This is a genomic window from Streptomyces sp. NPDC052020 (genome assembly GCF_040680575.1).
Lineage (GTDB): Bacteria > Actinomycetota > Actinomycetes > Streptomycetales > Streptomycetaceae > Streptomyces.
Genome location: NZ_JBFAWY010000029.1, coordinates 1 through 94,505, shown reverse-complemented (window position 1 = coordinate 94,505; position 94,505 = coordinate 1). Strand labels below are relative to the sequence as shown.

General features: G+C 73.6%; 83 protein-coding genes and 4 pseudogenes. 43 read left to right on the top strand and 44 right to left on the bottom strand.

Annotation, left to right across the window (positions count from 1 at the left end; genetic code table 11):
• Positions 1-447 precede the first annotated feature (447 nt).
• The gene (locus AB0L74_RS26220; protein ID WP_365657137.1) at positions 448-996 is read left to right on the top strand and encodes a DinB family protein; all 549 of its coding nucleotides are present in this window, start codon (positions 448-450) and stop codon (positions 994-996) included.
• A 43-nt stretch (positions 997-1,039) separates the two neighbouring features.
• Here AB0L74_RS26220 and AB0L74_RS26215 read toward each other — a convergent pair.
• The 3 genes and pseudogenes from AB0L74_RS26215 to AB0L74_RS26205 all read right to left on the bottom strand — a co-directional run.
• Positions 1,040-1,163: pseudogene (locus AB0L74_RS26215) on the bottom strand (rhomboid family intramembrane serine protease); the annotation flags it as partial.
• Positions 1,164-1,260: 97 nt separating this feature from the next.
• On the bottom strand, positions 1,261-2,049 hold the full coding sequence (locus tag AB0L74_RS26210; RefSeq protein ID WP_365657134.1) for a class II aldolase/adducin family protein: 789 nt from the start codon (positions 2,047-2,049) through the stop codon (positions 1,261-1,263).
• A gap of 83 nt (positions 2,050-2,132) precedes the next feature.
• The gene (locus AB0L74_RS26205; RefSeq protein ID WP_365657131.1) at positions 2,133-3,110 is read right to left on the bottom strand and encodes a phenylacetaldoxime dehydratase family protein; all 978 of its coding nucleotides are present in this window, start codon (positions 3,108-3,110) and stop codon (positions 2,133-2,135) included.
• A 282-nt stretch (positions 3,111-3,392) separates the two neighbouring features.
• On the opposite strand from AB0L74_RS26205, the gene AB0L74_RS26200 reads away from it, so the two are divergent.
• On the top strand, positions 3,393-4,604 hold the full coding sequence (locus tag AB0L74_RS26200; protein ID WP_365657128.1) for an ATP-grasp domain-containing protein: 1,212 nt from the start codon (positions 3,393-3,395) through the stop codon (positions 4,602-4,604).
• A gap of 16 nt (positions 4,605-4,620) precedes the next feature.
• Entirely contained in the window at positions 4,621-6,057 is a 1,437-nt protein-coding gene (locus tag AB0L74_RS26195) for an FAD/NAD(P)-binding protein (RefSeq protein WP_365657125.1), read from the top strand.
• Between the two features lie 500 nt (positions 6,058-6,557).
• Here the strand turns inward: AB0L74_RS26195 and AB0L74_RS26190 are convergent, their stop codons facing one another.
• The 3 genes from AB0L74_RS26190 to AB0L74_RS26180 form a co-directional block, all read right to left on the bottom strand.
• Positions 6,558-7,367, bottom strand: a complete 810-nt coding sequence (locus AB0L74_RS26190) for a rhomboid family intramembrane serine protease (RefSeq protein WP_365657121.1) — start codon at positions 7,365-7,367, stop codon at positions 6,558-6,560.
• A 55-nt stretch (positions 7,368-7,422) separates the two neighbouring features.
• Positions 7,423-8,823, bottom strand: a complete 1,401-nt coding sequence (locus tag AB0L74_RS26185; RefSeq protein WP_365657119.1) for an FAD-dependent oxidoreductase — start codon at positions 8,821-8,823, stop codon at positions 7,423-7,425.
• Between the two features lie 99 nt (positions 8,824-8,922).
• Positions 8,923-9,846, bottom strand: a complete 924-nt coding sequence (locus AB0L74_RS26180; protein WP_365657117.1) for a DUF4349 domain-containing protein — start codon at positions 9,844-9,846, stop codon at positions 8,923-8,925.
• 164 nt (positions 9,847-10,010) lie between these two features.
• Between AB0L74_RS26180 and hemG the strand changes: the two genes are divergently transcribed.
• Entirely contained in the window at positions 10,011-11,474 is a 1,464-nt protein-coding gene (hemG, locus tag AB0L74_RS26175) for a protoporphyrinogen oxidase (RefSeq protein WP_365657114.1), read from the top strand.
• A gap of 4 nt (positions 11,475-11,478) precedes the next feature.
• Positions 11,479-12,210: a hydrogen peroxide-dependent heme synthase gene (gene hemQ / locus AB0L74_RS26170; RefSeq protein WP_365657110.1), complete on the top strand. Its 732-nt coding sequence runs from the start codon at positions 11,479-11,481 to the stop codon at positions 12,208-12,210.
• On the opposite strand, the gene AB0L74_RS26165 is transcribed toward hemQ, so the two are convergent.
• Positions 12,211-13,824: an alpha/beta hydrolase gene (locus AB0L74_RS26165; RefSeq protein ID WP_365657107.1), complete on the bottom strand. Its 1,614-nt coding sequence runs from the start codon at positions 13,822-13,824 to the stop codon at positions 12,211-12,213.
• Positions 13,825-14,023: 199 nt separating this feature from the next.
• Positions 14,024-15,367: a DUF692 domain-containing protein gene (locus AB0L74_RS26160; RefSeq protein WP_365657104.1), complete on the bottom strand. Its 1,344-nt coding sequence runs from the start codon at positions 15,365-15,367 to the stop codon at positions 14,024-14,026.
• A 578-nt stretch (positions 15,368-15,945) separates the two neighbouring features.
• Between AB0L74_RS26160 and AB0L74_RS26155 the strand changes: the two genes are divergently transcribed.
• On the top strand, positions 15,946-18,642 hold the full coding sequence (locus tag AB0L74_RS26155; protein ID WP_365657101.1) for an NACHT domain-containing protein: 2,697 nt from the start codon (positions 15,946-15,948) through the stop codon (positions 18,640-18,642).
• A gap of 4 nt (positions 18,643-18,646) precedes the next feature.
• Here the strand turns inward: AB0L74_RS26155 and AB0L74_RS26150 are convergent, their stop codons facing one another.
• Entirely contained in the window at positions 18,647-18,946 is a 300-nt protein-coding gene (locus tag AB0L74_RS26150; RefSeq protein ID WP_365657099.1) for a hypothetical protein, read from the bottom strand.
• Between the two features lie 274 nt (positions 18,947-19,220).
• Between AB0L74_RS26150 and AB0L74_RS26145 the strand changes: the two genes are divergently transcribed.
• From AB0L74_RS26145 to AB0L74_RS26135, 3 genes are all read left to right on the top strand, one after another.
• Positions 19,221-20,273, top strand: coding sequence for a hypothetical protein (locus AB0L74_RS26145; protein ID WP_365657096.1), 1,053 nt, complete (start codon positions 19,221-19,223; stop codon positions 20,271-20,273).
• An 87-nt stretch (positions 20,274-20,360) separates the two neighbouring features.
• Positions 20,361-20,609 (top strand): hypothetical protein, encoded by a 249-nt coding sequence (locus AB0L74_RS26140; protein ID WP_365657094.1) that lies wholly within the window; start codon positions 20,361-20,363, stop codon positions 20,607-20,609.
• A 52-nt stretch (positions 20,610-20,661) separates the two neighbouring features.
• Positions 20,662-21,483 carry an APH(3'') family aminoglycoside O-phosphotransferase gene (locus AB0L74_RS26135; RefSeq protein WP_365657091.1) on the top strand — a complete coding sequence of 274 codons (822 nt, stop codon included), beginning with the start codon at positions 20,662-20,664 and terminating at the stop codon, positions 21,481-21,483.
• Positions 21,484-21,512: 29 nt separating this feature from the next.
• Here AB0L74_RS26135 and AB0L74_RS26130 read toward each other — a convergent pair whose 3' ends face one another.
• The 10 genes from AB0L74_RS26130 to zapE all read right to left on the bottom strand — a co-directional run bounded on the left by AB0L74_RS26130 (position 21,513) and on the right by zapE (position 31,540).
• Complete coding sequence (locus AB0L74_RS26130) at positions 21,513-22,199, bottom strand: aminoacyl-tRNA hydrolase (protein WP_365657148.1); 687 nt, start codon at positions 22,197-22,199, stop codon at positions 21,513-21,515.
• Positions 22,200-22,284: 85 nt separating this feature from the next.
• Positions 22,285-22,470 carry a hypothetical protein gene (locus AB0L74_RS26125; RefSeq protein ID WP_365657088.1) on the bottom strand — a complete coding sequence of 62 codons (186 nt, stop codon included), beginning with the start codon at positions 22,468-22,470 and terminating at the stop codon, positions 22,285-22,287.
• A 17-nt stretch (positions 22,471-22,487) separates the two neighbouring features.
• Entirely contained in the window at positions 22,488-23,336 is an 849-nt protein-coding gene (locus AB0L74_RS26120) for a polysaccharide deacetylase family protein (RefSeq protein WP_365657085.1), read from the bottom strand.
• Between the two features lie 143 nt (positions 23,337-23,479).
• On the bottom strand, positions 23,480-25,006 hold the full coding sequence (locus AB0L74_RS26115) for an FAD-dependent oxidoreductase (RefSeq protein WP_365657082.1): 1,527 nt from the start codon (positions 25,004-25,006) through the stop codon (positions 23,480-23,482).
• Between the two features lie 77 nt (positions 25,007-25,083).
• A complete protein-coding gene (locus tag AB0L74_RS26110) occupies positions 25,084-26,547 on the bottom strand; it encodes an alkaline phosphatase PhoX (RefSeq protein WP_365657079.1) in 1,464 nt (487 codons plus the stop codon).
• 102 nt (positions 26,548-26,649) lie between these two features.
• Positions 26,650-27,462, bottom strand: a complete 813-nt coding sequence (locus AB0L74_RS26105) for a slipin family protein (protein ID WP_365657076.1) — start codon at positions 27,460-27,462, stop codon at positions 26,650-26,652.
• Between the two features lie 116 nt (positions 27,463-27,578).
• A complete protein-coding gene (locus AB0L74_RS26100; protein ID WP_365657074.1) occupies positions 27,579-29,120 on the bottom strand; it encodes a SulP family inorganic anion transporter in 1,542 nt (513 codons plus the stop codon).
• 17 nt (positions 29,121-29,137) lie between these two features.
• A complete protein-coding gene (locus tag AB0L74_RS26095) occupies positions 29,138-29,719 on the bottom strand; it encodes a carbonic anhydrase (RefSeq protein WP_365657071.1) in 582 nt (193 codons plus the stop codon).
• 74 nt (positions 29,720-29,793) lie between these two features.
• Positions 29,794-30,195, bottom strand: coding sequence for a hypothetical protein (locus AB0L74_RS26090; RefSeq protein WP_365657068.1), 402 nt, complete (start codon positions 30,193-30,195; stop codon positions 29,794-29,796).
• A 226-nt stretch (positions 30,196-30,421) separates the two neighbouring features.
• The gene (gene zapE / locus AB0L74_RS26085; protein WP_365657065.1) at positions 30,422-31,540 is read right to left on the bottom strand and encodes a cell division protein ZapE; all 1,119 of its coding nucleotides are present in this window, start codon (positions 31,538-31,540) and stop codon (positions 30,422-30,424) included.
• A 239-nt stretch (positions 31,541-31,779) separates the two neighbouring features.
• Here zapE and AB0L74_RS26080 point away from each other — a divergent pair, with 239 nt between their 5' ends.
• From AB0L74_RS26080 to AB0L74_RS26045, 8 genes are all read left to right on the top strand, one after another.
• Positions 31,780-32,586: a pyrimidine reductase family protein gene (locus tag AB0L74_RS26080; RefSeq protein WP_365657062.1), complete on the top strand. Its 807-nt coding sequence runs from the start codon at positions 31,780-31,782 to the stop codon at positions 32,584-32,586.
• A gap of 257 nt (positions 32,587-32,843) precedes the next feature.
• Complete coding sequence (locus tag AB0L74_RS26075) at positions 32,844-33,317, top strand: indole-3-glycerol phosphate synthase (RefSeq protein ID WP_365657059.1); 474 nt, start codon at positions 32,844-32,846, stop codon at positions 33,315-33,317.
• A 130-nt stretch (positions 33,318-33,447) separates the two neighbouring features.
• Positions 33,448-34,836 carry a UDP-N-acetylmuramate--L-alanine ligase gene (gene murC, locus AB0L74_RS26070; protein WP_365657056.1) on the top strand — a complete coding sequence of 463 codons (1,389 nt, stop codon included), beginning with the start codon at positions 33,448-33,450 and terminating at the stop codon, positions 34,834-34,836.
• 14 nt (positions 34,837-34,850) lie between these two features.
• On the top strand, positions 34,851-35,258 hold the full coding sequence (gene msrB, locus AB0L74_RS26065; RefSeq protein WP_044385067.1) for a peptide-methionine (R)-S-oxide reductase MsrB: 408 nt from the start codon (positions 34,851-34,853) through the stop codon (positions 35,256-35,258).
• A 173-nt stretch (positions 35,259-35,431) separates the two neighbouring features.
• Entirely contained in the window at positions 35,432-36,553 is a 1,122-nt protein-coding gene (locus AB0L74_RS26060) for an ABC transporter ATP-binding protein (protein ID WP_365657049.1), read from the top strand.
• Positions 36,550-37,266 carry an ABC transporter permease subunit gene (locus AB0L74_RS26055; RefSeq protein ID WP_365657046.1) on the top strand — a complete coding sequence of 239 codons (717 nt, stop codon included), beginning with the start codon at positions 36,550-36,552 and terminating at the stop codon, positions 37,264-37,266. Before AB0L74_RS26060 ends, AB0L74_RS26055 begins: the two co-directional genes overlap by 4 nt.
• Positions 37,263-37,928: an ABC transporter permease gene (locus AB0L74_RS26050; protein WP_365657043.1), complete on the top strand. Its 666-nt coding sequence runs from the start codon at positions 37,263-37,265 to the stop codon at positions 37,926-37,928. The genes AB0L74_RS26055 and AB0L74_RS26050 overlap by 4 nt, the downstream gene beginning before the upstream one ends.
• A gap of 109 nt (positions 37,929-38,037) precedes the next feature.
• Positions 38,038-38,994, top strand: coding sequence for an ABC transporter substrate-binding protein (locus AB0L74_RS26045; RefSeq protein ID WP_365657040.1), 957 nt, complete (start codon positions 38,038-38,040; stop codon positions 38,992-38,994).
• Positions 38,995-39,088: 94 nt separating this feature from the next.
• Here the strand turns inward: AB0L74_RS26045 and AB0L74_RS26040 are convergent, their stop codons facing one another.
• Complete coding sequence (locus AB0L74_RS26040) at positions 39,089-39,547, bottom strand: DUF6114 domain-containing protein (protein WP_365657037.1); 459 nt, start codon at positions 39,545-39,547, stop codon at positions 39,089-39,091.
• Entirely contained in the window at positions 39,547-40,200 is a 654-nt protein-coding gene (locus tag AB0L74_RS26035) for a DUF6230 family protein (protein ID WP_365657034.1), read from the bottom strand. The genes AB0L74_RS26040 and AB0L74_RS26035 overlap by 1 nt, the downstream gene beginning before the upstream one ends.
• Before the next feature lie 836 nt (positions 40,201-41,036).
• On the opposite strand from AB0L74_RS26035, the gene AB0L74_RS26030 reads away from it, so the two are divergent.
• From AB0L74_RS26030 to AB0L74_RS26005, 6 genes are all read left to right on the top strand, one after another.
• Positions 41,037-41,699 (top strand): Tat pathway signal sequence domain protein, encoded by a 663-nt coding sequence (locus AB0L74_RS26030; protein ID WP_365657031.1) that lies wholly within the window; start codon positions 41,037-41,039, stop codon positions 41,697-41,699.
• 231 nt (positions 41,700-41,930) lie between these two features.
• Entirely contained in the window at positions 41,931-44,141 is a 2,211-nt protein-coding gene (cyc2, locus tag AB0L74_RS26025) for a germacradienol/geosmin synthase Cyc2 (protein ID WP_365657028.1), read from the top strand.
• A 301-nt stretch (positions 44,142-44,442) separates the two neighbouring features.
• Positions 44,443-45,516: an anthranilate phosphoribosyltransferase gene (trpD, locus tag AB0L74_RS26020; RefSeq protein ID WP_365657026.1), complete on the top strand. Its 1,074-nt coding sequence runs from the start codon at positions 44,443-44,445 to the stop codon at positions 45,514-45,516.
• Positions 45,513-45,866, top strand: coding sequence for a hypothetical protein (locus tag AB0L74_RS26015; RefSeq protein WP_365657151.1), 354 nt, complete (start codon positions 45,513-45,515; stop codon positions 45,864-45,866). The genes trpD and AB0L74_RS26015 overlap by 4 nt, the downstream gene beginning before the upstream one ends.
• 268 nt (positions 45,867-46,134) lie before the next feature.
• Positions 46,135-47,262, top strand: a complete 1,128-nt coding sequence (locus tag AB0L74_RS26010; protein ID WP_365657024.1) for an aminopeptidase P family protein — start codon at positions 46,135-46,137, stop codon at positions 47,260-47,262.
• Between the two features lie 64 nt (positions 47,263-47,326).
• Positions 47,327-48,301 carry an aminoglycoside phosphotransferase family protein gene (locus AB0L74_RS26005; RefSeq protein ID WP_365657022.1) on the top strand — a complete coding sequence of 325 codons (975 nt, stop codon included), beginning with the start codon at positions 47,327-47,329 and terminating at the stop codon, positions 48,299-48,301.
• A gap of 45 nt (positions 48,302-48,346) precedes the next feature.
• Here AB0L74_RS26005 and treZ read toward each other — a convergent pair whose 3' ends face one another.
• Positions 48,347-50,092 carry a malto-oligosyltrehalose trehalohydrolase gene (gene treZ, locus AB0L74_RS26000; RefSeq protein ID WP_365657020.1) on the bottom strand — a complete coding sequence of 582 codons (1,746 nt, stop codon included), beginning with the start codon at positions 50,090-50,092 and terminating at the stop codon, positions 48,347-48,349.
• A gap of 175 nt (positions 50,093-50,267) precedes the next feature.
• Here treZ and AB0L74_RS25995 point away from each other — a divergent pair, with 175 nt between their 5' ends.
• The 3 genes from AB0L74_RS25995 (at position 50,268) to AB0L74_RS25985 (ending at position 52,759) form a co-directional block, all read left to right on the top strand.
• Positions 50,268-50,819 (top strand): DUF1707 and FHA domain-containing protein, encoded by a 552-nt coding sequence (locus AB0L74_RS25995; RefSeq protein ID WP_365657018.1) that lies wholly within the window; start codon positions 50,268-50,270, stop codon positions 50,817-50,819.
• Between the two features lie 165 nt (positions 50,820-50,984).
• Positions 50,985-52,337: a M14 family zinc carboxypeptidase gene (locus tag AB0L74_RS25990; protein WP_365657145.1), complete on the top strand. Its 1,353-nt coding sequence runs from the start codon at positions 50,985-50,987 to the stop codon at positions 52,335-52,337.
• Positions 52,334-52,759 carry an SSI family serine proteinase inhibitor gene (locus AB0L74_RS25985; RefSeq protein WP_365657016.1) on the top strand — a complete coding sequence of 142 codons (426 nt, stop codon included), beginning with the start codon at positions 52,334-52,336 and terminating at the stop codon, positions 52,757-52,759. Before AB0L74_RS25990 ends, AB0L74_RS25985 begins: the two co-directional genes overlap by 4 nt.
• 53 nt (positions 52,760-52,812) lie before the next feature.
• Here the strand turns inward: AB0L74_RS25985 and lpdA are convergent, their stop codons facing one another.
• A complete protein-coding gene (gene lpdA, locus AB0L74_RS25980) occupies positions 52,813-54,222 on the bottom strand; it encodes a dihydrolipoyl dehydrogenase (RefSeq protein WP_365657014.1) in 1,410 nt (469 codons plus the stop codon).
• 110 nt (positions 54,223-54,332) lie between these two features.
• Between lpdA and AB0L74_RS25975 the strand changes: the two genes are divergently transcribed.
• Complete coding sequence (locus AB0L74_RS25975) at positions 54,333-55,271, top strand: LysR family transcriptional regulator (RefSeq protein ID WP_365657012.1); 939 nt, start codon at positions 54,333-54,335, stop codon at positions 55,269-55,271.
• A gap of 42 nt (positions 55,272-55,313) precedes the next feature.
• Here AB0L74_RS25975 and treY read toward each other — a convergent pair whose 3' ends face one another.
• Both treY and glgX read right to left on the bottom strand, forming a co-directional pair.
• Positions 55,314-57,725: a malto-oligosyltrehalose synthase gene (gene treY, locus AB0L74_RS25970; protein WP_365657009.1), complete on the bottom strand. Its 2,412-nt coding sequence runs from the start codon at positions 57,723-57,725 to the stop codon at positions 55,314-55,316.
• 104 nt (positions 57,726-57,829) lie between these two features.
• Positions 57,830-59,947 (bottom strand): glycogen debranching protein GlgX, encoded by a 2,118-nt coding sequence (glgX, locus tag AB0L74_RS25965; protein ID WP_365657006.1) that lies wholly within the window; start codon positions 59,945-59,947, stop codon positions 57,830-57,832.
• 181 nt (positions 59,948-60,128) lie between these two features.
• Between glgX and AB0L74_RS25960 the strand changes: the two genes are divergently transcribed.
• The 4 genes from AB0L74_RS25960 (at position 60,129) to AB0L74_RS25945 (ending at position 64,605) form a co-directional block, all read left to right on the top strand.
• Positions 60,129-60,968 (top strand): Tat pathway signal sequence domain protein, encoded by an 840-nt coding sequence (locus AB0L74_RS25960; protein WP_365657003.1) that lies wholly within the window; start codon positions 60,129-60,131, stop codon positions 60,966-60,968.
• Positions 60,969-61,026: 58 nt separating this feature from the next.
• Positions 61,027-62,352 carry a copper amine oxidase gene (locus AB0L74_RS25955; RefSeq protein ID WP_365657000.1) on the top strand — a complete coding sequence of 442 codons (1,326 nt, stop codon included), beginning with the start codon at positions 61,027-61,029 and terminating at the stop codon, positions 62,350-62,352.
• Positions 62,353-62,450: 98 nt separating this feature from the next.
• On the top strand, positions 62,451-63,689 hold the full coding sequence (locus tag AB0L74_RS25950) for an SAV2148 family HEPN domain-containing protein (protein ID WP_365656997.1): 1,239 nt from the start codon (positions 62,451-62,453) through the stop codon (positions 63,687-63,689).
• 193 nt (positions 63,690-63,882) lie between these two features.
• Positions 63,883-64,605 (top strand): 3'-5' exonuclease, encoded by a 723-nt coding sequence (locus tag AB0L74_RS25945; RefSeq protein WP_365656995.1) that lies wholly within the window; start codon positions 63,883-63,885, stop codon positions 64,603-64,605.
• 16 nt (positions 64,606-64,621) lie between these two features.
• Here AB0L74_RS25945 and AB0L74_RS25940 read toward each other — a convergent pair whose 3' ends face one another.
• On the bottom strand, positions 64,622-65,485 hold the full coding sequence (locus AB0L74_RS25940) for an aminoglycoside phosphotransferase family protein (protein WP_365656992.1): 864 nt from the start codon (positions 65,483-65,485) through the stop codon (positions 64,622-64,624).
• A 214-nt stretch (positions 65,486-65,699) separates the two neighbouring features.
• Here AB0L74_RS25940 and AB0L74_RS25935 point away from each other — a divergent pair, with 214 nt between their 5' ends.
• The 5 genes and pseudogenes from AB0L74_RS25935 to AB0L74_RS25915 all read left to right on the top strand — a co-directional run bounded on the left by AB0L74_RS25935 (position 65,700) and on the right by AB0L74_RS25915 (position 70,907).
• Positions 65,700-66,635 carry a sugar ABC transporter permease gene (locus tag AB0L74_RS25935; protein ID WP_365656989.1) on the top strand — a complete coding sequence of 312 codons (936 nt, stop codon included), beginning with the start codon at positions 65,700-65,702 and terminating at the stop codon, positions 66,633-66,635.
• Positions 66,632-67,465, top strand: a complete 834-nt coding sequence (locus AB0L74_RS25930; RefSeq protein ID WP_365656986.1) for a carbohydrate ABC transporter permease — start codon at positions 66,632-66,634, stop codon at positions 67,463-67,465. The genes AB0L74_RS25935 and AB0L74_RS25930 overlap by 4 nt, the downstream gene beginning before the upstream one ends.
• Positions 67,465-68,745 (top strand): extracellular solute-binding protein, encoded by a 1,281-nt coding sequence (locus tag AB0L74_RS25925; RefSeq protein WP_365656983.1) that lies wholly within the window; start codon positions 67,465-67,467, stop codon positions 68,743-68,745. Before AB0L74_RS25930 ends, AB0L74_RS25925 begins: the two co-directional genes overlap by 1 nt.
• A 35-nt stretch (positions 68,746-68,780) precedes the next feature.
• Positions 68,781-70,038 (top strand): annotated as a pseudogene (locus AB0L74_RS25920) (glycosyltransferase).
• Between the two features lie 320 nt (positions 70,039-70,358).
• Complete coding sequence (locus tag AB0L74_RS25915; protein WP_365656980.1) at positions 70,359-70,907, top strand: DUF1697 domain-containing protein; 549 nt, start codon at positions 70,359-70,361, stop codon at positions 70,905-70,907.
• 30 nt (positions 70,908-70,937) lie between these two features.
• On the opposite strand, the gene AB0L74_RS25910 is transcribed toward AB0L74_RS25915, so the two are convergent.
• From AB0L74_RS25910 to AB0L74_RS25840, 15 genes are all read right to left on the bottom strand, one after another.
• The gene (locus tag AB0L74_RS25910) at positions 70,938-71,675 is read right to left on the bottom strand and encodes a sirohydrochlorin chelatase (RefSeq protein ID WP_365656978.1); all 738 of its coding nucleotides are present in this window, start codon (positions 71,673-71,675) and stop codon (positions 70,938-70,940) included.
• An 8-nt stretch (positions 71,676-71,683) separates the two neighbouring features.
• Positions 71,684-72,583 (bottom strand): ABC transporter permease, encoded by a 900-nt coding sequence (locus AB0L74_RS25905; RefSeq protein WP_365656976.1) that lies wholly within the window; start codon positions 72,581-72,583, stop codon positions 71,684-71,686.
• Positions 72,570-73,358: an ABC transporter ATP-binding protein gene (locus AB0L74_RS25900; RefSeq protein WP_365656973.1), complete on the bottom strand. Its 789-nt coding sequence runs from the start codon at positions 73,356-73,358 to the stop codon at positions 72,570-72,572. Before AB0L74_RS25900 ends, AB0L74_RS25905 begins: the two co-directional genes overlap by 14 nt.
• A gap of 37 nt (positions 73,359-73,395) precedes the next feature.
• A complete protein-coding gene (locus AB0L74_RS25895; protein WP_365656970.1) occupies positions 73,396-74,499 on the bottom strand; it encodes an aliphatic sulfonate ABC transporter substrate-binding protein in 1,104 nt (367 codons plus the stop codon).
• 235 nt (positions 74,500-74,734) lie between these two features.
• Positions 74,735-76,069, bottom strand: a complete 1,335-nt coding sequence (locus AB0L74_RS25890) for a GTP-binding protein (RefSeq protein ID WP_365656967.1) — start codon at positions 76,067-76,069, stop codon at positions 74,735-74,737.
• A gap of 2 nt (positions 76,070-76,071) precedes the next feature.
• A complete protein-coding gene (gene cysD / locus AB0L74_RS25885; RefSeq protein ID WP_365656965.1) occupies positions 76,072-77,019 on the bottom strand; it encodes a sulfate adenylyltransferase subunit CysD in 948 nt (315 codons plus the stop codon).
• Positions 77,016-77,672 (bottom strand): adenylyl-sulfate kinase, encoded by a 657-nt coding sequence (cysC, locus tag AB0L74_RS25880; protein WP_365656962.1) that lies wholly within the window; start codon positions 77,670-77,672, stop codon positions 77,016-77,018. Before cysC ends, cysD begins: the two co-directional genes overlap by 4 nt.
• Positions 77,669-78,379 carry a phosphoadenylyl-sulfate reductase gene (locus AB0L74_RS25875; RefSeq protein WP_365656960.1) on the bottom strand — a complete coding sequence of 237 codons (711 nt, stop codon included), beginning with the start codon at positions 78,377-78,379 and terminating at the stop codon, positions 77,669-77,671. The genes cysC and AB0L74_RS25875 overlap by 4 nt, the downstream gene beginning before the upstream one ends.
• The gene (locus AB0L74_RS25870; protein ID WP_365656958.1) at positions 78,376-78,555 is read right to left on the bottom strand and encodes a hypothetical protein; all 180 of its coding nucleotides are present in this window, start codon (positions 78,553-78,555) and stop codon (positions 78,376-78,378) included. Before AB0L74_RS25870 ends, AB0L74_RS25875 begins: the two co-directional genes overlap by 4 nt.
• Positions 78,552-80,249, bottom strand: coding sequence for a nitrite/sulfite reductase (locus AB0L74_RS25865; protein WP_365656955.1), 1,698 nt, complete (start codon positions 80,247-80,249; stop codon positions 78,552-78,554). Before AB0L74_RS25865 ends, AB0L74_RS25870 begins: the two co-directional genes overlap by 4 nt.
• A gap of 189 nt (positions 80,250-80,438) precedes the next feature.
• Complete coding sequence (locus tag AB0L74_RS25860) at positions 80,439-80,522, bottom strand: putative leader peptide (RefSeq protein ID WP_316248393.1); 84 nt, start codon at positions 80,520-80,522, stop codon at positions 80,439-80,441.
• A 126-nt stretch (positions 80,523-80,648) separates the two neighbouring features.
• On the bottom strand, positions 80,649-81,221 hold the full coding sequence (locus AB0L74_RS25855; RefSeq protein WP_365656952.1) for a GNAT family N-acetyltransferase: 573 nt from the start codon (positions 81,219-81,221) through the stop codon (positions 80,649-80,651).
• Positions 81,222-81,353: 132 nt separating this feature from the next.
• On the bottom strand, positions 81,354-82,697 hold the full coding sequence (locus tag AB0L74_RS25850; RefSeq protein ID WP_365656949.1) for a hypothetical protein: 1,344 nt from the start codon (positions 82,695-82,697) through the stop codon (positions 81,354-81,356).
• A gap of 147 nt (positions 82,698-82,844) precedes the next feature.
• A complete protein-coding gene (locus tag AB0L74_RS25845) occupies positions 82,845-84,137 on the bottom strand; it encodes a GAF domain-containing protein (RefSeq protein WP_365656946.1) in 1,293 nt (430 codons plus the stop codon).
• Positions 84,138-84,507: 370 nt separating this feature from the next.
• The gene (locus AB0L74_RS25840; protein WP_365656943.1) at positions 84,508-86,154 is read right to left on the bottom strand and encodes an acyl-CoA dehydrogenase family protein; all 1,647 of its coding nucleotides are present in this window, start codon (positions 86,152-86,154) and stop codon (positions 84,508-84,510) included.
• 132 nt (positions 86,155-86,286) lie between these two features.
• Here AB0L74_RS25840 and AB0L74_RS25835 point away from each other — a divergent pair, with 132 nt between their 5' ends.
• Both AB0L74_RS25835 and AB0L74_RS25830 read left to right on the top strand, forming a co-directional pair.
• Positions 86,287-87,411 (top strand): YihY/virulence factor BrkB family protein, encoded by a 1,125-nt coding sequence (locus AB0L74_RS25835; RefSeq protein ID WP_365656940.1) that lies wholly within the window; start codon positions 86,287-86,289, stop codon positions 87,409-87,411.
• A gap of 45 nt (positions 87,412-87,456) precedes the next feature.
• Positions 87,457-88,143, top strand: coding sequence for a helix-turn-helix transcriptional regulator (locus AB0L74_RS25830; RefSeq protein ID WP_365656936.1), 687 nt, complete (start codon positions 87,457-87,459; stop codon positions 88,141-88,143).
• Here AB0L74_RS25830 and AB0L74_RS25825 read toward each other — a convergent pair.
• On the bottom strand, positions 88,126-88,527 hold the full coding sequence (locus AB0L74_RS25825) for a VOC family protein (RefSeq protein ID WP_365656934.1): 402 nt from the start codon (positions 88,525-88,527) through the stop codon (positions 88,126-88,128). The genes AB0L74_RS25830 and AB0L74_RS25825 overlap by 18 nt on opposite strands.
• Before the next feature lie 136 nt (positions 88,528-88,663).
• Between AB0L74_RS25825 and AB0L74_RS25820 the strand changes: the two genes are divergently transcribed.
• From AB0L74_RS25820 to AB0L74_RS25810, 3 genes are all read left to right on the top strand, one after another.
• Entirely contained in the window at positions 88,664-89,398 is a 735-nt protein-coding gene (locus AB0L74_RS25820; protein ID WP_365657140.1) for a hypothetical protein, read from the top strand.
• The gene (locus AB0L74_RS25815; RefSeq protein WP_365656931.1) at positions 89,398-90,054 is read left to right on the top strand and encodes a ThuA domain-containing protein; all 657 of its coding nucleotides are present in this window, start codon (positions 89,398-89,400) and stop codon (positions 90,052-90,054) included. The genes AB0L74_RS25820 and AB0L74_RS25815 overlap by 1 nt, the downstream gene beginning before the upstream one ends.
• 84 nt (positions 90,055-90,138) lie before the next feature.
• On the top strand, positions 90,139-90,768 hold the full coding sequence (locus AB0L74_RS25810; protein ID WP_365656928.1) for an antibiotic biosynthesis monooxygenase: 630 nt from the start codon (positions 90,139-90,141) through the stop codon (positions 90,766-90,768).
• 76 nt (positions 90,769-90,844) lie between these two features.
• Here the strand turns inward: AB0L74_RS25810 and AB0L74_RS25805 are convergent.
• Positions 90,845-91,124 (bottom strand): annotated as a pseudogene (locus tag AB0L74_RS25805) (transposase); the annotation flags it as partial.
• Positions 91,125-91,666: 542 nt separating this feature from the next.
• Between AB0L74_RS25805 and AB0L74_RS25800 the strand changes: the two are divergent.
• Both AB0L74_RS25800 and AB0L74_RS25795 read left to right on the top strand, forming a co-directional pair.
• Positions 91,667-93,073 (top strand): cellulase family glycosylhydrolase, encoded by a 1,407-nt coding sequence (locus tag AB0L74_RS25800; protein WP_365656925.1) that lies wholly within the window; start codon positions 91,667-91,669, stop codon positions 93,071-93,073.
• 96 nt (positions 93,074-93,169) lie between these two features.
• On the top strand, positions 93,170-94,372 hold the full coding sequence (locus AB0L74_RS25795; RefSeq protein ID WP_365656922.1) for a cellulose-binding domain-containing protein: 1,203 nt from the start codon (positions 93,170-93,172) through the stop codon (positions 94,370-94,372).
• A gap of 39 nt (positions 94,373-94,411) precedes the next feature.
• On the opposite strand, the pseudogene AB0L74_RS25790 reads toward AB0L74_RS25795, so the two are convergent.
• Positions 94,412-94,505 (bottom strand): annotated as a pseudogene (locus AB0L74_RS25790) (30S ribosomal protein S10); the annotation flags it as partial.

The following is a 94,505-nucleotide window of genomic DNA, read 5'->3' as shown; positions in this document are numbered from 1 at the left end:
CCGGAGCCGGGGCGTGAAGGCCACCAAGCCGGGTTGGCATCCAGGCTCCGCGGGCGTTCATGACCCGCATGGCGGACGGAACATCCCCGCGTTGACGGGGTGGAGGACGCCCGCGGGTTGAGAAAGCGGCGCGGATCGTCCCCGCGGCCGGAAGGAACCGTCGATGGCCGACCCGGGGGGATTCAGAACTCGAGACAGGGCTGGTCCGCAACCGCCGGGTGAGCCCTCATGGCGTCGTTCGCCGACGCGTGGTCCGGTGGGTGAGCCTCTCGGGCCGGCTCTGGCGAGGGCCCTCGGAAAACAGGGACGCGGCCGTGTCGCCGGCTGTGCCAGGCTGGCGGACTGTCCCTGGACCGATTCGACACAGGAGCGTCCGATGACGGCACGGTCCCGCCTGACCCCCTGCTGGAGCAGTTCGACTTCGCACGCAAACGCCTCACCGACCGGATGACGGGGCCGGTCATGGACAGCGGTGACGGGGCGCATACCGAGGTCGGGCCCATGTCCGACGAGGAATACTTCTGGGAACCAGTGCCCGGCTGCTGGTCGGTACGGCGGCGCGTGGACGGGCCGGGACCGCGCGCGACTTTCCTGGCCGGCGCCGGCGACTGGGGCCGCGACGCCGCTTCCTACCCGCATCCCTGGCCGCCGCCCTTCACCACTATCGCGTGGCGCCTGAGCCACCTCGGCGAAATGCTGGCCCTGCGCGCCGACCACACCGCCGGCAGTCACGCACTGACCCGGGACGACTGCCCCGTCAGCGGGGACGCCGCAGGAGCGGTCGCGGCCTTCGACGCCAGTGCCGCGGCCTGGCGGAGGGCGCTACTGAGCGTCGGCGAGGCTGCGCTCGACACCGTGGGGTATTGCACCTACCCGCACGGCAGCGACCCGGAGGAGCCGTTCATCGACATCGTGTGGTGGGTCAACCAGGAAGTGCTGCACCACGGGGCCGAGATCGCCCTGTTGCGCGACCTCTACCGCGCCCGGCCGCACTGAGCCCCCTTGCCGGCGGCGATGCCGACCACGTGGGTCACGAGAGGGCGACCGTGCCGGTGTCGGAGACGCCCCTGGCCGGCGGAGTGGAAGGCCTGGAGGACGAACCACAGGCCCCGCACGGTCCGGGCGGGCAGCCGCGGCGGCAGGAAGATCGGGAACGGGACGAGCGGGGGGTGTGAGGGTGCGAACCACTCAACCGCCGAGTGACCCCGTGTGCCCTTCCGGGCGGGCACCGGTCATGCCGGCCCCTTGGCCGGCGGCTCGTCACTCGTCGAGCAGATCGGGGTGTTCGTGGGTGATCTCATCCCACAGGAGCTCGAAGCTGAAGCGGGCGAGCTCGGGGGCACCGAAGCCTTCGGCCGCGGCGAGGGCCTGTTCGTGGGTGAGGGGCTGAGGTGTTCCGGCCGCCGACGCGAGGAGCTGGACCTGGGCACAGGTCTCGTAGGTGAAGAACCAGTGCACGGCCTCTTCGATCGATTCGCCGACGGTGACGAGTCCATGGTGCTTGAGGAGGAGGGCCCGGTGGTCACCGAGTTTCTGGGCCATGTCGCGGCCCTGCGCCACGGTGACGGAAGGGCCTTCATAGTCCTCATAGAGGACCTGCTGCTGGTAGAAGGCGGCTGATTCCTGGTCCAGGGGGACCAGGAGCCGGCCAAGGGAGCTCAGCGCGCGGGAGTGCACGGTGTGGCCGTGGGCGGCGGCGGTGACGTCGGGGCGCATTGTGTGGATGGGCGCGTGGATGACGAAGGCGCTGGTGTTGAGGCGGTGGTGGCCCTCCACCACGGTCCCGGTGTCATCGACGCAGATCAGGTCGGCGACGCGGAGGCGGTTGAAGGAGACACCGAAGGGGTTGACCCAGAAGTGATCAGGGTGTTCGGGATCACGCACGGAGATGTGGCCGGAGATGCCCTCGCCGTACCCGTACTTGCCGAAGAGACGCAGGGCCGCGGTCAGGCGCTGTTTGCGATGGCGGCGCTCGTCGGCGGGTGAGGCGAAGACGGGCGGGCCGGGGATGGGCAGACCGGTGTCGGTGTCGGATTCATGGCGTGTCACGGGGCGGGGCCTTCCACGGGACGGGATGGAACAGGTGCTGGACGAGGACTCGCGAGACGAAGAGCCGACGGGCCGCGCATGCCTCACTCCTGGTGGGAGAGGCCGAGCGGCAGCAATCCGGTGGCCGGGTGGCATCCGACATAGCGGGCCCGTACGGAACCCGGTGGCAGCACGCTCACCTCGTGCCAGAGAGCGACGTCGAGGGGGCTCTGTTCTTCGTGGAGCATGGAGAAGAACGATCGGTATATCCTCAAGTGTGTTTCGTGGAAATGAGTCCACGACAGAAGGTGATCGAGCGAGACGAACCAGGCCACGGTGCACGCTCTGTCCAGCGGGTTTCCATCCATGTCCCGCTCGGCTACTTCCCGCGTGCAGATGCAACCGGTTTCCGGGTGCTCATCGAGGTAGGTGACACCTCTTTTTTTGACCGGCTGGACCTTTTGCAGGAAATGTTCGCGGAAGGTGCTGCTTCCTGACCAGTCCTGGGCAGTGCGGATCAGGCAGATGCCGCCTTCTATGGTTACATCCACGGTGTTGTCGTGGACCTCGAGCGCGGCACCGCGGGTGGGCGGAGCCGAGGATTCTCGCATGCGGTCGCGCGCGGACCCCCAGTAGTCGTGCAATTCCGTCGGTTCCTGGTCGAGGATTTCCGCCAGGCCGCCCGTGGGGTACTGATCCTGCCGGTGGGTGTGCAGGGTCTCGGTGGCTTCCACAGGTATCAGTGCCTCTTCCCACCACGCGCCTGCTCCCTGGATTGGAGCCGAGTGTTTCCCCTCTGCGACCCATGAGCGATGGCGGGCCGGGTCGAGCCAGTAGGCGAACCATATGGTGTTGGTCAGCCCCGCAGAGTCCGTGAATGAGCCCCGATTGACCACGTCCGGCCGGCTCGGGGACTGAAACCTTTCACGCATTTCAGCCGCTGCCGTCTCGTGTAGGGCATCAGCGGCGGACTGCACGCCGTACTGACCCATCACGTAGGCCGTGCATCCGGACGGGAAAACCCCGGTGAATGCGGGAAAGCGAGGAGTGTGCTGGGCAGGGGCGCAGGAACGCTTCGCCATGGCCACATCCTTGAGGCGAGACGTCGTCAGGTCTTTGGCCGGGAGCGGGAGGGGTCGAGAAGGTGGAACGGGCCTCGATCCATTATAACGCGCTTTCATGATCCGGCGCTTTTCTGGTTGGTGCCGCCGGGCTGTATTGGTCTGCCTCGATCGCGCCTTACCGGGTACAGGAATAGCCTGAGGCCGGTCGAGGTGTGCCCGTCGGCCCGGACTTCGACTCGTGGTGCGGGCGGCCGGTTCGGGCGGAGATCGATAGGCGGAGGTGCGCTGATGATCACTCTCGTGAATCCTGTCTCGAGCGGCGTTTTCCTGTCGGCGGCCATCAGGGAGCGCGGCGAGGAGTGTGTGCTCGTCTACGACGGGCACTTCGCAGCGGCGGCTGAGGATGGCGGCCCCGGTCGGCGTGTGGTTAACCGGGACGTGCGCAGCACCGCCCGCCTGCTGCGCGGCCTGCGTGTCCGGCACGTCGTTCCCGGGAGCGAGGCCGGCGTCGACCTCGCCCACCGCCTTGCCGCGCACCTGGACCTTCCGCGCAACGACGATGCGACGGCCTCGGCACGGTGTGACAAGGCGCGAATGGTGCGCGCTCTGGGTGACGCCGGCCTCCAGGTGCCCCGGCAGGCCCTGGTCACCACCGGGGACGACCTGCCCGGCGCCCTCGATCACGTGGGACTGCCGCTTGTCGCCAAGCCTCCCGCCAGTTCCGGGAGCGACGGGTGCAGGATCTGCCGTACGGAACGGGAGACCACCGAGCATTTCATGGCGATCCACCGCCGCCCCAACATGCTCGGCACGGTCAACGAGGCAGTGCTCGTCCAGGAATACCTTCCCGGTACCCAGTACCTCGTCTCCACGGTGAGCATGGACGGACAACACCACCTCCACGAGGTGTCGCGCAGCCGGGTCGACGAACACGGCGGCACGCCGACGCGGCGCCACACGATCAGCTGCCACAGACTGGGGCCCGGGGAACGCGGCGTCATCGCCTACGTGTGGGCGTGCCTGGACGCCCTCGGCATCCGGAGCGGCGCGGCCAACACGGACGTACGCCTCACGGAGGACGGGCCCCGGATCATCGAGGTGAACGCCCGGATCCTCGGGCCGACTCTTGATCCGGATCCCTACTTCATAGCCTTCGGATCGAGTCAGCAGCACCTCCTGGTCGAGAGCATGCTCGCTCCCGCTGACTTCCGGCGGCGGCTGCGTCTGGGGTACACCCCGCCGAAGGTGATGGGGAAGGCGTTCCTGCGCAGCTTCGGTTCCGGTGTGCTGCGCGGCGTGCCGGGGCTGGAAGCCGTCCGCCGCCTGCCGGGTTTTCACAGCGCCACGTCCCTGCCCGAGGTCGGCAGCACGGTCGAGGACCACGCTCTCACCACGGGGGCCACGGGCATCGTGTACTTCGTCCACGAGGACGAGCCCGTGGTCGAGAAGTCCCTCGCCGTCCTGATGGGCATGGAGGACGCGGGCGCGCTTTTCGATATCACCGCGGTGTGACCCGGAGGCACCGGTCGTGCTCCGTGAAGTCGCCGTGGTGGGAGCCGGTGCGACCGGTACGTCGGCGGTGGTCAACCTGGTCCGGACCGGTGTCGCCCGGAGCGTCAACGTCTTCGAACCGGGAGCGGTCGGTCACGGGGATGCCTTCGCCTCGACGGACCCGGCGCTCTTGTGCAACACATCGGCCGACAGCATGTCGCTGGTCACCGAGTGTCCCGATGACTTCGTCGACTATCTGCGCGGACTCGGTATGCCCGTCGCGCCGCGGGACTGTGTACCGCGGTACCTGTTCGCGCAGTACTGCCGGGACCGGTACCTGCGCGTACGCTCGGAAGCCTCGGCACGCGGGGTGCGGCTCCGTCACCACCGGGACAAGGTGGTCTCCGTGGCGGGCGCGGGGCCGGGTTACGCGCTGCGCACCGCGAGCGGGGCCGAGTGTCCGGCTGACGCCGTGATGCTCTGCATGGGAGTGGACGCGTGGACCCCACCGGTCGTCCGGCCGTTCCGGTGTCACCCGCGGGTGGTGCCGGCCTCGGCCGTGGATTCGGCCGCCGCCTTGCCCCGCGACGCGCGTGTCCTGGTTCTGGGAAGCCGACTGTCCGCGGTCGACGCGGTGATCCTGCTCAGCCGTTCCGGCTGCCGTGTCCAGATGGCTTCGCCGTCGGGCACCCTGCCCTCCGTGAGGACCCGGATGTACCCCTCGGACAGCGGATCGCTCGCAGCTCTGGCGGGACACCCCTGGGTGGGGACGACGGACGCGGCCCAGGCCGACCGGTTCATTGCCGGCCTGGTCCGCTGCCTGGCCGGTCACGGCCGTCCCCACCTTCGAGATCAGCTGTCATTGGCGGACGACCCGGTGGAACGCCTGCGTGCGGAGATCGCCATCGCGGAGGAAGGACGCAACTTCTGGCAGGACCTGACCGTCGAGTTCATCGCGCTGACCAATGACTGGTTGCTCCGGCAGCCGCCGACGGCGTGGAAGGATTTCTGGACCGTCGTGGAAGGTGTTCTCGACCGGTACATCTCGGCCATGCCGGTGGGCAACGCGAAGAAGCTCCTGTCCCTGGCGGACGCCGGGCGCCTGGAAGTGCGCGGGCGCCGGCCCGCCGAGCTGTTCCGGACGGGGAGCCGGTGGGCCATGAAGTGGCAGGACGGCTCATGTGATCACTTCGACGCCGTTGTCTATGCCACCGGTTACCGTCCGCCCGCCATGCGGTGTTCGGACGGCAGCCTCCTCCTGGGCGAGCGCCGGCGGGGAACGCCGCCCGCGGTGTCGGCGGAGCTGCGTGTGGACCTGGGACGGGACTCGGACGAGCGCGTGTTCGCGGTGGGACAGTGCTCCGCGTCCCGGGTGCCGCTCGTGCACGGGGTGGTCGCCGTCGTCCCTCAGATCTCCCGTGTCATGCGCCAGTTGCGGGCTCTTCCGCGCCACCTGCCGCCGCCCCGCCGGTGACACCTTCGACCAGCTCCGCGTCACCTGGGGCGCCGGGGCCCAGCGCACCGGCGAGTTCGTACGCCGCCACCGCCACGACCCCAAGCCGGGGGCGAGCCATGGGGTAAGCCGGTCGAGGGCGGCGGGGCCGCGGGCGGCGCTGGGCAGCGCGGCAGGACGTCGCGTGAGCAGGACGCCTCGATGGCGCCGAGACGGACCAGGGCGAGGCGTTCGCTGACGACGGGGCCGAGGCGTTCGTCGCGCAGATAGGCGTTCAGGGCACGTGGATGTCGATGACGGGCTGTGCTGGTTGTCGGCTCATGGGTCCTGAGGGGTCGTTGCGGCAGAGGGGACCGACGCTAGCGAGCGCCGGGATGGCGTCGGAGATTCGACGCGCGATGTCCGATGGGGCGGCGGCGGTGGTGCCCGGCAGAAGCACTTCCACGCCTCGGCGCATGAGGCAGGACGCCGCGTCGGTGTTTCGGGACTCCTCTGTGTACTGTGGCCGGGGCGGCGGGGCCTTAGTGAGCCCGTCGACCGAACAGGACGCCGCGCGGTTCGGGCGGCGGGGGTGTGCCGGGCTTGAGGGGCCAGGCGAGGAGCATGCCGGCGGCGAAGCCGACCACGTGGGCCACGTAGGCGACCGTGCCGGCGTCGGAGACGCCCTGGCCGGCGGAGTAGAAGGCCTGGAGGACGAACCACAGGCCCAGCACGATCCAGGCGGGCAGCCGCAGCGGCAGGAAGATCAGGAACGGGACGAGGACCCAGACGCGGGCCTTCGGATACAGCACCAGATACGCGCCGAGGACACCGGCGATCGCCCCGGAGGCGCCGATCAGCGGGTCCCCGGAGTCGGAGTTCGCCAGGGCGAAGCCGTACGAGGCCGCGTAGCCGCAGACGCCGTAGAACAGCAGGAACCGCAGGTGCCCCATCCGCTCCTCGATGTTGTTCCCGAAGATCCACAGGAACAGCATGTTGCCCAGCAGGTGCACCCAGCTGCCGTGCAGGAACATCGCCGTCAGGACGCTCAGCTCGGGCGACTTCTCATAGCCGGGCGGCGCGATCACGCAGCCCGGTCCGCGCGGGCCCACCCCGGTCTCGCCGGTGGGCACCAGGCGCGGCATCTCGTGGTGGATCAGCTCCTGCGGCACCGCCGCGTACTGGTCGAGGAACGCCTGGAGATGGCACAGCTGGGCCAGGCTGCCGTCGCCCGTGAGGGAGCCTGCCATGCCGGGCGTGAACACGAACACAAGGATGTTCGCGACGATCAGCGCGTACGTCACCCAGGGGATGCCGCGCACCGGGTTCACGTCATGAACGGGAATGACCACGAGGGACTTGTGCCCGCGGTGCGGCGGGCGAATCGGTGAACTCCCCGGACGGAGCTCACGCCCCGGCCTCGCGCACCTTCGCCGCCGCTTTGCGGGCCGCCACCAGCACCGGATCCCATACGGGGGAGAAGGGCGGGGCGTACCCCAGGTCCAGGGCCGTCATCTGCTCCACCGTCATGCCCGCCGTGAGGGCCACCGCCGCGATGTCGACGCGTTTGCCCGCGCCCTCCCGGCCGACGATCTGGACGCCGAGGAGGCGGCCGGTGCGGTGTTCGGCGAGCATCTTCACCGTCATGGGGGAGGCGCCCGGGTAGTACCCCGCGCGGCTGGTCGACTCGATGGTGACCGCCACGAACCGCAGCCCCGCCCGCCGCGCGTCCTTCTCCCGCAGCCCGGTGCGGGCGATCTCCAGGTCGCAGACCTTGCTGACGGCGGTGCCGACCACACCGGGGAACGTGGCGTAACCGCCGCCGACGTTGGTGCCGATGACCTGGCCGTGCTTGTTGGCGTGCGTACCGAGCGCGATGTGCCGATGCTGGCCGGAGACCAGGTCGAGGACCTCCACGCAGTCGCCGCCGGCCCAGATGTTCTCGTGCCCGCGCACCCGCATCGCCCGGTCCGTGAGCAGCCCGCCGTGGCTGCCGAGGGGGAGCCCGGCCGCCTCGGCGAGCGACGTCTGCGGGCGCACCCCGATCCCGAGCACCACCACGTCCGCCGGGAACTCGGCGTCCCGCGTGGCCACCGCGCGGACCCTGCCGTCGTCCCCGGTGAGCAGCCCGGTCACCTCGGCGTCGTTCACCATGGTGATGCCCAGGCCCTCCATGGCGTCGTGCACCAGGCGGCCCATGTCCGGATCGAGGGTCGACATCGGCTCCGCGGCCCGGTTGACGACCGTCACCTGGTAACCGCGCTTGATGAGCGCCTCCGCCATCTCCACGCCGATGTAGCCGGCGCCGACGACCACGGCCCGGCGGCCGCGCGTGCGGGCCAGCGTGCCGAGGAGCGCCTCGCCGTCGTCGAGGGTCTGCACACCGTGCACCCCCGGCGCGTCGGCGCCCGGCAGGTCCGGGCGGACCGGGCGGGCGCCGGTCGCGATCACGAGCTGGTCGTACGGCGTCCAGGACTCCGCCCCGGAGTCGACGTCCCGCGCGCGTACCCGCCCGCCCGCCACGTCGATCTCGGTGACCTCGGTACGCAGCCGCAGGTCGATGTCCCGCGCGCGGTGCTCTTCGGGCGTGCGCGCGATCAGCCGGTCCCGGCCGGGGACGTCACCGCCCACCCAGTAGGGGATGCCGCACGCCGAGTAGGAGGTGAAATGCCCGCGTTCGAACGCCACGATCTCCAGCTCGCCGGGGCCCTTCAGCCGGCGGGCCTGCGACGCCGCGGACATCCCCGCGGCGTCACCGCCGATCACGACCAGACGCCGCCTCGGGTTTCGCGTATCGCTCATGCTCATGCGGACACGCTACGGGCACGGGCCGAACCGTTCCCCCTCGGCCCTGCCCGCCGGCCCCGCCCCGCTCGCCCCCTCGCGGTCCGCTCGGCCCGCTGCCGCTCAGTCCTGGCCGTCGGTGCCGGCGGAGCGGCCCGGCCGCCGCGCCCGCGCCACCCGCGGCCACAGCAGCACGAGCGGCGCCGCCACCGCGGCGAACGGCAGCGCCGCGCCGAGCGCCACCGCCAGCCAGCGCAGCATCGTCACGAACGCGTCCCAGCCGCCCGCCAGCGCGTCGGTGAAACCGGTGTCGTCCTCCCCCTCGGTCTGCGACACCGGCGTCTCGGTCAGGGACAGGGTGATCGTGGCCAGCGTCGTACGGTCCTTCAGGGACGCCTGCCGGGCCAGCAGCGCCTCCAGTTCGGCCTGGCGGGAGCTCAGCTCGCCCTCCAGGGTCACCACGTCGCTCAGCTTCGTCGCCCGGTCCATCAGCGCGCGGACGCGGGCCACGCTGGCGCGCTGGGACGTGATCCGGCTCTCCACGTCCACGACCTGATCGGTGACGTCCTCGGCCTTGGCGCCGCGTTCGAGCAGCTTCCCGGCGCCTTCCAGACCGGCCAGGACGCCGTCGTACCTCTCCACGGGCACGCGCAGCACGACCCGGGTGCGCTCGTGGCCGTCCTCGTCGCGGGTGGTGGTCTCGTTGCCGATGTAGCCGCCCGCGCTCTCCACGTCGGCGCGGGCCGCGTCGAGGGCCTTGGGGACGCTTTCGACCTGGACGGTCAGCGACGCGGTGCGGATGATGTGGCCGGTGGTGAGCTTCGGCGGTGCCGACGCCTGGGCCCCGCCCGCGCCGCCCGCGCCGCCGCTGTAGGCGCCGTCCTCGCGCGCGTCCGCCCGCGAGGCGGCCTCCTTGCCGGAGTCGGCCGCGGAGCCGCCCCCGGCGCTGTCCTCCCCGGCGGCGCCGCAGCCGGTGAGGGCGAGGGCCGCCGCGAGCAGGAGCCCGGCGAGGGGCCGGCCGGGTCGTACCGAACGTCGTGCGCGCATGTGGGTTCCCCCGAGGTGGTGAGCGGTGAGACCTGACGTCCCTTCGACGCCGGAGGCGGCCGGGACGTTGGCGCGGAGCGGTCCCGAAGAGGTCACGGTCGGGACTCGCGCCGGACACCCGGGGGCCGGGCCGCGCTGTCGGTGCCGTCTGAGAGGCTGGGGACATGCGCGAAGAGGAGACCCGTGCGGGTACGGGGCATGTCGTCGTCATCGGGGCCGGCATCGCGGGGCTGGCCGCCGCGCACCGGCTGCTGGAGCGCGGGGCGCGGGTGACGGTGCTGGAGGCGTCCGGCCGGGTCGGGGGCAAGCTGCTGCCCGGCGAGATCGCGGGAGTGCGGGTCGACCTCGGCGCCGAGTCCATGCTGGCCCGCCGCCCCGAGGCCGTGGGCCTGGCCCGCGAGGCGGGCCTCGCCGACCGCCTCCAGCCGCCGGCCACCGCGACGGCCTCCCTGTGGACCCGGGGGGCGCTGCGCCCCATGCCCAAGGGGCACGTCATGGGCGTCCCCGGCACGGCCGCCGCCCTGTCCGGCGTGCTGTCCGAGGAAGGGCTGGCCCGTATCGAGCGCGACGCCGCCCTGCCCCGCACGGAGACCGGCGACGACGTGGCGGTGGGCGCGTACGTGGCCGGGCGGCTGGGCCGCGAGGTCGTCGACCGCCTCGTCGAACCGCTGCTCGGCGGCGTCTACGCGGGCGACGCCTACCGCATCTCGATGCGCTCGGCCGTCCCGCAGCTCTTCGAGGCCGCCCGGACGCACGCCTCCCTCACCGAGGCGGTCCGCGCCATCCAGGGCCGGACGGCCGCCGCCCCGCGGAGCGGACCGGTCTTCATGGGCATCCGCGGCGGCATCGGCACCCTCCCGCTCGCCGTCGCCCGGTCGGTGCGGGCCCGCGGCGGCGACATCGTCACGGACGCGCCGGTGACCGAGCTGCGCCGCACCGCGCCCGCCGGCTGGCGGGTCGTCGCCGGCGGGCGGGTCCTGCACGCCGACGCGGTGGTCGTCGCCGTCCCGGCGCCCGCGGCCGCCGGCCTGCTGCGGGCCGAGGCGCCCGCCGCGGCGGCCGAGCTCGCCGCCGTCGAGTACGCCTCCATGGCGCTGGTCACCCTCGCCTACCGCCGCTCCGACGCGGAGGCGCTGCCCGAGGGCAGCGGCTTCCTCGTGCCCCCGGTCGACGGGCGGACCATCAAGGCGTCCACCTTCGCCTCCCGCAAGTGGGGCTGGATCGCCGAGGAGGACCCGGACCTGGTGGTGCTGCGCACCTCCGTCGGCCGGTACGGAGAGACGGAGATCCTCGGCCGCGACGACGCCGGCCTCGTGGCCGTCTCCCGGCACGACCTGAAGGAGGCCACCGGCCTGGACGCCGAGCCGGTCGCCACGCGCGTCACCCGCTGGACCGACGGCCTGCCGCAGTACCCCGTCGGCCACCACGCGCGCGTGGCCCGCGTCCGCGAGCAGGTGGCCCGGCTGCCTGGGCTGGCCGTGTGCGGGGCGGCGTACGACGGTGTCGGCATCTCGGCGTGCGTCGCCAGTGCGTACGCGGCCGTGGACCAGATCCACGGTGACCTGCGCGCTCTGCAGGAGCTCACCGCCCACCCGGTGCAGAGCCTGCACGGCGGAGCGGGAGAATAGGGCCATGAGTGACGACGCCTCCACCCCCGCCCCCGAGCGGATCCCGAACAAGGGCAAGCTGGCCAAGGACCTCAACGAGGTCATCCGCTACACCCTCTGGTCCGTCTTCAAGCTGAAGGACGCGCTCCCGGAGGACCGCGCCGGGTACGCCGACGAGGTCCAGGAGCTGTTCGAGCAGCTCGCCGCCAAGGACGTGACCATCCGCGGCACCTACGACGTCTCCGGTCTGCGCGCCGACGCCGACCTGATGATCTGGTGGCACGCCGAGACCAGCGACCAGCTCCAGGAGGCGTACAACCTCTTCCGCCGCACCCGGCTCGGCCGCGCGCTCACGCCGGTGTGGTCGAACATGGCGCTGCACCGCCCCGCCGAGTTCAACCGCTCGCACATCCCGGCGTTCCTCGCCGACGAGACGCCGCGGAACTACGTCAGCGTCTACCCGTTCGTGCGCTCCTACGACTGGTACCTCCTGCCGGAGGAGGACCGCCGCCGGATGCTCGCCGACCACGGCAAGATGGCCCGCGGCTACCCGGACGTGCGCGCCAACACGGTCGCCTCGTTCTCCCTCGGCGACTACGAGTGGATCCTCGCCTTCGAGGCCGACGAGCTGTACCGCATCGTCGACCTGATGCGTCACCTGCGCGCCTCCGAGGCCCGTCTGCACGTGCGCGAGGAGGTGCCGTTCTTCACCGGCCGCCGCAAGGACATCGGGGACCTGGTGGCCGGGCTCGCCTGATCAGCGCGCGGTCCCGGGCACGGCGGCGGCCCGGGAGCGGCTCGCCGGCTCCGGCGCCGGGCGCGGGGCGCAGGACGCGTCCCGCGCCGGCAGGCGCCCGTCCAGCAGGTACGCCTCCAGATGGCCGTTCACACAGGCGTTCGACCCGCCCGCGACGCCGTGCGTGCCGGCGCCCCGCTCGGTCACCAGCACCGAGCCCGCCAGCCGGCGGTGGAGCTCCAGCGCCCCTTCGTAGGGGGTGGCCCCGTCGCGCTCCCCGGCCAGGATCAGCGTCGGCGGCAGCTCGCCCGGCCCGGTGCGCACCTCCAGCGGCCGCTGCCGCGGCGCCGGCCAGTACGCGCAGGGCAGATTGGTCCACACGTTCTCCCAGGTCTCGAACGGCGCCCGGCGTGCCAGCCGGGTGTTGTCCCGGTCCCAGACCCGGAAGTCCGTCGGCCAGGGCGCGTCGTTGCACTCGACGGCCGTGTAGACCGCGCTCCCGTTCTCCTCCTCGGCCGCCTCCTCCGGATGCGGCCCCGCCTGGTCGATCAAGGGCCGCGGATCCCCCTTCAGATAGGCCGACAGCGCGTGCGCGCGGTGCGGCCACAGATCGTCGTAGTACGCGGCCCGCAGCAGCGTCTCCTGCAACTGCGCCGGACCGACCGTGCCGCCCGCCGGCCGCGCCGACAGACGGGCGCTCGCCACCTCGTAGCCGCGCTGCACCTCGCCGGGGGTGCGGCCGAGGCCGTACACGTCGTCATGGGCGGCGACCCACCTGCGGAAGTCCGCCCAGCGGCGCTCGAACGCCGCCGACTGGTCGAGGTTGTTGCGGTACCAGATACGCCGCGGGTCCGGGTTCACCACCGAGTCGAACACCATCCTGCGCACATGCCGGGGGAACAGCTCCGCGTACAGCGCCCCGAAGTACGTCCCGTACGAGGCGCCCATGAACGTCAGCCGCTTCTCGCCCAGCGCCGCCCGCACCACTTCCAGGTCGCGGGCGTTGTTGAGGGAGTGGTGGTGGCGCAGCGCGTCGCCGGACCGCTCGGCGCAGCCGCGCGCGTACGCCCTGGCCTCGGCGATCCGCTGCCGCTTGAAGGACGCCGACGGGTGCCGCGGGGCCGGGCCGGGCCCAGGGAAGAAGTGCCGCGGATCCTGGCAGGACAGCGGCGCGGAGGGGGCGACGCCGCGCGGGGCGTAGCCGACGAGGTCATAGGCCGCCGCCAGCCGCTTCCACTCCGGCAGCAGCCCGGCCAGCGGGAAGTGCAGCCCGGAGGCGCCCGGCCCGCCCGGGTTGTACACCAGGGCCCCCTGCCGGGGCACCGCGCGCCCGCCGTCGTACGGGTCCTTCCCCGTGGCCCGCATCCGGCCGACGGTGAGCCGGATCCGCGGGCCGTCCGGGCGGGCGTAGTCGAGCGGGACCGTGACCGTGCCGCAGCGCAGGGCGCCGGGCAGGTCCTCCGCGTCCGGGCACCTGCCGAAGGAGATCCCGGCGGCCGCGGCGCGCGCGGCGGCCACCGCGGTACCGCGCCGCTCGGCCGCCCCGGGCCCTTCCGGTGCGCCGTCGGCCGGGGCCGCGGCGAGGGCGGTCAGGAGCAACGCCCCTGCGGCCGAGTGGACGACGGCAGCTCTCATCGCGGATCCCTTCCGAGCACGGCGGCGATGAAAGGGATGTTTCGGTCGATCACCGGGCAAGGCAAGCACCGCCGCGCGGCGCGTCGGCGTGTCCGCCGTGCGGCGGCCGCCCGCCCGCCCGGGCGCGACGCGGGACTGGCCGCCGGGCCCGATGGCGGACGGAGCGTCGCCGGTGTGCGGCGTTCCGTTGTCGTGGTGGTCAGCGCCGCAGCAGCACGCGGCGGGTGGCGCGGGCCAGTCGTACGGCGGGACGTCGCGGGGGCGGCACCGGTCCCGACCGCTCCAGCCACCACTGCCGCAGCGCGCGCCGGGCACGCGCGTCCTGCGGCAGGCCGCCGCCCAGCAGCCGCTCGGCGAAGTCGAGCGCGTCCTGCCGGTACCCGCCGGTCAGCGGGCGGCCATGGGCATAGGCGAGGAAGGCCGGCCGGTAGCCGTCCGCGAGGATCGCCGGCAGCTCGGGCGCGACCTTCGCCACGATGCCCGCCCGCTTCACCGCCAGTGCCCGCGCCTGCACCCGCAGCCGCACCCGGTCGAACCCCTCGGGCGCGGGCGTCCCCGCGACCAGCGCGGACAGCAGCGCGGCCTGCGCCAGGCCGAGCCGCTCCCGGGCGGGTCCGGTGCCGGAGGAGTCCACGGGGTCCGCCTCCGTCCCGGCGGGCAGGGCCGGGACGGCCGGGACGCGGGCCGCCTCCTCGGCGCGGTCCCCGGGCGCGAGCCGCCGCCCCGCGCGCAGCGCCGCCCGGATCGCGTCCAGCTCTCCCGCCAGCTCGGCCGGTTCCGGGAAGTTCTCGTCCCGCTCCAGGAGCACGCCCGGCGGGCGGACGCGTGCGGCGAGATCGGTCAGGATGCCGAGGACCGGCGGCGGGACGGGGTGGGCGTGGCTGTCGTGCCAGACGCCGTCGCGTTCGACGCCGCCCGCGACATGGACGTAGGCGATGGCCTCCAGGGGGAGGTCGGCCAGCGCCTTGGCCGGGTCCTCGCCGCGGTTGACGTGGTTGGTGTGGAGGTTGGCCACGTCGATCAGCAGGCGCACACCCGTGCGGTCGGCCAGCTCGTACAGGAACTGTCCCTCCGTCATCTCCTCGCCCGGCCAGGAGAAGAGGGCGGCGATGTTCTCGACGGCGAGCGGCACGGGCAGCGCGTCCTGCGCGATGCGGACGTTCTCGCACAGCACGCCGAGGGCGTCCCGGGTGCGCGGCACCGGCAGCAGATGCCCCGCCTCCAGGCGCGGGGTGGCGGTCAGCGGCCCGCCCGCGCGGACGAACGCGATGTGCTCGGTGACCAGCGGCGCGTCCAGCGCCCGGGCCCGCTCGGCCAGCGCGGTCAGCCGGTCGGGGTCGGGCCGTTCGGCACCGCCGAGACCGAGGGAGACGCCGTGCGGTACGACGGTGACACCGCGGTCGCGCAGGCGCCGCAGGGAGTCGGGGAGGTGGCCGGGGCAGACGTTCTCGGCCACGACCTCCACCCAGTCGATGCCCGGCATGCGCTCCACGGCGTCCGCGATCTCCGGCCGCCAGCCGATACCGGTCCCCAGTCGCTCCATCGTCCCCCTCCTCCGCACGCCGGGAAGCCGTCCCGGCGGTGAGGGGGGTATGGCCCCGGCCCACCCCGCCCCAACCGCGGCGCGGGCACGTTCAGAGGAACATTTGAGCTTCCGCGCTCGCCCCGGCCCCCGGTTCCGAGGCGGCGGCGCGGGGCAGGCCCCCTGTGCCACTTCGCGCCCGCGCCCGCTCTGTGCCACCCTGAACTGAGGTGCCCACGCACGCGCTCGGGCCCTTACCCGGCGGTAGGCGCTCGGCGCACGCCCAGGCACCGCGGTCCCGAGCGAGACATCGATCAACCGTCCCCTTCACGTTCACGCGCGTCGAGCCCGGTGCGTGCCCGGAGCGGCCCCCGGGACGGACCGGCCGGAGGGCCGGCGGCTCACGGGCTTCCGGTTTCCGGCTTCCGGCGGCGCGCCGTCGCCGCACGCGTACCGCTCCGGCGGCACACACCGGTGGCCGACCGCGCGAATCGCCGGACGGCGCGAGGGAGTGTCGCCATGGTCAGTACCACCGAGGACCACGCCCCGCACGGCGCCGAACGCGCCGCACCGCCCCGGACCGGGTGAAGATCCCCGTGATGACGCGGAACAGGACGTGGTGGCCGTGGGCGGTCGGGGCGGTCGGTGTCGTGGTGCTGGTCACGGTGGTGGCCCTGGTGGTGGGCGCGGGCGCTCAGGCGGCCGCCACGTCGTTGAGCGTGGTGATCTCGGCTGTCGCGGGCCTGCTCAGCTGGTCGTGGCACCGGTCACGGCCCGCCGCGCCGGCCACCCGGGCGGAGCTGGAGCAGGCCGCGGAGGCGCTCGCCGCGATGGTGCGCCGCCAGTGGACGGAGGAGGCCGCCGCGCAGGGCCTGCTGGACCCGCACCCGCTGGCGGTGCGCTGGCGCAGCGGGCAGACGGAGGCCGGCGACCATGTGCGGATGGTGGGCCGCACCCTGTCCGGCCGCAGCGACGACATCCCCGCCTTCGCCGCGGCCTTCCGCGCCCTGCCGCGCCGGCGGCTGGTGATCCTCGGCGAGCCCGGCGCGGGCAAGACGGCCCTGGCGATCCTCCTCGTCAGGGAACTCCTGCGCGACCCCGAACCCGGGGAACCCGTCCCGGTGCTGCTGGACCTGGCGTCGTGGAACCCGCGCAGGGAGCCGCTGGCGCAGTGGATGGCACGCCGCGTCCACGAGGACTACCCGGCGCTGCGCGACCACGAGACCTACGGCCGGGACGCGGCACGCAAACTGGTCGCCGAGGGGCGCGTCCTGCCCGTGCTGGACGGCCTGGACGAGATCCCCGCCGACCTGCGGCCCGAGGCGCTGGCGTCCGTCAACCACGCCATCGCCCTGCACGACCCGCTCATCCTCACCTCCCGCCGGGCCGAATACCACCGGCTGGTCGAAGAGGCCGACGTGATCACCGCCGCCGCCGTCGTCGTCGCGCAACCGGTGGAAGCGGCCGACGTGGTCGACTATCTGCGCAGCGCCGTCCCGCCCCGGCACATCCCGGCCTGGCAGCCGGTCCTGGACGACCTGGCCGGCCGGCCCCGGGGCGCCGTCGCCCAGGCCCTGTCGGTGCCGCTGAACGTCTGGCTCGCCCGCACCGTCTACGCCTCGCCGGGCACCGACCCCGCCGACCTGACCCGCTGGGACGACGCCGCGACCCTCCGCCACCACCTCCTCGACGCGCTGGTCCCCGCCGTCTTCACCGCCCCGCCGACCGCCACCGACCGCTCGGTCCCCGACGTACGCCGCACCGCCGCCGCCCGCTGGCACCCCGACGAGGCCCGCACCGCACTCGCCTTCCTCGCCGCCCACGTCAAACGCCAGCGCGCCGACGGCATCGCCTGGTGGGACCTGCACCGCGCCCTGCCCCCCGACCCGGCGGGCCCCCTGTCCGGACCCGTGGCCGGCGCCATGATCGGACTGGGAGCGGGATGCATGGCGGGGGACTACTTCCACTGGGCGCTGCCACCGCTCACGCGGTTCCTGTGCTTCCTCGCCGTCACGCTCGCCACCGCGGTCGGGGCCGGCGTGGTGATCCGGCTCGCCCACGTCGGCGGTGACCCGGGGGTCCCCGGGCGGCCGGAGCGTGTCCGGGGAGGGCGGCACATGGCCGGCGAGATCCTGCGCCGGATCGGGATCGGATGCGCCGTCATCCTGCCGCTGGCCGCGGGGATGGGGGCGCTCATCGAGTACTGGGCGGAGGCGGTGGAACGCGCGGACACGGACATCGAGGTGATCGTGCCGCCGTACACCGGGATCAAGGCGGGCATCGCCTGGGCCCTGTTCATGGTGCTGCCGGCCCTCGGCGCCCTGTGCGTGACAGCGCTGCGGCGGCGTGCCCGGGCGGGCCGGCACCCGGCGGGCGACCTCGGCGCCGGGGTGCGGAGAATCCTGCCGTACGTCGTGCTCTTCTGGCTGGGTGCCCAGGCCGCCGGCATTCTCCTGTACATGCCGCTTCGGCAGGTGACCGGCGAGGCCCCCACCCGGATCGTCTTCATCACCCCGGCCGAGGACCTGGTCTTCGTCAGCCGGCGTGCGGCCTCCCGTGCCTGTGTCCTGCTGCTGATCGCCGGTGTCATGGCGGGACTGCGCCTGTCGGGCGGTTCGTCCCGCCCCGCCCGGCTGGACTTCCGCGCCCCGGTCCGGGTGCTCGCGGCGATGCTGCCCGCCTGCCTCGGCCGGGGGCTGCTGTTCGGCCTCGTTCTGGGGACCGTGCTGGCCTTCATGGCCCCCTGGGGTCCCATGATCGCCTGGTCGACGAGGCTCGTGGCGTGCGGCGGCTTCGGCGCCTTCTTCGGGCTCCTGTTCGGCCTCGGGCTGGCGGTGCTGCGCTGGGCGCGGGTACCGGCCGACCTGGAGCAGGAAACGCCGCAGTCGACCTTGCGCGGTGAACGCGCCGCGGCCGCCGCCCTGCTGGTGTTCGCGCTGGTGCCGCCCCTGGCCAAGTGGTTCATCGCGTTCGAGGGACATTTCGCGGGCAGTGACATCCAGGCCGTCGACGCCGTCGGCCGCTGGCTGGAGACCCTGGAGGCGAATGCGGCGATGGGGCTCGCCGCGGGTCTGCTGGCCGTGTCGGGCACCGCCTACTTCGCCTACCGCGAGGCGGGGCTGCGGCTCGCCGCGGCCCGACGGCTGCCGAGCCGTCCTCTGTCGTTCCTGGAGGACGCCCGGATGCTCAGCGTGCTCAGAAGGGTCGGGCCCGTGTACCACTTCTGTCACGCGGAGTTCCAGGACCGCATCGTCAGCGGTGCCGCCACGGCGGGCGGCGCGCCTCAACAGGCGTGATCCCTCACTCCGGGGCGCGCCACAGGCGGTTCTCCGCGAGCCGCCGCTCGACCTCTGCCGGAGCGACCAGCCGCATGTCCAGGGCGTCCTTCGTGGGCACCTCGATCAGTGTCCCCTTGGGCACCTCAAGACAGCTCACCCCGCATCCCTGGACGCATATCTTCTTCGACTTCCAGTCGGAGTGCCGGGGAGCCCACTCGAGGATCTCCCGCAGGGACCACTCACTGTCGTCCCTGGCCGGCAGGGTCACCGGCAGATCACACATCTTGATCGTGAAGCCGCTGTCGGCCGACTCGTCCGCCATGATCCGTCCTCCTCGTTGTCCGGGTTTCCGCCTGTGCGGGCGGATCTCCGTCAACGTAGGACCGCCCCCGCTCACCCGCCACCGGAGGGCAACGCGGCGTCGCCGGAACGGCTGTGACCGGCACACAGGTATCTCTCGGGCGCCACCGCGACGGGCCTGGCGGCGACGCCCGGCCTCGTGATCGCGGAGCCGTGCCTGAGCCGCGCTGGATGGGCGGTCCGGCCCGCAATCATCGAGAATGGGTGGAAATGTCCGTGAGCGGGGAGGTCCGGTGATGCCCGACAGCGCCGAGAACGACGCGGCGTCCTTCGCGGGGCGCGACCCGTACGACGCTGGAGCCGAGGGCATCGACGAGTACACCGAGCCCGAGCGTTACGACGAGGAGCCGGAACCCTACCGGGTGGACCCCGGGGTTCCCGTCGCCGCCCCCGACGGGAACCCGGACGTCTTCCTCGACGTGCCCCTGCTGAAGGTCGACGAGATCGATCTGGACGTCGAGAACCTGCGGGCGCACGTCTCCTTGCAGGCCGAGGTGCTGGATCTGCTGAAGCTGAACGTGGGCGCCGACGTTCTCCTCGGGCGGGTGCACCTGGGCATCTCGGGGGTGGAGGCGCAGGCTCAGCTCAGGGTGCGCCTCGACAACGTCACGACGATCATCGACCGGGTGCTCACGACGCTCGACCGCAACCCGGAGCTGCTGCGTGAGCTGGCGCGGGGGCTCGGGTCCGCCGTGCGGGACGTGGGCGGCGGCGCCCGCTCTGCCCTGGGCGAGCTGGGCACGGGTGCCGGGCGGGCCGTCCAGGATGTCGGCCGGGGTGCGGGAAGCGCCGTTCGCGACGTGGGCGTCGGAGCCGGCGGCGCGGTGCGGGACGTCGGGCACGGGGTGGGCGCGGTGGCGGAGGACGTCGGCCACGGAGCCGGCGCGGCCGTCCGGGATGTGGGCGGAGCCGCCGGGCGCGCGGTGGGCGATGCCGGCGGCGAGGCGGGCGCCGCCGTCGGACGGGCGGGCCGGCGGCTCGGTGACACCGCGGCGGACGTGACGGAGGCGGTGGGGGACACGGTGGGGGAGGGGACCGGCCTGGGCCTCCCGGATGCCGGGGGGACGAGAACCGCGGACGTCGCGGACGGGGCCGAGGCCGCCCCCGCCACGGACGTCGGGGGTCCGGGGGCCGGCGCGGTACGGCCCCGGGCCGCCCGCACCGTACGCCGTGTACGCCGTACGCAGGCGGCCGCGCGGAGAGCCGCCCGGGAAGCCGGGGGCCGGCCGCTGCCGCCGCGGTACCGGCGGGCCGCGACGGAGGGGGCGGAAGGAGAGGAACCGCCCTGAAGGGCGGAGGTCGCGGCGCCGGAGGGCGCCGGCCGGAGCGCTCGTGCCGGAGGGGGTGGCGCTGGGGCGGCGAGCCCGGCGGGGGACGTGTCGTTCCGGTCGACGGTCCGCGCCCGGCGCCTGCGCTTCGCGGAGGAACCTCGCACGGAGGTCCGCTTCCCCGGCACGGGGGCGCGGGAGTCGACGAGCCACAGCGACCGCACCCGCCTGCCCGGGAAGGTCGTTCCCGGCCGGGACTACGAGGACGTCACCGTCGTCTACCACCTGGACACACGGCTCACCGGAGAAGGGGCGGACGAGTGCGGCGCCGGGCCGCGGCCTCGGTCCCCGCGCTGAAACTCCCGACGAAGCCGCCGTTCTCGTTCCGGCACTGGCTAGGGTCGGCGTCATGAGCGATCACCTCGGACCCCGCACCGTGTCCCCGGCGCTGCTCGGCGTGGGCGGCGGCGACTGGCTGGCCGTCACCGCGGGTGAGTCGGGGGCCTTCGTCTTCCGCAGCGCGGACGCCACCCGGTATGCCAAGTGCGTGCCCGCCGCGGACGCGGCCGGCCTGGAGGCCGAGCGGGAGCGGATCGTGTGGCTGAGCGGGCAGGGCGTGCCGGGTCCCCGGGTGCTCGACTGGTCCTCCGGTGACGCGGGGGCCTGCCTGGTGACCAGTGCCGTCTCCGGTGTCCCCGCTGATCAGGTGTCCGCCGAGGAACTGCGCCTCTCCTGGGAGCGCGTCGCGGACGCGGTGCGCCGGCTGCACGAGGTGCCCGCGTCGGGGTGCCCGTTCGGCCGGGGACTGGACGCCATGGTCGCCCTGGCGCGCGAGGTCGTCGCCCGGGACGCCGTCAATCCGGAGTTCCTCCCCGTGGAGCAGCGGCATCTGCCGCCCGCGGAGCTGCTGGCCCGTCTCACCGGGCAGGTGCCCCGGCGGCGGGAGCAGGAGGTCGCCGACACGGTCGTGTGCCACGGGGATCTGTGCCTGCCCAACATCATCCTCGATCCGCGGACCCTGGAGGTGTCGGGTTTCATCGACCTGGGCCGCCTCGGGCTCGCCGACCGCCACGCCGACTTGGCGTTGCTGTTGGCCAACGCGCGCGAGACCTGGCCGGACGAGGAGCGGGCACGGGCGGCGGACGCGGTGTTCGCCGAGAGGTACGGCATCGCTCTCGACCCCGACCGCCTGCGCTTCTACCTCCATCTCGATCCGCTCACCTGGGGCTGACCGGTTCCGGCGGCGGCAGGGCCGCCCGGCTAGCGCAGCGCCGGGTGGTCCGCGACCACCGTGCAGGAGCCGGGGGCCACCTCGGTGAAACCGGCGTCGCGGACCGTCGGCAGGCCGCTCGTGGCCAGGCGCCGCCAGTCGGCGGGGTCCGCGGTGCGTACGGCGAGCGGGAAGCCCGCGTCGCGCCAGGCGGCGCGCTCCCCGGCGGGCAGCGCCCACCAGGCGAGCTGGGCGCCGTGGCCGGTCTGCGCCATCGCCTTGCCGGCCGACATCTCCAGGTCCGGGTTCATCCAGAGCACCGGCGCGGACGGGTCGGCGTCCACGGGGGGCTCCGGGTCGTCGAGGTCGGTGCCGGAGACCTGGAGTCGGGCCAGGTCCTTGGGCCAGCCGTCGAGCGGGACGGGCGGGAAGACCCGTACCTCGGCCGCCTTGCCGGTCACCGTGATGCCGGGCAGCGCCTCGGCACGCCGCCACTCGGCGCCGCGCGCCCGCCGCACCACCTTGCGGATCCGGGCGTCCTGCCAGTCCCGCATCGCCCGCGCCCACTCCCCGTCGCCCAGCGACCGCTCGTCGGCGAGCATGACCAGTACCGCCCGGGCCGAGGTCTGAAGCGCGTCCGTCCGAGGCGGCGGGGCCGCCCGCTCGATCCGGACGACGAGCGGCAGCACGAACTCGCGTGCGCCGGTCGCGGGGCGGGAGGGAGGGGCGTCGTGCACGGGTGTCGGGTCCTGGTCCTGGCTCACGCCCCCCAGTGTGCCAGCCGGAAGATCGGCCCCGGACCCGGCGGCCGGGCCATGTCCGTCACCCCGAGCAGGCCGTGCGCTGGGCCTCCTGCCACTCGCAGCGCGGGCAGAGCGTGATCCCCTTGTACGACTCCGGGTACTCCGTCGGCTCCTGGCACAGGACGCAGTCCGCGTACGGCGGCCCGTCGGCCGGGGGCGGCCCAATCGCGTCGTCCCGGCCGGAGCAGTAGTCGCCATCGCTCATGCCTCCAGCGTAGGCGGTCACCGGCGGGCGGCGGCGGCCCCGATCAGCTCGGAGACCTTGACCAGGCGGTAGCCCTGCCGCCGCAGTTCGGGGACGACCGCGCGCACCGCCCGTTCGGTCACCGGGGCGGCGCTGCGGGTGCAGTGCAGGACCACCACCGAGCCCGGCCGTACGCCGTCCAGGACCTGCCGGGCCACCGCGTCCGCGTCGGTGGCGAACGCGTCGCCGCTCACCACGTCCCACTGCACCGCGGTCACGCCGGTGGCGGCGATGGCCCGCAGCGCCCGCTGGTCGTAGCAGCCGCCGGGGAATCGGAAGTACGGCTTGGCGTCGGGCACGCCGGCCGCGCGGAACGCCGCGTACGCCCGCTCCACGTCCGCCCGCATACGGTGGGCGGGCACGGTCGGCAGGCCGTAGCAGTCGCCGGTGAAGGCGTGGTGGCTGTAGGAGTGGTTGGCGATCTCGAAGAGCGGGTCCCGGCCGATGGAGCGGGCCTGGTCCGGGTACTCCTCGGCCCAGCGCCCGGTCATGAACACCGTGGCGGGCACCTTCAGCTCCCGCAGCGCGGCGATCAGCCGGGGGTTGTCGAACCGCTCGCCCGCCGCCGCCCGCGGCCCCTGACCGGCGGTCATGTCGGCGTCGAAGGTCAGCGCCACGGTCTTGCCCGGCGTCCGGGGGCCGTTCTCGAAGACGGGGGCCAGACCGGCCGGGCCGGGCGCCAGCGTGGGCGGCCGGGACGGAGCGGGGGAGGAGGGGACGGCCGAAGGGGCCGGGCGGGGCGCCTTCGGGGGCTGGGCGGTGCCGCAGGCGGCGAGGGCACCGCCCAGGGCGCAGACGGCGGTCACACGACGCAGAAGAGCGATCACCGCATGAACGTACGACCCTTTGTCCTGAAAATACACATATGTGCGCAGTGGCGGAGGCCGGGATCACCCGCCTGGACGGGCCGGGCGGGTGATCCGCCGAAGGCGCCCCGGACGTACCGCCTCCAGGCTCCGGCGGGGGCGTCTCAGATGTCCCGCCGCTCCAGCGGCCGGGTCGCCGGACCCTGGATCACCTTGCCGTCCGTGTCGAACCGGGAGCCGTGGCAGGGGCACTCCCAGGCCCGCTCGGCGGCGTTGAAGTTGACCAGGCAGCCCAGGTGGGTGCAGCGCGAGGAGACGGCGTGCAGGGCGCCGGCCTCGTCCCGGTAGACCGCGAGCCGCTCGCCGCCCACCCGGACCAGGGCGCCCTCCCCGGGCGGCAGCGAGTCCACCGGCGGCGCGGGCCGCAGCCGGTCGCCGACGAAGTGGCGGGCCACCTCGGCCTGCGTCTTCAGGAACGACGGCGCCTCGCGCACCGCCGTGCCCAGCCGGCGCGGGTCGTACAGCCCGCTCCAGGCGCACTCCTCGCCGGTGATCTGCCGGGCGAGCAGCCGCCCCGCCATCATGCCGCCGCTCATGCCCCAGCCCGCGAAGCCGGTGGCGACGTAGGCGTGCCGCGCGCCGTGGTGCAGCGGGCCCACCATCGGGACCGTGTCGGTGGGGTCGTTGTCCTGGGTGGCCCAGGCGTGGGTGAGCTCCACGCCGGGGAAGTGCTCACGGGCCCAGGCGGACAGGAGCCGGAAGCGCTCCCGGGTGTCGCCCGTGCCGGGGGTGAAGTGCTCCCCGGTGATCACCAGCAGCCGCTCGCCGCCGTCCTCGCCGTACGGCGTGGTGCGCACCGACCGGGTGTTCTCGTCCGGCGTGATGTACATGCCGTCGGGGTCCCGTCCGGCGTCGATCGTCCCGGCGACGACCAGCTCGCGGCGCGGCGAGAGGCGGGTGAACAGCAGGGCCCGGTCGAAGATCGGGTAATGCGTGGCGACCACGACGTCGCGGGCGGTCACCGTCGCGCCCGTCCCGGTCGACACCCGGCACGGCTCGCCCTCGTCCAGGCCGTGCACGGTGGTGTGCTCGAAGACGCGGCCGCCGCGCCCGACCAGATCCGCGGCGAGCGCGAGCAGGAACTTGCGGGGGTGGAACTGGGCCTGCCCGGTGACCCGGACCGCGCCCGCGACCGGGTACGGCAGCCCGGTCTCCGTCACGAACGAGGCCGGCAGCCCCGCCTCCTTCGCGGCGGCGGCCTCGGCCCGCACCTCCTCCACCCGGCCCGCGTCGCAGACGTAGGTGTACGCGCTCCTGGTCTCCCAGTCGCAGTCGATGCCCAGCTCGTCCACGATCTCGGCGGCGCGTTCGATCGCCTCCGTCTGCGAGCGGGCGTACAGCCGGGCGCCCTCGGGGCCGCGGGTGCGGCGCAGCTTGTCGTAGATCAGCGAGTGCAGGGCGGTGACCTTGGCGGTGGTGTGCCCGGTGACACTGGCCGCGATCCGCCCGGCCTCCAGGACCGCCACGCTCCGCCCGGCCCGTGCCAGCTCCCAGGCCGTGCACAGTCCGGCGATGCCGCCGCCGATCACGGCGACGTCGACGTCGAGGTCGTCCTCCAGCGCGGGGTGAGGGGTGCCGCCCGGGGCGGTCTGGAGCCAGTACGAGTCGCTGACGTGCGGGTTCTGCGTCATGCGACGCCGGGTACCCCGCCGCGGCGACTTCAGTGACCGGGCGCCGGGGCGGCGCCGGCGCCCGGCCGCCGGGGCGGCTACCGGCGCCAGGGGCCGGTCACCGCGAAGGTCGTCCCGGGGGTGTAGCAGTTGACGTACATCGTCCGGCCGTCGGGGGAGTAGGTGACGCCGGCGAACTCGCCCCACTCCGGTTGCTCGGGCGTGCCGATGTTCTGCCGGTTCCGGGCCATCGCGTACACCTCGCCGCGCCGGGTGACGCCGAAGACGTGCTGGGCGCCGAGGCCGTCCTCGCAGACCATGAGGCCGCCGCTGGGCGCCAGGCATATGTTGTCCGGCAACTCCCCGGGCAGCCGCACATCGGTGTCGGGCCCGAAGACGATCACCAGGGTCAGGCGGCGCAGCTCCGGGTCGTACCGCCATATCTGCCCGTTGTGGTCGTCCGCCGAGCCCAGGGAGCTGCGCGCGAAGGACGACACGAAGTACACCGACCGCCCGCCCCAGTAGCAGCCCTCCAGCTTCTGCGAGCGGGTGATGCCCCGCGGCCCGAAGTCCTGGAGCCGGACGGGCGTCTCGCGGGCCTGCGGGTCCGGTACGTCCACCCACTCGACGCCGTCGAAGTGCGCGCCCGTCTCCTGGATCGTGGAGAGGTCGGGCAGGCCGGGCACGCGCATCGCCTGGAGCCGCCCGCCCGCCCGCAGCGAGCCCAGGCCGCCCAGCGGCCGGTCGGGCAGGAACCGGTAGAACAGGCCGAACGGCTTCTCGAACGCGTCCTCCGTCTCGTACACCACGCCCCGGCGCGGATCGACGGCGACCGCCTCGTGCTGGAAGCGGCCCATCGCGGTCAGCGGCACCGCGCCGGAGCGGCGCGGGTCGGCCGGGTCGACCTCGAAGACGAAGCCGTGGTCCTTGGCGTACCCGGCGGTGCCCGCCTTGTCCTCGGTCTCCTCGCAGGTCAGCCAGGTGCCCCAGGGGGTGGGGCCGCCCGCGCAGTTGACCGCCGTACCGGCGATCGCCACCCGTTCCGACACGACCTCGCCCTGGGGAGAGAGGGTCAGGGCCGTACAGCCGCCCATGCCGACCGGGTCGTAGGTCAGGCCCTCGACGGCCGGGACGCCCAGGGGCGCGGTGGCGCTGTTCTCGTGGTTGCGGACCAGATGGACGCGGCCCTGTCCGCCCGGGAAGGCCGACATGCCGTCGTGGTGGGAGGGGACCGGCCCCTCGCCGGAGCGGAGCGGGTCGCCCTCGCGGGACAGAACCCGGTAGCGGAAACCCTCGGGGAGGTCGAGCAGGCCGTCCGGGTCGGGGACGAGCGGTCCGTAACCGCCGTGGCCGAGCTGCTGCGCGGCGGCCGTGCCCGCGAAGAGTTCGGAGAGGTTTCCGGCGAAGGCGATCGAGACGCCCAGCGCACCGGTCTGGGCGAGCACCCGGCGGCGTGAGGGGAAGCCGCCGCCGGGCGTGGTGTTCGTCGTCTCGTCCGTCGTGGTGCCGGTCGTGTCGTTCGTCGTGGTGCCAGTCGAAGTGCCGGTTCTGGTCTCGGACATGGGGCAGCCTTCCTGGCAGGCGGACAGGAACTGTGATCCCGCCGTGTCTATCATCCCGGTACGCGCCCCGGGAACCACGCGGATACCACCGGTCACCTCCCGTCACGTGCCGGTGGGCTGTTCCCTCGGCGGGCCGGGCGAGGCGGGCGGGATCTGCTGCTGGGCCCTCTCCAGGAAGCGCAGCAGCTCGACCGGGAAGGGCAGTACGAGCGTGGAGTTCTTCTCCGCGGCCACCGCGACGACGGTCTGGAGCAGGCGCAGTTGCAGCGCGGAGGGGGTGTCGGCCATCTGCTGCGCGGCCTCGGCGAGTTTTCTCGACGCCTGGAGTTCGGCGTCGGCGTTGATGACCCGGGCCCGCCGCTCGCGATCGGCCTCGGCCTGCCGGGCCATCGACCGCTTCATCGTGTCCGGCAGCGACACGTCCTTGATCTCGACCCGGTCGATCTGCACGCCCCAGCCGACGGCCGGACTGTCGATCATCAGCTCCAGGCCCTGGTTCAGCTTCTCCCGGTCCGAGAGCAGATCGTCCAGCTCGCTCTTGCCGATGATCGAACGCAGCGACGTCTGCGCCATCTGGGAGACGGCGAACCGGTAGTCCTCGACGTTGACGACGGCCGCCGCCGCGTCCACGACTTTGAAGTACACCACCGCGTCGACCCGCACCGTGACGTTGTCCCGGGTGATGCCCTCCTGGGCGGGCACCGGCATCGTCACGATCTGCATGTTGACCTTCCGCATCCGGTCCACGCCGGGCACGACCAGCGTGAAGCCGGGCCGGCGCGCATCGCCGTGGAGCCGGCCGAGCCGGAAGACCACGCCGCGTTCGTACTGCTTGACGACCCGCGCCGCGGCGGACAGGTACACCGCGCCCGCCGACCCGGTCGCCGCGGCCGCCGTCAGCAGCTCCTCGAGCATGAGGACCTCCCCGCTCAGCCGTGCGTTTCGCCCGCTTCTGTCACGATATGACGAGTGCCCGGTCCGGGGCCAATGGCTCCGGACCGGGCACCTGGGACGCGGATCGCCGCGGCGCGCTACACGGCCGTGGCCTTGGCCCCGGCCGCGGCCTCGGCCTCGGCCGGCTCCGGGACCTTGGCCCGCGCGGCGGGTTCCGTCACCTTCACCGGATCCGTGCCCGTGGCGCTGTGCCGCTCCGCCCAGTTCTCCAGCGCCGTACGGCAGGCGTGGTCCAGGTGGTGCACGCCCGACAGATCGAGCTCGACCGGCCGGTCCTGCGGCAGGGCCTCCAGGCTGTCGAGGATCTTCGGCAGCCGCAGGAAGGTCGCGTTGCCCGACAGGTACACCTGGACCGGACCGGCGCCCTTGTCGATGACCTCCAGCCGCACGTGCGAGGCTTCCCAGGCGGTCTTGACCACGGACAGCGCCAGACCGATCAGCACGCCCTCGAACATGTTGACCGCGACGATCGACACGGCGGTGACCACCAGGATCAGCGCCTCGCCCCGGTGCGAGCGCCACAGCGAGACGAGACCCCGGACCGGGATCAGCTTCCAGCCCGCGTGGACCAGGATGCCGGCCAGCGCGGGCAGCGGGATCAGGGCCAGGGCGGCCGGCAGCAGCGCCGCGAAGAGCAGCAGCCACACGCCGTGCATGACCCGGGACGCCTTGGTCCGCGCGCCCGCCGCGACATTGGCGGAACTGCGCACGATGACCGCGGTCATCGGCAGCGCGCCGAGCACACCGCACACCGCGTTGCCCGCGCCCTGCGCCATGAGTTCCTTGTTGTACTCGGTGCGCGGCCCGTCGTGCAGCCGGTCCACCGCGGCGGCGCTGAACAGGCTCTCGGCGGAGGCGATCAGGGTGAAGGCGAGGATCGTGCCGAGCATGCCGATGCTCGCCAGCTGGCCGAAGGCGTCCCCGCCGGGCGGCTGGATGGAGTCCAGCAGCCCCTGCACCTCGACGGTCGCGACCGGCAGGCCGAACGCGAGCGTGACCAGCGTCGCCAGCACGACCGCGGCGAGCGCGCCCGGCACGGTCTGCGCGCCCTTCGGCAGCCGCTTCCACAGGACCATCACGGCGATGGTGCCCGCGCCCACGGCGAGCGAGGCGAGCGCCTCGGTGCTGCCGAAGGCGTCGGCGGCGGCCCCGGGCAGACCCAGGATCTTGTCGACACCGGAGGCGGGCGCCTCCAGCCCGGCCGCCGCATACAGCTGACCGGCGATGATCACCAGTCCGATACCGGCCAGCATGCCCTCGACGACGGAGATGGAGATCGCCCGGAACCAGCGCCCCAGCTTCAGGGCGCCCATGACGAGCTGGAGCAGTCCGGCTATCAGCACGATCACGCCGAGCGCGGGCAGGCCGTAGGTGTCGACCGCCTCGAAGACGAGCACGGTCAGGCCGGCGGCCGGCCCGGACACCTGAAGGCTGCTGCCCGGCAGCAGACCGGTGACGATCCCGCCGACGATGCCGGTGACCAGGCCGAGTTCGGCCGGGACGCCGGAGGCGACGGCGACGCCCACGCACAGCGGGAGGGCGACCAGGAAGACGACGAGGGAGGCGGCGAAGTCCTGCCTCAGATGCGGGAACTTGGATATTTTGGATATCGAGGTCATCGCGCTCATTCCCCTGCTCACAGAGCCTCGAACACGCCGGTGTCCGCGCGGTGTTCGCGCACGGCGCCGGTGTGCACCTCGTAGTACCAGCCGTGCAGGCTCAGGTCACCCTCCGTCAGGCGCCGCTCGACGCAGGGGTAGGACCGCAGGCGCTCCAGCTGGGCCAGGACGTGGTTCTGCACGGCCTCGGCGACCGTGGGGTCGGCCGGGTCGGAGCACTTGGGCTCCTCCGCCGCGTGCGCGAGCCAGGCGCGCACGGCGGGTACGGCGGTCAGGTCGTCGCCGCGCACCATCGCGCCCACCGCGCCGCAGTGCGAGTGGCCGCAGACGACGATGTGCCGGACGCCGAGCACCTGCACGGCGTATTCGATGGTGGCCGCCTCGCCGCTCGGGCGGTCGGCGGTGTACGCCGGGACGACGTTGCCCGCGGTGCGCAGCTCGAAGAGCCGGCCGGGGCGGGCGCCCGTGATCAGGGCGGGAACGACCCGCGAGTCGGAGCAGGTGACGAACAGGACCTCCGGCCACTGGCCTTCGGCGAGGGGGGCGAACTCCTCAGGGCGCTGTCCGAACGTGCGGGCGTTGTCGATGAGGGGCTGCATGTGTGGTTATTCCTCCTGGCGCGCGTGGGGGCGCGTCGGATGTGACAGGACAGATGGGGGAACTGCTCTGCGACTCAGCAGCGGAAGACCTGGAGCGCCGCCGGCGAGTGGCCGGCCGGAGGTCTCGGCGTGCGGAAGTGGGCCGCGCCGGGCGCGGCCTGTGTGCGGGCGTCCGTACCGCACGGCCCGGACAACGGGTGCTCGGGGCCATCGGCCGCCGTGGTGGGCGCGGTGCGGTGCCGGTCGCGGACACGCGGCGGGCCGGCCGGTGCGCCGGGGCGGCCGGTGTCCTGGCAGGCGACGGTTTCGTCGCGCGGCGCCATCCCGGAAGGGGTACTTCCGGATTGAGCGTTGGCCACGACATGACCGGCCGTATGCGCGGATGCGAACGGTGCGGTCAGTGCGAAGAGCGGGAGGGCGAGCAGGAAGGCGACGAGGGCCGAGAGCGCGGCCCGGGCTGTCGTGCCACCGGTCATGCGCCCCCCTTCCGCCACGTCGCGTCTCTAGCGCGCACCAATACTTAGTCAACGCTTGGTCAAGAAACACGTTAACCCGGTAAAGCCCTTTGCTGGGTTAACTGGATGTTTCAGAGGTGGAGAGAGCCTGAAAACAGAGGGTGTTGTGACCCGAATCCGCTCTTGAAGCGCGACGGCCGACCGTGTAATAGCGACGGTCGGCCGGGTAACGGGGAGCGGGGCGCGGTCAGTTCGGCGCGACGAGCCGCGCCGCGTCCCGGGCCAGCGCGGTGAGGCGGGAGATCGCCCGGAAGTACTTCTTGCGGTAGCCGCCCCGCAGCATCTCGTCGCTGAACAGCCGGTCGAAGGGCAGGCCCGAGGCCAGGACGGGCACCTCGCGGTCGTAGAGCCGGTCCGCGAGGACGACGAGCCGCAGCGCGGTCGACTGGTCCGGCACCGGGCGCACCCCGGTGAGGCAGACGGCCGCGATGCCGTCGGTCAGGGCGCCGTAGCGGCTCGGGTGGACCCGGGCGAGGTGGTCCAGCAGCTCCGCGAAGTCGTCGAGGGAGGCGCCCTCGGTGGTGTGCGCGGCGCGGGCCACCTGCTCGTCGGAGTACGGCGCGGGCGCCTTTGGCAGGCCGCGGTGGCGGTAGTCCTCGCCGTCGATGCGCAGGGTGCGGAAGTGGGCGGACAGGCCCTGGATCTCCCGCAGGAAGTCGGCGGCCGCGAACCGGCCCTCGCCCAGCTTGCCCGGCAGTGTGTTGGAGGTGGCGGCGAGCGCCACGCCGGCGTCCACCAGCTTGCCCAGCAGGGTCGAGACCAGGACGGTGTCACCGGGGTCGTCCAGCTCGAACTCGTCGATGCACAGCAGCCGGTGCCCGGACAGCGTCCGCACGGTCTGCTGGAAGCCGAGCGCGCCGACCAGGTTGGTCAGCTCCACGAACGTACCGAACGCCTTGCGGGAGGGGTCGGCGTCGGTGGCGTGCCACAGCGAGGCCAGCAGGTGGGTCTTGCCGACGCCGTAGCCGCCGTCGAGGTAGACCCCGCGGGGGCCGGCCGGGGCCTTGGGGGCCCTGGCCCTGCCGAAACCGAAGAAGCCGCGCCTGCCGCCGCTCGCGGGCGCCCCGTCCAGTCCGGCCGCGAAGCCCTCCAGGACGCGGACGGCCTCGGCCTGGCTGGGCTGGTTGGGATCCGGGATGTACGTGCCGAAGCGCACCGAGTCGAAGCGGGGCGGCGGCACCATCTCGGCGACCAGCCGGTCCGCGGGGACGTGCGGCTCGCGGGCGCACAGGGACAGCGGGGCCGCGCCGGCTATGGGGGCGGAGCCGTGGGCGGCGGAACCGGAGGCGGCGGTGGAGGAGGACACGCTTCCCCATGTTAGGGCCTGTCGTCACACTCCCGTCTGCCTCGCGACGCCGTGCACGCCCTCTCGCCGCACCGGGCCCCGAGGCCTTCCGGGCGGACGCGGCCGGGCCGGGGGCGGGGGCGCCGCCGTGGGCGGCGGGCGCGGGCGGAGGCCGCCGGGTGCCGCGCAGCCGCAGGTCCGCCCGGTGCCGGTACGGCGGGGCAGGGATGGGATCGCGGTGCCGTGGAACACTGCACGGCATGCGACGCCTGTTCCCCGTGACCCACCAGACAGCAGATCCCGGTTCCGGCCCCGCCCCCGGTGCGGACGCGGCCGACCGCGAGTGGAGCCTGGCCGAGCTGGCCTCCGCCTACGCCTATCCGGAGCCGGGCGCGGACGGGCCGGGGGTGTGGCTGCGGGCCAACATGGTCTCCACGCTCGACGGGGCGGCCCAGCACGACGGCCGCTCGCAGCCCATCTCCAGCGCGGCCGACATGCGGATCTTCGGCACGCTGCGGGCGCTGGCGGACGTGGTGGTCGTCGGCGCGGAGACCGTACGGCGGGAAGGGTACCGCCCGGCCCGGGCGCGGGCCGAGTTCGCCGCGCTGCGGGAGGCGGCCGGGCAGGGACCGGCGCCCGCCATCGCGGTGGTCAGCGCCGGTCTGGAGCTGGACTTCTCGCTGCCGCTGTTCACCTCCCCACTGGTGCCCACGCTGATCCTCACGGGCGCCGCGGCGGCCCCGGACCGGATCGCCGCCGCGGAGCGGTCGGGCGCCCGGGTGGTGATCGCCGGGGACGGCGTCGGCGTGGATCCCGTCCGGGCCGTCCGCGCCCTGGCGGACCTCGGCCACACCCGGCTGCTGACCGAGGGCGGGCCGCGGCTGCTGGGCCAGCTGGCCGCGGCGGGCGTCCTGGACGAGCTGTGCCTGACCGTCTCCCCGATGCTGACCGCGGGCGACGCGCAGCGCATCGCCGGAGGGCCCTCGGTGGCGGTGCCGCGACGCTTCGCACTGGTGTCCCTGCTGGAGGAGGAAGGTTTCCTCTTCAGCCGGTACCGGCAGGTCTGAGCCGGTCCGCGACCCGCGGCCGGGGAGCGGCCGGATTCGCCGGGATGCGTCCGACGTGTCCGGACGGGTCCCCCGGGCGGGTGTTCGATCCGTACCGCCACCGGTCAGGTAATCAGCGGAATCTTCCGTTCCGTTTAGTCTCCGGGGGGCACACTGACTCCGGCAGCACCCGTGCGGTCACGGGCAGGATGGTTTCCGCAGGGCCCGCCACGGCCCTGCGGGCGGGCCCACGGGCCCTCGAGGAAAAGGGGCGCCTGGTGTTCACAAGCGTTTTGATGATCGAGAAGGCCCTCACGTCCGCCGACGTGGAGTTCGTCACCACCTTGCACGGGGACGAGCCGGTCTCCTTCCACGTGCTGCTCCAGCCGCGCGGCGAGCAGGCCGACCGGCTGCTGCGGGCCATCGACGACATCGCGCTCGGCGAGCTCGACGAGGCCGTCCGCGAGGGCGAGACCCCCGAGGGCGAAGAGGCCCTGACCATGGGGCAGCGGGCCCTGGAGGTCTCCCTGACCGCCCTGCGCGCGGCGGGCGGCGAGGCCGAGGGCCGCCTGATCGAGGACCATCCGCTGGACGCGCTGAAGTCCCTGGTCGCGGAGGTCCGCGCCGACGAGGTGATCGTCCTGACCGACCCGCACTACGTGGAGGAGTTCTTCCACCGGGACTGGGCCTCCCGGGCCCGGCACAAGGTCGGCGTACCGGTGCTGAAGCTGTTCTCGCACAGCAAGGCATAGGCTTGGGCCGCGCTCCCGCGCCGGGAGCGCGCACCGGCGCCGCCACACACGGCGCCGGCCGTCGTACCGCTCGGCGTACGGCGGGACGCACCACCTGTCGTACCACTCGCACCACTGGGGAGAAACGCGCATGGCACCCGGCCTTCCTACCGCCATGGACCGACCGCACTTCATCGGCATCGGCGGCGCCGGGATGTCGGGCATCGCGAAGATCCTCGCGCAGCGCGGCGCCCGGGTGGCCGGCAGCGACGCCAAGGACTCCGCGACCGCCGAGGCGCTGCGCGCGCTGGGCGCCACCGTGCACATCGGGCACGCGGCCGGGCACCTCGCCGACGACGCGAGCTGCGTCGTCGTCTCCTCGGCGATCCGGCCGGACAACCCCGAGCTGGTGCGCGCCGCCGAGCTGGGCATCCCGGTCGTGCACCGCTCCGACGCGCTGGCCGCGCTGATGACGGGCCTGCGCCCGATCGCGGTGGCCGGCACGCACGGCAAGACCACGACCACCTCCATGCTGGCGGTGGCGCTGTCCGAGCTCGGCCTGAAGCCCTCGTACGCCATCGGCGGCGACCTGGACGCCCCCGGCTCCAACGCGCTGCACGGCGAGGGCGAGATCTTCGTCGCCGAGGCGGACGAGAGCGACCGCAGCTTCCACACGTACGCGCCCGAGGTCGCGATCGTGCTCAACGTGGAGCTGGACCACCACGCCAACTACGCCTCCATGGACGAGATCTACGAGTCCTTCGAGACGTTCGCCGGGAAGATCGTCCCCGGTGGCACGCTGGTGATCGCGGCGGACCACGAGGGCGCGCGCGAGCTGACGCGGCGGCTGGCCGGTTCGGTCAAGGCGGTGACGTACGGCGAGGCGGCCGACGCCGACGTGCGGATCCTGTCCGTGGTGCCGCAGGGCCTCAAGAGCGAGGTGACGGTGGTGCTGGACGGCACCGAGCTCACCTTCACCGTCTCCGTCCCCGGCCGTCACTACGCGCACAACGCGGTGGCCGCCCTGGCGGCGGGCGCGGCGCTCGGCGTCCCGGCCGCGGAGCTGGCCCCCGCGCTGGCCGCCTACACGGGCGTCAAGCGGCGCCTTCAGCTCAAGGGCGAGGCGGCCGGCGTCCAGGTGATCGACTCCTACGCCCACCACCCGACGGAGATGACGGCGGACCTGGAGGCGATGCGCGGCGCCGCCGGTGACGCCCGCATCCTGGTCGTCTTCCAGCCCCACCTGTTCTCCCGCACGCAGGAGCTCGGCAAGGAGATGGGCCAGGCGCTGGCCCTGGCGGACGCCTCGGTCGTCCTCGACATCTACCCGGCCCGCGAGGACCCGGTCCCCGGCGTCACCAGCGACCTGATCATCGACGCGGCCCGGTCGGCGGGCGCCGACGTCACACCGCTGCACGACAAGGCGGAGGTGCCCGAGGTGATCGCGGGAATGGCCAAGCCCGGTGATCTCGTTCTCACCATGGGCGCGGGCGATGTCACGGACCTCGGTCCGCGCATCCTGGACCGTCTGTCGAAGTGAGGGGCTGAGGAATCGTGCCGTACGACGTCGAGAAGCCGGACGAGCAGTGGCGCGCGGAGCTGTCCCCCGCCGAGTACGCCGTGCTGCGCCAGGCGGCCACGGAGCCCGCCTTCACCGGTGAGTACACCGACACCAAGACCAAGGGCGTCTACTCCTGCCGGGCCTGCGGCGCGGAGCTGTTCACCTCGGACACGAAGTTCGCCTCCCACTGCGGATGGCCGTCCTTCTACGACCCGAAGGACACCGACGCCGTGGAGCTGGTCGAGGACCGCTCCCACGGGATGGTGCGCACCGAGGTGCGGTGCGCGCGGTGCGGATCGCACCTCGGGCACGTCTTCGAGGGGGAGGGCTACCCGACCCCGACCGACCAGCGGTACTGCATCAACAGCATCGCCCTGCGGCTGGCTCCGGAAGAGGGCTGATCCCCGGACCGGCGTCCCCGCCGCGACGCCGCGCGGGCCCCCGCCCTCGTCCGGCGGGGGCCGTGTCGTGTGCGAGGGGGCCGCCGAGAACGGCGTCTACACTCTCCCCCCAACGGCCCGCCGACGCCGGCCGGGAGCGCGGGCCCCGAGCCACCCGAAGGGTACTTGGCGTTGTGATACGGATCGAGGAAGTCACCAAGCGCTACCCGGACGGCACGGTGGCGGTCGACCGGCTCTGTCTGGAGATACCCGACCGTGCGATCACCGTCCTCGTCGGACCGTCCGGCTGCGGCAAGACCACGACCCTGCGGATGATCAACAGAATGGTGGAGCCCAGCGAGGGCACCATCTACCTCGACGGCGCGGACGTCCGGCGCCGGCCGGTCACCGCGCTGCGCCGGTCCATGGGATACGTCATCCAGAACGCCGGCCTTTTCCAGCACCGCACGATCCTCGACAACATCGCCACCGTGCCCCGCATGCTCGGCTGGGGCCGGCACAAGGCCCGGGCGCGGGCCGCGGAGCTGATGGAACGCGTCGGACTCGACGCCTCCCTCGCCGGGCGTTACCCCTACCAGCTCTCCGGCGGCCAGCAGCAGCGCGTCGGCGTGGCGCGGGCGCTGGCCGCGGATCCGCCGGTGCTGCTCATGGACGAGCCGTTCTCGGCCGTCGACCCCGTGGTACGCAAGGGGCTCCAGGACGAACTCCTGCGCATCCAGGACGAGCTGGGCAAGACCATCGTGTTCGTCACGCACGACATCGACGAGGCGATCAAACTCGGCACCAGGGTCGCCGTGCTGCGCACCGGCGGCCGGCTCGCCCAGTTCGCGCCGCCCGCCGAGCTGCTGTCGAACCCGGCCGACTCCTTCGTCGAGGACTTCCTCGGCGCCGACCGCGGCATCCGGCGGCTGTCCTTCTTCCCGTCCGCCGGCCTCAGGCTGACGACCGAACCGGTCGTGCCGGCCGGCGCCACCGCCGAACGCATCGGCAGGTCCGGTGCCCCCTACCTGCTCGTCACCGACGCCCAGGGCCGGCCCCTCGGCTGGAGCCGGCCGCAGGACCTGACCGCCGGGGACGTCGACCCGGGGCGGCTGCTGCCGTACGGGCGGCCCTTCGTGCCCGGCACCGACTCGCTGCGGGCCGCCCTGGACTGCGCGGTGCTGTCGCCGACCGGCTGGGCGGTCGCCGTGGACTCCGGCGGCCGGGTCACCGGAGTCGTCTCCCAGCAGACGATCGGCGAGGCGATCCGCGGCGCCCACGCCGGGGCACGCGCGGGCCGCGAGGTCGCCGGGTGAACGGCGTGTTCGACGGCTTCTTCGACATCCCCAGCGACCTCCAGCACAGCTATCCCGGCCTGATCGGGCTGCATCTGCGCGAGGCGCTCCTGCCGGTCCTGGCCGGGCTGCTGCTCGCCCTGCCCCTCGCCCAGCTCTGCGTACGGCTGCGCCGGCTCTACCCGCCGGTGCTGGCGGTGACGACCGTGCTGTACGCGATCCCGTCGCTGGCCTTCTTCGTCGTCCTCATCGACTACACCGGCCAGACCGAACTGACGGTGATGATCCCGCTCGCCGTCTACAGCCTGGTGGTGCTCGTCCCGGCGATCGTCGACGGGGTGCGGTCGGTGCCCGAGGAGACGCTGGCCGCCGCCACCGCCATGGGCTTCGGTCCCGTACGGCGCTATCTCCAGGTGCAGTTGCCGATCGCCGTGCCCGCGATCGTCGCCGGGCTGCGGGTGGCCACGGTGTCGAGCATCTCCCTGGTCAGCGTCGGCGCCCTCATCGGGAACCAGGGCGCCCTCGGCAACCTGCTCGCGGCGGCGCAGAAGTACGACCGGCCCGTGCTGGCGGTGAACTCCGTGCTCACCACCGCCCTCCTGGCGATCCTCTGCGACGCCCTGCTGGTCCTGGCGCGCGTCCTGCTGACGCCGTGGATGCCGTCCCCCGCCCGCCGCCGGCCGGAACCGCCGGCCGGGCGGAAGCCGGCCCGGCCGCGGGAGGCGACCCGGTGAACGTACTGAACTTCGTCGGCGCCTTCTTCGGCGACAGCGCCCACTGGCACGGCTACGACGGCATCCCGCACCGCCTGCTGGAGCATGTGCGGTACTCGCTGCTGGCGCTGCTCCTGGCCGCGGCGATCGGGCTGCCCGTGGGCCTGGTGACCGGGCACACCGGCCGCGGCGGCAACGCCCTCGCCTTCCTCGCCACCGCCGCCCGCGCGCTGCCCAGCTTCGGACTGCTGGTCCTGATGGCCGTACTGCTCGGCATCGGCCTGGTGCCCGTGATGATCCCGCTGGTCGTCCTCGCCGTCCCGCCGATCCTGGTGACCACCTACGAGGCCCTGCGTTCCGTCGATCCGTCCCCGGTGGACGCCGCCCGGGGGATGGGCATGCGCGAGACGCGCATCCTGTTCCAGGTGGAGATGCCGGTGGCGCTGCCGCTGATCCTCAGCGGCCTGCGCTCGGCGGCCGTCCAGATCGTCTCCACGGCCACCATCGCCGCGTACGTCAGCCTCGGCGGACTCGGGCGGTACATCGTCGACGGGCTCTACCAGCGCGACTACGAGAAGGTGGTCGGCGGCGCCACCCTGGTGGCGGTGCTGGCGCTGGTCACCCTCGCGCTGTTCTGGGCGGCGGGGCGGCTGGTGGTGTCGCCGGGAGTGCGCAGACGCTGATACCCCGCCAGAAGCCGTGCGCCGCCCCTGAGCAGCGGGCCGTCTCGCCCGGTGAAACGTGACCCGGCCGGTGTTGACTGACCGGCAGGGGGCTGGATTGGATCGGTGGATGATGTCTACCGCGAAGAGCAGCAGGTCCAGAACGAGGCACACCGGCGCGGCGGCCGCCGCGCTCGCCGCCGTCGCGGCGCTGCTCACGGGCTGTTCGTCCGGCGGCACCTCCGACGATCCGCTGGCGGAGGAGGAGGCGGAGGCCGGGACCGTCGTCGTCGGCTCGAACAACTTCGCCGAGAGCACGCTGCTCGCCGATCTCTACGGCGAGGCCCTCAAGGCCAAGGGCATCAAGGTCGAGTACAAGCACAACATCGGCAGCCGCGAGACGACGTACGGCCTGATGAAGAACGGCTCCGTCACCGTGCTGCCGGAGTACAACGGGGCGCTGCTGGCCTACCTCGACGCCGAGGCCGCGCCGAAGACGGTCGAGGAGACCACCGAGGCCATCGAGGCGAAGCTGGACGGGAAACTGACGCTGCTGGAGCCCTCGCCCGCGCAGAACAAGGACTCCGTCACCGTCAACGCGGCCACCGCGAAGAAGCACGGGCTCACCGCCCAGTCCTCCATCGGCGACCTGCGGGACATCGCCGGGGACCTGGTCATCGGCGGCTCTCCGGAGTTCCAGGCCCGGCACCAGGGGCTGAAGGGCCTGAAGTCGGTGTACGGCGTCGAGTTCAAGTCGTTCAAGGCGCTGGACGCGGGCGGCCCGCTGACGCTCGCGGCGCTGCGGAAGAACACCGTGCAGGCCGCGGACGTCTTCACCACCGACCCGGCCATCGCCAGGGAGAAGTTCGTCGTCCTGAAGGACCCGAAGAACCTCTTCGGCTTCCAGAACGTGCAGCCGCTGGTCCGCGAGGGCAGCCTGCCGAAGGAAGGGGTCGAGGCCCTCGACGCCGTCTCCCGCAAGCTGGACACGGCCACCCTGCGCGACCTGGACGCCCGGGTCCAGATGGAGAAGAAGGATCCGCTGGACGTGGCCAAGGAGTGGCTGACATCGCAGAACCTCGCCTGATGCCTGACGCCTGACGCCCGGCGCCGTCCGCCGGTGCCGCCCGGCCGGTCCGCCCCAAGGCGGCCGGGCGGGCGGCGAGCGGCCGCGGGCGGACTCACGCGGTGCCGCCGGCCTGCCCGCCCAGCGGCAGCGTCCCCGCGGCCGGATCGGCCCCGGCCCGCTTCCCGCGGCGTCGGCGGCGGCGCGGCTCCTGGTCCGGCAGCCACCCGAAGACCAGGGAGCTCCCCACACACCCGAGGAGCAGCCCGACGAGGAAGCCGCCGAGGTTCGAGGTGAGCCAGGTACCCAGGGAGACCAGCACACCGGTGATCGAGTAGAACAGGCGCTGCGCCGGGTTGAAGAGGGCCAGCAGGCCGCACAGCACCATCAGCCCGGGGAGCAGATAGCCGGCCACACCCTGCATCCCGATGTGCAGGACCACCTTCAGCGACGCCTTCATCGTGAGCAGGATCTCCGCCCCGCCCAGGACGAGCAGCAGCCCGCCCCAGAACGGTCGGCGGGCCTGCCACCGGCGGAAGGCGGGCCGTAAGCCCGTACCCGGCTCGCCGGCCATCAGCACCCCGAGTCACTGAAGCGCAGCTTCAGTCCCGGCAGCTTGAACACCCCGGCCGTGGTGGCGTAGTTGGTCTGCCGCAGATTGGCGATGCGCACGGTGTCGGCCTGCTGGCTGAACACGCCGATCGGTCCGCGGCCCTTGGGCCCGGCCTTGTCCAGCGTGCTGGCGTCGTTGCCGATCTCGATGTTGTCGAAGGCGGCGTCACCCGACAGCTCGGTCGAGTCGGTGGTCAGGTCGGTGGCAGTCACCTTCTTGGCGCCGCTGCCCGCGGTGATGAGTAGGTTGGTGCCGCCCAGGTCGACGCTCTGGCACAGCTTGCTGAGTGTCGCGTCCTTGATCACGGAGGTGACCACCAGCACCTGACCGCCGGTCTCCCCGGCGTTCGGGCTGCCCTCGGCCATGTTGTCGAGCCCGCCGAACTGCGCGAATCCGGTGCCGTTGAGCTCCGTGGCGGTGACGGTGAAGGGCATGCCGGAGATCGCGAACTGCACGCCCAGCGCTCCCTGGGCGGTGAGGATCGCCAGGCCCGCCGTGACCGCGGCGGCCGGGACGGCCATTACCGCCGCGCGGCGCGGTCGGACCCGGCCGCGTCTGGCCGGGCCGGTGGGGGTGTTGCCGGCGGACGGAGTGACGTCCGAGGACGAGGCCATGTCTGCTCCCTGAGGCATAGAGGATGCGGGTCGGGCATCCGTGGCACGGTGTCCTGGCGCGGACAGCGGATGGGGCGTACGCGCCCTCACGACTCCCGGCGGTCGCGAGGGGGATTTCACGTTACGCACCAGTAGCCAACCGGGAAGTTACCGGTGGTTACAGACCGGGTCAAGCGAGTTGTGCGCAAAGGGTGGTGATCGCGTGCCCTGCCTGGGCTCCTGTCGACACCGACGCCGAAACGGCGCCGGACGCCGGGAGACCGCTCCGCGCGCCGAGCCCCGGTGCGCAGGCGCGGCAGAGGCCGGGGCGGCCCTGGAGCGGCAGCCCAACTCCTGTCGGCCGTATTGACTCTGACGGTAGATCAGTTTTACAACTGCCCTGGCTCCCGGATCCGTGGCGCCGGATCCGTTCCCGCGGCACCGCCCGCGTTCCCGGCACGCGTGCCACCCCTGGCGGGGCATGCGCACGGCACGCCCGCACCGCACATCGGCACCGCTCGGGTCCCGTACGGGGCATCCGCGCCGCTCACTCCCGCACCGGGCCTGCGTACCGCCCGGTTCCGCGTGGGGCGCGTGTGCCCGGTCCGGTCCCGGCCCGGTTCCGCGCGGGGAACGTCACCGCCCCTCCGGCCCGCCGTGGCCGGCCCGTCACGTACGGAGAAGGCGTCGCGCTCCGGCGACGGCGTACGGCGTAGGCGTATCCCGTGTCCCGGTGTGCCCGGCGGCCGGGACGCACCGCACCGCGGTGCCGCTCAGCCCCCCCACGCGCCAGTCCCACCCGCTCAACCCGTTGCGCTCCACCTCATCGATCCCCACGTCCGAGAAGAGGTACCCGCATGCGCACACGCACCCTCCTCACCCTCGCCGCCGCCGCGGCGGCGCTGTCGCTCTCCGCGGCCGTCCCCGCCACCGCGGCCTCCCCGGCCGCCACCGCCGTCCTCACCACGGGCGGCACGGGCGGTACGCCGGTCGCGGCCGGCACCACCCTCAACGCCTCGCTGGCGAGCGGCACCGCCGCCGCCTTCCATTCCAGCGCCACCGGCAGCACCGGCGTGTCCTGCACCGGCTCGCAGTTCACCGCCACCGTCACCGGCAACCCGTCCGCGCCCGGCACGGCAACCGAGTCGGTCACCTCGCACACCTTCGACAGCGGCACCTGCACCGCCAACGTCACCGGTGTGCTCGGTGTGACCGGCATCAGCCTCGGCAACCTGCCCTACAGCGCCACCGTGACCTCCAGCGGCGCCGTCACGGTGACCCCGCCGAGCGGCACCACCATCCGGGCCACGGTCACGCTGCGCACCCTGCTGGGCAACGTCAGCTGCGTCTACCAGGCGCCCGGCCTGTCCGGCGCCGCGAGCAACGCCAACAACGGAATCACCTTCACCGACCAGCACTTCACGAAGGTCTCCGGTTCGTCGCTCTGCTTCGCCAACGGCTACTTCACCGCCACCTACGCCCCGGTGACCGCCGGGGGCGCCCCGGTCTTCGTCAACTGACGGACCGTTCGTCCGGCCGTTCCTCCGGCCCTTCTCCCCGCCTTTCCCGGGACACCGGGGGACGCAGCCCGTACGCGTCCCCCGGCCCCGGGAAAGGCGGTCCGGGTGTGCGAGCGGTTCCCTCGGCCCCGCCCGGCTGGAAACGTAAGCCGCACAGGGGACATTCACGCGATAGTGTGATCATGTCCCGGGCTCCGGATGCGGCCGGAAGGCCCTGGGTAGGGCCCGGCCATGACGCAGCAGCCCTTCGAACTCCCGCACTTCTACCTGCCGCATCCGGCGCGGCTCAACCCGCACGTCGACGAGGCCCGCGCCCACTCGGCGGCGTGGGCACGCGAGATGGGGATGCTGGAGGGCTCCGGCGTCTGGGAGCGGGCCGACCTCGACGCCCACGACTACGGCCTGCTGTGCGCCTACACCCACCCCGACTGCGACGGTCCCGCCCTCTCCCTCATCACCGACTGGTACGTGTGGGTGTTCTTCTTCGACGACCACTTCCTGGAGAAGTACAAGCGCACCCAGGACCGCGCCGGGGGCAGAGACCATCTGGAGCGGCTGCCGCTGTTCATGCCGCCCGATCCCGCCGCCGCCGTACCCGAACCGGAGAATCCGGTCGAGGCGGGCCTGAAGGACCTCTGGCGGCGCACGGTGCCGTCGATGTCCGTGGACTGGCGCCGCCGCTTCTCCGTCGCCACCGAGAACCTGCTCAACGAGTCCCTGTGGGAGCTGTCCAACATCAACGAGGGGCGGATCGCCAACCCCGTCGAGTACATCGAGATGCGCCGCAAGGTGGGCGGCGCGCCCTGGTCGGCGGGGCTCGTGGAGTACGCGACCGCCGAAGTGCCCGCCCGCGTCGCCGGGTCCAGGCCGCTGAGGGTGCTCATGGAGACGTTCTCCGACGCGGTCCACCTGCGCAACGACCTCTTCTCCTACCAGCGCGAGGTCGAGGAGGAAGGAGAGCTCAGCAACGGCGTGCTGGTGCTGGAGACCTTCTTCGGCTGCTCCACCCAGCAGGCCGCCGACATGGTCAACGACGTCCTGACCTCCCGGCTGCACCAGTTCGAGCACACCGCCCTCACCGAGGTCCCCGCGCTGGCCCTGGACGAGGGCCTCAGCCCGGCCGAGGCCGCGGCGGTGGCCGCCTACGCCAAGGGCCTTCAGGACTGGCAGTCCGGCGGACACGAATGGCATATGCGCTCCAGCCGGTACATGAACGAGCGGGCGCGGGCCGCGAACCCCTGGCAGCCGCCGTCCGGCCCCGGCACCTTCGCCGTCGACGTACGGTCCCTGCTCGCCGCGTCCGGTGCCGGGAGACTGCGGGCCTACACCCATGTGCCGTTCCGGAAGGTCGGCCCGTCCCGCATCCCCGATCTGTACATGCCGTTCCCGCTGGAGCTCAGTCCGCACCTCGACGGCGCCCGGCAGCGCCTCACCGGCTGGGTGCGGCGCATGGGCTTCCTCGGCGAGGGCGTCTGGGACGAGGACAAGCTCGCCGCCGCCGACCTCCCGCTGTGCGCGGCGGGCCTCGACCCGGACGCGACACCCGAGGCCCTCGACCTGAGCGCGCGGTGGCTCGCCTGGGGCACCTACGGCGACGACTACTACCCCCTGGTCTTCGGCCACCGCCGGGACCTGGCCGCCGCCCGGCTCACCACGGCCCGCCTCTCGGCCTGTATGCCGCTCGACGGCGAGTCGCCGCCGGTGCCGGCCAACGGCATGGAGCGGGCGCTGGCCGACCTGTGGACACGTACGACGGCGGACATGACGGCGCGGGAGCGGCGCACCCTGAAGGACGCCGTCGACACGATGACCGAAGCCTGGGTGTGGGAGCTGTCCAACCAGGTCCAGAACCGCGTCCCGGACCCGGTCGACTACCTGGAGATGCGCCGCCAGACCTTCGGCGCCGACATCACCCTGCACCTGTGCCGGATGGGCCGCGGCCCGGCCGTCCCGCCCGAGGTCTACCGCAGCGGCCCGGTCCGTTCCCTGGAGAACGCCGCCGTCGACTACGCCTGCCTGCTGAACGACATCTTCTCGTACCAGAAGGAGATCGAGTACGAGGGCGAGATGCACAACGCGATCCTCGTCGTGCAGAACTTCTTCGGCTGCGACTACCCGGCGGCGCTCGGCGTCGTCCACGACCTGACGACCCAGCGCATGCGGCAGTTCGAGCACGTCGCCGCGCACGAGCTGCCCGTGCTCTACGACGACCTGCGGCTGTCGGAGGAGGCGCGCGAGGTGATGGGGGGCTATGTGGCGGACCTGCGGAACTACATGGCGGCCATCCTGAACTGGCACCGCGGCGTGCCCCGCTACCGGGCCGAGTACCTGGCCGGGCGCACCCACGGCTTCCTCCCCGGCCGGCTCCCCGCCGTGCCGGTCCCCGGGCCCGTGGCCCTCCCCGCGCCCGGGACGGCGTTCGCCGCCGTGCCGCGCGGGTAGCCCTCGCCGCCCGGGCGAGGCCGTCCCGTCCAGAGGTCGGGGCGGTCCGGTCCGGGCCGTGCAGGTCATCGCCGCGCCCGGAACCCGGGCGGCGGGGCGTCCGCGGCGGCGCATGGGGTACCCGGGGCTGGATCGTCGCCGACTCCGGCCCGGCCGCCGAGTGCCGCGAGACGCTCATGAGGCGGGGCCCTGTTCCAGGCCGGGGCGCGGGCGGAGGGCACGTGGCCGTGAGGACACCGCTACCGCCGGTGCCGTCCTCGTACGGCACACCGGTCGTCTCGGCGTTCCTGGAGGTGGAGACGTGATCGACGCACTGCGCGCGCTGTCGGCGCGGCGCGATCTGACCGAGGCCGAGGCACGGGAGGCCATGTCGCTGATCCTGCGCGGCGACGCCACCTGGGCGCAGATCGCCGGGTTCGCCATGGGGCTCACCGTGAAGGGAGTCACCGCCGGGGAACTGCTCGGCATGACCACGGCCGTCCGGGCGGCGGCGGTCCCGCTCACCGTCCCCGGCGACGTGCTCGACACCTGCGGCACCGGCGGCAGCGGACACGACGTCGTCAACCTGTCCACCGCCGCGGCCGTCGTCGCCGCCGCGTGCGGGGCGCGGGTGGCCAAGCACGGCAACCGGGCCGCCTCCTCCGCCTGCGGCAGCGCCGACGTCCTGGAACGGCTGGGCGTCCGCATCGACCTGCCGCCCGCCCAGGCCGCCCGCTGCCTGGCCCGCACCGGCATCACCTTCCTGTTCGCCCCGTCCTTCCACCCCGCCTTCCGGTACGCCGCCGCGCCCCGCCGCCAGCTGGGCGTCCGTACCCCGTTCAACCTGCTGGGCCCGCTGTGCAATCCGGCCGGAGCCCGCCATCAGCTGCTCGGTGTCGCCGAACCCGGACTGCCGCCGGTGCTGACGGAGGTGCTGCGGCGGCTGGGCGGCACCCGCTCGATGGTGTTCCGCGCCGAGGACGGCCTCGACGAGCTGAGCACCTGCGCGCCCACCCGGATCATCGAGGTCCTCGACGGCCGCCGCCGCGAGTACACCCTGGACGCCGGGCGCCTCGGCCTCGCCCCGGCCCGGCTGGAGGAGCTGCGCGGCGGCGACCCCGCCCACAACGCCCGCGTCCTCACGGCGGTGCTGTCCGGCCGGCCCGGGCCGCACCGGGACGCCGTCCTGCTGAACGCGGCGGGCGCGTTGCGCGTGGCGGGACTCGCCGACGGCTGGGAGGAGGCACTGCGGCTGGCCGCCACGGCCGTCGACGACGGGCGGGCGCGGGCCACCCTGGAGACCTGGGGGGAGACCTCGCGGAGCCTGGCGCCGCCCACCGGCCCCACCGCACTGGCCGGCGCGGCCGCCCGGCCCGGCCCGCCGCGCACAGGGTGACCGGGCCGCCGGCCCGGCCCGTCGCACCGCGCGCGAGCGCGGCAGGGGGGAGCGGGGCCCGGGCCCGGGGGAGCGGGCCCCTGGCCCCGGCCGAGCTGACGCCGTACGTCGCGCCGCTGCCCGTCCCGCCCGTCCTGCGTCCCGCGTCCGACGACGTGCTGCGCGCGACCGAGATCGCCCTGCGCCCGGCCTGGGTGCGCCTGCACCCGCAGCACGTGCCCGGGCCCGGGCACACGGCCGGTCTGGTGCGAGGGGACGTACCGCTCGCGTTCGGCACCACCCGCGTCGACTCGGCCGCGATCTGGCCCAGGCCGTCGCCCGCGCCCGTCCGGGCGCCGAGACCAGACTGACGGTGCGGCACGAGAGCGGGGCATACCAGCGGCCGGCGGTGGTCCCCGGGGTCGTCACATGACCGGGCGCGCCACCGGGGCCCGCGCGGGTCCCGTTCGCGTCCTGCGCTTTCGACGCGTCCCCAAGGACGGGCGGCGGGCCGAGGACGCGGTGATCGGGCCGGCCGCCCGCGCCGCCTGCCGCGCAGGTCCGTGAAACCGGCTCGCGCCACCCCCTGGCTCCGGGCAGGATGCTGACCGTGGTCACGTCACTTCCAGGGAGGCCCCGATGACCGGCACCATGCCCGCGCCCTTCACCGCGGACGACTACCGGGCCCGTATGGAGCGCGCCGCGCGGGCGGCGGCGGACGCCGGGCTGGCCGGCCTCCTGGTGGCCCCGGGCCCGGACCTCGTGTGGTTCACCGGATACGCGCCCACCGCGGAGACCGAACGGCTCACCCTGCTGGTCGTCGCCCCCGGCCGGGAGCCCGTCCTCGTCGTCCCCACCCTGGAGGCCCCCGACGCCGAGAAGGCGGCCGGCGCCCCCGCCCTGACCCTGCGCGACTGGACCGACGGCGTGGACCCCTACGCCGCCACCGCCGCGCTCCTCGACGGCTCGGGGCGTTACGGCATCAGCGACAACACCTGGGCGCTGCACCTGCTGGGCTTGCAGAAGGCGCTGCCCGGCACCGCCTACGCCTCCCTCACCGACGCCCTGCCCATGCTGCGGGCCGTGAAGGACGCGGCGGAGGTGGAACTGCTCGCCGCCGCGGGCGCGGCGGCGGACGCGGCCTTCGAGGAGATCCGCAAGGTGCGCTTCGCCGGCCGCCGGGAGTCGGCCGTCGCCGCAGACCTCGCCGACCTGCTGCGCCGGTACGGGCACGCGCAGGTCGACTTCACCATCGTCGCCTCCGGTCCCAACGGCGCCGATCCGCACCATGAGGCGGGCACCCGGGTCATCCGGGACGGGGACATGGTCGTCCTGGACTTCGGCGGCCTCCGGGACGGCTACGGTTCCGACACCTCCCGCACCGTCCACGTCGGCGAGCCCACCGAGGAGGAGCGCCGGGTGCACGACATCGTGCGCGAGGCCCAGGAGGCGGGCTACCGCGCGGTCCGCCCCGGCGTGCCCTGCGAGGAGGTCGACCGGGCGGCCCGCGCCGTGATCACGGAGGCCGGGTACGGCGAGTACTTCATCCACCGCACCGGGCACGGCATCGGCGTCACCACGCACGAGCCGCCGTACATGATCGAGGGCGAGCGGCAGCCTCTGGTGCCCGGCATGTGCTTCTCCGTCGAACCCGGCATCTACCTGCCGGGCCGCTTCGGGGTCCGCATCGAGGACATCGTGACGGTGACGGAGAGCGGCGGGCGTCGCCTCAACGACACGACCCGGGAGATGGTCCTGGTCGAGTGAGGGGGCACGACGCCCCCTTGGCCTCCCTCCTCGCCCCCGGCCTTCCGAACCACACGGCGCGCCCATGACCCAGGCACCGACCCCCACCGCGGACACCGTCCGCCGGCTGGCCCGAACCCTGCTCGAGGACGCTGAGGGCGCCCCGGACGCCGCCGGGGACGCCGCCCGCGGGCCCGGCGTCCGCCCCGTCGCGGGGAGCGCCGGGTCCACCGTCTGGTGGGTCGGCGCCCGCCATGTGCTGCGCCTGGCCCCCGACCGGGAGGCCGCCGTGCGGCAGCGCCGGGAGCTGCGCCTGCGCGATCTGGTCCGCCCGCACGTCCCCGTCCGGGTGCCGGTGAGCGTGGCCCACGGCGAGTGGGCTCCGGGGCTGCCTTGCACCCTGGACACCAGGCTGCCCGGCGGCTCCGGCGAGGAGCACGACGTGTCCGCCCTCGGCGAGGCCGACCTCGCCGGACTGCTCACCGGGCTGCGAGAGGTGCCGGTGCGCCAGGCGGAGACCCTCGGCGTGCCCCGGGCCGCCCCGCGTGACCTGCGCACCCTGCGCGAGGCCGCCGAACGCGCGGCCCGGCGCCTGGCCGACGCCGACGAGTTCGACCCGGCCCGGCTCGCCCGGCTGACCGCGTCGGTCGCGCAGCAGCTCGCCGCCCGGCCCGGCCCGCTGGTCCTCGTCCACCGCGGCCTGACCGGCGAGCGTCTCGTGGTCGGCGCCGACGGCCGGGTGCGGGGCGTCCTCGGCTGGGGCGACGCGGTCGTCGGCGACCCCGCCGAGGACATCGCCGGGCTGGCGCGCGCCGTCGGCTCCCCGGCCGCCGTCCGCGCCGCGACGCTCGCCGGGTACGGCGCCCGCCGCTGCCTGCGCGGTCTCTGGCTCGCCCGCTGCGATGCGGTGGTGCGCCTCGCCGACGCCCTGGCGGGGCGTGCCGCCGCCCCGCCGCCTCCGCTGCGCTCCCAGCTGCGCCGCGCCTGGGAGGCGATCCTGCTGGAGCGGGTGACGGAACCGCGCGCCGAGGGTGGGGAGGACGGGCACGGCACCTCATGACCGGCCGTGGGGCCGAGCGGCGCGGGCCGTGCCCCGCGCGGGCGCTCACTCCTGGAGCAGCACCACGCTCGACTCCCCGGGAACACGCAGCACCCCGTCGCCGCCCGGGGCGTCGACCGGCTCCCACGCGGCGAGGACACGCGCGGGACGGGTGCCCAGGGGGATCGCCGCCGGCTCCGGGCCGAGGTTGACGGCGACCCGGATGTCCCCGCGCCGGAAGGCGAGCCAGCGCCGGTCGCGGTCGTAGGCGACCCGGGTGGCGGCCAGGTCGGGGGCGCTGAGGTCGGGCCGCGCGTGCCGGAGGGCGATGAGCGCGCGGTACCAGGCCAGCACGCGCGCGTGGGGCTCGCGTTCCGGTTCGGACCAGTCGAGGCAGGAGCGGTCGCGGGTCGCCGGGTCCTGCGGATCGGGAACGTCCTCCTCCTTCCAGCCGTGCGCCGCGAACTCCCGCCGCCTGCCGCGCCGTACCGCCTCGGCGAGTCCGGGGTCGGTGTGGTCGGTGAAGTACTGCCACGGGGTGCCCGCCGCCCACTCCTCGCCCATGAACAGCATCGGCGTGAAGGGGGCCGTCAGCGTCAGCGTGGCCGCGCACGCCAGCAGACCGGGGGAGACCAGCGCGGACAGGCGGTCGCCCTGGGCGCGGTTGCCGATCTGGTCGTGGGTCTGGGCGTAGCCGAGGAGCCGGTGCGCGGCCACGCGCGTACGGTCCAGGGGGCGGCCGTGGCGGCGGCCGCGGAAGCTGGAGTACGTGCCGTCGTGGAAGTAGCCGCCGGTGAGCGTCTTGGCGAGCGCGGCGAGGGGATCGCGGGCGAAGTCGGCGTAGTAGCCCTGCGACTCCCCGGTCAGCGCGGTGTGCAGGGCGTGGTGGAAGTCGTCGTTCCACTGCGCGTGCACGCCGAGGCCGCCCTGGGCGCGCGGGGTGATGACCCGGGGGTCGTTCCGGTCGGACTCGGCGATCAGGAACAGCGGACGGCCCGTCTCGGCGGCCAGGGCGTCCACCGCCGCCGACAGCTCCTCCAGGAAGTGGCAGGCGCGCGTGTCCACCAGCGCGTGCACCGCGTCCAGCCGCAGCCCGTCGATCCGGTAGTCGCGCAGCCAGGCCAGCGCGCTCTCCACGAGGTACGCGCGCACCTCGTCCGACCCGGGCGCGTCCAGGTTGACGGCGGCGCCCCAGGGGGTGTGGTGCCGGTCGGTGAAGTACGGGCCGAAGGCGGGCAGGTGGTTGCCGGACGGGCCCAGGTGGTTGTGCACCACGTCCAGGACCGCGCCCAGGCCCAGCGCGTGCGCCCGGTCGACGAAGCGTTTCAGTGCCTCCGGTCCGCCGTACGGCTCGTGCACCGCCCAGGGCGAGACGCCGTCGTACCCCCAGCCGTGCCGTCCGGGGAACGGGCACAGCGGCATCAACTCCACGTGGGTGACGCCCAGTCGGATGAGATGCTCCAGCCGCTCGGCGGCGGCGTCCAGCGTGCCCTCGGGCGTGTACGTGCCCACGTGCAGCTCGTACAGGACCGCGCCGGGCAGCGGGCGCCCGGCCCACTCGGCGCGCCAGACGTGGCGCCCGTGGTCGACGATCGCGCTCAGTCCGTCCGGGCCGTCCGGCTGCCGGCGCGACCGCGGATCGGGCAGGACCGGTCCGTCGTCCAGCGCGAAGCCGTACCGGGAGCCGTCCCCGGCCTCCGCGTCCCCCCGCCACCACCCCGGCCGCTGCGGATCGCGCTCCAACGCGCGCGCGACGCCGTCGCACTGGAGCGTCACACGGCCGGCCTGTGGTGCCCACACCTCGAACTGCACGGACGGTTCCCCTTCGTCTGCTCACGGTGACGTAGCCCGTCCATCGTGCTGCACACCCGGTCAATCCGCCGGTGAATAACGCCTTTCGCGGCGCATGTCGCCGGGCGGGCGGGTGCGCGGGACGGTCCCGGCCGCTTTCTGGACACCCCGGCGGCGCTGTCCGACAATCACCTTTGTGACGTCGTCTTTCGAGTTCCACACGTACCCCGCGCGCCTGTCCGACGCGGAGCGCGACAAGGCGCTCAAGGCGCTCCGGGACGGCGTCGCCATGGGCCGCCTGTCGCACGACACGTTCATCCGCCGGATGGAGCTGGCGCTGACCGCCCGCCGCTCGGACGAGCTGTGCGCGCTCACCGCCGACCTGCCCACCGAGAGCCGGGCCGCGCGGCTGCTGTTCGGCACGGTGGAGGCGGTCTCCGGGTTCACCGTACGGCTGCGCCGGGCCTGGCGGGCCGAACGGCTCCCCAAGCTGCTGCTGCCCCACCCCGGCACCGGCCATCCGCTGCGCATCGGCCGCGACCCCGCCAACGGGCTGCGGCTGAACCACGACACGGTCTCCCGCGTCCACGCCGAACTCCGCCTCCAGGGCGGCCGGTGGGTCCTGCGCGACCTCGGTTCGACCAACGGCACGACCGTCAACGGCCGGCGGGTCGTCGGCGCCGCCGTCGTCCGCGAGGGCGACCAGATCGGCTTCGGGCAGATGGTGTTCCGGCTGTCGGCGAACTGACCGGCACCCGCCTCCGGCCTCGTCCCGGCTCCCGCTCCGGGGCGGTCGTCGACCGGTAATTCCCTTGCCCCGTCATGGTGTTGACGTATCCGGCAAGTCGTGACTGACTGTGCGTACACCGCCTACCGCGGGTGAACCGACGGCACCGCATCGTGGAGGTGTGCCCTGACGCCCCTCCTGCGCTACCCGACCGCCGACGAGCTGGGCACCCGGGCCGCCGCGCTCGCCGCCCGCCACCCCGGCACCGCCCGCCTGCGCCGCGTCGGCACCTCCCGCGCGGGCACCCCCCTGTGGCTGCTGACCGTGGGCCACGGCAGCCGGCAGGCCCTGATCGTGGCCGGACCGCACGCCAACGAACCCGTCGGCGGCGCCACCGCGTTGCGGCTGGCCGAGCGCGCCCTGGCCGACCCCCGGCTCACCGAGGGCGCCGACGCCACCTGGAACCTGCTGCTGTGCCTGGACCCCGACGGGCTGCGCCACAACGAGGGCTGGCTCACCGGCCCCTACACCCTCGGCCGCTACGCGCGTCACTTCTACCGGCCCGGCTTCCTGGAGCAGCCCGAATGGCTGCCCGACGGCGCGGCCCGCGCCGCCCTGCCGGAGACCCGGGCCCTGCTCGCCCTCCAGGACGAACTGCGGCCCTTCCTCCAGTGCTCCCTGCACGGCGTCGACGTTGGCGGCGGCTTCGTCGAGGTGACCCACCACCTGCCCGGCCTTCCGCAGCGCCTGGCCCACACCGCCGCCCGCCTCGGCATCCCCCGGGAGCTCGGCCCCTACGACGCCCTGTACTGGCCGGAGCTGGGCCCGGCCGTCTACCGCATCCCCCCGCCGCGCCGGGGCGACCTGACCGAGGCCATCACCGAGGCCGCCGTGGAATCGACGTGGTGCCACCCGAGCCGGTACGGCACCGTCACCGCGGTCGTCGAGGCGCCCATGTGGGGCGTGGCCGCCGTGGCGGACGACTCGCCGCCCGCCGACCCGGAGGCGGTCCTGCGCTCCGTCAGCCTCGCCCTGCGCCGCGACACGGGGACCCTGCGCGCCGTCCTGGCACGCATCCGCCCCCACCTCGCCGCCGGCCCCGGCACCGACCGCCTGCTCGCCCCCGTCGAGGACTACCTTCTGGTCTGCCCCCGGCTCGCCGACGCCTGGGACCCCGACACCGACGACGGCAGGGGACGCCCCCTGCCGCCGCTGAGCACCGCCCATCTGACCACCCTGCGCATCGCCGCCCGCCGGCTGGTCCTGCGGACGGCGGGACTGCTGCACCAGCTGGTGCGGGGCGCCGGGCGCGATCCCGCGGGCGCCCTGCCGCAGCTGGACCGGCTCCTCGACGCGTGGTGCGCCGACTACCGCGACGGCTGCGCGGCGCGCTGGATACCGGTCGCACGCCAGGCCGAATACCAGGCCCGGATGGTGCTCGCCGCGTTCGAACTCGCCGGGCGGTACGCCTCCGCCCGCTCCCGTTCGGGTGAGGCGGGGTGGGGTGCGCAGGCCGCCGTGCCGATGCACCGGGAATGACGCACACCACCACACTCAGAGCGCTACGGGGCGGCCTCGCGGCGGCGGCCGTCCTCCTCGCCGTCTGCGCCGCCGCCCCGGCCCGCTCCGCCCCGGAGCCGGCGGGCGACTGGCTCCTCGTGACGGTCACCCCGTCCGACGCCGCCGCCGGCGCCCCCGACAGCACCCTGCTCCGGTGCGACCCGCCCCGGGGCCACGCCCGCGCGGACCGCGCCTGCGCGGAACTCCAGGCGGCGGACGGCGACATCGGCCGCATCCCGCCGCGGGACGCCGTCTGCCCGATGATCCACGCGCCGGTGACCGCCCACGCGCGCGGCCAGTGGCGGGGACGGTCCGTGGAGTACACCGGGACCTTCCCAAACGCGTGTGTGATGGAGTCCCGCACGGGAGCGGTCTTCGCGCTGGACGCCACCGGCACCTGACCGGCCGGTCCGGGCCCCGCGGCACGGCACCGCCGCGGGGCCCGGAGGGGCGCTCACTGCTGGTGCAGGCCGCGTCCCGCCAGGGTCAGGAACACCTCGCCGACCGCCTCCGACAGCGTCGGATGCGCGTGGACGTGCCGGGCCACGTCGGCGGACTCGGCGTCCCAGCCGACGATCAGCTGGCTCTCCGCGATCATCTCCGACACGTGCGGGCCCACCAGGTGCACGCCGAGCACCCGCCCGCCGCCGGCCTCGGCGACCACCTTCACCATCCCGCCCTGCCCGTGCACCATGCCCTTGGCGACCGCGGTCAGCGGCATCGTGTTGACGTCCACCTCGTGCCCCCGCCCGCGTGCCTCCGCCTCGCTCAGGCCCACCGAGGCGGTCTGCGGCGACGAGTACGTCACCCGGGGCACGGCCGCGTAGTCGACGGGAGCGGACGGCAGGCCGGCCAGCGTCTCGGCGACCAGCAGGCCCTCCGCGAAGGAGGCGTGGGCCAGTCCCAGCGACGGCGGCGGCAGCAGGTCGCCGACCACGTGGACGCCGGGCACCGCCGTCTCCAGCCGGTCCCAGTCGGCCGGTACGACGAACCCGCGCTCGTCCGTCGCCAGGCCCGCGGCGGCCAGGTCCAGGCCGTCGGTGACCGGAGCGCGGCCCACCGCGACCAGCAGCCGTTCAGCCTCCAGGACGCGGGTCTCCCCGCGCGCCGTGCGCACCCGGGCGCGAATCCCGTCGCCGAGCACCTCCGCGTCCAGCAGCCGGGCGCCCGCCTGCACGTCGACGCCGCGCTTCTTCAGACCGCGCGTCAGATGACGGGACACGTCCGCGTCCTCCAGCGGCACGATCCGGTCGGCGGCCTCCACGAGGGTGACCTCCGCGCCCATCGAGCGGTGGAACGAGGCGTACTCGACCCCGATCGCGCCGCCGCCCAGCACCAGGACGGACGCCGGCAGCCCGGGTGCGAAGAGCGCGTCGTCGCTGGTCACCACCCGGCGCCCGTCCGGGTCGAGCCCGGGGAGCGTGCGCGGGCGCGAACCGGTGGCCAGCACAATCCCCCGGCGCGCGGTGAAGTCGCCGCCGTCCCCGCCCTCCACCCGCACCGAGCGAGGCCCGGTCAGCCGGGCGCTGCCCCGCACCACCCGCACACCCCCGTGCGCGAGATGCGCCTCGACGCCCTTGTGGTTGCGGCCCACGATGTCGTCGCGGGTGGCGACCAGCGCCGTCCAGTCCACGGAGTCCAAGGTCGCCTTCACGCCCCAGCGCTCGTGTGCCTCGGCGATGCCGTCGACGAGTTCGGCGGCGTGCAGCATCGCCTTGCTCGGGATGCAGCCGCGGTGCAGACAGGTCCCGCCGACCTTGTCGCGCTCGGCGAGCACGACGTCGAGACCCAGGGCGGCGGCGCGCAGGGCGGTGCTGTAACCGCCGGTGCCGCCGCCGATGACGATGACGTCCGGTGTGTTCATGGTCATCAGCCTCCGCCCGCCCCTTGCCATACGTCCAAGGCAATGTTCTTGTGGATTCGATGCAGGACGTTTATGGGAGGGGCAATGGCGTACCGATACCGGGGGCGGGGATGAGCCTGCGTCAGATGGAGTACTTCCTGACCGTCGTGGAAGAGGCGTCCTTCACCCGCGCGGCCGAGCTGCTGCACGTCTCCCAGCCCGCGCTCTCCCACCAGATCAAGGCCCTGGAGCGGTCGGTCGGGGGCGCGCTGCTGGAGCGCCTGCCGCGCGGCGTGCGCCTGACCCCGATGGGGCGTGCCTTCCGGCCGCACGCCGAACTCGCCGTCCGCAGCGCCGCCCAGGCCCGCCGCGCGGCCCGCGCCGCCGCCGGAGCCGAGGGCGGCGAGCTGCACGTCGCGGCCCTCCATCCGGTCGCGGTCGGCATCCTCCCCGACGTCTTCGCCCGCTGGCGTGCCGCGCACCCGAACGTCCGGCTGCACCTGCACGAATACGCCACGACCGAGGCCCTGGAGGAGGAGGTCGAGCGCGGCACCGCCGACCTCGCCGTCGGTCCGGCGCCCGCCGGCTGGGCCGGCACCGTCGTCCCCTTCGGCCAGGAGGAGATCGTCCTCGTCGTCCCCTTCGACGACCGGTTCGCGAACCGTACGACGGTGACGCTGCCCGAGCTCGCCGACCGCCCCTGGGTCCGCTGCGCCATGGAACCGGTCTTCGAGGGGCAGCGCTTCCTCGACTGGGTGTGCGGGCGCGCCGGATACAGCCCGCGCACCGCCGTCTACACCGAGCACACCTCGACCGCCGTGCGGATGGCCGCCGCCGGGGTCGGCGTCTGCACGGCGCCCTCCTACATCGTGCGCGGCGCGGTCGGCGAGGACTGCGTGGTCCTCACCCCCGACCCGCCCTGGAAGCGGACCCTGACGGTCTTCTCACGGGTCCCGCCGACCGGCGCCGCCGAGGCGTTCGTCGACCTCCTGTGCGCCAGCTGGCGGGGCAGGGAGGCGTCCGGACCGGCGTACGACGGCCGCGCGGTGCCCGAGCCGGCCGCCGGCTGACGGCCCCGGCATCCGGGGGCGCCGGGGGTGCCCCGGGGGCGGTCAGCCCCCTTCCCCGGCGCCCTCCACCCGCTCCACCCGTTCCAACAGCGCGACCGGCAGCCGCGCGAACAGGTCCTCCGCGCGCGTGTGTCCCGAGAACACACGGTCCGGGGCGAGTACGTCCGCCCACCGGCCCGGCGGCAGCGGCAGCACCGTGTCGCGCCAGCCGCCCTCCTGGGACAGCCGCAGCGACAGCCGCGTCACGGCCGTCAGCACCTCCCCGGAGCGCGTGAACGCCACACAGTGGGCCGCCGCGGGGCCCACGGCGGTCAGCGGCCCGTACGCCGCGGTGGCGCCGAAGGCGTGGGGCCGCCGCGCGCGCAGCCGCAGCGCCGCCCGGGTCACCGCCGCCTTCTCGCCCGGGTCGGCGGGCGGATACGCCGCGGGCCGCCGGTTGTCGGGGTCCACCAGCGCCCGGTACTCCGCCTCGGTGCCCTGGTAGAGGTCCGGCACGCCCGGCATCGTGAGGTGGACCAGGGCCGTGCCGAGGACGTTGGCCCGGATGTGCGGCTCCAGGCTCTTGCGGAAGGCGGCCACCCGCTCCCCGGGCGGCCCGCACGGCCCCGCCGCCACGAACCGCGCCACCGCCTCCTCGTACGGCGGCTCCCGCTCCGTCCAGCTGGTGTACATCCCGGCCTCGCGCACATGCTTCAGCAGCGCCTGCCGCACCCGCTCCCCGTCCGCGGGCCCCAGCCCGAACACCGTCTGCCAGGCCGCCCACGCCAGCTGCCCGTCGGGCACCCCGTCACCGGCGCGCGTGACCTCCGCCAGGAGGTCCGCCCAGCGCCGCGGGGCCTCGGTGAGCACGGCGAGGGCGGCCCGCACGTCGGCGCTGCGCTTGGTGTCGTGCGTGGAGACCACCGTGCCGGTCAGCGGCCAGTCGCGCTGCACGCGCGCGCAGTAGGCGTGGAACCGCTCGGGGGAGATGGCCGGAGCGCCCGGATCGCCGCCCACCTCGTTCGCCGACAGCAGCGGCACATAGCGGTAGAACGCCGTGTCCTCCACGGACTTGGCGCGCAGCGCGGAGGCGGTCTGCGCGAACCGCGTCCGGAACTCCGCGTGGTCGGGCCCGTCCCCGGCCCGCCCCAGGACCAGATCCCGGACGACATCGACCGCGCCGGCCTCCTCCGGCACCGTGAACGCCTGCCGCGCCTGCCGCGCCGCCTCCTCGGTGACGACCGAGGCCGCGTCGGCGGCCGTGTAGGGCCGGTAGACCTCCATACGGACCAGCAGCTCCCGCAGCGCGGTGCGCAGCGCCCACGGCGCCCGGTCGCGCAGCGCGGGGTCCGGCGACGCGGCGCACAGGCGGTGCGCCACCCGGGTGAGCCGGTCGCACTCGGTGGCCAGCTCGTGCGTGAGCACCTTGTACGCCGCCCGCCGCGCCGTCGCCGCCCAGTCACCGCCCCGGTCCGTCTGCGGGGCCGCGAAGCGCCGGTACTGGCCGAGCAGCTCCTCGTGCCCCTCCGGATCGGTGAACAGCCCGTCGACGTGGCGCAGGGCGTCGTAACCGGTGGTGCCCGCCACCGGCCAGGACGCGGGCAGGTGCTCGGAGTCCGCCAGGATCTTCTCCACCACCGTCCACCGCCCGCCGCTGGCCTCGTGCAGCCGCCGCAGATAGGTGCCGGGATCGGCGAGCCCGTCGGGGTGGTCGACGCGCAGCCCGTCGACGACGCCCTCGTGCAGCAGCCGGAGGATCGTGGCGTGCGTCGCCTCGAACACCTCCGGGTCCTCCACCCGCACCCCGATCAGCTCCGAGATGCTGAAGAACCGCCGGTAGTTCAGCTCGGTGCGGGCCAGCCGCCACCACACCGGGCGGTACCACTGCGCGTCCAGCAGCTGCGGCAGCGGCAGATCCTCGGTGCCCTCGCGCAGCGGGAAGACGTGGTCGTGGTAGCGCAGGACGTCGCCGTCGGCCCGCAGGTCGCCGGTCACCTCGCCCAGCGGACCGCCCAGCACCGGCACCAGCACCTGGCCGCCCTGCGCCTCCCAGTCGATGTCGAACCACCGCGCGTACGGCGACGCCGGCCCGTCCCGCAGCACCTCCCACAGGGCGCGGTTGTGGCGCGGGGACATCGCCATGTGGTTCGGGACGATGTCCACCACCAGGCCGAGCCCGTGCTCCCGCGCGGTGCGCGCCAGCGCCCGCAGGCCCTCCTCGCCGCCCAGTTCCTCCCGTACGCGCGCGTGGTCCACGACGTCGTAACCGTGCGGCGAGCCGGGCACCGCCTCCAGGACGGGGGACAGGTGCAGGTGCGAGACGCCGAGCGAGGCCAGGTACGGCACGGCGGCCGCGGCGGCCCCGAAGGGGAACTCGGGCTGCAACTGCAGCCGGTACGTCGCGGTGGGGGCCGCGGGCGGCGCGGAGGCCCCCGGGCCCGCGGGGACCACCGGGTCGGGTCGCTCAGGTGTCATGGAAAGCTACGTACCCGCCCCGCCGTCTTTCGTGTCATCGACCCCTCCACGGGCGTACGCGGGGCCCGGTCCGGTCCGTCCCGGGCCCCCTGGTGCTCAGTCCCTCACACGGGCCGTTGCAGCACCGTCAGGCTCCGGTCCACCAGCGTCAGCGCCTCCCCGGCGTGCACCTTCGCGCCGGTGTCCGGCGGTACGCCGTCCGGGCGGGAGGTGTCGACGACCACCTGCCACTGCCGGCCGTGGTCCACGGGGACCACGAAGTCGAGCGGCTTGGGCGAGGCGTTGAACATCAGCAGGAACGAGTCGTCCGTGATGCGCTCCCCGCGCGGCCCCGGCTCGGAGATCGCGTTGCCGTTGAGGAAGACGGTCAGCGCCGAGGCCCGCGCCGAGGTCCAGTCCCGCTGGGTCATCTCCCGGCCCTCGGGAGTGAACCAGGCGATGTCCGACAGGTCGTCGTGGGTGCCCTCCACCGGCCGCCCGTGGAAGAAGCGCCGGCGGCGGAAGACCGGGTGGTCCTTGCGCATCCACACCATCGCGCGCGTGAACTCCAGCAGCTCGCCGGGGAGCCCCTCGGCCTCGGGCCACTCCACCCAAGACAGCTCGTTGTCCTGGCAGTAGGCGTTGTTGTTGCCCCGCTGGGTGCGGGCGAACTCGTCCCCGTGGCTGATCATGGGCACGCCCTGGGAGAGCAGCAGGGTGGCGATGAAGTTCCGCATCTGCCGGGCGCGCAGTTCCCGCACCGCCGGGTCGTCGGTCTCGCCCTCGGCGCCGCAGTTCCAGGACCGGTTGTGGCTCTCGCCGTCCCGGTTGTCCTCGCCGTTGGCCTCGTTGTGCTTGTGGTGGTAGGACACCAAGTCGCGCAGGGTGAAGCCGTCGTGGCAGGTGACGAAGTTGATCGAGGCCAGCGGGCGCCGGCCGTCGTCCTGGTAGAGGTCGGAGGAGCCGGTCAGCCGGGAGGCGAACTCCGCCAGCGTCCGCGGCTCGCCCCGCCACAGGTCCCGCACGGTGTCCCGGTACTTGCCGTTCCACTCGGTCCACAGCGGCGGGAAGTTGCCCACCTGGTAGCCGCCCTCGCCGACGTCCCACGGCTCGGCGATCAGCTTCACCTGGGAGACCACCGGGTCCTGCTGCACCAGGTCGAAGAACGACGACAGCCGGTCCACCTCGTGGAACTGCCGGGCGAGCGTGGCCGCGAGGTCGAAGCGGAACCCGTCGACATGCATCTCGGTGACCCAGTACCGCAGGGAGTCCATGATGAGCTGGAGCACGTGCGGGGACCGCATCAGCAGGGAGTTCCCCGTGCCCGTGGTGTCCATGTAGTAGCGGGGGTCGTCCGTCAGCCGGTAGTAGCTCGGGTTGTCCAGGCCCTTGAAGGACAGCGTCGGGCCCAGGTGGTTGCCCTCGGCGGTGTGGTTGTAGACCACGTCGAGGATCACCTCGATCCCCGCCTCGTGCAGCGCCTTCACCGCCGACTTGAACTCCAGGACCTGCTGGCCGCGGTCGCCCCAGGAGGCGTAGGCGTTGTGCGGGGCGAAGAAGCCGATCGTGTTGTAGCCCCAGTAGTTGTTCAGGCCCATGTCCACCAGGCGGTGGTCGTTGACGAACTGGTGCACCGGCATCAGCTCCAGCGCGGTGACCCCCAGCTTGGTCAGGTGTTCGATGATCGCGGGGTGGGCGAGGGCGGCGTAGGTGCCGCGCAGCTCCTCGGGCAGCCCCGGATGCCGCATCGTCAGGCCCTTGACATGGGCCTCGTAGATCACCGTGTGGTGGTACTCGGTGCGCGGGCGCCGGTCGTCGCCCCAGTCGAAATACGGGTTGACCACGACCGACGACATGGTGTGCGGCGCCGAGTCCAGGTCGTTGCGCCGGTCGGGGTCGTCGAAGTGGTAGCCGTACACCTCCTCGCCCCACTGGATCGAACCGCTGATCGCACGGGCGTACGGATCCAGGAGCAGCTTGGCGCTGTTGCAGCGCAGTCCGCGCTCCGGCGCGTACGGGCCGTGCACGCGGTAGCCGTACCGCTGTCCCGGCATCACGCCCGGCACGTAGGCGTGCCGGACGAACGCGTCGCTCTCGCGCAGCTCGATCGCGGTCTCGGAGCCGTCGTCGTGCAGCAGACACAGCTCTACTCGGTCGGCGGCCTCCGTGAAGACCGCGAAATTGGTGCCGGCGCCGTCGTAGGTGGCACCGAGTGGGTATGCCTCTCCAGGCCAGACCTGCATGGATACGACTCTTTCAGGTGTGGGGCGAGGGTGGGGACGCCTTGACTGCGAGTCTCCACGAAAGTGAGGGAACCACCTAGGACTTATCTCCCTCTTACCGGTCGACCAGGGCATACACGGTATGCCGCACCAGTGGGGCAGACACGTACTCCCGGGGTCATTGGGGGAGTAGGGGGAAATTGTGCGCATGTCAGTGCACCGTCACCTGGGCACGTTGATGGCCGGCGCGGCCCTCGCGGTGACCGCGACCGCCGTGATGGTGGGGATCACCCTGCCGGGGGCGGCCGGGGCCGGCGAGCCGGCCGCCGAGGGCGCGCGGAACGCGGCGCAGCGGGCCGCCCAGGCGCCAGGCGGAGGGCGGGGACTGGGGCAGGCCCAGGGGGCGGTGGCGCCGGGGGTCGTCGAGCCGCCGGCCGCCGAGGGGGAGCGCGGTACGGGGAGCGATCCGCTGACCGGGGACGAGGCGGAGCGGGCCGCCCGGATCGCCCTGAACCGCCAGCTGCTGCGCTCCGCGGAGGACGTCGACGGCGACCGCGGACCGCAGCGCCTGAGCGTCGAACTGTCCCGGCCGGACACCGCCGAATCGGACGCCCGGCGGGCGCCGCGCCGCGCCGACGTCACGTTCTACGACTACGCGGACGACACCCTTATCACCAAGACGGTCGACCTGGCCACCGGCACGGTGGAGCGGACCGGCACCCAGCGCGGGGTCCAGCCCCCGCTGAGCCGCGCCGAGCAGACCGAGGCCGCCCGCCTCCTGATCGCCGACCCGCTGGGCGCAGGCCTGAAGGCGGACTACGAGGACGCCACCGGCCGGGAGCTCGCCTCGCCGGACCAGCTGAAGCTGTTCGCCATGGTCTACCGGGCCGCTCCGGGCGCCCAGCCGGACGTGCTGAACCGCTGCGGCGAGCACCGCTGCGCCCGGCTGTTCCCGAAGGTGGTCAACGGCCCGTGGGTCGACGCCCGGCACCTGGTGATCGATCTGAGCACCCGTGAGGTCGCGGCCCTCGGCCGTGACTGAGCCGGACCCGTCGCCCTCCGCAATTCCCACCCGCATGCACTCAGGGAGTCACGTCACCATGCGCCTGAACAGAAGCAGCCGTAGCCCCCGGCGGGCCGCCGTGGCCCTCGCCGCCGCGGGCGCGCTGGCGGCCGGCGCGACCGCCGGCGCCGGACCGGCCGCGGCCGGGCCCCAGGCCGGGCCCGTGCCGGCGGCCGGATGCGCCGCGGCCTACCGCATCGAGCGGAAACTCTCCTCCGGCACCACCTGGCGAATGTGCTGGCGCTACGAGAGCAAGGCCGGGCTGGTCCTGGAGAACGTCTCGTACCAGCCGCCCGGCGAGCCCCGCCCGATCAAGGTCCTCGCCCGCGCGGGACTCGCCCAGATCCACGTGCCCTACGACAACGGCACCATCGAGTACGACGACCTGACGAGCTATGACTTCGGCGAGGGGCTGATGGACCTGGCGCCGGGGGAGTGCCCGGGCGGCACCATCAAGACGGTCCGGATCCCCGACGCCGTGGACGTGGAGCGCCCGGACGTCAAGGGCCTGTGCGCCACCACGCGCGCGCGGGGACACGCCTACCGCATGCAGGGCGACAGCGCGTCCAAGGTCTACCAGGCGCAGGGCAAGGACCTGCTCGTGTACACCGCCAACCAGGTCGGCTGGTACGAGTACATCACCGAGTGGCGCTTCCAGGACGACGGCACGATCACCACCAGCGTCGGTGCGACCGGCAGTCTCTCGCCCTTCGACTACGACGCCGGGGACGGACGCGGCTGGCCCATCGGCAAGGGCGCCAAGGGGCACGCCACCAGCCACAGCCACAACGTCTTCTGGCGCTTCGACTTCGGTCTCGACGGCTCCTCGCGCAGCCGCGTCGAGCAGTTCGACTCCAAGGTCAGCCCGCCCGCCCGCGGCCAGGAGGCGCCGACCAACAAGACCACCCGCACCCGGATCACCCGGGAACTCGCCGGGGACGCGCGGAACATGCGCTGGTGGCGGGTGGTCAGCGCGGCCGGCAAGAACAAGGACGGCCACGCCCGCTCCTACGAACTCGTCCCCGGGCCCTCCGCGAAGTACCCGGGCCGCGGCTTCACCCGGCACGACGTGTACGTCACGCAGTACGCCGCGTGCGAGCGCTACGCCAGCAACAACCTCGGCGACTGCGGGGCCGGGCACGGGAGGTCGGTGGACAAGTGGGTCGACGGGCAGACCCTCACCCACCCCGTGGTCTGGGTCAACGTGGGCTTCCACCACGTCGCCCGGGACGAGGACCAGCAGCCCATGCCGGTCCACTGGCAGGGCTTGTCGCTCGTGCCGCGCGATGTCACCGCTATGAATCCGCTCACTCCGGCGGATCTTCGTGATCATAACGGGCAGCCCCCTGAGGGCGGTTGGTGAACAAGCTGCCCATCGGGCTGCACCGCGGACCGCTCCCGGAGTACCCTTCCTTGATCGTTGAGACGGGAAGTGCCCGGGGAGCGGAAGGCGGTGCGCGGGTGGGCTCGGGAGGGCTGGAGCTGCCCCCTGGTGACGAGGGTCACGAGGGGAACTCCGCGGACGTCCCGCCCGGTGCGGTGTCCCTGGCGCGGCCGATGAACGTGGGCGCGATCGGCCCGGAGCTGGACTGGGACGCCGAGGCGTGGCACGAGGTGCGCACCCGCGCCCAGCGGGCCGGCCGGGCCTACATCTGGCTGAACCTCGTCGAACAGCGGCTGCGCGCGGTCGTGGCCGCCGTTCTGCGCCCCGTGTACGAACCCGTCCACGGCGACGAGTGGGTGGTCGCCGCGGCCGGGCCCGCCGGACAGGAGTGGGTGCAGCGGGCGGTCGCGGTGCGGGAGGTCAGCCGCCGCAAGGGCTATCTGCTCGACCCGGCCGACGACAACGTGCTCAGTTTCCTGACGCTGCCGCAGCTGCGGGAGCTGATGGTGCAGCACTGGCCCTGCTTCGAGCCGTACATCGACGAGCGGCGGGACCTCGAACTCGCCCTCGACGAGCTGGAGGTGACCCGGAACGTCGTCTCCCGCAACCGGGCGCTGTCGGAGGCGGTGCTGAACCAGGCCGAGCGGGCCTCGGCCCGGCTGCTGGAGATCCTCGGTGCGGGCGGCGACGTCCCCTCGGCGCGGCGGCTGCCCGTCGACGCGGTGGAGGATCTGGTCGGCGACCGGTACGCCGACGTGGTGGCGGTCCACCCGGACCGGGTGCGGCTGATGCGCCAGTTTCCCGCCGAGGACATCTTCGGCGGCGCGCGCCGTCTCGACGCCATCGGCATCGGCCTCAACCTGCTGGTGCAGAACTTCTCCGGGCGGCGCCTGGTGCGGCTGGCCGAGTCCGGGTGCCGGGTGCGGCTGCTGTTCCTGAACCCGGCGTGCAGCGCGGTCAAGCGGCGCGAGCGTGAACTCGGCATCAAGCGCGGGGAGCTCAGCCGCGCCGTCGAGACGAACATCCTGCACATGCGCCGGGTGCGTTCCCGGCTGCGCGACCAGGGCGCCTTCGAGATCCAGGTCTTCGACGAGACGCCCCGTTTCACGGCCTACCTCGTCGACGGCGACGGGGCGGACGGCATAGCGGTCGTGCAGTCCTATCTGCGCCGGACCCGGGGCATGGAGGCGCCGGTTCTCGTTCTGCGCAACGGAAGCAAACTGGTCAAGTCGGACCATATGGAAGAAGGTGGGCTTTTTCCCACCTATCGCGAGGAGTTCGAGCTGATGTGGGCGGACTCGCGGCCCGTGTCGTGAGTCACTCGCGCAGACTCCCGGCACATCACTCTCCGGGTGCGGCACGGATGCCGCGCGGGTGACGCGAGGCGCGTGAGCGGGGCGTGAGCAGGGGACGGGCGCGGTGCGGGCGGCGGGCGCCGCCCGGATTGTCAGTGGCGCGTGCGAAGGTGGAGGCCACCGGGGGAAAGCACCACCGAGAAGGGGGGCCGCCATGGGCTGGCACCGGGAGCCGCTGATCGGCTTCGACCTGGAGACCACGGGGACCGACCCGTACGAGGCACGCATCGTCACGGGCGCCGTGATCGAGGTCAGGGACGGTGAGCCGGGCGGCCGCCGGGAGTGGCTGGCCGATCCGGGCGTAAAGATCCCGGCGGACGCGGTCGCGGTCCACGGGATCAGCAACGAGCGGGCGGCGGCCGAGGGCAGGCCGGCCGACCGGGTGGCGGACGCCATCGCCGGCGTCCTGGTGGACCACTGGAAGACGGGCGTCCCGGTCGTCGCCTACAACGCGGCCTTCGATCTCACGCTGCTTGCCGCCGAACTGCGGCGGTACGGACTGCCGTCCCTGCGGGACCGCCTGGGCGGTGCGGACCCCGCCCCCGTCATCGACCCGTACACGATCGACCGCGCCGTCGACCGCTACCGCCGGGGCAAGCGCAACCTGGAGGCGGTCTGCGCCGAGTACGGCGTCGCCCTCGGCACCGCCCACGACGCCACGGCCGACGCTCTCGCCGCGGCCCGGCTCGCCCGCGCGATAGCCGTCCGCCACCCCAAGGTCGGGGCCCTCGGTCCGGCGGAGCTGCACCGCCGTCAGATCGAGTGGTACGCCGAGTGGGCGGCGGACTTCCAGGACTTCCTGCGCCGCAAGGGTGACGCGGGTGCCGTCGTGGACGGCGTGTGGCCGCTGCGGGAACCGGCCGGAGAGCGGGTCTGAGCGGCCCGGGGCGCCGTCAGAAGGGATACCAGCGCACCGTGGCGTCCCCGTCCCGCAGCGACGCCACCCGCCGCCGGAACTCGGCCAGCGCCTCGGGGTTGCCCGGCGCGTGCTGCGCGACCCACGCGCAGCTCGCCGTCTCGCGGGCGCCGCGCAGGACGGCACATCCCTCCCACTCCCGCACGTCCCAGCCGTAGGCGGCGGTGAAGGAGTCGTACGCCTCGGCAGGGAGGCCGTAGCGGTCCCGGGACAGGGCCATCACGACCAGATCGTGCTCGCGCAGGTCGAAGGAGAAGGTCTCCAGATCGACCAGGACCGGCCCGCCGGGCCCCACGTGCACGTTGCGGAGCAGCGCGTCACCGTGGACCGGACCGGGCGGCAGCTGCGGGGTGAGCGCGGCGGCGGCCGCGGCGAAGCCGTCGCGGCGCTCGCGCAGATACGCCGCGTCCGCGGGATCGATCGCGTCGCCCGCCAGGCGCAGCCAGCGCTCCACGCCGCCCAGCAGGTCGCGGGGCGGCAGACCGAAGGAAGGGGAGGGCAGGGCGTGCACGATCCGCAGCAGCCCGGCCAGGTCCCGCGGCTCGGCGGGCCGCACCGGATCGGGCAGCCGGTGCCACACGGTCACCGGGTGGCCCTCGGCCAGCAGGGCCTTCCGCTCCGCCGCCCGCACCGCCGGCACGCCCGCCTCCTCCAGCCACACCGCGACGGCCAGCTCCCGGCGCGCCCGCTCCAGCAGTTCGGCGTCCCGGCCCACCTTGACGACCAGGTCGCCGGCGGCGAACACCGCGTTCTCGCCCAGGGCGAGCAGCCGCGCCTCCCGAGCCGCGCCGGGCAGCACCCCCGCCGCGGCCAGTACGTCCCGCGCCCGTGCCTCGTCCATCGTCCGCCTCCGTGTCCTTCGTGCCATCGTGCTGTGGTGCTGTGGTGCCGTCGCGTCGGCGGGTCCATGCCCGGCCCGGCCGCCGACGGGTCTTCGCCGTCGCCGGCCAGTGTCGCATCGGCACTGGTGGGAGGGTGTGCGCGGTGCCTTGACGGGGGACCGCCCCTTCACGACCATGACCAGGCCGTCCGCGCCGCGCAAAGGGGCTGATCACGTGACATCGGCGACCGAGGTGAGGAGACCGGAGCGCCGCGCGCCCGGCGCCGGGCGGCCACGGCCGGCCACCGGCCACGGCGCGTGGTTCCTGGTCCTGCCCGCCCTGATCCCCATCCTGGTGCTCAGCGTCGGACCGCTGCTCTACGGCATCCTGCTGGCGTTCACCGACGCCCAGTCGGGCCGGACGCAGCCCACGCAGTGGATCGGCGCCCTCAACTTCCGGGACCTGGCGCGGGACACGCTGTTCTGGGAGTCGTTCCGGATCGGGCTGGTGTGGGCCGTGGCGGTGACCGCCGCCCAGTTCCTGCTCGCGCTCGGCCTCGCCCTGCTGCTCGACCAGGACCTGCGCCTGCGCTGGCTGGCCCGCGCCCTGGCGATCGTCCCCTGGGCCATGCCCGAGGTCGTCGTCGGCATCATGTGGCGGCTGGTCTACAACCCGGACGCCGGCATCCTCAACGAGACCCTGCGCGACCTCGGTCTCGGCGACGGCCGCGACTGGCTCAGCGGCCTGGCGACCGCCCTGCCCGCCGTGATCGTCGTCGGCGTCTGGGCGGGCATGCCGCAGACGACGGTCACCCTGCTCGCCGGATTGCAGAACACCCCGCGCGAGCTGCGCGAGGCCGCCGCCGTCGACGGCGCCGGCGCCTGGCGCCGCTTCCGCGCGGTCACCTGGCCCGCCCTGAAACCGGTGGCGCTCGCCGTCACCGCGCTCAACCTGATCTGGAACTTCAACGCCTTCGCGCTGGTCTACGTGCTGACCAGCGGCGGCCCCGGCGGCCGGACCCGCCTGCCCATGCTCTTCGCCTACGAAGAGGCCTTCCGCTACGGCCAGTTCGGCTACGCGGCGGCGATGGGCTGCGTGATGGTCGCCGTGATCTCGATACTGCTGGCCGTCTTCCTCGTCGGCCGCCTCCGGGGAGGTGAGGACGCGTGAGAACCACCACCGCGGCCCGCGCGGGCCAGTACGCGGCTCTGCTCGCGTATCTCGTCTTCCTCGCCTTCCCCTTCCTGTGGCTGGTGTCCACGGCCTTCAAACCCCCGCGCGAACTGGCGAGCCTGCACCCCACCTGGATGCCCGAGGACCCCACCCTCGCCAACTTCCGGCAGGCGTTCGGCGAGCAGCCGCTGCTCCAGGCCGCGCTCAACTCCCTGGCCACCGCGGTCGGGGCGGCGGTGATCGCCGTGCTGATCGCCACGCCGATGGCATACGTCACGGCCCGGCACCGGGGCGGGCTCACCAGGGCGGCGACCGGGTGGGTGGTGATCAGCCAGTCCTTCCCCTTCGTCCTGCTGATCATCCCGCTCTTCCTGGTGCTGAAGCGGCTGCGGCTGGTCGACTCCGTCCCGGGGCTGGTCATGGTGTACGTGGTGTGGGCCCTGCCGTTCGCGCTGTGGATGCTGTCCGGGTACGTGCGGGCCGTGCCGGTGGAGCTGGAGGAGGCGGCGGCGGTCGACGGGGCCGGGCGGCTGCGGACGCTGGTGTCGGTGACCGCGCCGCTGCTCGCGCCGGGGATCGTGGCGACCGCGCTGTTCGCGTTCGTCACCGCGTGGAACGAGTTCTTCTTCGCGCTGGTGCTGCTGAAGACACCGGAGAAACAGACCCTGCCGGTGGTGCTCACCCATTTCATCGGTGCGGAGGGCGTCGCCGACCTCGGCCCGCTGGCGGCGGCGGCCTTCCTCGCGACGCTGCCCTCCCTGGTCGTCTTCGCGCTCATCCAGCGGCGGATCACGAGCGGCATGCTCGCCGGGGCGGTGAAGAGCTGATGCGGGCCAGAATCCGCACGGCGCTCGCCGCCGCCCTGCTGCTCCTGGCGGGCTGCTCCTCAGACGGCACCCGGGACGACGGCCGGATCACCCTCCGCTTCCAGTCCCTGGCCTGGCAGCAGGAGTCGGTGGCGGCCACCAGGGAACTGGTGCGGGAGTGGAACGCGGCCCACCCGGAGGTACGGGTCGAGTACGTCCAGGGCAGCTGGGACAGCGTCCACGACCAGCTCCTGACCTCCTTCGAGGGCGGCGAGGCGCCCGACATCATCCACGACGCCTCCGACGATCTCGCCGACTTCGCCTACGGCGGCTACCTCGCCGACCTGACCGGCCTGCTGCCCGCGCGGCTGAAGGCGGACATCCCCCGGCAGAGCTGGGAGACCGTCACCTTCGGCGACGGCGTCTACGGCGTGCCGTTCCTCCAGGAACCCCGGGTGCTCATCGCCAACGCGGCCTGGCTGAAGAGGTCGGGCGTCCGGATCCCGACCCCCGGCCGGCCCTGGAGCTGGGCGGAGTTCCGGCGGGTGACCGAGCGGCTGAGCGGCGACGGGATGTACGGCGTGGCCTGGCCGCTGAAGGAACCCGTGTCCGCCACGCTCAACCTGTCCCTCACCACCGGCGGACGGCTGTTCCACCGCGGCCCGGACGGCAAGGTCACCGTCCGGTTCGACCCGGGCGACCAGGTGGTGCCGCGCACCGTCCACGACCAGGTCAACACCGACCGCAGCGCGCCCGCGTCGACCCTGGGCAGCGGCGGCTCCGACACCCTGCCGGGCTTCTTCGCCGGGCGGTACGCGATGGTGCCGCTCGGATTCTCCTACCGCCAGCAGATCGCGCAGCAGGCCCCGGAAGGCTTCGAGTGGCAGGTGCTGCCCGCACCGGCGGGCAGCGGCGGACTCGCCCAGGGCGTCAGTCCGCAGACGCTGTCCATCGCCGAGGACAGTCCGCACAAGAAGGAGGCCGCCGCCTTTCTGGACTTCCTGCTGCGCCCGCGGAACATGGTGCGTCTCGCCCTCGGGGACTGGATGCTGCCCACCGGCACCCAGGCCCTGAAGGACCCCGCCCTGCGCACCGGGGAACACGGCTGGGCCACCGGGACGGCCCTCGCCCGCCACCTCCGCCCGGCGCCCGCGCAGTCGGTGCGCGGATATCCCGAGTGGAAGGACAAGGTGGCGACCCCGGCGCTCCAGGAGTACTACAGCGGTGCCATCGGGCTGCGGGAGCTGCGCGAGCGGCTGGAGGAGGACGGCAACCTGGTGCTCGCCCGGTACCAGCGCTGAGCGGAGGGGGGGTGGGGCACCGGGCGGCAGTTCGATTGTACGAGACGTTCCGTCTCGCCTAAGGTGGACAACATGACGCACCGCCCCCATATCGCCATGTTCTCCATCGCCGCCCACGGTCATGTGAATCCGAGCCTGGAGGTGATACGCGAACTCGTGGCGCGGGGGCATCGGGTCACGTACGCCATCCCGCCGGCCTTCGCGGAGAAGGTCGCCGCCACCGGGGCCGAACCGAAACTCTGGAACTCCACCCTGCCGGGCCCCGACGCCGACCCCGAAGCCTGGGGGAGCACCCTGCTGGACAACGTCGAGCCCTTCCTGGACGACGCGATCCAGGCGCTCCCGCAGCTCACCGAGGCCTACCGGGGGGACGAGCCGGACCTCGTGCTGCACGACATAGCGGCCTATCCCGCCCGCGTCCTCGCCCACCGCTGGGGCGTGCCGGCGATCTCCCTCTCACCGTGCCTCGTCGCCTGGGAGGGCTACGAGGAGGAGGTCGCCGAGCCGATGTGGGCGGAGCCGAAGAAGACCGAGCGCGGCCGGGCCTACTACGCCCGCTTCCAGAGCTGGCTGGAGGAGAACGGGATCACCGAGCACCCCGACACCTTCGCCGGCCGCCCGGCCCGTTCCCTGGTCCTGATCCCCAAGGTGTTCCAGCCGCACGCCGACCGGGTCGACGAGACCGTGTACACCTTCGTCGGCGCCTGCCAGGGCGACCGCGATGCCGAAGGGACCTGGCGGCGTCCCGCCGGCGCCGAGAAGGTGGTCCTCGTCTCGCTCGGCTCCGCCTTCACCAAGCAGCCGGACTTCTACCGCCGGTGCGTGGAGGCGTTCGGCGACCTGCCGGGCTGGCACCTGGTGCTCCAGATCGGCCGGCACGTCGACCCCGCCGGCCTCGGTGATGTACCGGCCAACGTGGAGGTGCACTCCTGGGTGCCGCAGCTCGCCGTCCTGCGCCAGGCCGACCTGTTCGTCACCCACGCGGGCGCGGGCGGCAGCCAGGAGGGCCTGGCCACCGCCACCCCGATGATCGCCGTACCACAGGCAGCGGACCAGTTCGGCAACGCCGACACGCTCCAGGGGCTCGGCGTCGCCCAGCACCTGCCCATGGAGGAGGCGACCGCCGAGGCGCTGCGCGCGACCGCCCTCCGGCTGATCGACGACCCGGAGGTGGCCTGGCGGCTGAAGGAGATCCAGGCGCAGATGGCCGAGGAGGGCGGTACGCGGCGGGCGGCCGACCTCATCGAGGCGGAACTGGCGTCGAGCCGCCGGAACCGGCGGCAGGAGGCGTGACCACGGTGTCCGCCTCCTGACCGGGCAGGGCGCGGTCACCCGGAGGACGCGCACGGGCCCGCACCGGCGCGTGTGGCGGTTGCCGCCCGCCCCGCCGGCCGGCGAGAGTCTCGCCGCCCGCCCGCCGGCCGGCGAGAGTCTCGCCGCCCGCCGACGCGGACGCGGCCGTCGTGCCGCCCCACGGGGGACGACGGCCGCTCCAGGGCCTTTCGTGTGCGAACGAACGGCCTCAGGGCCTGTCGTCGCACTCCCGTCTGCCTCCCGTCTGCCTCCCCTCGGGCGGACGACGGGAGTGGGACGACAGGCCGTAGGGTGGGCCGATGACGACGACGTATGCGGCGCTGCTGCGCGGGATCAACGTGGGCGGCGGCAGGAAACTCCCGATGGCCGATCTGCGCACGCTGCTGGCGGGGCTCGGCCACACCGGCGTACGGACCTATCTGCAAAGCGGCCAGGCCGTCTTCACGGCCGCCCACGGTGACGAGGAGTCCCTGGCCGAGGAGCTCACGCGGGAGATCGGGAAGCGGTTCGGCTTCCCGGTCGACGTGCTGGTGCGCGACCACGCCTATCTGCGGGCGGTGGCCGAGGCGTGTCCGTTCCCGGCCGCCGGACTGGAGGGCAGGCAGCTCCACGTCACCTACTTCTCCGCGCCGGTCGGCCCCGAACGCTTCGCGGAGATCGACCAGTCCGCCTATCTCCCCGAGGAGTTCCGGCTCGGCGACCGCGCGCTGTACCTGTACGCGCCGGACGGCCTGGGCCGCTCCAGGCTGGCCGAGGCGCTCTCCAGGCCCCGGGTGAACAAGGGCGTGATCGCCACCACCCGCAACTGGAACACCGTCGGCAAACTCGTGGAGCTGACCGGCCCCTGAGCGCGCGTGGCGCGCTCAAGGGCGCCGGAGTCAGGCTCCCACCGCCGCCCGGACCGGCACCCCGGCCTCGTCGTACCGCTCCAGCAGCAGCCGGGCCACCTCCGGTGCGGGTCCGAGGACATCGGCGAGGACGTCCGCGGCGGCGGCGCCCCGGGCGATGCGGTCCGGCAGGAAGCCGGGCGCCAGGACGTACGGGGCGACCGCGACCCGGGGGCAGCCCAGCGCCCGCAGCTCGCGCACCGCGTCCTCCGTAGGGGGAAGGGATGCGGAGGCGAACGCAGGCCGCACGGCGCACCAACCGGTGTGCCGCCACTCCCGCGCGATTTCTGCGATCACTGCGATCGCCTCCGGGTCGGTGGACCCCGCCGAGGCCAGTACGACCCCGGTCGAGGACTTGTCGGCGGGCGACAGCCCCGCCTCGTACAGGCGCCGCTCCAGCGCCGCCGTCAGCAGCGGGGACGGCCCCAGCACCTCGGCCTGCCGGACGCGCAGCCGGGGCGGCGCCTGAGCCAGGACGGCCGGAATGTCCGCCTTGGCGTGGAAGGCGCGGGTCAGCAGCAGCGGCAGGGCGACGACGTCCCGCACGCCCTGCGCCGCCAGGGACTCCAGCACCCCCGGTACCGAGGGCACGTTGAAGTCGAGGAACCCGGTCTCCACGCGCAGGCCCGGCCGCAGCGACCGTACCCGGCGCACCAGGGCGTGCACGGTCGCGGCGTGCCGCGGGTCGCGGCTGCCGTGGGCGATGACGAGCAGCACCGGAGTGGCCATGGCGTGCCTCAGTTCCTCACCAGCAGACCGCGGCTGCGCAGCACCCACCGCTCCAGCGGGCTGAAGATCAGCAGGTCGATGGCGATGCCGACGATCAGGATGAGCAGGATGGCCTCGAACACCATGGCCATGTCGCTGGCGTTGCGGCCGTTCTCCAGGAGCTGGCCGAGACCGACGCCGAGGTCGGGGAAGGAGGCGATGATCTCCGCGGCCATCAGCGAGCGCCAGGAGAACGCCCAGCCCTGCTTCAGGCCCGCCACATAGCCGGGCAGCGCGGCCGGCAGCACGATGTGCCAGGTGCCCTTCAGCCCGGTCGCGCCCAGGGTGCGGCCCGCGCGCAGGAAGAGCGGCGGCACCTGGTCGACGCCGGAGACGAGGCCGTTGGCGATGGAGGGGACCGCGCCGAGCAGGATCACCGCGTACATCATCGAGTTGTTCAGGCCGAGCCAGATCACGGCGGGCGGCACCCACGCCACCGAGGGCAGGGACTGGAGGCCGGACAGGATCGGGCCGAGGGCCGCGCGCACGAACTTCACCCGGGCCACCAGCAGGCCCAGCGGGGTGCCGATCAGCAGCGCGAGGCAGAAGCCGAGCAGGCCGCGCGAGACGCTGGTCCAGATGTAGCCGAGCAGCTCGCCCTGGAGCCAGGCGTCCCGCACCACGTTCCACACGTCGGCCGGCGCGGGCAGCTTCGTCGGATCGTCGACGATCTCGAAGGAGACCAGCGCCTGCCACACCGCCAGCACCAGCGCCACGGCGAGCACCGGCGGCAGGATCTTCTCCGTGAACGTCCGCCGGAACGGCGTGCGGCCCTGCGGGACGCTCTCCAGCGCGTCCAGGCCCGCCTCCAGGCCGGCGAGGTCGCCGCCGTCCTTGGCGGCGGTCGTCGTCGTGTCAGTGCTGGCCATGGCGGCGGATCTCCCCACGCAGTTCTTCGGTGATCTCGACGGACAGCTCCGCCACGGCGGTGTCCTCGATGCGGCGCGGGTGCGGGATGCCGACCGCCCACTCGCGCGCCACGCGCCCGGGACGGGACGACAGCAGTACCACGCGCTGGGCGAGGCGGACGGCCTCGCGCACGTTGTGCGTGACGAACAGCACCGACAGTCCCGTCTCGCGCCAGATCCGGGTCAGCTCGTCGTGCAGCACGTCCCGCGTGATGGCGTCCAGCGCCGCGAACGGCTCGTCCATCAGCAGCAGCCTGCTCTCCTGCGCGAGCGCCCGCGCCATCGCCACCCGCTGGCGCATACCGCCCGACAGTTCGTGCACCCGCTTGCCGTACGCGCCGTTCAGCCGGACGAGTTCGAGCAGCTCCTCCGCCTTGCCGCGGCGCTCGGGCTTCGGCACGCCCCGCAGTTTCAGGGCGAGTTCGATGTTCTTGCCCGCGGTCAGCCACGGGAACAGGGCGTGCTCCTGGAACATCAGCGCCGGGCGCCCGTCCGTGGTGATGCTGCCGGCGCTGGGCTTGTCCAGGCCCGCCACCAGGTTCAGCAGTGTGGACTTGCCGCAGCCGGAGGCCCCCAGGAGGGTGACGAACTCGCCGGGCGCGACATCGAGGGTGATGTCGTCCAGCACGAGCTGCTGTCCGGCGGGGCCCGCGAACGACTTCGAGACGTGCTCGATACGGGCGGCGCAGGTCGCCGCCTCGGTGCCGTCGGCGGCCTTGGCGAGGGTCGTGGCCATGGTCGTCACCTCCTGGGAACTGGTCGGGGGTCCGGGCTTACTTCACGCCGAGGCCGGCGTCGTCGACCGCGGGCTCGCCCGCGGCCTTGAGCACCTTGTTGAGCAGCGTGAGGTCGTAGATGCCCTTGAGGTCGGGCTCCTCCAGCAGACCCGCCTTCACCGCGTGCTCCGCCTGGGCGTCGAGGGTGGCGGCCAGCGGGTCGTCGGTGACCTGGATCGACTTCCACGCCGGGTCCAGGACCTCGGCGGGCAGCGCCTTGCCGGTGTCGGCGGCCAGCTGCTCATTGGCCGCGGCCTTGGCCTCCTCCGGGTTGGCCTTGATCCACTTGTTGGTCTCGACCGACGCCCTCAGCACGGCCTCGACGGCCTTCGGGTGCTCCTTGAGGAACGTCTGCGACACGATGATGTTCGTGATCACGAACTTCTCGTCGGGCCACAGCGACGCCTCGTCGAGCAGCACCTTGCCGCCCTCGGCGACCAGCTTGGACGCGGTCGGCTCGGGCACCCAGGCGCCGTCGATGGAGCCGGCCTTGTAGGCGTCCGGGGTGACCTTGTTGTCGCTGCGGACGACCGTCACGTCGCCCTTGCCGCTCTGGGCGTCGACCTTCCAGCCCTGGTCGGCGGCCCAGTTGAGGAACGCCACGTCCTGGGTGTTGCCGAGCTGCGGGGTGGCGATCCGCTTGCCCTCGACGTCCTTCAGCGACTTGATCTTCTCCGGGTTCACCACCAGCTTCACGCCGCCGGAGGCCGACCCGCCGATGATCCGCAGGTTCTTGCCGCGGGACTTGGTGTAGCCGTTGATGGCCGGGGACGGGCCGATCCAGCCGATGTCGATGGAGCCGGAGTTGAGGGCCTCGATCTCCGAGGGCCCCGCGTTGAAGATCGCGTACTGGGCCTTGGTGGCGCCCAGTTCCTTCTGGAAGAAGCCCTTCTGGTTGCCCACCAGCGCGGTCGCGTGGGTGACGTTGCCGAAGTAGCCGATCCTGACGGAGTCCAGCCCGTCGATCTTCTCGGCCCCGGCGGCGACCTTGGCGGCGCCGTCGTCCTTGGCCTGGGAACCGTATCCGCAGGCGGCGAGTGCGAGCAGGGGCAGGGCGGCGACGGCCGCGAGGGAGCGGCGCAGGGCGGTGGTGGCAGGCACGGGAGGTGTTCCTCTCGTTGGCCCGGCGGTCACGACCCCGTCGTGGGGTCAGGTCATGGCCGGGAGGTCGGCGGGTCTTCGGCTGTGCGGACGGCGTGCGGTGCGGGCGTGCGGACAGTGCGGGTACGTCACCGTCCACATCGCGCCACTCCGCCCTGTCCGCTGCCGAGGGCGCCGCTGCCGACGCGGCCGCCCTCCTTGGCGAACGTGGAGTAGAAGTCGGGGGAGCCCATGCTCAGAAGTCCCAGCCGTCGTCGTCGGCCGTGTCCTGGACCGGCTCGGGGGCCGCGAAGGACTCGCCGACCATGCCCGCGGTGAGCGTGGTGCCGTCGCTGGGGTCGATCAGGATGAACGAGCCCGTGCGGCGGGAGTCGGCGTAGGAGTCCAGCGGCAGCGGCTCGGCGGTGCGTATCTTCACGCGGCCGATGTCGTTGGCGACCAGCCGGCCCGGGTGCGGGTGCAGGGACAGGTCGTCCAGCGTCAGCCGGGACGGGATGTCCTTCACGATCGCCTTGACCGTGCGGGTGCCGTGCTTGAGCAGCACCCGGTGGCCGACCGTCAGCGGCTGGTCGGCGACGTGGCACACGGTCGCCTCGACGTCCTGCGTGGTCGCGGGGGCGTCCTGGCTCGGCACGATCAGGTCGCCGCGGGAGATGTCGATGTCGTCCGCGAGCAGCAGCGTCACCGACTGCGGCGTCCAGGCCTCCTCGGCCGGTTCGCCCAGCACGTCGATCCCGGTGACCGTCGTCGTCCGGCCCGAGGGCAGGACGGTGACGGCGTCGCCGACGCGGAAGGTACCGGCGGCGATCTGGCCGGCGTACCCCCGGTAGTCGGGGTGCTCGGCGGTCTGCGGGCGGATCACGTACTGCACCGGCAGCCGGGCGTGGCAGTGCGCCAGGTCGTGGCTGACCGGGACCGTCTCCAGATGCTCCAGCACGGTCGGGCCGCCGTACCAGTCCATGTGCGCGGACGGCTCCACCACGTTGTCGCCGACCAGGGCGGAGATGGGGATGGCGGTGACCTCGGGGACGCCGAGCTCGGTCGCGTACGCCGTGAACTCCTCGGCGATCCGGGCGAAGACCCGCTCCTCGTAGCCGACGAGGTCCATCTTGTTGACGGCGAGGACGACGTGCGGCACGCGCAGCAGCGCGGCGATGGCGGCGTGGCGGCGGGTCTGCTCGACGACGCCGTTGCGGGCGTCGACCAGGATCACCGTCAGCTCGGCCGTCGAGGCGCCGGTGACCATGTTCCGCGTGTACTGCACATGGCCCGGCGTGTCGGCGAGGATGAACCGGCGGCGCGGGGTGGCGAAGTACCGGTAGGCCACGTCGATGGTGATGCCCTGCTCGCGTTCGGCGCGCAGGCCGTCCGTCAGCAGCGCGAGGTCCGGGCCCTCCTGGCCCCGGCTCGCCGAGGCGCGCTCGACGGCCTCCAGCTGGTCGGCCAGGACCGACTTGGAGTCGTGCAGGAGGCGGCCGACGAGGGTGGACTTGCCGTCGTCGACGGAGCCGGCGGTGGCGAACCGCAGCAGGGTGGTGTCCGAGAGTGCCTCGGTCGTGATGGTGCTCATCTCTAGAAGTACCCCTCGCGCTTGCGGTCTTCCATCGCGGCCTCGGAGAGCTTGTCGTCGGCGCGGGTGGCGCCGCGCTCGGTGAGCCGGGAGGCGGCGATCTCGGCGATCACCTTCTCGATGGTGTCGGCGTCGGAGTCGACCGCCCCGGTGCAGGACATGTCACCGACGGTCCGGTAGCGGACCAGCCGCTTCTCGACGGTCTCGCCGTCCTTCGGGCCGCCCCACTCGCCGGCGGTCAGCCACATGCCGCCCCGCTGGAACACCTCGCGCTCGTGCGCGTAGTAGATCTCCGGCAGCTCGATGCCCTCGCGGGCGATGTACTGCCACACGTCCAGCTCGGTCCAGTTGCTGAGCGGGAAGACGCGGACGTGCTCGCCGGGCGCGTGGCGGCCGTTGTACAGGTTCCACAGCTCGGGGCGCTGGCGGCGCGGGTCCCACTGCGAGAACTCGTCCCGCAGGGAGAAGACCCGCTCCTTGGCCCGCGCCTTCTCCTCGTCGCGGCGTCCGCCGCCGAAGACCGCGTCGAACTTCTCGCTCTGGATCTTCTCCGTCAGCGGGAGGGTCTGGAGCGGGTTGCGGGTGCCGTCGGGGCGCTCCTTGAGGACGCCCCGGTCGATGTAGTCCTGCACCGAGGCCACGTGCAGCCGCAGCCCGTGCCGGGCCACCGTGCGGTCGCGGTAGTCGAGGACCTCGGGGAAGTTGTGCCCGGTGTCGACGTGCAGCAGCGCGAAGGGGACCGGCGCCGGCGTGAACGCCTTCAGCGCCAGGTGCAGCATGACGATGGAGTCCTTGCCGCCGGAGAAGAGGATCACCGGGTTCTCGAACTCGCCCGCCACCTCGCGGAAGATGTGCACCGCCTCGGACTCCAGGGCGTCCAGGTGGGAGAGGGCGTACGGGCTGCCGGTCCCCTCGGTGGCGGCGGCGACGGTGCCGGTCAGGCCGGTCATGCCAGTCCCCTTTCGCTGAGCAGGGCGTACACCGACGCCGCGGACTCCTGCACGGTCTGGTTCTGGGACTCGATGCGCAGATCGGGCGCCTCGGGCTCCTCGTACGGGTCGTCGACCCCGGTGAGCCCGGTCAGCTCGCCCGCGGCCTGCTTGGCGTACAGGCCCTTCACGTCGCGTACGGAGCACACCTCGACCGGCGTCGCCACGTGCACCTCCAGGTACGGCGTGCCGTGCGCCTCGTGGCGCTTGCGCACCGCGTCGCGGCTGTCGGCGTAGGGCGCGATCACCGGGACCAGGACCGTCACGCCGTTGCGGGCGAGCAGTTCGGCGACGAAGCCGATCCGCTGCACGTTGGTGTGCCGGTCCTCGCGGCTGAAGCCGAGGCCCGCCGAGAGGAACTCGCGGATCTCGTCGCCGTCGAGGAGCTCGACGCGGCGGCCCTCCTCGCGGAGCCGTCCGGCCAGCTCGTGGGCGATGGTGGTCTTGCCGGCGCTCGGCAGACCAGTGAGCCAGACGGTGGCTCCGGTGGTCACGTGGTTCTCCTGGGTCGTGGCGACGGCCGCGGGGGCCGCGATCGTCGCATCGGTAACAGCGTCGGTAACAGCAGTAACAGCGGGAGCTGTGGGCGCCTTGTGCGTGCCTGTGGCCGTCATGTGTGCAGCCCGCACTCGGTCTTGGCCCGGCCCGCCCAGCGGCCGGCGCGCGCGTCCTCGCCCTCGAGCACCCGGCGGGTGCACGGCGCGCAGCCGACGGAGGCGTACCCGTCCATCAGCAGCGGGTTGGTCAGGACGCCGTGCTCGGCGACGTAGGCGTCCACGTCGTCCTGCGTCCAGCGGGCGATGGGGGAGACCTTGACCTTGCCCCGCTTGGCGTCCCAGCCGACGACCGGGGTGTTCGCCCGGGTCGGGGACTCGTCGCGGCGCAGGCCGGTCGCCCAGGCGAGGTAGCTCTTCAGGCCCTCCTCCAGGGGCCGCACCTTGCGCAGCTTGCAGCACAGGTCGGGGTCCCGGTCGTGCAGCCTGGGGCCGTACTCGGCGTCCTGCTCGGCGACCGTCTGGCGCGGGGTGAGCGTGATGACGTTGACGTCCATCACGGCCTCGACCGCGTCCCGGGTGCCGATGGTCTCCGGGAAGTGGTAGCCGGTGTCGAGGAACACCACGTCGACGCCGGGCATCGCGCGGGAGGCCAGGTGGGCGACGACCGCGTCCTCCATCGAGGAGGTCACGCAGAAGCGCTTGCCGAACGTGTCGGCGGCCCACCGCAGGATCTCCGGCGCGGAGGCGTCCTCCAGGTCGCGGCCCGCCCGCTCGGCCAGCTCTTTCAGCTCCTCGGCCGTGCGCTCTCGCTCAATCGCCGTCATTTTCCGTCCCCTCCCGTGGAGTTGGGCTGAAGTCCCCGGGCCAGCAGCCCGAGGAACTTCAACTGGAATGCGCGGTTGCACCCCGCGCATTCCCAGGCGCCGTGACCCTGCTCGTTCGGACGCAGGTCCTCGTCACCGCAGTAGGGGCAGTGGAAGGGCACCGCGCGCTCGCTCACGACAGCGCCTCCTCCGAGGCGCGGGCCGCCCAGGCGGCGAACCGCTCGCCTTCCTCGCGCTCGGCCTGGTAGCGCTTGAGGACCCGCTCGACGTAGTCCGGCAGCTCCTCCGCCGTCACCTTCAGGCCGCGCACCTTGCGGCCGAAGCCGGCCTCCAGGCCGAGCGCGCCGCCCAGGTGCACCTGGTAGCCCTCGACCTGCTCGCCCCGGTCGTCGAGGACGAGCTGGCCCTTGAGGCCGATGTCCGCCACCTGGATGCGGGCGCAGGCGTTCGGGCAGCCGTTGAGGTTGATGGTGATCGGCTCGTCGAAGTCCGGGATGCGGCGCTCCAGTTCGTCGATGAGCGAGGAGCCGCGCGCCTTGGTCTCGACGATGGCGAGCTTGCAGTACTCGATGCCGGTGCAGGCCATCGTGCCGCGCCGGAACGGGGAGGGGCGGACGGTGAGGTCCAGCGCCTCCAGCGCCTCGACGAGGGAGTCGACCCGCGCCTCCTCGACGTCGAGCACGATCATCTTCTGCTCGACGGTGGTGCGGACGCGGCCCGAGCCGTGCGCCTCCGCCAGCTCGGCGATCTTCGTCAGGGTGGCGCCGTCCACCCGGCCGACGCGCGGGGCGAAGCCGACGTAGAAGCGGCCGTCCTTCTGCCGGTGCACGCCGACGTGGTCGCGCCAGCGCTCCACGGGCTGCGCGGGCGCCGGGCCGTCGACCAGCTTCCGCTTGAGGTACTCGTCCTCCAGGACCTGGCGGAACTTCTCCGCGCCCCAGTCCGCGACGAGGAACTTCAGCCGGGCGCGGTTGCGCAGCCGCCGGTAGCCGTAGTCGCGGAAGATGGACACGACGCCCTCGTGGACGTCCGGGACCTCCTCCAGCGGCACCCAGGCGCCCAGCCGCACCCCGATCTTGGGGTTGGTGGACAGCCCGCCGCCGACCCACAGGTCGAAGCCGGGCCCGTGCTCGGGGTGGACCACGCCGACGAAGGCGACGTCGTTGATCTCGTGCGCCACGTCCAGCAGCGGCGAGCCGGAGATCGCGGTCTTGAACTTGCGGGGCAGGTTCGAGTACGCCGGGTTGCCGATCACCCGGCGGTGGATCTCGTCGATGGCCGGGGTGCCGTCGACGATCTCGTCCTCGGCGATGCCGGCGACGGGCGAGCCGATGATGACGCGCGGGGTGTCGCCGCACGCCTCGGTGGTGGACAGGCCGACGGCCTCCAGCCGGTTCCAGATCTCGGGCACGTCCTCGATCCGGATCCAGTGGTACTGGATGTTCTGCCGGTCGGTGATGTCGGCGCTGCCGCGCGCGAACTCCTGCGAGATCTCCCCGATGACGCGCAGCTGCCGCGTGGTGAGCCGTCCGCCGTCGATGCGGACGCGCAGCATGAAGTACTCGTCCTCCAGCTCCTCCGGCTCCAGCACCGCGGTCTTGCCGCCGTCGATGCCGGGCTTGCGCTGGGTGTACAGGCCCCACCAACGCATCCGGCCGCGCAGGTCGTTGGGGTCGATCGAGCCGAAGCCCCGCTTGGAGTAGATCGTCTCAATGCGTGTCCGCACATTGAGACCGTCGTCGTCCTTCTTGAACTGTTCGTTGCCGTTGAGCGGGGTGAAGTGACCCACGGCCCACTGACCCTCACCGCGGTGACGGCTCACCTTGCGGCGGGGAGTCGCGGCGGCAGGGTTCTGCGGGGTGGCGGCCATGGCTGATACGTCCTTCGGGACAGCGACGGATGGGGCGGGCGCGTGGCGCCGTCGAGGAAAGATGCTGGTCGGGTGCTGGGTGTGCGGCTCTGACCTGCGCGGGAAGGCGCACGGACGCGCGTGCGCCCCATTGCGCACGGCGGAGGCGATGCGGGAGATCCGGGCTGCCGGGTGCTGCCGGAGAGGCGCTCAGCCGGCCGGACAGATGGCGCTGGACATGCGGCCGAGGTCGACGTGGCGTCGACTCACCAAGGCAATTCCAGTTCCAGGCATGACGGAAGCGTGGCATGGCGATCTGGACACAGTCCAGCTTCGTCCAAAATGCAGACACCCTTGTCTCGTACAGCGAGACAAGGGTGTCGTCGGTCACATGCCCCGGGCGGGTTCCTGCCGGGGAGGTCAGGCGGGGAACGCCCCGGGCCAGGGTCCCGGCGTCGGCACTTCCCGCTCTTCCTCCACCGTGGTGTCGAACAGCCGGAACCCGCGGCGCAGGTAGTTGTCCATCGCGAACTCGCCGTCCTTGCTACAGGTGTGCAGCCACACCCGCTTGGTCTCCGCGAGACCCGGCCAGCGGTCCGCGAGGTCCCAGGCGCGGGCGGTTCCCTGGGAGAGCAGATGCCCGCCGATGCGCCGCCCCCGGAAGGCGGGTATCAGGCCGAAGTACTCGATCTCCACCATGCCGTCGTCCCCCGGGGTCAGCTCCACGTAACCGGCGGGCGTGCCCCGGTCGTAGGCGACCCAGGTCTCCACACCGGGCCGCTGGAGGTGCTCCTGCCATCGCGCGTAGGTCCAGCCCAGCCGGTCCGTCCACCGGATGTCGCCGCCGACCGCGGTGTACAGGAATCGGCTGAACTCGGGGGAGGGCACCTCCGAGCGGACGATCCGGACGTCGCCCTCGGGGGCGGCGGCCGGAAGCAGGTCCGCCGGGGAGGTCTGCTCCAGGGACCAGGTGGTCACGGCGATGTGGGTCATGGCGGCCAGGGAACCATCCGGCGCGGAGATCTGTCGACTCGCGGCCGGTGCCGCCGGTCGGGCGGCGGCACCGGCGGCCGGACCGCATCCCGGCCGGCGGTGCCGCGGGGCCCCGCGCGAGGGGCCCGGGGGTCAGCGGAGGGACGCGTCGAGCGAGGCCAGCGGCAGGGCGAACAGCATGCGGCCGGACTGCGACCAGACCTCGCCGGTGTCCTCCCGGTACGCCAGGGATCCCGCGTCCGCGCTCCAGCAGTGCCGGGACCGGTCGGCGCCGCACTCGACGGCCTCGGCGCCCGCGCCGTTCTGCCGCCCCAGGGCGGCGCGGCCCTCCGGTGCGCCGGCCGCGCGCGCGAGATACCAGTCGCCGCGGCCGGAGCCGGGCGGGCGGCGCGCCAGGACGCCGCCGATTCCGGTGGCGCGGGTCTCGTACGCCTCCACCGCCTCGACGTGCCCGGCCCGGTCGGCGGCGAGCGGCCCGGCGGGCGCCGGGCCCTCCCCGAGCGGGTAGCGCCACAGCCGGGCGGGCCGGGCGGCGTCCGCGGCCACCCGCTCGGCGGCCACCACGCTGTCGGGGGTGGTCGTGCGGTCCAGGGAGAGCGCGGCGGGGCGCGGCCCGCCCGCCGCGGGGCGGTAGGCGGCGACGGCGGGCAGCACGTACCGGTGGCCGTGCGCCGACCAGCCGCCGGGCACCCGGCCGACGGCGTCGCCGCCGGCACCGGCGCGCAGCACGCGGTCCACGTCGTACACGTACAGCGCGGCGCGGTCCCCGGCACCGGCGGTGACGAGCAGCTTGTCCCGGTACCAGACCATGCCGGACACGGGGGAGGCCAGGCCGCGGTAGTCGCGTCCGCCGTCGACCGGGACGACGAGCAGGGCCGAGACGTGGCGCGGCCGGCCCGGGGCGTCCGCGTCGACGAAGGCCACCCGGGACAGCCCCCGGCCGGTGGCGGCCGGAACCGCGTCCCCGGTACGGCCGCCGTCCGCGCCGGGGCCGTCACCGGACGTCCAGGCGGAGGCGATCACACGGCGCCCGCCCCAGCGGCCGTCCTCGCCGGCGCCCGCCGAGGTGGTGACGGCGCCGGGCCGCCAGCCCCGGGCATCGGCCTCGTCCCAGCAGTACGCCCGGGTGGCGGCGGGCACGACGGGCAGCGCGGCGCGCTCCTCGGCCCCGCAGTCGGCGGCGTCGCGCAGCTCGCGGCCGGCGGAGCCGAGGACCTCGTCCACGCCGACGGGGCGGCCCATCGCCGAGGAGAGCCGGTCGAGCCAGGCGGCGGGCACCCGGTGGCCGGTGAGACGCAGCTCGCCCCGCGCGACGGGGGAGTCGAGCGCCCGCAGCGCCCCGGGACCGTCGGTGACCTGGGCCTGGGAGGCGCTGATCAGGGTGGCGGCGGCGGTGAGGGAGAGGGCGGTGCCGGCCAGGACCGCGCGCAGCGCCCGGCCCCGCCGGCGTCGGCGGTGTCTGCCGCGATGCTTCATACAACCTCCACAGGCACCGGGCCAGGAGCGCCCGTCGGTCCCCGCGTCGACCGGGAAGCAGGTGGAATGACCCAGGGGGATGCTACGGCAGACGCGGGTGCCGCGGGCCGAGACCTCGTACATATGCGGAACACGCGCACCGGGGGTTCACATGGACGGGGCGGGCGTCCGCCGCCGTGTCACCGCCGGTGCCGCCGAGTGCGGCAGCAGGTCGCGCGGGTCGTCCGGCAGGAGCAGCCGCACCTGAGCGTCCTCACGGAAGCGGTACGGCCGGTGTTGCAGATGGGCGCCGAGGTACCGCCGCACCCGCGACATCTCGGCCCGCACCGTCACCGTACGGGCCGGGTCGCCGAAGAGGTCCGCGGCGAGACCGGCGGCGCTGCGGCCGGTGCGGTGGACGGCCAGGAGGTAGAGCAACTCGGCGTGCCGGGGGCTCAGTTCCCGGGTCCAGGAACCCGCACCGCCCCTCACCTCCACCGACCAGCGGCGCGGCCGGCGCAGATCGAGCACGATCCGTACGTCCTGCGCCGCGGCCGGCTCCTCGGCCGCCGCCCGCAGCAGCCAGCCCCCGGCGAGCGGCTCCAGGGTGCACGGCCCCAGCGCCGGCAGCCAGACGGGGCCCGCCGACGGCGACTTGGGCAGCGCGACGCGGGGCGTGTACGGCATCCCCGACACGGCGGCGGTCCAGCCGTCCCGGTCCACCACCGCCGCGTGCCCGCCGACACGGGCCAGCACCGGCGCCGCCACCGCGCGCAGCCGCTCCAGCGACCGCGTGTGCGCCTCACGCAGGTGCGCCTCGGCCAGCTTGGCCACCGACTCCACCCAGGCGAGCGTGGCCGGGTGCATCGTCTCCAGCGGCCCGCTGACGTCGACCACGCCGATCAGCCGGCCGTCGCGCGGGTCGGTGAGGGGCGCGCCGGCGCAGGTCCAGGTGGCGTGCGAGCGCACGAAGTGCTCGGAGGCGAAGACCTGTACGGGCCGCCGGGTGACCGCGGGCGTGCCCACGCCGTTGGTGCCGACGACCTCCTCCCGCCAGTCCGCGCCGGGCTGGAAGCCCAGCCCGTCGGCCCTCCGCAGCACCGGCGTGCTGCCCTCGCGCCACAGCACCCGGCCCTCGTCGTCGGCGACCACCATGATGTGGTGGGCGACGTCCGCGACCGACAGCAGCCCTTGCCGCAGCACGGGCAGCACCGTCCGCAGCGGCGAGTGGGCGCGCCGCCGCTCCAGCTCCTCGCGGGACAGCAGCCCGGACCTGACGTCGTGGTCGGGGTCGACCCCGCTGCGCAGCATCCGTTCCCACGACTGCTCGATCACCGGACGCGGCGGCACCGGCGCGCGCCGGCCGGAGAGCCTGGCGGAGCGGACCTCGCTGAGCACCCGCGCCGCCCGCGCCGCGTCCACGGCGGCGAGCTGCGAGACGTCCATCGGCGAGAGCGCCACTGGTTCCCGTCCTCCCGAGAAATGCCCGGGCACCGCGACGGCCGCGTGGCGGCCGGCCGCGTCTCCCGGCGTCCTTCGTGCGTCGCGTCCCATACTGCCGCCCGGGCCGGACGGAGGGACACCGTCGGCGCACAGGTCAGCAGGAAGTTGCAACCCCCTGCAACCCTGGTGGACGGCCCTGGGCGGACGGACACTTGAGCGACGCCGTCCTGAACGGCGTCCGCGGCCTTGACCGGGCCCGTGAGGCGGGGGTGGTGCCGTGTCGGCGCAGCACCACCCCCGCAGCCCGGCGACGGCGCAGGGGGCACTTCGCACCCGGTACGGCACCCAGTACGGTGATCCGTCCCCCGGCGCTCCCGGCGCCCCGGAGTCAGGAGACGGGCCGTGCCCGCTCCACCACCGACGCCAGGTCCAGGGTGGCCGGCAGCGTGCCGAACGACGCGCCCCCGTCGCCGCCCAGCCGTGCGGCGCAGAACGCGTCGGCGACCTCCGGCGGCGCGTACCGCACCAGCAGCGACCCCTGGAGCACCAGGGCCAGCCGCTCCACGAGCCGCCGGGCCCGGCCCTCCACCGCCTGAAGGTCGGACAGCTCGGTCAGCAGGTTCTTGATCGCCCCGTCCAGCCGGTGGTCGGCGCCGCGCGCCCGGCCCACCTCCGTCAGATAGGCGTCCAGCGTCTGCGGACGGCGGCCGAGCGCCCGCAGCACGTCCAGCGCCTGGACGTTGCCCGCGCCCTCCCAGATCGAGTTCAGCGGCGACTCCCGCACCAGCCGCGGCATCCCGGACTCCTCGACGTACCCGTTGCCGCCCAGGCACTCGGCCGCCTCGACCGCGACGGGCGCGCAGCGCTTGGTCACCCAGTACTTGGCCGCCGGCACGGCGATCCGCAGCAGCGCCCGCTCCTGCTCGTCGCCGCCCTCACCGGCGTCGTACGCCGCCGCCAGCCGCAGCGCCAGCGTGGTGGCCGCCTCCGACTCGATCGCGAGGTCGGCCAGGACGTTGCGCATCAGCGGCTTGTCGATCAGCCGGCCGCCGAACGCCTCGCGGTGGGCGCAGTGGTGGATCGCCTGCGCCACCGCCTGCCGCATCAGCCCGGCCGAGCCGAGGACGCAGTCCAGCCGGGTCGCCGCGACCATCTCGATGATGGTCCGCACCCCGTGCCCCTCCTCGCCGACCCGGCGGGCCCAGGTCCCGGCGAACTCGACCTCGGCGGAGGCGTTGGACCGGTTGCCCAGCTTGTCCTTGAGCCGCTGGATCAGGAAGACGTTGCGGGTGCCGTCGGCCAGCACCCGGGGGACGAGGAAGCAGGTCGGCCCGTCCGGCGCCTGGGCCAGCACCAGGAAGCCGTCCGACATCGGCGCCGAGCAGAACCACTTGTGCCCGGTCAGCTCGTAGGTGCCCGCCTCGGCCAGCGGCCGGGCGGCGGTGGTGTTGGCGCGGACGTCGCTGCCGCCCTGCTTCTCCGTCATGCCCATCCCGAACAGCACCCCGGCCTTCAGGTGCGCGGGCCGCAGCTCGCGGTCGTAGACCGTGGAGGTCAGCCGGGGCACCCACTCCCCGGCCAGCGCCGGATCGGCGCGCAGGGCGGGCACCGCCGCGTGGGTCATGGACAGCGGGCAGCCGTTGCCGGCCTCGACCTGCGTCCACATCAGGAAGGCCGCCGCGCGCCGCACGTGCCCGCCGGGCCGGCCCCAGGCCGCGGTCAGGCCCGCCGCGACGCCCTTGCCGAGCAGCCGGTGCCAGGCGGGATGGAAGTCGACCTCGTCGACGCGGTGGCCGTAGCGGTCGTGGGTGCGCAGCCTCGGCGGGTTCTCGTTGGCCTGGACGCCCCACTCCTGCACCTGCGCGGAGCCGCAGCTGCGGCCGAGCCCCGACAGCTCCGCCAGCGTCCGCTCGCGCAGTGCCGGGTCCAGATGCCGCTCCACGGCCGCCTTCAGGGCCCGGTCGGCGGTGAAGACGTCGTACCCGACGAGCGGCGGGGGCTGGTTCGTCACGCTGTGGGTGCTGCTGCCTGCCATGACTGCGAACCTACCGCGCCGGCACCCGCGAGGGGAGTACGCCCGGCCACCGGAAGGGACCGTTCCGATCCGGTGCGGTCCCGGTGCGGTCCGCGGGTGAGGGCAGCCGCTCGCGGCGGATACCTTTAGGACGTGCAGCCAGCAAGTGAAACCTCCGAGCGGCCCTCCGGCCGGCTCCACCGGGCCCGTGCCCTCTACCGGAACGTCTCCAAGCGCAGGACCGCCTGGCTGTTGCTCAAGGACACCGTCAACTCCTGCATGGAGTACCGCATCCTGGGCCTGGCGGCCGAGGCCGCGTTCTTCACCCTGCTGTCCGTGCCCCCGCTGCTGCTGAGCATCATCGGACTGCTCGGCTACGTCGATCTGTGGACCGGCGCGGACACCATCCAGAGCCTGCGGACCAACATCCTCGACGCCTCCCGGGCGGTCCTGTCCGACCGGGGCGTGCACGAGATCGCCGAGCCGATCCTGCACGACGTGATGAAGGGCGGCCGGGTGGACGTGATCTCCATCGGCTTCCTGTTCGCGCTGTGGTCGGGCTCGCGCGCGGTGAACGTCTTCATCGACACCATCACCGTGATGTACGGACTCGACGGCGTCCGGGGCATCGTCAAGACCCGCCTGCTGGCGTTCGCCCTGTTCGTCGTGGCGCTGCTGATCGGCTCGGTGGCGCTGCCGCTGATGGTGGCCGGGCCGGACGCGGTGGTGCGGGTGGTGCCGTGGTCGGCGACGGTCGTACAGGTGCTGTACTGGCCCGTCGTCATCGTCCTGTCGATCGTGTTCCTGACGACGCTCTACCACGTGTCCGTGCCGGTCCGCTCCCCGTGGATCGAGGACGTCCCCGGCGCGCTGGTCGCCCTCGCGATGTGGGTGCTGGGCAGCTTCCTGCTGCGCATCTACCTCACCAGCACCGTGGAGGGACCCACCATCTACGGCTCGCTGGCCGCGCCCGTCGCCGTGCTGCTGTGGATCGGCGTGTCCGCCTTCGCCGTGCTCGTCGGGGCCGCGGTCAACGCCGCGATCGACCGGGTCTGGCCGGCCGCCGCCACGGCCGCGGCCCGCGAGGCCAACGAGCGGCTGCGCCAGGCGCAGGTCGCCGAGTACGTCGCCCGGGCCGCCGCGAGCGGCGCCGCCGACCCCGACATGCCCTCCGAGTTCCCCGAGCGCTGGTCGCGCTTCCTGCCGCCGGAGGACGTCACCGCCCGGCTGCGCGCCCACGCCAAGGCCACCCCGCCGCAGAAGCCGGAGGACTCGTAGCCGCGGGCACCGGTGCGGGGCCGCGGGGGCCGTAGGGTGGGTGCCGTGTACACCGAGCGTGCGTCCCGGCTGAGCGGCGCGGTGGTGTGGACGAACGCCTTGTCCGGGCCCGGTGCCGCGCGGATCCTGCCGGACGGCTGCATGGACCTGCTGTGGCACGAGGGGCGGCTGCTGGTCGCGGGCCCGGACACCCGCGCGTACCTCGCCGAGGGTCCGCCCGGCCGCTGGGCGGGCGTCCGCTTCTCCCCGGGCACCGCGCCCGCCCTGCTCGGGGTGGTCGCGCACGAGCTGCGCGACCGGCGGGTCGAGCTCGCCGATCTGTGGCCCGCCGCCCGGGTGCGGCGGCTGGCCGCCCGGGTGAACGCCGCCGCCGACCCGGCCGGGGCGCTGGAGCGGCTCGCGCTGGAACGGGCGGCCGGCACCCATCCCCCCGACCCCCTGCTGCGCCGGGTCGTGGCCGCCCTGGCCGCGGGCCGCCCGGTCGCCGAGACCGCCGACGCGCTCGGCCTCGGCGCCCGCGCGCTGCACCGCCGCTCCCTGGCCGCCTTCGGCTACGGCCCCAAGACGCTGGCCCGGATCCTGCGGCTCCAGCGGGCCCTGGCGCTGGCCCGGGCCGGCGTCCCCCTGGCGGAGACCGCCGCCCGGTCCGGGTACGCGGACCAGGCCCACCTCACCCGGGAGGTCCGGCAGTTGACGGGCCTGGCCCCGAGCGGGCTACTGGGCCGCCGCTAGCGGCGCGAACAGGTCGACGCCGTTGCCGTCCGGGTCGTGCACGACGGCGTACCGCTGCCCCCAGACGGCGTCCCAGGGCTTCAGCTCGCCCCGGTGACCGGCGCCGACGAGCTCGTCGTACAGCTCGTCCACCTCTTCGGGCCGGTCGCACAGCAGGGCCAGCGAGTGGCGCCCGCCCCCGGCGGGCGGCCGCCACCCGGGGTGGAAGGACCGGACGCTCTCCTCGGTGTCGAGCAGCAGCCGGATGCCGCCGGGCACATCGGCCTCGGCGTGCGGGGCCGTCTCGGCGCCCTCCGGGAAGGCGAAGCCGAGGCGGCGGTAGAAGCTCACGGAAGCGGCCATGTCGGAGACGACCAGGCCGACGGCGTTGAATCGTGCGGTCATGGGGGAACCGTAGGAAGGCCACCCGCGCCCCGTCTTGAAAGAATCGGACACGCGCCCCGCAGGGCGCTCCAGCCCCCCCCGCGTTCGCGCCATCCCGGTCCGCCCGGGAACACCCGTACGGCAAGATGACCGCATGATGCGTCGTCCCACGCGCCTGTCGCCGTCGTTGCTGGTGCCGGCGGCTCTCGTGCTGCTCGCCGCCTGCGGCACCGAGAAGCCGGGGGCCGGCCCGGCCGCCGGGTCCCCGGACGGGTCCGCCGGGTCCGCCGGGTCCGCCCGCGTGACCGGGCCCGCCGCGTCCACGGCGGCGACCGGGCCCGCCGCGTCCACGGCGGCGACCGGGCGCGGGGGACTGGACGCCCGCGCCCGCGCGCTGGGGGTGGCGCCCGAGCTCGTCCACGTGACCGAGGCGCCCGGCTACGCCCTGGCCCGGCAGTCCGTCGGGGTGCTCGGCGACGACGGCTTCTCCGCCACCTACGTCGCACGGGAGACCGGCGCGCGGCTCCGGCTCTCCGTCGAGCGGGGCTCGATCGACGCCCGAACCTGCCCCGAGCGGCCCGTCGGCGACCTGCCCGGCGAGCGGACGGAGTGCGTGCGCGACGGCGGCCTCTGGTACCGCACCGGCGCGGGGCGGCACGAGTACGCCCGGCCCGGGGACGGACACGTGGTGCGGGTCTCCGGCGAGGCGGACGCCGTACCGCGCGACGTGCTGCGCGCGGCGGCCCGCGCGGCGCACCGTCCCGGCGCCGCCGAGGCGGCCGCCCTCCTGCCGCCGGTGTCCCCCGCGGCCACCGCGCCGCCGGTGGAACGCGGCGACCTGCCCCCCTTCGGTGACGGAGCGCCCCGCAACGACGTGGGGGCGGGCGGCTGATGACCTCCCGGCTGCTCGTCTTCACCCGCACCACCGACTACCGGCACGACTCCATCCCCGCCGCCGTCGCCGCCCTGCGCTCCCTCGACGGCTTCCGCGTCGACCACACCGAGGACCCGGCGGCCCTGGAGGCGCCGCTGGACGCCTACGCCGCGGTCGTCTTCCTCTCCACCAGCGGCGAGGTGCTCACCCCGGCGGGGCGGGCCCGGCTCGCCGCGTACGTCGAGGCGGGCGGCGGCTTCGCCGGCGTGCACGCGGCGGCCTGCACGGAGTACACGTGGCCGTACTACGGCGACCTGCTCGGCGCCCGCTTCGACCGCCACCCCGCCTACCAGCCCGGCCGGGTCCTCGTCGAGGACCGCGACCACCCGGCCACCCGGCACCTGCCCGCCGTCTGGGAGTTCACCGACGAGTGGTACGACTTCCGCACCAGTCCGCGCGGCTCGGCGCGCGTGCTCGCCACCGCCGACGAGTCCTCGTACGAGGGCGGCGGCATGGGCGGTGACCACCCGCTGGTGTGGTGCCGGGAGCAGGGCGCGGGCCGGGTCTTCTACACCGCCCTCGGCCACGCCGCCGAGGCGTACGGGGACCCGGACTTCCGCGCGCACCTGGGCGGCGGCATCGCGTGGGCGGCGGGCGGGCCGGACCTCCGGTAGCCGCCTACGCGTATCAAGGTCAGCGCCGACTGACGTGCCCGATCATCTTGACCTGAAGTGCGGTTGAGGTCTCATCATGGCGCGATGACTGATGACGGAATCACCCTGATCGACGCATGGGAACTGCCCGAGGACCGGATCGACGAGTCCGTCGCACGCTGGCGGGAGCGCGTCGGGCTCATCCACACCGCCCCCGGGTTCCGGGATGCGCGGCTGCACCGCAGACTGCGTCCGGAGTCCCGGCTCGGCCTGGTCAACGTGGCGCACTGGGACAGCGTCGAAGCCCGCGACGAGGCGCTGGCGAATCCCGCCTTCACCGCGTCGGCGGCCACCGCGGCCGGCTATGCCACCGTGTACGGCGGCTGGTATCAGGTGGCGGCCGAATTCCGCATGGCCGAAAACGGTTCGGGCGATGCGCCGGGAATCACCTTCATCAATGCCTTTCAACTGCCCGCCGACCGGATCGATGAATTCCTGCCGCACTGGCTCGGCCACGCGGAGTCGATGAGCAAGGCGCCCGGATTCCAGGACAGCCGACTGCACCGCGCGGTGGCCCCGGACACCCACTTCCAACTGGTCGACATCGCGCACTGGGACAGCCCTGAGGCGTGGCGCACAGCACACAACGATCCCCGCTCCCAACAGCGCCTGTCCGCCTCTCCTGGCTTCGCCGTCGCCAACCCCTCGCTCTTCCGGGTGGTCGTCGGGTTCTGAGAGCAGGCCGCCGAACGCCCGCGAGCCGTAGGTTTCCAGCCGCGTGGCGTACACCCCGAGCCCTTCGCCCCGGTGCTCGTTCGTAGCGGGTGCGGAGCCGTTTGAACTGGTGCAGCCAGGCGAAGGCGGGCTCGACCACCCAACGCACCTTGCCCAGTGCTGAGCCGTGGGCGGCAAGTACCGTATCGGCCGATCATGGGCTTGATGCCGCGCTTCCACAGCAGGCGGCGGTACTCGTCGAAGTCGTAGCCCCGGTCGGCGTACAGTCGCCGGGGCTTGCGGCGGGGACGCCCGCGCAGACCCCGGATCGGTGGGACCGCGTCCAGCAGCGGCAGAAGCTGGGTGACGTCCGCACGCACCCCGGACACACTGCCGACCCAGATCCGCAAACACGAGACCCGCAGCTCGACTCATTCTGGAACGATCAGTTACAGAGCTGATCACGCACGCGTAGGCGACGTCGGGTGTCACCCGGACAGGCAGGTGCGGGCCATCATGCCGAGCGTCGTCCGACCTCGACGATCGCCGGCACCACCACCGACGTCAAGACGGCCTGGGACCCGAACACGGACCTCCTGGCGCGGCACTGGGTCCACGTCCCCCGCAACGCCCAGCAGGTCTCGCCGTGCCGGCACGCGACATCAGCGCCTCCCACCTCCAGTATCAAGAGGTCATGCCGTCCTCTGTTCAGATGGGCCGCACGGCGCCAGGGGCCCCCTTCGCTTCGCCGAGCGGATCGAGCGGGAACCACTCACTTCCACGGGGAGCGAACAGCGGCGTCCGCATCGGGACGGTCGAATCCCTGTACGCGCATCGTGCGCAGGTGTACGGTCTCGGGCCGATGGGCTTTGGGAGCGCTCCCATCGCGCTGCACCCGCTTCGCACGAGGAGGAACGCTGTGAAACGCATGACGGCCTTACTGGCGACCTGCGCGACGGCCCTGGGCCTGACGGCGCTGACCGCCCCCCAGACGGTGGCCGCCCCCGAGGCGGTGGCCGCCACCGGCTGCCGGGTCGACTACACGGTCATCAGCCAGTGGCAGGGAGGCTTCCAGGCCGGAGTGAAGGTCACCAACCTCGGCTCTCCCGTCACCGGATGGACGCTCAAGTTCACCATGCCGGACGCCGGGCAGAAGATCGTCCAGGGCTGGAACGCCACCTGGTCGCAGTCCGGCTCCACGGTCAGCGCCGCAGGCGTCGACTGGAACCGCACACTGGCCACCGGCGCGTCGGCCGACCTGGGCTTCACCGGCTCCTTCACGGGCGCCAACCCCAAGCCCACGGCGTTCACGCTCAACGGGGTCGCCTGTACGGGCTCCGTCGGAGGGGAGGAGCCCCCGCCCGACCCGGATCCCGGTCCGGGCACCGGCACCCCCTTCGGCATCAACGGGCAGCTCCACGTCTGCGGCGTGAACCTGTGCAACCAGTACAACCGCCCGATACAGCTGCGCGGCATGAGCACCCACGGCATCCAGTGGTTCGACAAGTGCTACAACGACGCGTCCCTGGACGCGCTGGCGAAGGACTGGAAGTCGGACCTGTTCCGCATCGCCATGTACGTGCAGGAGCAGGGCTACGAGACCGACCCGGCGCGCTTCACCAGCCGTGTGAACAGCCTGGTCGACATGGCCGAGGCCCGGGGCATGTACGCGCTGATCGACTTCCACACCCTGACGCCGGGCGACCCGAACTACAACCTCGACCGCGCGAAGACGTTCTTCGCCTCCGTCGCCGCCCGCAACGCGGACAAGAAGAACGTGATCTACGAGATCGCCAACGAGCCCAACGGCGTGAGCTGGGCGGCCATCAAGAACTACGCCGAGCAGGTCATCCCGGTGATCCGCGCCGCCGACCCGGACGCCGTCGTCATCGTCGGCACCCGCGCCTGGTCCTCGCTGGGCGTCTCGGAGGGCTCCAACGAGACCGAGGTCGTCAACAACCCGGTCAACGCCTCCAACATCATGTACGCGTTCCACTTCTACGCCGCGAGCCACAAGGACAACTACCGCGCCACGGTGAGCCGGGCGGCCGCGAAGCTGCCGCTGTTCGTCACCGAGTTCGGCACGGTGACCGCCACCGGCGGCGGAACGATGGACCGGGCGAGCAGCACGGCCTGGCTGGACCTGCTCGACCAACTCAAGATCAGCTACGCGAACTGGACCTATTCCGACGCCAATGAGAGCAGCGCGGCGTTCAAGCCCGGCACCTGCAACGGTACCGACTACAGCAGCAGTGCGGTGCTGACCGAGTCCGGCGCGCTGCTCAAGAGCCGGATCAGCACCCCCGACGCCTTCCCCACCAGCTGACGCCCGACGGGGCGCCGGTCCGGCCGGCGCCCCGTCCCGATGTTTGGGAGCGCTCCCAAAGCCTCGGTTTCCTCTCCCCCCACCCAGGAGGCACACATGCGCGTCCTGCTCTCGCGATTACCGCGCCGGCCCTGGACCGCGGTCCTCACGGCCGCCGCGCTGCTGGCGTCCGGTTTCACGGCGATGTCCGCGAGCGGCGCGGAGTCCGGCTGCCGGGTCGGCTACACCGTGAACAAGTGGAGCGGCGGTTACACCGCCCAGATCAAGGTCACCAATCTCGGCCCGGCGCTGAACGGCTGGCGCCTGACCTGGACCTACACCGGCGACCAGCGGGTGACGTCGGCGTGGAACGCGACCGTCACCCAGACCGGCGGGTCCGTCGTCGCCGTCGACGCGGGCTGGAACGGCGCGCTGGCCACGGGCGGCACCGCCGAATTCGGCCTCCAGGGGACCTGGCGGACGGCCGACCCCGCACCGGGCGACTTCGCCCTCAACGGCGTGGCCTGCGGCGGCGACGGCACCCCGCCCCCGACCACTCCGCCGCCCACGACCCCGCCCCCGACCACTCCGCCGCCCACGACTCCGCCCCCGACGACCCCGCCGCCCGGCCCGGCGTGCGACAGCGCGGTGATCTGCTCGGACTTCGAGGACCAGACCGGCCCGGCCCCGTCCGGCGCCTGGCGGTTCACCGCACCCGACTGCCAGGGCACCGGCACGGCCGCCGTCGACACCGCGGTCGCGCACAGCGGCAGCAGATCGCTGCGGGTGGACGGCCGGGCCGGGTACTGCAACCACGCCTTCGTCGCCGCCACCGCGGACCTGTCCTCGGTCGGCCCGGTGATGTACGTGCGCATGTGGGTGCGGCACACCACCGCGCTCCCCGCCGCCCACGTCACCTTCGCCTCCCTGCCCGACGCCTCCCAGGGCGGGCGGAGCCTGCGCGTCGGGGGCCAGAACGGCGCCCTGCAATGGAACCGGGAGAGCGACGACGCCACCCTGCCCGCGCAGAGCCCGGCCGGTGTCGCGCTGAGCCGGCCGCTGCCGACCGGAAGCTGGCAGTGCCTGCGGTTCGCGATCGACACGGCCGCCCCCGGTCTGGACACCTGGCTCGGCGACGAGCGGATTCCGGGCCTGCACGCCGACGGTGTCCCCACCCACGACATCGACCAGCAGTGGCTCGTCCGCACCACCCCGCCCCGCCCCACCGCCCTGCGGCTGGGCTGGGAGAGCTACGGCACGGGCGACGACACCCTGTGGTTCGACGACGTGGCCGTCGGCTCCGCCCCCATCGGCTGCTGACAGCCCGACGGCCGTGCCGTCCCGGAGCCCCGGCCGGGCCGACGCACCAGTGCGGGTCACCGTCTCGACGATCTTCTTCGCCGAAGAGTCGATGACCTCGTGGTCGTAGGCCTTGAGCCGGATGCGGATCTTC

What these genes read in the sequence shown, in the direction of transcription:
- AB0L74_RS26220 (WP_365657137.1), top strand. Translation starts at nt 448, where the DNA reads ATGACGGGGCCGGTCATGGACAGCGGTGACGGGGCGCATACCGAGGTC.
- AB0L74_RS26205 (WP_365657131.1), bottom strand. Translation starts at nt 3,110, where the DNA reads ATGGCGAAGCGTTCCTGCGCCCCTGCCCAGCACACTCCTCGCTTTCCC.
- AB0L74_RS26185 (WP_365657119.1), bottom strand. Translation starts at nt 8,823, where the DNA reads ATGAGCATGAGCGATACGCGAAACCCGAGGCGGCGTCTGGTCGTGATC.
- AB0L74_RS26180 (WP_365657117.1), bottom strand. Translation starts at nt 9,846, where the DNA reads ATGCGCGCACGACGTTCGGTACGACCCGGCCGGCCCCTCGCCGGGCTC.
- hemG (WP_365657114.1), top strand. Translation starts at nt 10,011, where the DNA reads ATGCGCGAAGAGGAGACCCGTGCGGGTACGGGGCATGTCGTCGTCATC.
- hemQ (WP_365657110.1), top strand. Translation starts at nt 11,479, where the DNA reads ATGAGTGACGACGCCTCCACCCCCGCCCCCGAGCGGATCCCGAACAAG.
- AB0L74_RS26165 (WP_365657107.1), bottom strand. Translation starts at nt 13,824, where the DNA reads ATGAGAGCTGCCGTCGTCCACTCGGCCGCAGGGGCGTTGCTCCTGACC.
- AB0L74_RS26160 (WP_365657104.1), bottom strand. Translation starts at nt 15,367, where the DNA reads ATGGAGCGACTGGGGACCGGTATCGGCTGGCGGCCGGAGATCGCGGAC.
- AB0L74_RS26155 (WP_365657101.1), top strand. Translation starts at nt 15,946, where the DNA reads ATGACGCGGAACAGGACGTGGTGGCCGTGGGCGGTCGGGGCGGTCGGT.
- AB0L74_RS26150 (WP_365657099.1), bottom strand. Translation starts at nt 18,946, where the DNA reads ATGGCGGACGAGTCGGCCGACAGCGGCTTCACGATCAAGATGTGTGAT.
- AB0L74_RS26145 (WP_365657096.1), top strand. Translation starts at nt 19,221, where the DNA reads ATGCCCGACAGCGCCGAGAACGACGCGGCGTCCTTCGCGGGGCGCGAC.
- AB0L74_RS26135 (WP_365657091.1), top strand. Translation starts at nt 20,662, where the DNA reads ATGAGCGATCACCTCGGACCCCGCACCGTGTCCCCGGCGCTGCTCGGC.
- AB0L74_RS26125 (WP_365657088.1), bottom strand. Translation starts at nt 22,470, where the DNA reads ATGAGCGATGGCGACTACTGCTCCGGCCGGGACGACGCGATTGGGCCG.
- AB0L74_RS26115 (WP_365657082.1), bottom strand. Translation starts at nt 25,006, where the DNA reads ATGACGCAGAACCCGCACGTCAGCGACTCGTACTGGCTCCAGACCGCC.
- AB0L74_RS26110 (WP_365657079.1), bottom strand. Translation starts at nt 26,547, where the DNA reads ATGTCCGAGACCAGAACCGGCACTTCGACTGGCACCACGACGAACGAC.
- AB0L74_RS26105 (WP_365657076.1), bottom strand. Translation starts at nt 27,462, where the DNA reads ATGCTCGAGGAGCTGCTGACGGCGGCCGCGGCGACCGGGTCGGCGGGC.
- AB0L74_RS26100 (WP_365657074.1), bottom strand. Translation starts at nt 29,120, where the DNA reads ATGACCTCGATATCCAAAATATCCAAGTTCCCGCATCTGAGGCAGGAC.
- AB0L74_RS26095 (WP_365657071.1), bottom strand. Translation starts at nt 29,719, where the DNA reads ATGCAGCCCCTCATCGACAACGCCCGCACGTTCGGACAGCGCCCTGAG.
- AB0L74_RS26090 (WP_365657068.1), bottom strand. Translation starts at nt 30,195, where the DNA reads ATGACCGGTGGCACGACAGCCCGGGCCGCGCTCTCGGCCCTCGTCGCC.
- AB0L74_RS26080 (WP_365657062.1), top strand. Translation starts at nt 31,780, where the DNA reads ATGCGACGCCTGTTCCCCGTGACCCACCAGACAGCAGATCCCGGTTCC.
- murC (WP_365657056.1), top strand. Translation starts at nt 33,448, where the DNA reads ATGGCACCCGGCCTTCCTACCGCCATGGACCGACCGCACTTCATCGGC.
- AB0L74_RS26045 (WP_365657040.1), top strand. Translation starts at nt 38,038, where the DNA reads ATGATGTCTACCGCGAAGAGCAGCAGGTCCAGAACGAGGCACACCGGC.
- AB0L74_RS26040 (WP_365657037.1), bottom strand. Translation starts at nt 39,547, where the DNA reads ATGGCCGGCGAGCCGGGTACGGGCTTACGGCCCGCCTTCCGCCGGTGG.
- AB0L74_RS26035 (WP_365657034.1), bottom strand. Translation starts at nt 40,200, where the DNA reads ATGGCCTCGTCCTCGGACGTCACTCCGTCCGCCGGCAACACCCCCACC.
- AB0L74_RS26030 (WP_365657031.1), top strand. Translation starts at nt 41,037, where the DNA reads ATGCGCACACGCACCCTCCTCACCCTCGCCGCCGCCGCGGCGGCGCTG.
- cyc2 (WP_365657028.1), top strand. Translation starts at nt 41,931, where the DNA reads ATGACGCAGCAGCCCTTCGAACTCCCGCACTTCTACCTGCCGCATCCG.
- AB0L74_RS26010 (WP_365657024.1), top strand. Translation starts at nt 46,135, where the DNA reads ATGACCGGCACCATGCCCGCGCCCTTCACCGCGGACGACTACCGGGCC.
- AB0L74_RS26005 (WP_365657022.1), top strand. Translation starts at nt 47,327, where the DNA reads ATGACCCAGGCACCGACCCCCACCGCGGACACCGTCCGCCGGCTGGCC.
- AB0L74_RS25985 (WP_365657016.1), top strand. Translation starts at nt 52,334, where the DNA reads ATGACGCACACCACCACACTCAGAGCGCTACGGGGCGGCCTCGCGGCG.
- lpdA (WP_365657014.1), bottom strand. Translation starts at nt 54,222, where the DNA reads ATGAACACACCGGACGTCATCGTCATCGGCGGCGGCACCGGCGGTTAC.
- AB0L74_RS25975 (WP_365657012.1), top strand. Translation starts at nt 54,333, where the DNA reads ATGAGCCTGCGTCAGATGGAGTACTTCCTGACCGTCGTGGAAGAGGCG.
- treY (WP_365657009.1), bottom strand. Translation starts at nt 57,725, where the DNA reads ATGACACCTGAGCGACCCGACCCGGTGGTCCCCGCGGGCCCGGGGGCC.
- glgX (WP_365657006.1), bottom strand. Translation starts at nt 59,947, where the DNA reads ATGCAGGTCTGGCCTGGAGAGGCATACCCACTCGGTGCCACCTACGAC.
- AB0L74_RS25955 (WP_365657000.1), top strand. Translation starts at nt 61,027, where the DNA reads ATGCGCCTGAACAGAAGCAGCCGTAGCCCCCGGCGGGCCGCCGTGGCC.
- AB0L74_RS25945 (WP_365656995.1), top strand. Translation starts at nt 63,883, where the DNA reads ATGGGCTGGCACCGGGAGCCGCTGATCGGCTTCGACCTGGAGACCACG.
- AB0L74_RS25940 (WP_365656992.1), bottom strand. Translation starts at nt 65,485, where the DNA reads ATGGACGAGGCACGGGCGCGGGACGTACTGGCCGCGGCGGGGGTGCTG.
- AB0L74_RS25925 (WP_365656983.1), top strand. Translation starts at nt 67,465, where the DNA reads ATGCGGGCCAGAATCCGCACGGCGCTCGCCGCCGCCCTGCTGCTCCTG.
- AB0L74_RS25915 (WP_365656980.1), top strand. Translation starts at nt 70,359, where the DNA reads ATGACGACGACGTATGCGGCGCTGCTGCGCGGGATCAACGTGGGCGGC.
- AB0L74_RS25910 (WP_365656978.1), bottom strand. Translation starts at nt 71,675, where the DNA reads ATGGCCACTCCGGTGCTGCTCGTCATCGCCCACGGCAGCCGCGACCCG.
- AB0L74_RS25905 (WP_365656976.1), bottom strand. Translation starts at nt 72,583, where the DNA reads ATGGCCAGCACTGACACGACGACGACCGCCGCCAAGGACGGCGGCGAC.
- AB0L74_RS25900 (WP_365656973.1), bottom strand. Translation starts at nt 73,358, where the DNA reads ATGGCCACGACCCTCGCCAAGGCCGCCGACGGCACCGAGGCGGCGACC.
- AB0L74_RS25890 (WP_365656967.1), bottom strand. Translation starts at nt 76,069, where the DNA reads ATGAGCACCATCACGACCGAGGCACTCTCGGACACCACCCTGCTGCGG.
- cysD (WP_365656965.1), bottom strand. Translation starts at nt 77,019, where the DNA reads ATGACCGGCCTGACCGGCACCGTCGCCGCCGCCACCGAGGGGACCGGC.
- cysC (WP_365656962.1), bottom strand. Translation starts at nt 77,672, where the DNA reads ATGACGGCCACAGGCACGCACAAGGCGCCCACAGCTCCCGCTGTTACT.
- AB0L74_RS25875 (WP_365656960.1), bottom strand. Translation starts at nt 78,379, where the DNA reads ATGACGGCGATTGAGCGAGAGCGCACGGCCGAGGAGCTGAAAGAGCTG.
- AB0L74_RS25865 (WP_365656955.1), bottom strand. Translation starts at nt 80,249, where the DNA reads ATGGCCGCCACCCCGCAGAACCCTGCCGCCGCGACTCCCCGCCGCAAG.
- AB0L74_RS25860 (WP_316248393.1), bottom strand. Translation starts at nt 80,522, where the DNA reads ATGCCTGGAACTGGAATTGCCTTGGTGAGTCGACGCCACGTCGACCTC.
- AB0L74_RS25855 (WP_365656952.1), bottom strand. Translation starts at nt 81,221, where the DNA reads ATGACCCACATCGCCGTGACCACCTGGTCCCTGGAGCAGACCTCCCCG.
- AB0L74_RS25850 (WP_365656949.1), bottom strand. Translation starts at nt 82,697, where the DNA reads ATGAAGCATCGCGGCAGACACCGCCGACGCCGGCGGGGCCGGGCGCTG.
- AB0L74_RS25840 (WP_365656943.1), bottom strand. Translation starts at nt 86,154, where the DNA reads ATGGCAGGCAGCAGCACCCACAGCGTGACGAACCAGCCCCCGCCGCTC.
- AB0L74_RS25825 (WP_365656934.1), bottom strand. Translation starts at nt 88,527, where the DNA reads ATGACCGCACGATTCAACGCCGTCGGCCTGGTCGTCTCCGACATGGCC.
- AB0L74_RS25820 (WP_365657140.1), top strand. Translation starts at nt 88,664, where the DNA reads ATGCGTCGTCCCACGCGCCTGTCGCCGTCGTTGCTGGTGCCGGCGGCT.
- AB0L74_RS25815 (WP_365656931.1), top strand. Translation starts at nt 89,398, where the DNA reads ATGACCTCCCGGCTGCTCGTCTTCACCCGCACCACCGACTACCGGCAC.
- AB0L74_RS25810 (WP_365656928.1), top strand. Translation starts at nt 90,139, where the DNA reads ATGACTGATGACGGAATCACCCTGATCGACGCATGGGAACTGCCCGAG.
- AB0L74_RS25795 (WP_365656922.1), top strand. Translation starts at nt 93,170, where the DNA reads ATGCGCGTCCTGCTCTCGCGATTACCGCGCCGGCCCTGGACCGCGGTC.